The sequence below is a fragment of the Sphingobium sp. V4 genome (assembly GCF_029590555.1).
Taxonomy (GTDB): domain Bacteria; phylum Pseudomonadota; class Alphaproteobacteria; order Sphingomonadales; family Sphingomonadaceae; genus Sphingobium.
On sequence record NZ_CP081001.1, the window covers coordinates 2,984,875 to 3,097,827 of the forward strand.

Sequence of the window (112,953 nt, forward strand, 5' to 3'; positions counted from 1 at the left end):
CAGATAGGCGAGCGTGATGAACGGCGCCATCGTGTTGATATTCTTGGTCGGTGTGCCTTCGGCGAAGCGATCCTCAAACCACTGCTTGATGATCTCCAGCGCCTTGTAGTCGCCGGTCTGCTCGAAATAGCGCCACATGCCGAACAGGCCGACGCCATGGGTCCATTCCCATCCGGCCCAGCCCTTGGTGTCGATGATGCGGCCATCTTCCAGATGGAGCAGGAATTCGCCGGTCTCGTCCTTGATATTGACGAGATTGTCCATCAGCCGGTCGATGGACTCGACGACCTGCTGGCGCGGTACATCATGATTGAGAGCGGCCACTTATTTGATCTCCTTGAGGTCTGAAGGTGCATTTGGCGCGGCGACCATCTGCACTGGCAGACCGCCTTTGACGTTGCGTAGGGTGACGAGGCGCACACTTTCGAGCGCATCGCCCGGCGCGCCGTCGGACGTGACGGCAAGCGCGATCTGGTTCCGGCCCCGGTGGTTCAATATGCCTTCGGGAATGGGGAAGGTGCGTTGCGGGCCGACATGGGCGATGAACTGGCCCATGTTCCAGCCATTGACGAAGATCAGCACGCGATAGCGGACCGGCGAGCGCGGCTTTTCGGAATCGCCGAAGCTCAGGCCGATGGTGGCGTCCTGCCCCTTGGGAAGGTTCAGCGCGAAGCTGGTGCGGTACCAGCTGGTTCCGGCCTCCGCATGGGTCGCGGGGACGCTGGCCTTGGTCCATGCGCTGTCGTTGAAGCCGGGCAGGTGCCAGCCCTTGCGCTCGCCAAAGAGGCCGCCATTGTTGGCGGGGCCACGGGCGGTGTCGGGCAGATCCTCGCCGCCTTGCTTGCCCTGGATCTTCCATGCGATCGGCACGGCGAAGCTGCGACCGCTGGGACCGCCTTCCAGCGAGGCGGAGATCAGGCCGCGCGCTTCCTTGTGGAAATCGTCGCTGTCCAGATCCCAGTTATGGCCGTTGTTGCGGACCATGACCGATATGACATGCTCGCCGGGTGCCTGTGCCTCGGCGGGCAGGGTGAAGCGCGCGGTGCCGGTGGTGATCGGGCGGGGCAGGCCGCCGGGCGTTTCGCCTTCGCCGATGAACTTGCCGTCGACCCAGACTTGCACCAGCCCCGAACCGCCCGCGCCATAATAGAGCGAGAGCGCCCTGGCGTCGGGCGAGCCGGTGAAGCGGCCGCGATACCAGACGTCGCCGTCATGGAAGCCATAGGCGTCCATGCTCATGTTGGGCTGGCCATCGGGCCGGGCGGTGATGCTGGCATAGGACCGGTTGTCGACCGCCTGCCATGCGCTGTCGTCGAAGGCCGGATCGGCTTCGGGCGATCCCTTGGCCATGCGCCAGTCGGTGAGCGCCGGCAGGGTAACGTCGCCGGGACCGGTGAGCGGCTGCACGGCGGCGAGGCTGCCGATCGCTGTCGATTTGGTTGCTACCTTCGCGCCGTTCCATGTGATGGACCGAACCGCCCTGGAGGCCCAGATTTCGAGCGGGCTGGCCTCGGCAGTATCGCCGGTCAGCGCCAGCGTTCCGCCCTTGCCGACTGCGCTGCGGACCAGCGCGGGACCGCGCACCAGCACATCCTGTTCGCGCCAGTAGCGCGCGCCTTCCGCCTCGTCGGCGAGAATCAGCGTCAACGGCGGACGATCGCCGCCCTCGACCCGCACGACCGCGCGGCCCCGATGGGTGTAGCTGAGCTTGAGGTCGCCCTTCGCAGCGTCGAAGGCGCTGGTCGCGCTGCCTTCCAGCACCGTCACCCTGGGCGCGGAAGCGTAGCGCAGCACCGTCTCGCCAGGCTCCCCGGCGCGGCCGTAGAAGAGGACCAGGTCGGCCTTGTCGATGACCTGCGCGGACTGGAGTTCGGAGGTCGAATAGACCAGCCGCTGCCCGCCCAGCGTCACGCCCGCGACCAGCCATTTCGCGTCGAAGCCGTTCAATTGCATCGGCACGGTATAGCGGCCATCGGGCAGGTCGGCGGTGAAGCTGAAGCTGTCGCTGGTCTGCCCGTTGGATGGCTTGTGCGTCACCATCAGGAAGCGCGCGTCCGTTTCCGGGCTTTTATTATGATAGACCTGGATATTGGGTGAACTGATCGCCGGTGTCCCTGCCGGGATCATCCCCGCCATGTCGGGGACGGAGGCGATCAGGCCGCCCAGCTGCTTCATCTCCAGCGCCTTTTCCCGTACCTCGCGTGGTTCGGAGATGGCGGAGCCATAATCATAGCTGGTGAACACCACGGGCGCAGGCAGCCAGCCCCAGCTGGTGCCGCCATAGCCCATGTAGAAGCTCTGGATGCCAATGCCGTTGGCGAGGTTGGTGCCGTAGAAGACGCGCTGGAACCGCTTGCCGCGCTGGACCGCGTTGCACTCATAGCCGCCGTTCGATCCCCAATAGTCGAACCAGCCGCCGCCGAACTCGGCAAGGAAGCCCGGCGTATCGGGCGATGCGGATGCGCCGCCCTTCGCCCCGCCGGGACCATAAAAGCCCCAGTCGGGCGCGGCCGACCCGCGCGTCGGCTGGCCGGTGACGGTGCAGGTGCCGCCGGGATAGCCGTCGAACGCATACATGTCGTTGGGGCCGTGGACGACCTTCTCGACCTTGCTGCTTGCCGGCGACCAGTAGCCGTTGCGGCCCTGGTCGTTATGGAACAGCGGCACGGTAATGCCGTCGGCGCGGGCCTTGGCATAGAGATGATCCATGTAGCGACGCTGCGCCGGGGTGGTCATCGCCAGCTCATTCTCGATCTGGTGCAGGATGACGCCATATTTGCGCCTGGGATCAGTGTTGATCTGGTGCTTCGCGATGATCGCGTTGACCTTGGTCAGCCATTCGTCGGCGGCCGCCAGATAATCGGGATCGTCGGTGCGGGCGCGGGCGCGCTGGTTGACCAGCCAGCCGGGAAAGCCGCCGCGCGACAGTTCGGCATTCACATAGGGACCGGCGCGGGTGATGACGTAGAGGCCTTCCTCCTCCGCAATGGTCAGCAGCCGGTCGATGTCGCGGATGCCGGAGAAGTCGTACACGCCCTTTTTCGGGCTGTGGAAACCCCAGTCGAAATAGACGGCGACGCTGTTGAAGCCGCTGGCCTTCATCTTCTGGAGGATGTCGCGCCACAGATCGGGCGAGGGCAGGCGGAAATGGTGGAATTCGGACGACCAGATCACCATCCGCTTGCCGTCGATCATCAGCGACCGGGCGTCATAGGAGACGCGGCCGAAGGTCTTGACCGGCGCGGACAGATTGGCGGTGGGCTTCGCCTGCTGTGCGAGCAGCGGCGTGGCCAGCATGGTGCCAAGGGCGAGGGCGGCGATGAGGGAGCGCATGGAAGCCGGATCAGTCCATATGGAACAGCAGGGGGAGCGGCCATTCCTTCGGCTGGTTGCTGGGCTGCACCTCCATTAGCGGCGCCATATAGTCCCACCAGCGCCCCATCACCGGATGATCGGGCAGCGTTTCGCGGCTGTTGTCTTCTCGCAGCTTGAGCACTGCGAACAGGCTTAGCGTCTCTTCGTCGAGGAAGATCGAATAGTCGTAGATACCCGAATCGGACAGCAAAGTGGACAGTTCGGGCCAGATTTCGTCATGACGCCGCCGATATTCCTCGACCACGCCGGGCTTCAGCTGCATCTTGAAGGCGTGGACAGTCATGGCATCCCCTCGTGAACCATATTATGGAACTTAAGACCTATATTTGGTAACATCGTCCCACATATTAGTCAATTGCCCAGTGGCGTGCGGCGCAGCGTCAATCCCGGCACATCATCGAATGCGAAGGGTGGGCGCGCGTCGGCCGTCATGGTTTCCGCCGTGAAATGGTCGATCGTCAGTCGTTCGGCATGGCGCGCCCAGAGCGCCCAGCTGGGCAGGATTCCGAACATGCTCGGTTCGGGATAGGCGTCCGCCAGTTCCGCGGGCGCGCGCGCCGCATCCGTCGCCGTGCCGCCGCCGCGATAGACGAGGTGGATGTCGCGCAGCGTCACGTCGGCGATGCGATGGCCGGGCAGGCCGGCGATGGCGGCGGGAAAGCGATGGTCGATGCCGCGCGCGTCGACATCGCTGATTTCGACATGGCGCACCGCGCCGATGCCCGTTCCCTCCGGCCCGCGCCGGCGATCCCCCAGCCGCAGGAAGAGCGGCGCCGTGGTCACGTCCCGCATGGTGAGGCGGCGGGCGACGATATTCTCCATGACGCCCCCGTCCACCGTTTCCAGCGCCAGCCCGCGGCAGCGGGTGAAGCGGCAATCCTCGATGCGGACATTGCGGTAACCGCCATTGCTTTCGGTGCCGAGCTTGATGCGGCCGGTCACCCTGTCGCGATCGGGCGCCAGCTGCTGAGTCGTTCGGCGCGTGCCGTCGATCAGCGATCCCATGTCGTAGCCCGACACGTCGCAGTCGCGGATCAGGATATTGTCCGACGCGATGGCGCGGCCGAGCGCATGGCTGCTTTTCAGCACGATGGCGTCGTCATTGGGCGAATTGACGCGGCAGCGTTCCACCACCACGTCGCGCACGCAATCGAGGTCGATGCCGTCGCGGTCGGTGTCGATCGTCAGCCCGTCGATCCGCAGCCCCCGCGTGCCGGTGGCGAGGATCGCGAAATGCCCCCCCTTCAGGATGGTGAAGCCCGACAGATGGATGTCGCGGCCGTTTTTGAAGGCGATCGCCTTGTTGCCCAGCCCCTGCATGGCGGCGGCGTCGGGTTCCAGAGCGGCGATCTGGGCGTCCGTCATGCCCCGCATCGACAAGGGCCGCTCGCCTGCCTGCTTCTTCCAGCGTGCGCCGGGGCCGTCGCGGGTCAGGCCGATGCCGTGGATCATGCCCGGCCCGGTGATCGCCACCTGTTCCACCGCGTCGCCCCAGATCAGGCTGTTGCGCCAGTGGCTGTGGCCGAAATCCTGGTACAACTGGTCGATGCCGGTTTCCGGAAGGTCATAGCGTCCGGCGTGGCGGGCGGGATCGGCCGCCTCGATCACCGCGCCTTCGCCGAGCAACAGCGTGACATGGCTGCGCAGGCGGATGGAAAAGCAGAGATAGCGCCCGCGTGGCAGGACGACCGTACCGCCGCCGCTGCGCGACGCTGCCTCGATCGCGGCGTTGATCGCGCCGCTGTCGATCGCGACGCCATCGCCGCGGGCGCCGAAATCGCGACTGTCGAAGCGGCGCGCGGCCTGGGCCGGAAAGGGGAGGGCAGCCAGCGTCATTCCCAGAAACATATCGCGGCGGCTGATGGTCATGGCTCTAGCTGCCGGCCGGGCGCTGATCGCTGTGGATCAGGCTGGGGACGATCGCCGCCTGCGCGGCGGTCGGGGGCTTGGCCGGGACGAAGGCCGGGGCGGTCACATGGCCCGCCAGTGCGGGAATCTGTGCCTTGATCCGCTGCGCCACCGCGTTGGCCAGGAGCCAGGCCCCATAATTATTGTGATGCGTCTTGTCGGCGCCGCCATCGTTGAAGGCGGTCGGCGCGACGTCCGGTCCGAGCGCCTCGTAGATCGCCCGACTGTCGGCATTGAGGTCGATCAGCGGCACGCCTTCGTCCGCCGCCAGCTTGCGCACGGCGGCGGCATAGACGCCGAGTGTCTCCCTAATTCTGCCCTGCGCATCGAAATTGCGGCGTTCGGGCGACGTCACCAGCACCGGATGGGCGCCGCGCCGCCGCGCTTCGGCCATGTAGGTCCGCAGATAGGCGGGATAGGTGATGGCCGCGTCGGCATAGGTTTGCGGCCATTCCTGCTTCTGGTCATTATGGCCGAACTGGAGGAACAGAAAGTCGCCAGGCTTCATGTTCGACAGCAGCTTGTCGAAGCGCAGGTCGGTGAGGAAGGATTTGAGCGTCGCGCCAGACTTGGCGTGATTGGCGACGGCGACCCCGTCGTCCAGCAGTGCGGGCAGCATCTGGCCCCAGCTTGCGGCCGGTTCGGCGAACTGGTCGGTCACGGTGGAATCACCGGCCAGATAGAGCGTCGGTGCCTCCACCGGGGCGATCGTCACCGACGCGACCTGCGGCTTGCCCAAAAATTCGAGCGTCAGCTTGTCGTCCCACGTATATTCCTGCCCATCGCGGGGCGAGAGCCGCACCTGCTGCCCGCCCGGCGCATTGGCGGGCGGCGGCGGCAGGGCGGGCGTGCGGACATTCACCAGGAAGCTGCGCTCGACAAACTGCCCCTTGCGGGTCGCGACGTTGCGCAGCATCAACCGCCGCGCCTCCGCCTTGACCGTGGTGTTGCCTGCGCTGCGGGTATCGCCCAGCCGCACCGTGACCCGGTAATTGCCTTCGGGCAGCGCCACCGAGAAGAGATAGGCCGTTTCTGTGCCGCCCGGTTCCATGCCATGGCCGCCAGCCTGATAGCTCTGCCGGCGCAGCGGAGACGCATTGCCCAGATCGAATGTCAGGGGTGTGGGCGCGGCCGCCGCAGCCATGATGAGGAGGAGCGGCGTCAGCGGCATGGCGCGATGACCCTGTCAGCGAACAGGAAAATGGGGGAATGCGCCGCGATGGACGCATTCCCCCAAGCCGACCGCCCGTGCAGAGGCGGCGATTCCTGCGGCCCACGCCGAACAGGAGCAAGCGGGGCCAACTTCCTCAAGGGATTCTCCGTCCCATAAAATAGATTGGAGGACCATATGGCGGGACTTGTTATCTCGCAAGACCCTTGTTCCTTAACCATAATGTTTTTCACAATGTGGCACTTACGATCACATAATGATTTTTCTGGCCAAAGAGCAGCGAATCCGGTACAATGAGCGACAGTTCCACATAGTGGGGCATCCGGCAAGAACCGGACAAAGGGGAGGATATTATGTTGCGCCACGTTACCCGTGCAGCCTTCGCGCGTCGCAGCTCGACCATCGCGATTGCATCCACCATCTTCATCGCCGGAACGGCCATCGCGCAGGACCAGCCTGCCGCCGCGCCGCCCCAGGCGGACCAGGAAACCGCGGACATCGTCGTGACCGGCTTCCGCGCCTCGCTCGACAGCGCGCTGGGCATGAAGCGGCAGGAAGCCGCCGCGATCGATTCGATCGTCGCCGAGGATATCGGCAAATTCCCGGACTCGAACCTCGCCGAATCGATGCAGCGCGTGCCGGGCATCGCTCTGGCCCGCGGTGACGGCGGCGAAGGCCGCAACATTTCGGTTCGCGGCCTGGGCGCGGGCTTCACCCGCGTCCGCATCAACGGCATGGAAGGTACGTCGCAGACGGGTTCGTCCGACATCTATGGCGCGGGCAATAATGGCCGCAGCTTCGACTTCAACGTTTTCCCGACCGAAATCTTCTCGGCCCTGTCGGTGCGCAAGACCACTTCGGCCGATGTCGAGGAAGGCTCGCTCGGCGCCACGGTCGACCTGAGCGCACCCAAGCCGATGGATCAGAAGGAGGATTTCGTCCTCTCCATGACGGCGCGCGGCGTCTATAACGAGCTGTCGAAGAAGGTCGATCCGCGCGCCTCGCTGCTGATCTCAAAGCAGTTCGGCGACAGCGGCTTCGGCATTCTCGGCAGCCTTGCCTATCAGAAGCGCAACATCCGCGAGGTGGGCTATTCGGCGGTCGACATCCTGTCGGCCAATACCAATGGCGGTTTCTGCTCGCCGGTCGGCTTCGCGCCGCAGAACCCCTCGACCAACGCGGCCAAGGGTGCCGACGCGCTCAACTGCTCGACCGGCAATCCGCGCACCAGCACCAATGGCGCCTATCAGGCGATCGTCGACCTGCGCCGCGACGACCTGCCCAATGTTGCGGGCAGCGGCGCATTCCTGCCGCGCATTCCGCGCTACCTCAATTCGGAACAGGACCAGGAACGGATCGGCGGTTCGCTGACCCTTCAGTTCAAGCCGGACGATGAAACCGACATTTCGCTCGACTTCCTCTACTCGCGGTTCGAGGTGACGCGCCGGGACAATTATATCGCGGCGATCTCCTTCGCCCGTTCGGCCGCCAACAACGGCCAGCCGATGACGTCGGTGCGCGATATCGAGTTCGACGAGAATGGCTCGCTGGTCTACGGCCTGTTCGATGGCGTCGACGTCCGTTCCGAAGGGCTGGTCGATCATTTCGTCTCGACCTTCAAACAGGCGAACCTGAACTTCAAGCGCCAGCTCAGCGACAATCTGGAAGTGAGCGGCATCGTCGGCTTCAACCGTTCGATCTGGGACGGCAAGAAGCGTCTCCAGACCTTCATCGACGCGATCGACACCGACGGCTTCTCGATCGACTATCGTGACGGCGGCTCCACCCCGGTGCTGGGATTCGGCATCGACGTGAACAATCCGGCCAGCTTCACCTATGCGCCGGGGCTGGCTGACGGCACGGTGCTGGGCGGCTTCAGCTATCAGGGCAAGCCGTCGAAGAATACGACCGACAACATGACCGCCGAAGCCAATCTGAAATGGAGCTTTAGCGACGCCTTCTCGATCCGCGCCGGCGCCCAGTATCGGCGCAGCGATTTCCTCTCGACCTTCCTGCGCCCCTATTCGGCCGACCTGCTGGTCCGGGCATTGCCGGCGGGCACCAGCCTGGCCGACATCACGACGACGATCAGCGGCGTGGACAAGCTGTGGGGCAAGGGCGCGCCGTCCAGCTGGGTGGCGATCGATGCCGACAAGTGGGCCGACACGTTCGGCTTCGATTCGGTGCGTTACTGCGGCGTCGAATGCGGCGCCGGACGCAGCCGGGTGCGCGAAGAGGTCATGAGCAGCTACATCATGGCCAATTTCGACCTGGAGGATGCGATCGGCTTCGGCGTGCGCGGCGATGTGGGCGTGCGTTATGTCAAGACCGACATGGTGTCTTCGGGCTATATCACCGTGGCCAATGCCGCGTCGCCGACGGGCCTTGCCGGCCAGTTCGCATCGGCAAAGAACGGCTATGACGACTGGTTGCCCTCGGCCAATGTCGTGATCGAGCCGATCGACAATCTGCTGGTCCGCGTGTCGGGCGCGAAGGTCCTGGCGCGGCCCGAACTGGGCCTGCTGACGCCCACCAGCGGGGTCAATCCGGTGACTCGTGTCGGCAACGTCAACAACCCGTTCCTGGACCCGATCCGCGCCACCACATTCGACCTGGCGGTGGAATGGTATTTCCGTCCCGGCTCGCTGCTCTCGGCCGCCTTCTTCTACAAGGACATCAAGAGCTTCATCCAGAATGTGAACAGCCAGATTCCCTTCAACCAGCTGGGCTTGCCGGACGCCCTGCTGATCGGCAGCAATACGCTGCCCACCGAGCTGTTCACCGTGTCGCAGCCGTTCAACACGCCGGGTGGTCCGCTCAAGGGCATCGAACTCAACGCCCAGATCCCCTTCACCTTCTTCGATGGCTTCCTCGCCAATTTCGGCGTGCTTGCCAATTACACCAAGGTAACGTCGAAGATCGACTATATCCTGGCCAGCGTGAACGGCGTGCCGACGGTGACCACCACGGCGGACCTGGTCGGCCTGTCGAAGAATACCGCGTCGGCGACGCTCTATTATGAGGATGACAAGTTCAGCATCCGCAGCACGGGCAATTTCCGCGACAAGTTCATCCGCGGCATCCCGGCCTCGCCCGGCAGCGATCTTCAGGGCAATGCAAAGACCTTCTACATGGATGCGTCGGCCAGCTACAATGTCACCGATCGGCTGAAGATCATCGTCGAGGCGCAAAACCTGACCGACGAGCAGAACCGTCTCTATATCGACAGCCAGCGCCAGGACACGCTGTTCGAAACGCGGATCGGCCGGACCTTCACCTTCGGCGTGACCTACCGGATGTAACGCCGGCGCCTATCCTTCTCCCCAACCTGAAAGGGCGCGACCACTCCGGCGGTTCGCGCCCTCTTTGTTCGGGATCGATCAGCGCGGCCCGCTATAGCCCACCGCGGCGCCGATCTGCTCGGCCGACCGCATCACCTGTTCGGCAAGGCCCGGCCGCAACTCGTCCGTCAGATAATGGGCGGCGCTGGCGATCGAGATGGCGATGCAGATCTTGCCCTTCGCATCGCGAATCGGCACCGCGATCGACCGGACACCGTCGCCCAGCTCGCTGTCGTGCAGCACCTCGCCGCGCGCCTTGTGCGCCCGCATTTCCTCCAGAAAGGCGTCGATCTGCGCGCGGTCCGCATTGCCGCCCTTCGCCTCGCCATAGAGGCGCTCCCACGTCGCCTCCTCCTCATCCAGCAGCAGCGCCTTGCCCAGGCCCGTTTCCGCGACAGGGCGGCGATCGCCCGGCGCGGTCGCGACGCGCAGCCGCTGGGTGCCGGTCACGCGGTCGAGGTGGCGGGAGAAATCGCCCTCGCGCTTGCCGACGAAGACGCAGAAGCCGGTGCGTTCCGACAGCAATTCCATGAAGGGGCGGGCGACGCGGACATAGTCGATCTGCTCGGTCGCGAGCACGCCCAGCTGCAACAGCTTGGGGCCGAGTGCGAAACCGTCGCGCGTGACGGCCAGATAGTTGCGCGAGCGCAGGGCCTGCACCAGCCGGTGCGCCGTCGTCTTGCTCATGCCCAGCTTGCGGGCGAGGTCGGCGGCGCGGATCGGGCCGTCGATCACCTCGTCCATGATGTCGAGCGCGCGCATCAGCGTCTGGGTGCCCTTGACCCCCTGCTCCTGTTTTTCGTCGGTATCCTGCATGGTCGTTCCGTTCGCGATGGCGTCCCACATATCGGACGCGTCCCATATATAGGAAGCATATCGACCAATTCGGACCGCTTGTCAGCAGCTTTGTTATACGCATGGAAAAGGCCCGCGAGTCGCGGGACCGGCGGGCCTTTTCCGGGTCAGTGGGTGCGGGTCAATATTGGATGGTGACGGTCACGGCGCGGCGGTTCTGCGCCCATGCGGCCTCGTCGGAACCGAGCGCGGCCGGGCGTTCCTTGCCATAGCTGACGGTGGTGATACGGCCCGGATCGATGCCGAGCGAGGCGAGGTAATTCTTCGCCGCATTGGCGCGGCGCTCGCCCAGCGCGATATTATAGTCGCGGGTGCCGCGTTCGTCGGCATGACCCTCGATCGTCACGCGCACCGCCGGATTCTGCTGCAACCAGGCGGCCTGGCTCTGGAGTGTCGCCTGATCCTCCGCATCGACATCAAATTGGTCGAGCGCAAAGAAGATGCGGTCCGACGCGACCGAGGCGATGAAATCCTCCTGGCTGCCCTTGACCGGGCCGGAGGGCGTGGCCGGGCCGGTCGGCGCGGTGGTGCCGCCGGTGCCGCCGGGCGCGGGGGGCAGTTCCGCCGGCGGCTTCTTCGAACAGGCGGCGAGCGCGATGATGGCGGTGGCCATAACCAGGGTCCGGGACAATTTCATCGGGGGTCTCCTTCTTGCGCTGTCGATCGCACAGGGGGGCAACGACAGGGTTCGTGATGTTCGTTACGCTGTCAAGACGACAGGGTTCCGCCGGGGGGTGTCCCCCATGCGAATCTTACGGCAGCAGCGGTCCCCAGGCCGGGTCCGAGCCGCTGAGCGGCGTCGGGATGCGCCGCTCGTTCACGCCGGTCAGATCGACCTGCCACACCTGGCTGCTGCCCTGGCGGCCCGGCGTGGTGCGGAAATATTGCAGCACGCGGCCATTGGGCGACCAGGTCGGCTGTTCGTCCTGCCAGCCATTGGTCAGGATGCGCTCATTGTCCCCATTGGGGGACATGACCGCGATCTTGAAGTCGCCCGACATCTTGGTGAAAGCGATGAGGTCCCCGCGCGGCGACCATTCGGGGGTCGCATAGCGGCCGCCGCCATGGCTGATGCGGCGCTGGCCGGATCCGTCGGCGTTCATGACATAGATTTGCTGCCCGCCCGACCGGTCGCTTTCGAACACGATCTGCCGGCCGTCGGGCGAATAGCTGCCGCCCACGTCGATGCCGGGCGTATTGGTGAGGCGCACCGGCGACCCGCCGCTCGCCGAGACACGGTAGATGTCGGTATTGCCCGCAACCGCCATGGAGAAGAGGATGCTGCGGCCGTCGGGGGACCAGCGCGGCGCGAAGGTCGGGTTGTTGCTTTCCGTCACCAGCTTCTGCTGGCCGCTGCCGATGTCGTAGACGTAGATCCGCACCCGGCTGCCCAGATAGCTGACATAGACGATCGACTTGTAATCGGGGGAGAAGCGCGGGGTCAGCGCGATCGACTGGCCATTGGTGATGAAGCGGTGGTTGGCGCCGTCCGAATCCATGATGGCGAGCCGTTTGACGCGATTCCCCTTGGGGCCGCTTTCGGCGATATAGGCGATGCGGCTGTCGAAGAAGGGGCTTTCGCCCGACAGGCGGGCATAGATGGCGTCGGCGCATTTATGCGCGGCACGGCGCCAGTCGCGCGGGGCAACGACATAGCCCTGGCGGGTCAGTTCCTGCTTCAGAGCCACGTCATAGAGGTAGCAGCCCACCGTGATGTCGGATTCGCCGCCGCTTGTGCGGACGAAGCCCTGGACCAGCGCCTGGTAGGCGCCCCATTTGTCATATTGCGGGAAGGTGACTTCGGGGAAGGCGATGGCGGGCAGCCCGCCTGGACCGGACGGGTCGAACAGGCCGGAGCCCTTGAGGTCGGACACGATCACTTCGGCGATCTTGCGGCCCAGATCGCTTGCGGTGCCGGCGGGGGTCGCGACCTCCTGCTGCGCGGGGAGCGGGGGGACGGCGATCTTCAGGTTGCTGTCGATCTCGCCGGTGACATCGACCGACAGCTGGGCCATGGCGGGCGCGGAAAGGGCGGCGGCCAGCGCGACCGTGGCGGCGAAGGCAGTGGGCGCCAGGCGGCGGAGGAGGGTGGTCTTCATCGGTTCAGCCTCGCGTCAAAGCGGAGTGGCCGGAGCCATTTCCATTGGTCATAATATTCGGGCGGCAGGTTGCGGAAGGGCGCGGCCAGCTTCACCGCCTGGATCGCGCGCTCCGCATGGAGCCGGGCCTGCGGCTGGTTGCTGGCCGTCACGCCCAGCTGATCGATCAGCTGGGGCGCGCCGATCAGGCCGCCATTCTTGTCGAGCCGCACCTCCAGCAGGGTGACGAGCTTGTCGGCATCCGCGCCGGACGGCGCGCGCCAATGGGGCTTGAGCTGCCGCCGGATTTCGGCGTCGAGCGCGGCCTTCTGCTGTGGTCCCATGGCGGCGGCGAGTGGCGGCGCGGCTTTGCGCGGCGCGTCCGCGCTGGTGTCGATGCCCTTGAGGAAATCCTTGCCCAGTAGCGACCCCTTGGGCTTGTCCGCCTTGCCCGCGCCGGACGCCCTGGCGTCGCTTTTGGCCTTGGCGTCGCTCTTGGCCTTGGCGTCGCTTTTGGCCGGCTTCGACGGCACGGCGGCGGCCTTGGGCTTTTCGGGCGCTGGCTTGGCCTTGGCCACCGGCTTTTCCGGCGTGGGCTTCGCTTTGGGCGCTGGCTTTTCCGGCGCCGGCTTGGGCTTGGCCGGGGTTTTGGCCGCTTCCTTCTTGGGCGGGGTCGGCTTCGGTTTGGGCGGTTGTGCCTTCGCCACCGGCTTGGGCGGCGGCGGAGCAGGCGTCGGCTTTGGCGGAGGCGGCGCGGGCGTCGGTTCGGGTTCCGGCGCAGGTTCGGGGAGCGGCGCGGGCTTGGCGTCCTGCGTCGGCCCTTGCTCCGGTGCGGAGCTCGGTGGGGGCGGCTGGGTCGAAATCTGTGGCGCGGTCGATTGCAGCGCCACCTCGTCCACCAGGCTGACGTCCATTGGCGGGGACTTGAGCTTCAACGGGTTGGGGGTGGCCAGGAACCCGGCCGACAGCAGGCCGAACAGCAGGACATGTCCTGCCGTCGCGACGCCAAGGCCGATCTTTTCCGCGCGATCCATATCCTCGACCTATGGCCCCTATTCTGAACCGCCGCTGTCCGAGCCAGAGCCCGAACCGGCGTCCGACCCGGCATCGGTGCTGACCAGCGACACTTTGTTGAGGCCCGCACGGTTGAGTTCGCCCATCACCCGCATCACCCGGCCATAGTCGAGGGCGGTGTCCGCGCGCAGGAAGATTTGCGGCGGCTCCGGCTGGCCAGCATGGGCCGAAGCGATTTCGGCCAGGCGGTCCGGCAGGTCGGCATCGCTCACCTGCGCCTCGTCGATGAAGAGGCCGCCGTCGCGGTCGATCGACAGAACGGTCGGCTTGGCGTCCTGGTCCAGCCCCTTGGCGCGGGTTTCGGGCAGGTTGACCGGCACGCCCGTCACCAGCAGCGGCGCCGTCACCATGAAGATGATCAGCAGCACCAGCATGACGTCGACCAACGGCGTCACGTTGATATCGGCCATCGGCGCCCGCTGGCGCCCGCGACGGCCGGACGGAGGACCGGACATCGCCATCAGCGCGTTCCCTGTTTTACAGCGATGCCCAAGTTCATCGCTTCTTTCTGTGCAGCGATGCCCAAGTTCATCGCTGCGCCTCCAACTCACGGCTCAAGGTCGAATAGAAGCCGTCGGCGAAGCGGGTCAGCCCCGATTCCAGCCGATTGATGCCATGGCTGAAGCGGTTGTAGGCGATCACCGCCGGGATTGCCGCGAACAGGCCGATGGCGGTGGCGAACAGCGCTTCGGCAATGCCCGGCGCGACGACCGCGAGCGAGCTGTTCTGTTCCGCCGCGATCGAGGTGAAGGCGCGCATGATGCCCCAGACGGTACCGAACAGGCCGACGAAGGGTGCGACGGAACCGATGGTGGCGAGGATGTTGAGCCGGTCGGACAGGCGGTCGACCTCCGCCGCGATCGTGCTCGACATCGATGTCGACAGCCGGTCGCGGGTGCCGTCGCGGTCGATCACCTTCTGCGCGGTCGATCGCCGCCATTCGGTGACGCCCGCCGCCATCACCTTGGCCGCAGGAAAGTCGGATTTTCCGCGCGTCTCGTAAAAACGGTCGATATCCTCGGCCTTCCAGAAGTCCGCCTCGAACTTGCGGCTTTCCTTGCTCGCCCGGCGCAGGGTGAAGCTGAAGCCGATGATCATCGCCCAGGTCCAGATGCTGGCAAGCAACAGGCCGATCATCACCCCCTTGACGACGATGTCGGCCTGCAAAAACAGGGCGAGCGGGGAAATGGTCGCGGCGTCGGTCATCGCGCCGGCAGGCAGGTTGAGGGTCATGGGTGGATGTCTTCCCCTTGGCAAAGGCGAGTGAAAATGTCGGTCCAGGCCTTGGGCTGCCGCTGCGGGCGGCCCTGCGGCGTCAGCCAGGCGACGGTGATGGTGGCGTCGGTCAACTGTTCCGCGCCCCGCATGACTGACTGATGAATGGAGCAGCTGGCCGCGCGCACGTCGGTGACGCGGCTCGACACCATCAGGTCGTCGTCCAGCCGCGCCGGGCGGCGGTAGCGGATCTGGAGGTCGGTGACGGCGTAGACGCCCCCGCCCGTTTCATGGGCGCAGCGCTGGTCGATGCCGGCGATGCGCAGCATGTCGGACCGGGCGCGCTCCATGTAACGGAGATAATTGGCGTGATAGACGAGGCCCGACAGGTCGGTATCCTCGAAATAGATGCGCAGCGGGAAATGATGCACGGCGGCGACGAAGCGTCCGGTCGCCGGCGCTGGCATCAATTCGGAAACGGGCATGGCGGGCTTTTAACCATGGCGGAGGCTCGGCGCAAAGCCGGAAATGCCGGTGGCGCAACCATTCCGTCGGTCATGGCGGCACGCTTCACCGCCTGCCGGATTCCATAGACGTCCGGTACTGGCCGTCGGCCGACCGCGCGGCTAAGGGGAATGGACGATTCAAGAGGGAGGATTGGAGCATGGCGGACATTCGCACGGTGGGCGTGATCGGCGCGGGGCAGATGGGGGCCGGGATCGCCCAGGTCGCGGCGCAGGCGGGCTATGACGTCATCCTGTCCGACGTCGACCTGCCGCGCGCGCAAAAGGGCGTGGCCGGGATTGGCAAGCTGCTCGCCCGCGCGGTCGAGAAGGAGAAGCTGACGCAGGCCGATGCCGATGCGATCCTGGCCCGGATCAGGCCGGTCGGTGAGGTCGCGCCGCTGGCCGACGCGCAACTGGTGATCGAGGCGGCGACCGAGCGCGAGGAGGTAAAGCGGGCGATCTTCACCAATGTCGGCGCGATCCTTGCGCCCGACGCGATCCTGGCCACCAACACCTCCTCCATCCCCATCACCCGCCTGGCCCAGGCGGCGCCCGATGCGGGGCGGTTCGTGGGCGTCCATTTCTTCAATCCCGTGCCGGTGATGGTGCTGGTCGAGGTCATTCGCGGCCTGGCGACCACGCCCGAGACGGTGGCGGCGGTGGAAGGCTTCGCCGCTAAGATCGGCAAGACGGTCGTCCACGCCTTCGACGCGCCGGGCTTCGTCGTGAACCGCATCCTGCTGCCGATGCTGAACGAGGCGGTGTTCGTGCTGGGCGAGGGCGTGGGCAGCGTCACTGACATCGACCAGGGCTGCAAGCTGGGCCTCAACCATCCGATGGGGCCGCTGACGCTGCTCGATTTCGTCGGCCTCGACACCGCGCTGGAAATCCTCAACGTCTTCCTCAGCACGACGGGCGATCCAAAATATCGCCCCGCGCCGCTGCTGGTCAAATATGTCGAGGCCGGCTGGTACGGCCGCAAGACCGGACGCGGCTTCTACGACTATTCGGGGCCGGAGCCGGTGCCGACCCGCTGAGAGTCCGTTTGGAAAATGCGCAGAAGCGCATTTTCGGTGGTGCGGAAAATCCGGCTTCAGCCGGAAGCAGGCTCTGACCGGTCAGCGCGGATAGGCCTCGTCCATATGGGCGAGGCTTTTCGCGATCAGCCCCTCCAGCACCGCCATGTCTATGCCCGACAGGCGCTTCACATAGAGGCAACCCTTGCCGCGCCGATGCGTGCCGAGCGGCGCGAAATCAGCGTCGTCCAGTCCGGCAAGATAGAGGACCAGTTCCGCCTTGCGCGGCGAAAAGCCGATCCGGCAACTCTCGCCCTCGCGTCCGCTGTCATAGCGATAATGATAGCGGCCGAAGCCGATGATGCTCGGACCCCACAGGCGCGGCGGCTCGCCCGACAGGCGCGCCATCAGCGCGGCGAGGGTCCGCCCGTCTTCCCGGCGCTCCGCCTGCTCCACGCCGGCAAGGAAGGCATCGACATCCTCCTGTGTCTGCGTGGTCTTGTTCTCGCCTGCCGCCATGGCTTGCCTTCCTCGCCCGATGTCCCTACAGGCTAGCGCGTCATCTGGGGAGTAGCCAGCCGTTCCGCGCCATGCGGACGGGCCATATGTCAACATATTTGGCCGAGAGGCCATGGCATATGGGAGGCGGATCGCAAGCATCCGCATCGGGCGAGACCAATGGCATCGGCGCTTTTCTGTCCGGCCGGGCGGGAGGCGACGGTGGCATTGCGTCTGTTCACCTCCGCCCGGCCCCGGAACGTCTCGATGGAAGCCCTGCTCACCTCCTCCGCGCTCGTCGCGCTCGCCGAAATGGGCGACAAGACCCAGCTGCTCGCCATGCTGCTCGCCACCCGCTTTCGCAAGCCGGTGCCGATCATCCTGGGCATATTGTTCGCGACGCTCGCCAATCATTTCCTTGCCGCGCTGGTCGGCCATTCGATCGCGGGCGTGCTGGACCAGGGCTGGTTCCGCTATGCGGTCGCCGCCTCCTTCATCGCCATGGCGGCCTGGACCCTGATCCCCGATGTGATCGACGAGGATGCGCCCCTGAAGGCGCCGTCCGGGGCGGGCGTGTTCATGACCACGCTGGTCGCCTTCTTCCTGGTCGAGATGGGCGACAAGACCCAGGTCGCGACCGTGGCGCTGGGCGCGCGGTTCGACGATCTGGTCGCCGTGACCATGGGCACGACGCTGGGCATGATGATCGCCAATGTCCCAGCGGTGCTGTTCGGCGAGGCGCTGGCGCGCAAGGTGCCGATGCGGGCGCTCCAGATCGGCGCGGCGCTGCTGTTCCTGGCGCTCGGCCTGTGGATGATTGCTGACCTTCGGGGCTGGATCGGGTAAAAAGACATGCTCGCGCCGCCGGGCGGTTGTCAGCGCGCGGCGGCTGTTGCAAGGGGATGGGCAGTCATTCCCCTGAAGCGAAAGATATGGGACGCGCGTGATGAAGGACAGTCTGGTTACGATCTTCGGCGGCGGCGGCTTTCTGGGCCGCCAGGTCGCGCAGGCGCTGATGGCACGGGGCGCGCGCGTGCGGATCGCGCAGCGCGACCTGGCGAGCGCGGTCAAGGTGAAGTCGCTCGGCAATCTGGGCCAGAGCCAGTTCGTGGCGGCCGACATCCGCAAGCCGGAGACGGTCGCCCGCGCCATTGCCGGCAGCGATGTCGTCATCAACCTGGTCGGCATCCTGGCCGGCGATTTCGAGGCCTTCCATCATCAGGGCGCGGCCAATGTGGCCAGGGCCGCATCGGCGGCTGGGGTCAAGGCGCTGGTCCATGTCTCCGCGATCGGCGCCGACGCCGCCAGTCCGTCGGCCTATGGCCGGTCGAAGGCGGCGGGCGAAGAAGCGGTGCGGGCGGCCTTCCCGACCGCGACCATCATCCGCCCCTCGATCATCTTCGGGCCGGAAGACCAGTTCCTCAACCGCTTCGCCGACATCATCCGCCTGGCGCCGGTGGTGCCGGTGATCGGCGCGGCGACGAAGTTCCAGCCCGTCTATGTGGCCGACGTGGCGCAGGCGATCGCCAATGCCGCCGAGCAGCCGGGCGTCCATGGCGGCAAGACCTATGAGGTCGCCGGGCCGCAGGTGATGAGCATGAAGGAGATCAACGCCTGGATCGCCAAGGCGATCGGCCGCGACCGGCCGCTGGTCGAGGTGCCCGGCGGCTTCGCGTCGCTGCTGGCGATGCTGCCCGGCGGGCCGATCACGCGCGACCAGCTGGCAATGCTGGGCCGCGACAATGTGCCGGCGCCCGGCGCGCCGGGGCTGGAGGCGCTGGGCGTGGCGCCCACGCCGCTGGGCGCGGTGGCCGACAAGTGGATGGTCCGCTATCGCAAGCATGGCCGCTTCGCCGGCCGGGCCAAGGCCTGATCGCGCCGGCCCGTCCTGCTGCCGACCCGTCCGGTCCGGCTCGACGGGCCGATCATCGGTCGCGACCGGCCGTGCCGGCGCGTCCTTGCCTTTTCGCTGCACTGCGGCATGGTGCGGCTCCCGTCGGTTGACGCCTTTCGACCCTTCCTCGGTACAGGGGGAGGGTCTGGCGCGGCTGGCCCCATTTCTCGCCCCATCGAGGATCGCACACCCCCATGGACATGCATTATCTGACGGTCATCCTGCTGGGCATCGTGGAGGGGTTGACCGAATTCCTGCCCGTGTCCTCGACCGGCCACCTGATCCTGGCGAGCGAGCTGCTGGGCTATGACGCGTCCACCTGGGCGATGTTCAACGTCGTCATCCAGCTGGGCGCGATCCTGGCGGTGGTGGTGCTCTACTGGCGGACTTTCTGGGCGGTCGCGATGGGTCTGTTGCGGCGCGAGCCGGTGAGCTGGCGCTTCCTGCGCAATCTCGTCATCGCCTTCATCCCGTCCGCCATCATCGGCCTGGCGCTGCACGACTATATCGAGATCCTGCTCGGCGCGCCGCAGGTGGTCGCATGGGCGCTGATCGTGGGGGGCGTGGCGATCCTGCTCATCGAACGGATGGTGAAGGAGCAGCGATTCCACGGCATCGCCGACATCCCGCTGCTGCGCGTGGTCGGAATCGGCCTGATCCAGTGCATTTCGATGATTCCCGGCGTCAGCCGGTCGGGCGCGACGATCATGGGCGCGCTGACCCTGGGCGTCGAGCGGCGCACGGCAGCGGAATTCAGCTTCTTCCTCGCGATCCCCACGATGCTGGGCGCGAGCACGCTGGAACTGCTCAAGAAAGGCGACCGGATCACCAGCGCGACGGTGGGATGGGACAGTATCGCGCTGGGCTTCGTCGTCTCCTTCATCGTCGCCCTGCTGGTCATCAGATGGTTTGTCGGCCTGGTGTCGCGCCAGGGCTTTGCGCCCTTCGCCTGGTATCGAATCATTGCGGGCATCGGCGCGCTGATCTGGCTGTGGATGAGGTAGGGCCGGATCGGAACTAATATTTGAAAGATTATTACAGGATTTTGCCGCAGCCGCGAGAAAAGCCCGTAAAATAGGTAATATATACTGACGTAAATGGCAAAATCCGCGTGACTCTGCGGGTTTTTCTGCTATGCGCGCTGCTGAAACAGATTCAGGGACGTGCCATGGCTGACAATCCGATGCTGAAATTCGTGGGCTTGGGCCAAGCCTATCCGGAAAAGCGCGCTGCCGACGACCGCGCCGACGATTTTCTGGAAATCAGCCGCAGCTTCATCCTCGACAAGGCCGAGGAGCAGGCGTCGCGCTGTTCGCAATGCGGCGTGCCCTATTGCTCGACTCATTGCCCGCTGCACAATCATATCCCGGACTGGCTGCGTCTGACGGCAGAGGGGCGGCTGCGCGAGGCCTATGAGCTGTCGAACCTGACCAGCACCATGCCCGAAATCTGCGGCCGCATCTGCCCGCAGGATCGCCTGTGCGAAGGCAATTGCGTCATTGAATTTTCCGGCCATGGCGCCGTCACCATCGGCAGCGTCGAAAAATACATCACCGACACCGCCTGGAAGGAAGGCTGGGTCGAACCGCTCGTCCCCGGCAAGCCCACCGGCCAGTCGGTCGGTATCATCGGCGCGGGGCCGGCCGGCCTCACGACCGCCGAATATCTGCGCGTCGCGGGCTATGCGGTCCATGTCTACGACCGGCACGATCGCGCGGGTGGCCTGCTGACCTATGGCATTCCCGGCTTCAAGCTGGAGAAGGACGTGGTCATGCGCCGCATCCAGCGACTGAAGGACGGCGGCATCGTCTTTCATGAGAGCTTCGAGGTCGGCCGCGACGCGACGCTGGAGCAGCTGCGCGAGAAGCATGACGCGGTCCTGATCGCTACCGGCGTCTACAAGCCGCGCGACATTCGCGCGCCGGGCGTCGGCGCGCCGGGCGTGGTCAAGGCGCTCGACTATCTGACCGCCTCCAACCGCGCGGGCTTCGGCGACGCCGTGCCCGAACATGAGGATGGCACGCTGCTGGCGACGGGCAAGAATGTCGTCGTCATCGGCGGCGGCGACACGGCGATGGACTGCGTCCGCACCGCGATCCGCCAGGGCGCGGCATCGGTGAAGTGCCTCTATCGCCGCGACCGCGACAATATGCCCGGATCGCAGCGCGAGGTCGCCAATGCCGAGGAGGAAGGTGTCGAGTTCGTCTGGCTGACCGCGCCGATCGCGTTCGAGGGCACCGAGCATGTCACTGGCGTCAAGGTGACGAAGATGCGCCTCGGCCAGCCCGACGCATCGGGCCGCCGCGCGCCCGAACCCGATCCGGGCAGCGAGCATGTGCTGGACGCGGACCTGGTCATCAAGGCGCTGGGCTATGACCCGGAGGAACTGCCCAGGCTGTTCGGCAGCGAAGACCTGTCGGTCACGCGCTGGGGCACGCTGCGCGTCGATCACAAGACGATGATGACGAGCGTCGATGGCGTGTTCGCGGCGGGCGACATCGTGCGCGGCGCATCGCTGGTCGTCTGGGCGATCCGTGATGGCCGCGACGTGACCGAGCATATGCACCGCTATCTGAAGGCGAAGGCCAAGGCGGGCGAGAAGGTGCCGGCGTGATGCGCCTCGCTTTCCTCTCCTTGCCGCTGCTTTTGCTGTCGGCTCCACTAGCTGCGCAGGTTCAGCCCGCTCCCGCGCAGGGGGCCGACGTACAGTCCGTCGATCCGGAATTGCTGGCGAAGGCGCAGCCGATCGCCTCCGTCATCCTGCCCGATGGCACGATGGAACGGATGATGGGGCCGATGATGCAGAAGATGATGGCTCCGATGATGGACGGCATGACCAAGATGCCGATCCGCGAGTTCCTCAAAGTCGGAGGCATGGACCCGGACAAGGCGGACAGCCTTGGCGAAGGCACGATGGAGGAGATGATGGCAATCATCGATCCCAGTTTCCGCAAGCGGATGGATGTGATCGTCAACACCATGATGCCGGCTATGGGCCGCTTCATGGGACGGTACGAACCGGAAATGCGGGAAGGCATGGCGGAGGCGTTCGCCTATCGCTACAATGCGGCCGAACTGGACCAGATCGCGGCCTTCCTGAAAACGCCCATCGGTGCCAAGTTTGGCGCGGGCTTCATGCAGTTGGCCACCGATCCGCATTATCTCGGTCGGATGCAGAAGATCATGCCCGACATGCTGCGAGCGATGCCGGAGATTATGAAATCGTCCGAAGCTGAACTGGCCAAGCTGCAGAAGCCGCGCAGCTATAAAGACCTCACCAAGGCCGAACGTGACCGTCTGACCGCATTGCTCGGGGCGGACGCAGGCAAGGCCAACTGAAAAAGACGCCGGCAATGCCGGAACCAATGGACTGACAGAGGCCGTACCGAAGAAGCGGGCGGCCATAGGCAAGGGTAGTCATCATGACCGACACCAATTTCATGGCCAGCCCCGAAGAGCGCGCGCGGATCGCTGCCGAGGGCATGTATCACCCCGATCTGGAAGGCGACGCCTGTGGCGTCGGCCTGGTCGCCGCGACCGATGGCCGGGCGAGCCGCCGCGTGGTCGCCAGTGCGATCGACGCGCTGAAGGCCGTGTGGCACCGTGGCGCGGTCGATGCGGACGGCAAGACCGGCGACGGCGCGGGCATCCATGTCGATCTGCCGGTGCGCTTCTTCGATGACTGCATCGCCGACAGCGGCCACAAGCCGCTGCCCAACCGGCTGGCCGTCGGCATGATCTTCCTGCCGCGCACCGACCTTAGCGCGCAGGAAACCTGCCGCACCATCGTCGAGGCGGAGATCATCGACGCGGGGTACACCATCTACGGCTGGCGCCAGGTGCCCGTCGACGTGTCGGTCATCGGCGAGAAGGCGCAGCGCACCCGCCCCGAGATCGAGCAGATCATGATCGCCGGCCCGATGCCGGAAGAACGCGACATGGCCGAGTTCGAGAAGGATCTCTACCTGATCCGCCGGCGCATCGAGAAGAAGGTGATCGCCGCGCAGATCAACGATTTCTACGTCTGCTCGCTGTCCTGCCGCTCGATCATCTACAAGGGGCTGTTCCTCGCTGAATCGCTGTCGGTCTTCTACCCGGACCTTCAGGACGAGCGGTTCGAGAGCCGCGTCGCCATTTTCCACCAGCGTTATTCGACCAACACCTTCCCGCAATGGTGGCTGGCCCAGCCGTTCCGCACGCTCGCCCATAATGGCGAGATCAACACGATCCGCGGCAACAAGAACTGGATGAAGAGCCACGAGATCAAGATGGCCAGCCTTGCCTTCGGCGAGCAGTCGGAGGACATCAAGCCCGTGATCCCGGCCGGCGCGTCGGACACCGCCGCGCTCGACGCCGTGTTCGAGGCGATCTGCCGCTCCGGCCGGGACGCGCCGACCGCCAAGCTGATGCTGGTGCCCGAGGCGTGGCAGTCCGACAGCGCCGAACTGCCCAAGGCGCACGCCGACATGTATGAATATCTGGCGAGCGTCATGGAGCCGTGGGACGGCCCGGCCGCGCTGGCGATGACCGACGGCCGCTGGGTCGTGGCAGGCGTCGACCGCAATGCGCTGCGCCCGCTGCGCTATACGCTGACCGGCGACAATCTGCTGATCGTGGGTTCGGAAACCGGCATGGTGGTCGTGCCCGAAACCACCATCGTCAAGAAGGGACGCATGGGGCCGGGCCAGATGATCGCGATCGATCTGGCGGAAGGCGAACTGTATGACGACCGCGCGATCAAGGACCAGATCGCGGGCGAGCGCCCCTATGGCGAACTCATCAAGGACTTCCTGACCGTCGATGACCTGGCCGACGCGCCGAGCGCGCTGCCGGCCTGGGACAAGGCGGAACTGACGCGCCGGCAGGTCGCGGCCAACATGACCCTGGAGGACATGGAACTGATCCTCAGCCCCATGGTCGAGGATGCCAAGGAAGCCGTCGGGTCGATGGGCGACGATACGCCGCTGGCCGTCATTTCCGACAAGCCGCGCACCATCAGCCATTTCTTCCGGCAGAATTTCAGCCAGGTCACCAACCCGCCGATCGATTCCCTGCGCGAACGGCATGTCATGAGCCTGAAGACGCGCTTCTCCAACCTCCACAACATATTGGAGGAAGGCGCGCAGAACAGCCATGTGCTGGTGCTGGAATCGCCGGTGGTGACGAGTGCCGAATGGGCGCGGCTCAAGGCCTATTTCGGCCCTGCCGTGGCCGAGATCGACTGCACCTTCCCCGCGACCGGCGGGCAGGAGCAGCTGCGCGCCGCCATCGCCCGCATCCGCGAGGAGGCCGAGCAGGCCGTGCGCGAGGGGCGGACCGAGATATTCCTGACCGACGAGGGTGTGGGCGCCGACCGCGTCGCCATCCAGGGCGTGCTGGCGGCGGCTGCCGTCCACACTCATCTGGTGCGCAAGGGGCTGCGCAGCTATGCGTCGATCAACGTGCGCTGCGCAGAAGCGCTGGACACCCATTATTTCGCGGTGCTGATCGGCGTCGGCGCCACGACGGTGAACGCCTATCTGGCCGAAGCGAGCATCGCCGACCGCCATGCGCGCGGCCTGTTCGGCGACCTCGGCTTCGACGCCTGCATCGAGCGTTATCGCGTCGCCATCAACGAAGGCCTGCTGAAGATCATGTCCAAGATGGGCATCGCGGTCATCAGCTCCTATCGTGGCGGCTATAATTTCGAGGCGGTCGGCCTGTCGCGCGCGCTGGTCAACGATCTCTTCCCCGGTATGCCGGCGAAGATTTCGGGCGAAGGCTATGCCTCGCTTCATTACAGCGCCATGCTGCGCCACGAGGCGGCGTTCGACGCGGCGGCGGTGCGGCTGCCGGTCGGCGGCTTCTATCGCCAGCGCAACGGGGGCGAAAGCCACGCCTATTCGGCGCAGCTGATGCACCTGCTCCAGACCGCGGTGGCGACCGACAGCTATTCGACCTATCTGCAATTTTCGCGCGGGGTGCGCGACCTGCCGCCGGTCTATCTGCGCGACCTGCTGGAGTTCAACTTCGCCCGCGAGGCGGTGCCGATCGACGAGGTCGAGGCGACCACGGAAATCCGCAAGCGCTTCGTGACGCCCGGCATGTCGCTGGGCGCGCTCTCGCCGGAGGCGCATGAGACGCTGGCGATCGCCATGAACCGCATCGGCGCCAAGGCGGTGTCGGGCGAGGGCGGCGAGGATGCCGCGCGCTTCAAGCCCTATGAGAATGGCGACAACGCGAACAGCGTCATCAAGCAGATCGCGTCGGGCCGCTTCGGCGTCCATGCCGAATATCTGGGGTCGGCCGAAGAGATCGAGATCAAGGTCGCGCAGGGCGCCAAGCCCGGCGAGGGGGGCCAGCTGCCCGGCTTCAAGGTGACGGAGTTCATCGCCCGCCTGCGTCACTCGACGCCCGGCGTGACGCTGATCTCGCCGCCGCCGCATCACGACATCTATTCGATCGAGGATCTGGCGCAGCTCATCTACGACTGCAAGATGATCAATCCGCGCGCGCGGGTCTGCGTCAAGCTGGTCAGCCAGGCCGGCATCGGCACGGTCGCGGCGGGCGTGGCGAAGGCCCATGCCGACGTCATCCTGATCGCCGGCCATGTCGGCGGCACCGGCGCCAGCCCGCAGACCTCGATCAAATATGCCGGTACGCCATGGGAAATGGGCCTGTCGGAAGCGAATCAGGTGCTGACGCTCAACGGCCTGCGCCATCGGGTGAAGCTGCGCACCGACGGCGGCCTCAAGACCGGTCGCGATATCGTGATCGCGGCGATCCTGGGCGCCGAGGAGTTCGGCATCGGCACATTGTCGCTGGTCGCCATGGGCTGCATCATGGTGCGCCAGTGCCACAGCAACACCTGTCCGGTCGGCGTCTGCGTGCAGGATGAAAAGCTGCGAGCGAAGTTCACCGGCACGCCGGAGAAGGTCATCAACCTCATGACCTTCATCGCCGAGGAAGTGCGCGAGGTACTGGCGCGCCTGGGCTTCCGCAGCCTGGACGAGGTGATCGGGCGGACCGAACTGCTCAAGCAGGTCAATCGCGGCGCCGAGCATCTGGACGATCTCGACCTCAACCCGATCCTGGCCAAGGTGGACGCGCCGGACGATCAGCGCCGTTTCAGCCTGGAGGGTCGGAACCCGGTACCCGAAAGCCTGGACGCGCAGATGATGAAGGACGCGCGCGCCGTGTTCGAGCGCGGCGAGAAGATGCAGCTGACCTACACGGTGCGCAACACGCATCGCGCCGTGGGCACGCGCCTGTCCGCCGCCGTGACCGAGAAGTTCGGCATGTCGACGCTGGCCGACGGGCATCTGACCGTCCGTCTGCGCGGGAGTGCGGGGCAGTCACTGGGCGCCTTCCTCTGCAAGGGCATCAAGCTGGAAGTGTTCGGCGACGCCAACGACTATGTCGGCAAGGGGCTGTCGGGCGGCATCATTTCGGTACGCACGACCGTTTCCAGCCCGCTGTCGTCGAAGGACAACACCATCCTGGGCAACACCGTCCTCTACGGTGCGACCAGCGGCAAGCTGTACGCCGCCGGTCAGGCCGGTGAACGCTTCGCGGTCCGCAATTCGGGCGCGCAGGTGGTGGTCGAGGGCTGCGGCGCCAATGGCTGCGAATATATGACCGGGGGCACTGCTGTGATTCTGGGCAGGACCGGCGCCAATTTCGGCGCGGGCATGACCGGCGGCATGGCCTTCATCCTGGACGAGGACGGCAGCTTCCCGACTCGCGCCAACCCGGAAAGCATCGTCTGGCAGCGGCTGGAAAGCGCCCATTGGGAAGCGCAGCTCAAGTCGCTGATTGCAGAACATGCGGTGGCGACCGACAGCAAATGGTCGAACACCATCCTGGACGACTGGGACCGGTGGCGGCGCTATTTCTGGCAGGTCTGCCCGAAGGAGATGATCAACCGCCTCGCCCAGCCGCTGAGCGATGCGCAGGCGGAGGTCGTCGCGGCGGAATAAGCCCCGCCGGCAAGACTATCGGGGGTCGGTCGCGGCGACCGGGAGCATCGTCTCCCCGTCGGCGGGATCGGCCCCTTCCTGCGTCGGGACCACCTGCACCGGCATCGGCCGCGCCGCCGACGCGCCGTCGGCAAACCGGATTATCCGGGGGTGCAGTTGATGCGCGGTCGAGGGCTGCGCCACTTCCACAACCGGAGTCGGTTCCTCGGCCAGATAATCCTGCACCACCGGATCGTCGCTGCCCGAGATCATGCCGTCGCTGTCCAGCCCGGCCATGTCGGCGGCAAAGCGCCGGTCGGCGAGTGTCGGGCCGCAGCCGGTGCAATGGATCGCAACCGGACCGGTGTCGGCGGATGCCGCGACCGGCGCAGGGGCATCGACCTGGACGTAGGGATCGTCCATGCTTTCCAGCGGTGAGCGCTGGGGACTGATGGCGTAGCCGCCCAGCGCCAGGCCCATCGCCGCAGCGGCGGTCATCGTCGCCGTCGACAGCATCCACAATCGCATCGTCCTGCTCCTCTTGCCTCCGCTCCGGGGTTGGGACCATCGCCTTTCTCGACAAACATAACGCGGATGCAGATCGGTGGTTGCATGGGGCAAAAGCCTTTGCTAAGGGCCGCCTCCTACCAAGGCACCGGCGCCGCCGGTTTCCCTGTTGATGTGCGGTCGTGGCGGAATTGGTAGACGCGCAACGTTGAGGTCGTTGTGGCCGAAAGGCCGTGGAAGTTCGAGTCTTCTCGACCGCACCATCATTCTTCAGTCGGATCATTATCACCGCCTTGGCGGTCCGGTCAGCCACCACGCCGGCGAATGAACGAGGGCGTCGACCGCGATGCGGGGCGCCCTCCTCCTGCAAATAAGTTTCGCCCGGCGTTAAGCGATCGGCCTTGTCCCGCGCGGCGTGCTGGCGCGTTGCCCCCGCACCCCGGCCGAACTGCCCGGCGAGCGGATCGAGTTCACCGCGCCGATCATCTTCACCCTGCCGGCCTGGCCGCAAGCGCCCGCGTGCGTAGAGGGAATTGCTTGTGCCACCGATGGCACAAATGCTATCCCGCGATCATGGACACGCTTTCGATGACAAGGCCGCCTCTCCCCGACGCCGTGCAGATCGCCCCCGAGGATCAGGTGGCAGTCGCCTTGCGCGCGCTGGAGGCCGGTGAGAGGGTGGAGGTCGGCGGTGCGGCGCTGCACATCGAGGAACCGATCGGGCGGGGGCACAAGGTTGCGCTGCGGCCGATCGCGGCGGGCGAGCCGGTCAACCGCTATGGCTGGCCGATCGGCACCGCCAAGCAGGATATTGCGCCGGGCCATCATGTCCACAGCCACAACCTCGTCACCAATCTGAAGGCCGAGGAGCCTTATGATTATGCGCCGATCGGGGCGCGAGACCAGCGCCAGCCGGGGGACTGGCGCTTCCGGGGCTATCGACGCGCCGACGGATCGGTCGGCACGCGCAACGAAATCTGGGTGATCCCGACCGTCGGCTGCGTCGCCCGTACTGCCGAGCGCGTGGCGCAGCGCGCGGCCAAGGCCCATGCAGGGTTGGTCGATGATGTCGTCGCCTTCCCGCACCCGCTCGGCTGTTCGCAACTGGGCGACGATCTGGACGGCACGGCCCGGCTGCTGGCGGCGCTGGCGAGCAGCCCCAATGCCGGGGGTGTGCTGCTGATGGGGCTGGGCTGCGAGGAGAACCAGCTGGCCGCGTTGCTGGAGCGCGTGCCGGAGGAGCGGCGCGACCGCATCCGCACCGTCGGCGCGCAGATGAGCGCGGACGAATATGAATCGGCGGCCGAGGCGATCGAGCAACTGGTCGCGATTGCCGCCCGCGACCGGCGCGAAGAGGTCGATCTCAGCGCGATGCGCGTCGGCCTCAAATGCGGGGGGTCGGACGGGCTGTCGGGCCTGACCGCCAACCCGCTGATCGGCCGGATCGCCGACATGGTGACGGCGGCGGGCGGGCAGGCGATCCTGACCGAGATTCCCGAAATCTTCGGCGCCGAGCGGCTGCTGATGCAGCGTGCGTCGGATCGCGCGGTGTTCGATGACCTCGTCGCGCTGGTCAACCGCTTCAAGCGCTATTTCATCGATCATGGCGAGCCGATTTCCGAGAATCCCAGCCCCGGCAATGTCGCGGGCGGCATCACGACGCTGGAGGAAAAGTCGCTGGGGGCGGTGCAGAAGGGCGGCCATGCGACGCTGACCGACGTTCTGGCCTATGGCGAGCGGCTGCGCCGGCCGGGTCTGACGCTGCTGGAGGCGCCGGGCAATGATGCGGTGTCAACCACCGCGCTGGCGGCGGCGGGGGCGACGATCACCCTCTTTTCGACCGGCCGGGGTACGCCGCTCGGCAGTCCGGTGCCCACGCTCAAGCTCGCCACCAACCATGACCTTGCCGCGCGCAAGCCCGGCTGGATCGATTTCGACGCCGGACAAGTGCTGGACGAGGGGCTGGATGCCGCGGCCGATGCGCTGATGGCCCATATCTGCGCCATTGCCTCGGGCGAGCCAGCGCGCAACGAAGCCAATGGCGAACGCGACATCGCCATCTGGAAACGCGGCGTGACGCTTTGATTCAGGCGGTGGCGCGGGCCGTGCGGTCCCGCTTCGCCTGGATCGCGCGCCGCGCATCATCGACCGCCTTTTCCTCAGTGGCGAAGAGCAGGCTGTCGAGCACGGCCGACAGATGTGCGCGCATCGCCATGCGGGCGGCGGCTGGATCGTGGTCCTTCAACCCTTGCAGCACGGCGCTATGCTCGTCGACCACCGGCTTGATATTGGCGGTCCGTGCCTTCTGGTGCAGCAGTGCGGCTTCGGGCGACGTGTCGCGCAACCGCCAGAGCTGCTCGATCGCCTCATAGACCGCCTGGTTGCGTGTCGCCCGCGCGATCGCGAGGTGAAAGGCGCGATCCGCCTGGACCGATCCAGCCGGGTCCAGATTCTCGCGGGCGATCTGGGCGACCAGCGCCTCGATCTCGACCAGTTCTCCGTCCGTTACCTGGGTTGCGGCCAGCGCCGCCGCTTCGCCCTCGAACAACAGGCGCGCCTCGGTCAGTTCGATCGCGCTGATGTTGAAGCCGGGGACATCCTCCTTGCCGGGCAGGCGCACCACATAGGCGCCCGACCCGATCCGCACCTCGACCAGCCCCTGCACCTCCAGCGCGATGATCGCCTCCCGCACCGTGGGGCGGCTGACGCCATGCTGCTGCGCCAGTTCGCGCTCGGCCGGCAGCCGCGCCCCCACCGGATAGCGTCCGGCGGCCAGATCCTCGAGCAGCGCGCGCGCCAGATCCTGGTAAAGTCGTTCCTGTCCCCGCGCGGTCATCGTCATTCCTCTGGCATTACCGCATGAAGGATAGGGCCTTACCAAAATGGGGTCAACGCACGGGGCCGTGGAACTCCGCTTCGACGATGCCCAGATGCCAGCCGGGCGGCACGGCCTCGGCCCCGGTGTCGCCGGCCGCCCTGGCATTGTTCAGTTCGATGACCTTGCCGAATGCATCCTTGTCCGCCACCGCGCCGGTCTGGCGGATGCGCAGGGCCGTGCCGGTCGTCGCGGGGAAATCCAGCGTCACATAACCGAGCGACCGGTCCGTCGTGCCCCGCCAGACCGTCCTGCCGTCGATGCTGATCTCCAGCGGATAGGCGCGGGAACGCCATCCGACCAGCTTCAGGTCGATGGCGTTCAACTCGACCGGCGCGGCGAAGCGATAGTCGATCCAGGCGTTGCCGGGCTGACCGTCGCTCGACCAGCGGGTCAGTTCATTGTCGTCCAGCGTGCGCCCCGCCTCGCCCTGGCCCGATCCGGCGCTGACGCCCTGGGGCATATGGGTGGTTCGATGTTGCTGGAAGCTCGGCGTCTCCGGCGTCGGACCACGCACCAGCGATCCGGGCTGATGATCCTCCGGAAAATCCGCCGACAGGCCGCCGGTCGCCGGCGCCGCCGCCCTGCCCGCGATCGAAAGGCGCGCCGACGGCAGTCCTTCGGCCGTGACGCTCAGGCCGACCGTTCCGGCACGGGTACCCGCGCGCAGCAGCACGCGGGTGATCCCGCCCTCCAGCGGCAGGGTCTGCGACAGGATATGATTATCCTCGTCGCGCGCGGTGCCGGCGTAGCTGGTCGTGCCGTCGGCGCCATGGGGCTTCGTCACGACGGCCTCACCGGTGGTTTCGCCGGCACGCCGCCTGCCGGTGGAATCGCCCTGCGCGATGCCGCCGCGCCACTGGGCGGGGCCGTCCAGCGTGAAATGCAATGTCCGATTGTCGACCGGCACGCGCCGGCCCCCGGCATCGACCGCCTCGACGTCCACCAGTGCGATGTCGGCCCCGTCCATCACGAAACCGCGCGGCGAAACGCGGGGCGTCAGCCGGAGGGCCATCGCCGGGCCGGTGGTTTCAAGCCTGTATTCCGACGTGCGGCCGTCCTTGTGGGTCGCCACGGCGCGCAGCGTTCCGGCTGCGAAATCGACATGCTGCCAGCGGAAAAGGAAGCTGTCGCTCCGCTCGCCCTTGCCCAGCGACCGGCCGTTCAGGAACAGTTCGACCGTCTCGCCATTGGATACAACCGTCACCGCCTTGCGCGTGCCGGGCGCATAGTTCCAGTGGCCGATGATGTGGGTGGCGGGGGTGACGCTGTCGACCCAGTCGCTCCACATCACCCTGTGCGCGAAAAAGCCCTGCTTGGGGATGCGGACCGCATCGACCTCGCCCGAGCGGCGATAATTATTGTCGCCGCGGAAATGGGTGTTGCTGTCGCTGAAGATGATGTTGACGCCGCCCGAGCTGACCCGCGTCCCGGTGCCGGGCCGCGCCCGATAATAGTCGCTCCAGCGCCGCACATCCTCGATCGCATGGCTGTCCTGGTTGCGGTTATAGTCGGGCGCATCCTTGTGAAAGGGCGGGGTAAATTCGTCCTGATAGAGGCGGGCGCCTTCATCGCGCGAATATTCCATCGCCCACATCGGATGGCGGGCGCTCCTGTTGATGTAGAGCATCTCCCCGCCATATTCGGCGAGCCTGCTGTCCAGCATCTCGCGCGATCCGATCGCGCGGCCGCCATGCGGATCATAGCGGTCGCGGATCGCCTTCAGCTCGGCCATATGAGCCTCGCTGATGCTCTCATTGCCGCCTTCATAGAAGAGGATGGACGGGTTGTTGCGGTTGTAGATGATCGCATCCCGCATCACCTCCTTGCGTTGTTCCCAGCGTCGTCCGCTGGTGTCGCTCTCGGCGTCGCCCGCCGGCATCGCCTGCATCAGCCCGACGCGATCGGCGGACTCGATGTCCTGTTTCGATGGCGTGACATGCATCCAGCGCACCAGATTGCCGCCGCTCTCGACCATCAGCGCATTGGAGAAATCGCTGATCCAGGGCGGGATGGAGACGCCCACCGCCGGCCACTCGTTGGACGTGCGCTGGGCATAGCCATGGACCTGGATCGCCCGGCCATTGAGTTCGACCATGCCGTCGCCGAACCGGGTCTGGCGAAAGCCGGTGCTTGTATCGACGCTGTCGATGATCCTGCCGCCTTCGACCAGGCTGGTGGTCACGGTGTAGAGATAGCCATAGCCCCAGCTCCAATAATGCAGGTCCCCGATCGGCCGCGCGGCGGACAGCATCGCCGTCCCTCCGGGCGCGACCGGTGTCGATGCGCCGTCATAGCGGGCGACGCGCCTGCCGGACGGGTCGCGTATCTCCACCCGCAAGGTCAGGCGGCGGGCGCGGTCGCCTTCGTTGCGGACCTGGGCTTCGGCATGGATGGTGGCGCGGCGCGCCTTCAGGTCGAAGGCGTCGGCCCAGACATATTGGCCGGTCGTGCCGAGACCGGAGAAGAGCGGCAGCGTCTGATAGACCAGGCCGGTCAGGTGCAGCCGGACATTCTTGGTGATGCCGCCATAGTTGACGTTGAAATTATCGTTGTTCCACTGGAAGCCGCTGCCGCTGGCGCGCTCCTTATATTTCCAGTCATTGTCGACCCGCACGGCGATCAGATTCTCGCCCGGCCGCAGTGCCGCCGTGATGTCCGCGCCGAAGGCCATGACGCCATTTTCGGACAGGGCGACCGACCGGCCGTTGACCCAGACTTCCGCCGCCTGACGCACCCCCTCGAACTCCAGCAGCGCCTTGCCATGGGGCGCGGTGCGGGGGAGGGTGATGCGCTTGCGATACCAGGTGATGCCGGTCGACAATTGCTTGATGTCGCGGGCGAAGGCCTCCGTCTCGTTGAAGGCATGGGGCAGGGTCACAGGGCGCCAGCCGCTGTCGTCGAAGCCGGGCTGCTGCGCCCCGGCAGGGTCGCCGGAGCTGCTCAGCCAGCCGGGGTTGAGATTATAGGTGCGGCGGGGCGAGGCCACGACTCGGGAGGCGTCATGGGCGAAAGCCGACACCGACATGGACAGGTCCGCGACTATCGCCAACAGCGCGATCCCGATCGGCGCGCTGCTCCTCTTCCACCGCGTCTGCCCGTTCCGCATGGCCGTCCTCTCCTGATCTGGTCAGGCCAGTCTGACGGATATGGCGCATTTGGTCAACCATCATCCCAAAAGGAGGCTGTCGGGTTCACATCGTGAATTAGGCCGTCCCGCGCTCCAGTCGCGCCACAAGCGCCGCCGCCGCGCGCGTCACATCGTCCCAGGTGATCTCGAACCCGGCCTCGTCGCCATAATAGGGATCGGTGACGCCGCTTCCCGCGCGTCCGGGCACAAGGTCCATGAGCAATTGCAGGCTGGCCGTGCCGTCCGACGGACGGATGCGGCGGAGGTTGCGCAGATTGTCGGTGTCGAGCGCGAAGACATGGGTGAAGCGGCGGAAATCCTCCGCGCTCACCTGTCGTCCACGATAATGGGAAATGTCGATGCCGCGCGCCAGCGCCACCGCCTGCGCGCGAGCGTCGGGCGGGCTGCCGACATGCCAGTCGCCCGTCCCCGCCGAATCGACGATCATGTCCAGCCCGGCTTTCTCCGCCTCCGCCCGCAACGCGGCTTCGGCCAGCGGCGAGCGGCAGATATTGCCGAGGCAGACGAAGAGAATGGCGGGCCTGCTCATCCGTCCGCCGCCGCCGTGGAAAGGCCCAGGCCCGGCACGCCGATCGATCGCTTGCCCGAAAAATCCGTGCGCGCGACGATGACGCCCAGTTTCTCCATATAGTCGATCAGCCGGCGCACCCGCCCCGGCGAGCTGGTGCCATAGGCGCGGGCGAGCGCGCCGTCGTCGGGGCAGGGCTGGCCGTCCAGCGCCGCGCGGGCGATCAGCAGGAAGGGGGCGAGCATGTCCTCCGGCACCGGCTCCGCCGCCCTGATCGCGTCCTGCCAGCGGGGATCGTCGGCATTCGCCATGCCCGCCTGCGCCATGGCGAACCGCTTGCGGAAGGCGGGCAGGTCGAGCGGGGACCGCTTCAGCCCCTTCATCCGGCAGCGCACGCCGAAGTCCTGGTAGAGCGCCGCCACGCCGGGCGCGGCATCGCCCAGATCGGCGACGATATCCTCCAGCACGGCGATCACGATCGGTTCATTCTCGCCGAAGTCGAGCTCGGGCGCGGCGGGCTTGGCCGATGGGGCGTCGGCCAGCTGGCGCATGATGTCCTCGGCGGCGCGCGGCGGCGGATCGGCGCGTGGCGGGGGCGGGGGCAGAGCATCCTCCTCGACCCTGGCGAACAGCAGTTCCTGAAAATCCTCTCCGGTCGTCACCGGCGGCGGCATCAGCTTGTGCGTGCCGCCGCGCGTCCCGGTTTTCACCACGCCGATCTTGACCGCGACCGGCCGTCGCGCGATCGCCGGGCCAAGGCCCAGGAAACGGCCACGTTCCAGATCGCGGATCTGCTCCGCCTGCCGCCGCTCCATGCCCAGCAGGTCGGCCGCGCGCGCCATGTCGATGTCGAGGAAGGTGCGGCCCATCAGGAAGTTGGAGGCTTCGGCCGCGACGTTCTTCGCGAGCTTGGCGAGGCGCTGGGTCGCGATCACGCCGGCGAGGCCGCGCTTGCGGCCCCGGCACATCAGGTTGGTCATGGCGGCGAGAGACAGCCGCCGCGCCTCGTCCGACACGTCGCCGGCGGCGACCGGGGCGAACATCTGCGCCTCGTCCACCACCACCAGAGCCGGATACCAATGGTCGCGCGGGGCATCGAACAGGGTCGACAGGAAGGTCGCGGCGCATTTCATCTGTGCTTCGAGTTCGAGGGAATCGAGGCTCAGCACCACCGAGGCGCGATGTTCGCGGATGCGCGCCGCCATCTTGACGATCTCGCGCTCATTATAGTCGCCCGCGTCGATCACCACATGGCCATATTCGTCGGCCAGGGTCACGAAGTCGCCTTCGGGATCGATCACCACCTGCTGCACCATGGCGGCACTTTCTTCCAGCAGGCGGCGCAGCAGATGCGACTTGCCCGACCCGCTATTGCCCTGGACGAGCAGGCGGGTGGCGAGCAATTCCTCGACATCGACCAGCACGTCCTTGCCGTGGCTGTCGGTTCCTATGCTGATGCTGGCGGTCACGGCAGCGTCTTGCCCATAGGCAGGGCAGGGCGCAAGCCCGTTGTCATCGAAGCGCGGTCGGGGCAATGTATTTATGCAAACCTTTGCAATATCGCAATTGCATGGGTTTTGCTTGGCTACTCAAGGCGGGATTTGCTTGACGCCCACCTTGTTGCGATGCAGCATCAATCCCCTATGGCGACTCTGGCACCCCCTTCCGCAGCCCCTGCGATCACGCAGAATCCCGACATCCGCTATCTGGGGCGTCTGCTGGGCGACGTCATTCGCGCCTATGGCGGGGAGAAGCTGTACAAGCAGACCGAATATATCCGCTCCGCTTCTGTCGACCGGGCGCGGGGGTTGCAGGGCGCGGACCTGACCGACACCGGGCTGGACGCGCTGAGCCTGGACGATACACTGGCCTTCACCCGTGGCTTCATGCTCTTTTCGATGCTCGCCAACCTGGCCGAGGACCGGCAGGGCGTGGCGGCAGAGCCGGGGGCGGACGTCGCTTCCGCGATCGCGCGGCTCGAATCGCATGGCGTCGACCGCGATGCGGTGCTCGACCTGCTCGCGCACAGCCTGATCGTGCCCGTCCTGACCGCCCACCCGACCGAGGTGCGGCGCAAGAGCATGATCGACCACAAGAACCGTGTCGCCGACCTGATGCAGCTCAAGGACGCCGGGCGCATCGAGACGGACGATGGCGAAAATCTGGACGAGGCGATCTTCCGCCAGATCGCGCTGCTGTGGCAGACGCGCCCGCTGCGCCGCGAAAAGCTGTTCGTCGCGGACGAAATCGAGAATGTGCTCGCCTATTTCCGCGACACCTTCCTGCCTGTGCTGCCCGCTCTCTATGCCCGCTGGGAACGGGTGCTGGGCGCGCGGCCGCAAAGCTTCCTGCGGGTGGGATCGTGGATCGGCGGCGACCGCGACGGCAATCCCTTCGTCCAGGCGCCGCAGCTGGAATTCGCGCTCAAGCGGGGCGCCCAGGCGGCGATCGCCTATTATCTCGACGCGCTGCACGCGCTCGGCGCGGAACTCTCGCTTTCGACCGAGCTCGCCCATGTGCCGCAGGCGGTGCTGGACCTTGCCGAGGCGAGCGGCGACGCATCGCCCAGCCGCAAGGACGAACCCTATCGCCGCGCCATTTCCGGCATCTACGCCCGCCTGGCCGCCACCTGCGTCCAGCTGACCGGCGCGCAACCGGCCCGGCCGTCCAGCCTCAAGGGCGCGGCCTATGCCGCGCCGCAGGAGTTGCGGCGCGACCTCGTCACCGTGGCGCAGGGGCTGGCGAGCGAAGGCGACGGCGCGCTGGCGAGCGGCGGGGCGCTGGGCCGGCTGATCCGCGCGGTCGAGACGTTCGGCTTCCATCTCGCCACGCTCGACATGCGCCAGAACAGCGCCGTGCATGAACGCGTCGTCGCCGAACTGCTCAGGATCGCGGGGGTCGAGGCGGACTATCTCGCGCTCGACGAATATGCCCGTATCGCCCTGCTGCGGAAGGAGCTGGCGACCAACCGGCCGCTGGGCGCGCCCTTTTCCGACTATTCGGAGGAAACCGCGTCGGAACTGGCGATCGTCCATGCCGCCGCGCAGGCGCACCGCACCTATGGCCCGTCCTGCATCACCCATTATATCATCTCCAAGGCCGAAAGCGTGTCGGACCTGCTGGAGGTCAACATCCTGCTCAAGGAAGCGGGCCTCTGGCGCGCCGGCGTAGGCGGCGCCGCGCCGCAGGCCGCGATCATGGCGATCCCGCTGTTCGAGACCATCGCCGACCTGGAGGCCGCGCCCAAGATCATGTCCGCCTATTTCGGCCTGCCCGAAATCGCCGGGGTGGTGCACGGGCGCGGCCATCAGGAAGTGATGATCGGCTATTCGGACAGCAACAAGGATGGTGGCTACATCACCTCCACCTGGAGCCTCTACAAGGCGAGCCAGGCGCTGGAGCCGGTGTTCGCAGAGGCGGGCGCGGCGATGCAGCTGTTCCACGGCCGGGGCGGCGCGGTGGGGCGCGGAGGCGGATCGGCCTTCGCCGCGATCCAGGCGCAGCCGCGCGGCAGCGTGCAGGGCCGCATCCGCATCACCGAACAGGGCGAGATGATCGCCGCCAAGTTCGGATCGCGCGATGTCGCCATGACCAATTTGGAGGCGATGACGAGCGCGACGCTGCTCGCCAGCCTGGAGCCGGAAGGAATTTCGGACCGTGACGCCGCCCGTTTCAGCGCAGCGATGGACGAATTGTCGAAAAACGCCTTCGCCGCCTATCGCGACCTCGTCTACGGCACCGAGGGGTTCAAGGAATTCTTCCGCCAGCTGACCCCGATCCAGGAGATTTCCGGGCTCAAGATCGGGTCGCGCCCGGCGAGCCGGACCAAGAGCAATGCGATCGAGGATCTGCGCGCCATCCCCTGGGTATTCAGCTGGGCGCAGGCGCGAGTCATGCTGCCGGGCTGGTATGGCGTGGGCCATGCGCTGTCGGCGTTCGAGGACAAGGCATTGCTGGCTGACATGGCGCAGCACTGGTCCTTCCTCAAGTCCGCGCTCGCAAATCTGGAAATGGTACTGGCCAAGTCCGACCTGGGCATCGCCGCGCGCTATCTGCCGCTGGTCGAGGACCAGGCCAGGGGCGAGGCCATTTTCGGCCGCATCCGCGATGGTTGGGCGCAAACCCATGACGGCCTGCTGGACGCTACCGGCCAGTCCCGGCTGCTGGAGAAAAGCCCGGCGCTCGACACCTCGATCCGGCTGCGCCTGCCCTATATCGAGCCGCTCAACCTGCTCCAGGTCGAACTGCTCAAACGCCACCGCGCCGGCGAGGACGACGCGCGGGTGAAGGAGGGCATCGAACTGTCGATCAACGCGATCGCCACGGCCCTGAGGAACAGCGGGTAGGTGAGCGGGGGTGGGAAGGGTCTCCCCGCTCCGTCATCCCCGTGCAGGCGGTCCTCCATACTAAATACAAGGTCTGAAAATGGACGTGCGCGCGTAGGGAATGGCAAAAAGGGGGGGGCTAGCGGAATGGCAGCTTGGCGCAGTGAGATGTCCAGAAGCTGACATAGCGTCTGATGCAGAACCTAGATTGCGGTGCAAAGCGTTGTGGTCCATGTTTCGTGAATGACCGGCGGTTCCACATTCCAAGACTTCTGCACGCAGACGATGGGCGAGTTCGGCACCGTCCCTAAGCGTGGACTGATCTACGTCTCAATGGCGGGCGCGCTATCTGCTATCACGGACCTAGTTCAATGGGGGGCTGGCGCGAAATTTTCCGTATGGAATTATGCCCTTTTAGCCGTTGCCATATTGCCTTGGCTCGCAGCGGCATATGCTACGACAATGACAATGGTTGAGAAGCCATTATCCGTGGCTGGCTTCGTCAAGTTCACAGCCGTTACGATCCTTACGTTTGTGCCGATATTATCTAGCTTGGCCGTTCTGGTTTATGCATCTGGCGCTGGTGCTCACGACGGCCTGACTATTTCGACCGTTATCGCGTTGTTTTTTGCAGGCTTGCTATTAGTAGCTTTTCTGCCCGCTTGGCCGATAGCGCAGGCGATTTCGACGCGGTTGGTAAGCCCGATGCGGATCGTTAAGGCAACTAAGGGCTATCGTTGGTCGCTGATATTGGTGTTTTTCGCAGCTAGTAGCGTAAACAAACTCGTGCCTAGCATGTCGTCCGCTACGAACGTCGGTGAAGCGATTGCTCTAGCGTTGTGTGGTGCCGTCGTTGCCGCTGCAACGTTGGTCCTGACCGCTAGTATCGCCGTCACAGCATGGAGGTTTGCTGCGCGGCGGGACGCCAGCCTTGCCCCAACTATGAGCGTCAGCTTTTGAAAGTGTCGCAGCATATATTAGACGGCAAAATTGGTCGCTTCCAGATGCCGGCAACCTGCCCTACATGCCGCCCATGCTGAACGACATATCGCGCCGGACTGTCCGATAGGATCAGCCCGGCGCAACATCATGTCGAAATCTGCGGGAAATGTGCGAAGTCAGGCCCGCGCCCGCCTCACGTCAGGGGGGCGGAGGCCCAGCGCTTCAAGCGCGCATAGAGGCCCGCGATGACGCCTGCGAAGATCAGTATGGCGAGCGGCACCGCCCAGTGATTTTCGCCCACCAGCGCCAGCGGCGCGTCGCTGTCCGTCCCAGCGACGATGCCGGCGAAGGCGACGCCGAACAGGCTTTCGCCGACGATGAAGCCGGTCGCCATCAGCACGCCCATGCGCTCGGCGAACTCCGGATTGCTCTGGCGCAGCGCCCAGCGGTTGTAGACATGGCCGATGACCGCGCCGACCGGGATCAGCAGCGTCAGCGCCATCGGCAGGTAGATACCCATGCCCACCGCCAGCGGCGGCAGGCGCAGCTTGCCGGCCTTGCCCAGCAATTCGTCGATCAGGATGACGACCGCGCCGATGCCCGCGCCGATGCCGATCAGGCCCCAGTCGAGGTCGCCGCCCAGCACGCCCTTGGCCAGGGCGGAGATCAGCGCGGCCTGCGGGGCGGGCAGCGCATTCTGGCCCGCGCCCGGCGCGCCGGCAAAGCCGAAGGCGCTGTTGAGCAGGTCCAGCACCGGCGGGATGACGAGCGCGCCGAAGATGACGCCAAGCACCAGCGCGAGCTGCTGCTTCCACGGCGTCGCGCCGACCAGCTGGCCGGTCTTGAGATCCTGGAGATTATCGTTGGAAATGGTGGCGATGCCGAACACGATCGCCGTGGTGAAGAGGGCATAGGCGATCAGCGCCTGGGTCTGCGACGGGTCGCCGCCCGACCCGTAGATGGCGGCGAGCAGCAGCGACGCGCCCAGCACGGCGAGGATGCCGACGCCCGAAATCGGGCTGTTCGACGCGCCGATGAGACCCGCCATATAGCCGCAGACCGACGCGATGACGATGCCCGCCACCAGCACATAGGCCAAGGTCAGCCCGATCACCGGCACCGGATTGGCGGCGATCGGCCCGCCCTGCGCGAAGATCCAGAGCAGCACGCCGATCGGCAGCAGGGCGGCCAGGATGGTGCCGCCGACGATGGAGATGGGCAGGTCGCGCTCGGTGATGTCGAGGCTGGCGGCGTCGCCCGCCCGGCGCGTGGCGTTGGCGGCCAGAGCGGAGCGGATGCCGCTGACGATAGGGCCAAGGATCTTGAGCAGGGTCCAGATCGCGGCGACGCCGATCGTGCCTGCGCCGATGAAGCGCGCCTTCATGCGGAAGGCGGTGCCGACCACGTCGGACAGTTCCGCGCCCGCAGGCAGCGGGGCGGTGAGATAGGGGACGAGGCCGGTCCAGCTGATCAGCAGGCCGATGAACATGGCGACACCCACCGACAGGCCGACCAGATGGCCGACGCCGATCAGCGCCATGGAGAAGCTGGTCGACATGGAGGTCGCGCCCGCGCCAAACTTGAAGAAGGTCGCGGCTTCCTCCGCGATGATCTTGGTCTTGGCGGTGATCGAGAAAGCGGCGGCGGCGACGGCGCTGGCGACGATGGCGGCGAGGCCGCGCTTATTTTCTTCCAGCCCTTCGCGCGAACCGGCACCGACCTTGAGCACTTCGGCCGCGGCGACGCCTTCGGGATAGGGGAGGTCCGATCCGGTGACGAGCGCGCGGCGCAGCGGCACCGAATACATGACGCCCAATATGCCGCCGGTCGCAATGGTGAACGCGCTCAGCCAATAGGGAAAGCCCTGCCACCAGCCGATGATGACAAGGCCGGGCAGCACGAAGATGATGGCCGACAGGGTGCCGGCGGCCGATGCGATGGTCTGGACGATGTTGTTTTCCAGGATCGTGCCGGTCGCGAACAGCCGCAGCACCGCCATGGAGATGACCGCCGCGGGAATCGACGTCGCGAAGGTCAGGCCGATCTTGAGGCCCAGATAGACGTTCGCCGCCGTGAAGACGAGCGTGATCAGACCGCCCAGGATCACGCCGCGCAGCGTCAGTTCGGCCATGGCGCTGGCCTGCGCTCCTCCTGCTTGAGCTTGGCTTGTCACCTCTGGTCCCCCTGGCTTGGCGCTTGTGTCATGCGGTTGGTAATAATGTTGCTTGGCCGTGGATCAATCGGAAAGTGGTTCAGGATGCGCTTTCTGGCGCCTGCTCCTGCGCGGCGCGATCGATCCAGCCATGGACCAGTTGCGTCCAGCGCTGATAGCCGCGCGCGTTCAAGTGCAGCCCGTCCGGCCGGAACAGCGTTGCGTCGGGCAGGCCGTCGGTCGCGAGCAGGCTGGAGCCGACATCGACATAATCGAACCGGTCGGCCCGGGCGCGGGCGGCCACGGCCTGGTTCACCGCCGCCATCCGGGGCCATAGCGTCCAGCGGATGGGGCTGGGCTTGAGCGAGAGGAAGGCGATGGGCGCGCGCGGATAATCGATGCGCAGCCGCCGCAGCAGGGTGAGGATGTCGCGGGTGACCGTTTCGGGCGTGGCCCCGGCCGCCAGGTCATTCTCGCCCACATAGACGACGATGGAGCGCGGGGGCAGGGACGGCAGCAGGCGCTTGTAATAATGCAGCACATGCGCCGTGGTCGCGCCGCCGAAACCGCGGTTGACCGTGCCGATGTCGTGGAAACTGCCGGCAATGTCCCACAGCCGGATGCTCGAACTGCCCAGGAACAGCGTGGCGTCGCGGACCGATGGGCCGGCGGCATTGGCCCTCGCAAAGGTTTCGATTTCCCGCGAGAAGGGAAAGACCGGGTCGGCATTGGGCGGCGCGGCGGCGGCGACAACCCATGCGCAGGCGGTCAGCAGCAGCGCGCCGACGCTCCGGCGCGTAACCGACGCGCGCGAGCGCGACAGGCCGCGCTCAATGTCGATGGAGCGGGCGGAGCCGATATTTGCCGTTCGCATAGGCGCCGAACATGCCCGCGATGGCAGGATGATCGACCGGTTCGTCGCTGTCATCGACAACCAGATTCTGCTGGCTGACATAGGCCACATAAGTGGAATCGCCATTTTCCGCGAGCAGATGGTAGAAGGGCTGCTGCTTGTCGGGGCGGGCATGTTCCGGGATGGCTTCATACCATTCCTCGCTGTTGGCGAAGACCGGGTCGATATCGAACACGACGCCGCGGAACCCGAACATGCGATGTTTGACCACGTCGCCGATGTTGAAGCGGGCATGGGCGATCGGCGGAGCAGTCATCCCGGCGCCGAAAATCTGAATCGTGTCTCTCATATGACCAATTTAGGAGGCTCTTGCGCCGACACAAGAAAAATACCCGTTTGGCCGCTTGGCAAGCGCGATTTCATTCGCTAATGGCCGCCCCTCGACCGGATCGGCAACGCTGATCCTTCTGCGGAGAGGTGGCAGAGTGGTCGAATGCACCGCACTCGAAATGCGGCGTGCCCGTGAGGGTACCGAGGGTTCGAATCCCTCCCTCTCCGCCAGTTATTTGCAGAAAACTGCATGATGACGATCTTCTGATTCTTGGCTATCCGGTCCTGGTCCCAGCGCGCCGCGGGCGATAGTTGGCGCGCGCTTGCGGGACGGCGGCGGGACGGGCAACATGGCCCGGAGGGCATCAGCCGGTGATCGCCCGCCATCCTTAGCGAGTGTCCCCGCCCATGCCCTGTCGCGCACCAGCTTTCCTGATCCCCATCGCTGCGGCAGGCGACTGGCGCTAGGGCGCGCGGACCATGTGGGTGCTGCTTGGCATCGCGGTGATCGTCGCGGGTTTTCTGCTGCGTTTCCATCCGCTGCTCGTCATTCTCGCCTCGGCGCTCGTCACGGGGCTGACGGCAGGGCTTGATCCCGTCGCCATCCTCGCCGCCTTCGGCAAGGCGTTCAACGAGGCGCGCTATGTCAGCATCATCTGGATCGTGCTGCCGGTGGTCGGCCTGCTGGAGGCCTATGGCTTGCAGGAGCGGGCGCGCGGCCTGATCGCCCGGATGCGCGGCGCGACGGTGGGGCAGTTCCTGACCTTCTACCTGTTGCTGCGGCAGGGGCTGGCGGCAGTCGGCCTGACCTCGGTCGCGGGTCATGCCCAGACGGTGCGTCCGCTGGTGGCCCCGATCGCGGAAGCGGCGGCGGAGGCGCAGGCGGGCGGGCTGGACGAGGAGGCGCGCGAGGAAGTGAAGGCGTGGGCCGCGGCCACCGACAATGTCGGCCTCTTCTTCGGCGAGGATATTTTCCTCGCCATCGGCTCGATCCTGCTGATCAAGGGGCTGCTGGAGCAATATGACATCCTGCTGGAGCCGCTCCAGCTGTCGGTCTGGGCCATTCCCACGGCGATCGCCGCCTTCCTGATTCATGGCTTTCGCCTGTGGCGGCTGGACCGGCGGTTGCGGCGGCGGTGCGCGGAGAAGCAGCCATGATCACCCTCCACTGGGTCTATGCGCTGGCCGGCGCGATCTTCGCGGCCTTCGCCCTGCTGGGCGCGCGTGATCGAGCCACCCCGCGCCGCTGGACCAATGCCGCCTTCTGGGCGCTGCTGGCGCTCAGCATGTGGGCGGGCGACCGGCTGGGCGATGTCGGCAACGGCCTGCTGGTGCTGGGCCTCATCGGCCTGGGCGCGCTCGGCGGGCTCGGCCGGGGCGATGGCGCCGTCCCGCCGGAGACAAGGCAGGCGCGTGCCGACCGGTTCGGCAATCGCCTGTTCGTCATCGCGCTCATCATCCCGGCGACTGCGTTGATCGGCACGATCCTCTTCAAGCAGGCGCCGGACTGGTTCGACGGCAAGCAGGCGACGCTGATCGCGCTGGCGCTGGGCGTGCTGATCGCCATGACGGTCGGCTGCCTCTGGCTGCGCGCCGGCGCGCGGGTGCCGCTGCAACAGGGGCGGCGGCTGATGGACTGTATCGGCTGGGCGGCGATCCTGCCGCAGATGCTGGCCAGCCTGGGCGCGGTGTTCGCGCTCGCCGGCGTGGGAGATGCGGTCGGCGGCATCGTGAGCCAAGCAATCCCCGATGGGAGCCTGCTCGGCGCGGTGATCGCCTATGGGCTGGGCATGGCGCTGTTCACCATCGTCATGGGCAACGCCTTCGCCGCCTTCCCCGTGATGACGGCGGCGATCGGCGTGCCCCTGCTCATCCGCACCTGGCACGGCGATCCGGCGGTCATCTGCGCCATCGGCATGTTGGCGGGCTTCTGCGGCACGCTGATGACGCCGATGGCCGCCAACTTCAACCTGGTCCCCGCTGCCCTGCTGGAACTCAAGGACCAGCATGGCGTCATCAAGCGGCAGGTCGGTACGGCGCTGCCGCTGCTGCTCGTCAACATTCTCCTCATCTACTGGCTCGCCTTCCCATGACCCGCCTGACCTCCGATATCGCCAGCCGCTTCGCGGCGCTCACCCTCTCCCATCTCGGCCGCCGCTATCCCTTCAAGATGGATCTGGTGCTGAACGGGCCGGAGGATGCGCGCGAACCGGCCGAGCATCATCCGATCTTCCACGGCAGTTTCGACTGGCACAGCTGCGTCCATGGCTGGTGGCAGGTGATGCGGCTGACGCGCCTGTTTCCCGGCCTGCCGGAAGCGGCGGCGATCCGGGAGCGGGCCGACGTCATGCTGGTGCCGGACAGGGTGGCGGGCGAGCGCGCCTATCTCGCCCGGCCGATGAGCGCGGGGTTCGAGCGTCCCTATGGCTGGGCGTGGCTGCTGGCGCTGCATCAGGAACTGGCCCGGCATGACGCGCCCTGGGCAGCGGCGATCGAGCCGCTGGCACTTGATTTCGCCGCGCGCTTCCACGCTTTCCTGCCCCGGCTCACCTATCCGCTGCGGGTCGGCACGCATTTCAACATCGCCTTCGCGCTGGTGCTGGCGCTGGACTGGGCGCGGACACGCGATCCGGCGCTGGTCGACCTGATCCGGGATCGGGCGCTGCACTGGTTCGGGCAGGACCGCGCCTGCCAGGCCTGGGAGCCGGGCGGCGACGAATTTCTCTCGCCCTCCTTATGCGAGGCGCTGCTGATGAGCCGCCTGCTGGAGCCTGCGGCTTTCGCCGACTGGTTCCACGCCTTCCTGCCGCGATCGGCGCAGGGCGAGCCGGCGACGCTCTTCACCCCCGCCATCGTGTCCGACCGCAGCGACGGCAAGATCGCGCATCTGGACGGACTGAACCTCAGCCGGGCCTGGTGCTGGCGCGCGATCGCCGCCGCGCTGGGGGAGGACGATCCCGTCTTCATGCGCGCTCAGGACGCCGCCCGCGTCCATATCGACGCCAGTCTGCCCCATGTCGCGGGCGATTATATGGGGGAGCATTGGCTCGCGACCTTCGCCCTGCTCGCGCTCGAATGAGGCGTCAGTGGCTCACCGCGTGGACGAACATGTAGCCTTCGTTGCGGATGGTGCGGATCACCGGCCCCTTGAGGCCTGAAGCGGCCAGCTTGCGGCGCAGGCGGCAGAGCTGGACGTCGATCGACCGGTCATAATGGTCGCTGGTCTTGCCATGCACCTGGTCGAGCAGTTGCGACCGGTCCAGCACCTGGCGCGGATGCTCGATGAACACCCGCAGCAGCTGAAATTCGCCCTCCGACAGCAAGATCGCGGTGCCGGCCGGATCGAACAGCTGGCCGGTCTGCAGATCGACCCGCCAGCCCGCGAAGCGGACGGCGCTCGCCGGGCTGGCGCCGACCTGCGCCGCGCCGCGCAGGGCTGTCCTGATGCGCGCCAGCAATTCGCGGGGATTGGCCGGTTTGCTGAGGCAATCCTCGGCCCCCATTTCCAGAGCGGCGATCCGGGTCGCTTCGGTGCAGGCGGCCGAATGGAGGATCACCGGCAGGCGATGGTCCACCACCAGCTCGCGCAGCAGCCCGCCGCCATTGTCGGCCTGGATCAGCGGGTCCAGCACGACCAGCGCATAGTCCGTCCGCCCCAGCAGCGCGCGCATCATGCCGGGGCTGGCGGCGTCATCGGTGGCGAAGCCGTACCGGGCGAACAGGTCGGCCAACCGGGCCGTCAGCGGGGCATCGTCATCGACGATGAGCAGGCGTTTGTGCATGGCGATCATCGTCCGAATGACGCTGCCGCCAGCGGACAACCGTCCCTGAACGGTCGGCCTGGTCCTGCCAGCGCAGGCGGGTCGCGAGCAGGGCTTCGGCCCGTGCGTAATGGGCGCGCAACCATGCGGACAGCCGGTGATCCATCAGATCGGCGGTGCGCAGCGGACGGCCGCAACGGCCCGACCCGTTCAATCGCCGCAGCAGGCGGCGGCTGAGGCGATACCAGCCGGGAATGTGGATGAACCAGCTCTTGTCGGCCACCGCGCGGCGGGTGAACAGGTTCATCGCCCGCGCCATCCACAGCAGGGGCCGGCTGAGCGAGGGATTGCGGGCATCGAAATCGATCTGTGACAGGTCCACCTCCAGCCCGAAACGCGCCGCGAAGGCGGACGCGAAGCCGCGCGGATCGGCGCGGAAATCCTCGTAGCGGAAGACATGGACCCGATCGGGCCCGAACAGCATGTCATACAGGCCGATCAGCCGGTGATAGTCGAAATGGTCGAGACGAAAACCGGGCGCCTCGTCGCGTTCGGGGGCCACCGGGCTGAGCCGGTCGCGCCCGAACAGATAGCGTTCGAGCCCGAACGTGCCGCCGCCTTTCACATATTGCAGCCACGCCGCGGCGATGGCGGAAACGGGATCGCGCACGAAAATGACGATATCCGCGTCGGGCAGAGTCGCGTGCAGCCGATAGGCGATATCCTTGGACAGGTTGCCCGCCAGCCCGCCATTATGCAGGCCGCCGGTCAGATTTTCCTCGCACAACAATGCCCGGTCCCGGTCGGCGCCCAGGATGCGGCGGGCCTGCGCCGGGTCGAAATGCAGCGCCCCCGGTGCCAGCAAGGCCGCGCGCGCGGTGGCGCGGGCCAGGTAGCGGCGGTTGCGGACGGCGGGGTAGAAAATCTCCTGGAACCAGGTCGTGCCGGTCTTGTGATAGCCGATATGGACGATCGCCCCCATGTCAGGCGGCCTGCGGCAGAATGGAGGGAAGGAGGGCACTATCCTCGTCCGACAGGCAGAGCCGGCAGTGCCGGTCCCAGGACAGGTTGGCCTGCGCCCAGGCGCGGGCCCGGTCGCCGATGCGCCGGCACAGGGCGGGATCGCGCACCAGCAGGTCGAGCGCGCTGCGGATCGAATCGATCGAACGACCATCGACGATGAAGCCGGTCACGCCGTCGCGGACCAGTTCGGCCGGGCCGCCATCCTGTCCGACGACGCACACCATGCCGTGCGCCATGGCGTCGGCGATGGACAGGCCGAAGCCCTCGATTTCCGCGCCGTCCTCCAGAGCGATCTGGGGATGGAGGAAGATGTCGGCCTGGGCATGGTGGTGCGCCAGTTCCGCGTCGGTCACATAGCCCGCCATGACGATCCGGTCGGCCAGGTCGGCCTCGCGGATGACTTCGCGCACGCGCACGCCATCGATGCCGCGCCCGACGATGACGTGGCGCAGCCCTTCGTCGCGGCGCGCGCAGGGAATGACGGCGCGGACGGCGGCGGGCACATTCTTGCGCGCGACGAGGCGGCAGACGGTGAGCAGGCGGGGGCTGCCCTCGCCCTGGGCGAAGGGGGTGGGCGCGCGCAGGGCGGGCATCACCACGCCGTTCCACGCCGTGACGGCGCGCGCGTCGAGATGGGGCAGGCGATCGAGCAGAAGGGTGCGGGTCACGTCGCTGACCGCGATGATCCGCTGCGCCCGCGCCAATGTCAGGCGCAGCAGCACGAATGCCAGCCCGTGCGGCCGCCCGACCTCGCGGCCATGGATGGTCACGAGCAGCGGCCGGGGAAAGAGCAGGGCGGGCAGCGCCGCGCGCCAGGTGCAGGCGTGGATCATGTCCGGCCGGTCGCCTGCCATCCAGGCGCTCAGCATCGCGTGAAACAGCCGCCAGTAGACGATCAGCGTGGCTGCCGCGCCGACATCGATCAGGGTCACGCCGCCCTCCTGCACCCGGCGCGGCCCGGCCGAGGACTTGGCGAAGAGGGTTACGCGCCGTCCCTGCGCGGCATAGGCGCGGCCGACTTCGCGGGCATAGGTCTGCACCCCGCCCTCGTCGGGTTCATAGACGCGGGCGACGAGCCAGAGATCGGACGGAGCGTCAGGCATGGGGCAGGGGGTCCAGTCGGGTCAGGGAGGGCATCGGCCGCACGGCGACGGGCCGGCTCCGGTGGAGATAGGCGGCGAGCGCACGGGCGGCGCGGGTCGAGGCCGGCTGGGCGCCATGGTCGAACGTGCGGGCGACGCCCTGGCGCTGGGCCGCCTGATAGGCAGCGTGGCTGGCGATGGCCGCCTCCGCCTCGTCGACGATATGGGCTGCGCTCTCCAGCACCGGGCCATAGCGCCAATGCCCGTAGCTCGGATCGTCGTGCCAGGCGGCGGCGTGACCGTTCAGGAACAGGCAGGGGCGCGGGCGCGCCAGATATTCATAGACCTGGCTGCTGACGTCGCCGAGATAGAGGTCCGCCATGTGGACATAGCTCATGTCCACGCTCGCCCGGCTGCCAAGGTCGACATGGATATGGGGCAGTGCGGCGAAGGGCGCCAGCCGCGTCTCCATTTCGGCCCGTTTGCGGCGCTTGTCGAACAGGCGGATATGGGGCGCGACGATCAGGTTGAACCGGTCATCCTGCGCGAAACGGCCGATCACTTGTTCGCCCATGCTCGACCAGGAAGACAGGCCGGGCGAGAAGTGGGGATTGTAGAGGACCACCGGCCGGGCGTTGGGGAAGAGTCGTTGTCGCCGCGCGCCCTGCGTCAGGTCGAACTTGGAATAGCCGGCGACGGCATAATGACCCTCGCGGATCAGCCCTTCGTCCAGCATCCGTCGCCGTTGCTTGTCGCCGGCGAGCAGCACGAAATCGAACCGGGCGATGCGCCGGTCATAGCCGACGGCCCGGTCGCCCGCGCCGTGGCAGGTATGGATGAAGCGGGTATTGCCCAGGCCCAGCCGCTTGAGGAGGAGCGAGGTGCGTTCCGGCACCACGATCGCGTCATAGCCGGCGAGCCAGTTGCGCGCGGCCAGCAATGCCGGCAGCTTGGGCGGGGTCGTAACGCCGGCCAGCCGGGCCAGCGCCTCCAGCCAGCGCCCGCCGCAGCGCAGGAAGCGGATCGGTCCCGCCCCGCGCGCCGCGGCTATGTCCCGCGCGAGCGTCAGATGGTCGTCGGTGACGGCCATCAGGTCCACGGCAAAGGCGGGATCGCGCGACAGCTCGATCGCGATCGGCAATGCGTGCAGCAGCTGGTGAATCTGGGCGTTGAAGAAGAAGCAGAGGCGCTGCGGCCGGGCCAGGAGCGCGGCTTCGCCGTGGATGAGCCAGGGGCGTCCCATGATGATTCTCCGTTGGTGCAGACCCGAACGGAGGACATGCCGCGTATTTATCGCGGCGGAATTTCACTATGCGTCAGCGCGCAAGGTGCGTGCAACAAAGATGTCAAACAGGGGCGGGCTGGCGCAATGAAGCGATCGTGCCCCTTGAAAAGGCCGGGTGCGTGCCCCGGATCACTCTCGCCCCGTCATCCCTGGCTTTGCGGGGATGACGGAGGAAAGTGGGCGGCGATCAGTCGCGCAGCAGTTCGTTGATGCCGGTCTTGGAACGCGTCTGCGCGTCGACGCGCTTGACGATCACCGCGCAATAGAGGCTGGGGCCGGGCGTGCCGTCGGGCAGCGGCTTGCCGGGCAGGGAGCCGGGGACGACCACCGAATAGGGCGGCACTTCGCCGATGAACACTTCGCCGGTGGCGCGGTCCACGATCTTGGTCGACATGCCGATGAACACGCCCATCGACAGCACCGAACCCTTGCCGATACGCACGCCTTCGACGACTTCGGAACGGGCGCCGATGAAGCAGTCATCCTCGATGATGACAGGGTCGGCCTGAAGCGGTTCCAGCACGCCGCCGATGCCGACGCCGCCCGACAGATGGACATTCTTGCCGATCTGGGCGCAGCTGCCGACCGTCACCCAGGTGTCGACCATCGTGCCTTCGTCGACGAAGGCGCCGATATTGACGAAGCTCGGCATCAGGATGACGTTCCTGGCGATATGACTGCCTGCGCGGGCGAAGCTGCCCGGCACGGCGCGGAAACCGGCGGCGCGGAAGGCGGCCTCGTCCCAGCCGGCGAACTTGCTCGGCACCTTGTCCCACCAATGGCCCGCACCCGGACCATTGTCGATCATGACATTGTCATTGAGGCGGAAGGACAGCAGCACCGCCTTCTTCGCCCACTGGTTGACCTGCCAGCCTTCCGCGGTCGGCTCGGCGACGCGCAGTTCTCCCTTGTCGAGCAGGGCCAGCGCCTTGTCCACCGCCTGGCGGACCTCGCCCTGGGTCGAAAGGCTGACATTGGCCCGGTCCTCCCAGGCGGCGTCGATGGTGGCGATCAGATCTTGGCTCATGGTTCAGTCCCCAATGATGTCGGCCAGGAATGGCGTCAGATGGTCGGTTTCGAAATCGATGAAATCGGGATGATGGCCATGATCCCCCGCTTCCGAGCCATTATTGACCCAGATGGTGGTCATGCCGATCGCCTTGGCGGGTGCCAAGTTGCGGGCCATATCCTCGAAGAAGGCGGCACGAGTCGGATCGACGTCGTGAACCCGGCACAGCTCGGCATAGCCCGACGGGTCGGGCTTGGGCACATATTGGCAGGCGTGGATGTCGTGGATCAGCTCGAACGTGCCGCTAAGCCCCAGCCTGTCCAGCACGCGCGCCGCATAGGCGGCATCGCCATTGGTGAAGATCAGGCGTCGGCCTGGCAGCGCCGCGATGCAGCGGTTCAGTTCGCCGTCTATTTCGAGACGGTCCATGGATATGTCATGGACATAGTCCAGAAATTCGCGCGGCTCGACGCCATGATGGTGCATCAGCCCCGACAGGGTCGTGCCATGTTCCAGGAAATAGCGTTTCTGCGTCTGGCGCGCGACCACCGGGTCGCATCCCAGCAGCCCCTGGATGAACTCGCCCATCTTCACGTCGATCAGGCCGAACAGGTCCGTCTTCGCCGGGTAGAGCGTATTGTCCAGATCGAAGATCCAGCTGTCGATATGGGCCATATCCGCGCGCATGGCCGCGCCCTAATCCCGCGCGGGGGCAAGGGCAAGGGGCGGAGGGCTATTCGAGTTGTCCTAATCCTCAACGTCGTCCCCGCGGAGGCGGGGATCCATCTCCAGACCTCTCGTCCGGTTGCAACGTCGGGAGATGGATTCCCGCCTCCGCGGGAATGGCAGGGATTGTGGGCTATGCTGTGCCGCAGCCCGGCGTTTCGCTGTCCTGATAGAAGGCCTGCACCGCCGCCCAGGCGTCCTCGGCGGTTTCGACCCAGGTAAGGAGGTTGAGGTCCGACGGCGCGATCACGCCTTCGTCGGCCAGCGCCTCGAAATCGACCACCCGATTCCAGAATTCCCGGCCGAACAGCAGGATCGGGATCGGCTTCATCTTGCCGGTCTGGATCAGGGTCAGCAGCTCGAACATCTCGTCGAACGTGCCGAACCCGCCGGGGAACACCGCCAGCGCGCGGGCGCGCAGCAGGAAGTGCATCTTGCGCAGCGCGAAATAGTGGAACTGGAAGCTCAGCTCCGGCGTCACGAAGCGGTTGGGCGCCTGTTCATGCGGCAGGACGATGTTCATGCCGATCGTCGTCTGGCCGACATCGATCGCGCCGCGATTGGCTGCCTCCATGATCGAGGGGCCGCCGCCCGAGCAGACGACGAAGTGGCGACATCCCGCGTCATTCACCGGATATTGGGCGGCGATGCGTGCCAGCTTGCGCGCTTCGTCATAATAGATCGCCTTGCGGCCGAGATTTTCGGCGATGCGCCGCTGTTGCGGCGTGGTCGCCGCGTCGATCCGCGCCTGCACTTCTTCGGGCTGCGGGATGCGGGCGGAGCCGTAGAAGACGAAGGTCGACTCGATCTTCGCCTCGTCCATCAGCAACTGGGGTTTGAGCAGTTCGAGCTGGAAGCGGATGGGGCGCAGATCCTCGCGCAGCAGGAATTCCGTATCCTGAAAGGCGAGCTTGTAGGCCGCGCTCTGCGTCTGCGGGGTGCCGGTCAGATGTTTGCGGGCATCATCGGCCTCTTCGCGGGCCGGACGGAATTTCCGTTCTTCGATTTCTTTTTTCGTCATTTGCACCGACTTAGTGCGCGGGAACGACAAAACCAAGACCGGATCGCGGCAAATGCGGGCAGGTCGTCGCTAGCGGCAAAATCCCCCTTTGCCCCCCATGTCGAAATGGAAATGGTCATGATGGGCGGCGTTATAGTCGGGGCTGAGGACGGTGTTGAAACGCTTGCAGGCGCTGGCGTGGATCAGGCTCAGAAACTGGCGCGTCTGCTTGTCGCCATTCCAGTCCTTCTGCACGCTGATCCGGCGTCCGTCGGCCAGGACGAAGGCGGACACGTCGATCGCGTTGCTGTGTGCATGTTCGCTCAATCGGCCGCTGCCCGCGATCGGCCGGCAATTATAGGTGCCGAACGTCTCGATCTTCTGGATTTCCGCGCCCAGTACCAGGCGTGCGGCCGGCTGCACGCCATAACGCGCCCAGGCCGCGAAATTGGCGGCGAGCGTGCAGGTCATAGCGCCGAGGCCGGTGGCAGGGACGCCGATGTCGATCAGCTTGACGCTGCCGATCGCGCTGCACCCGCCGCCGAAATTCCGGTCGGGCAGGGGTGTGAAGGCCACCGCCTGGGATTGCAGTTTCGCAAGGCATTGCCGCGTTTCCAGCGCCGGCTGGGCTGGCGCGCGGACTGGATTCGATGCGCGAGTCACCTTGCCGCGCGGCACCAGGTCGCCGCCGCATCCCGCCAATGCCATCGTGCCTGACAGCAGCACGGCCAGGGCCGCGCCGCGCAGGTTGCCCTTCGCCCGCCTTTCCATGAATCGGGTCTTTACCACTGGAAAGGCAGCGGGGGGTTAACGACACCAACGATTCGTCGCATTTCGACATTCGCCTTGACTCTTTCCCCTATCTCTCTAGTGCGGCCGACGGGCCACGCGGTCCCAACGCCGCGCGTGCTCTCTGTAAGGAGACGCATTACATGACTGATCTGACTGCCGTTGACGCCACCCTTGCGCCTGTCGCAAAGCCTGCCAGCCGTCCGGCCCGCCCCTTCTTCTCTTCCGGTCCCTGCGCCAAGCCTCCGGGCTGGGACGCCGCCAAGCTGAGCACGGACTCGCTCGGCCGCTCGCACCGCGCCAAGATCGGCAAGACCCGCCTCGCTTATTGCATCGACCTGATGCGCGAACTGCTGAACCTGCCCGACACCCACCGCATCGGCATCGTGCCCGGGTCCGACACCGGCGCCTTCGAAATGGCGATGTGGACGATGCTGGGCGCCCGCCCCGTCACCACGCTCGCCTGGGAAAGCTTCGGCGAAGGCTGGGTGACGGACGCCGCCAAGCAGCTGAAGCTCGACCCCACCGTCATCCGCGCCGACTATGGCCAGCTGCCGGACCTTGGCACCGTCGATTTCTCGAACGACGTGCTTTTCACCTGGAACGGCACCACCTCGGGCGTGCGCGTGCCGAACGCCGACTGGATTCCGGCCGATCGTGAAGGCCTGACCTTCGCCGACGCGACCAGCGCGGTCTTCGCTTACGAGATCGACTGGACCAAGATCGACGTCGCCACCTTCTCCTGGCAGAAGGTGCTGGGCGGCGAGGGCGGCCATGGCGTGCTGATCCTTGGCCCCCGCGCCGTGGAACGCCTCGAAACCCACACCCCGGCCTGGCCGCTGCCCAAGGTCTTCCGCCTGATGGCGAAGGGCAAGCTCGCCGAAGGCGTGTTCAAGGGCGAGACGATCAACACCCCCTCGATGCTCGCTGTCGAGGACGCGATCTTCGCGCTCGAATGGGGCAAGTCGCTGGGCGGCCTCAATGGCCTGATCGCGCGCAGCAACGCCAATGCGGCAGCGCTGAACAAGATCGTCGAGGAACGCGACTGGCTCGGCCATCTCGCCGCCGACGCGGCGTCGCGCTCGACCACGAGCGTCTGCCTGACCGTCGAGGGTGCGGACGAAGCCTTTATCAAGGCCTTCGCCGCGCTCCTCGAAAAGGAAGGCGCCGCCTATGACGTCGCGGGCTATCGCGACGCCCCGGCGGGCCTGCGCATCTGGTGCGGCGCGACCGTCGAAACTGCCGATATCGAGGCGCTCGGTCCCTGGCTCGACTGGGCCTATGCCCAGACCAAGGCTGCTTAACTAACCTCTTCCCTTATATTCCCGTCATCCCAGCGAAAGCTGGGATCTCAGGCCTCTTGGTACGACTTCGCCGCCTGAGATCCTGACTTTCGTCAGGATGACGAATTGCACAGAAAGGCAATTCGTCATGCCCAAGGTACTTATCAGCGACAAGATGGACCCCCGCGCCGCCGCGATTTTCCGTGAACGCGGCGTGGAAGTCGATGAAATCACCGGCAAGACCCCCGAAGAGCTGAAGGCGATCATCGGCCAGTATGACGGTCTCGCCATCCGCAGCTCGACCAAGGTCACCAAGGAGATTCTGGAGGCCGCGACCAATCTGAAGGTCATCGGCCGCGCCGGCATCGGCGTCGACAATGTCGATATCCCGGCCGCTTCGGCCAAGGGCGTGATCGTCATGAACACGCCGTTCGGCAACTCGATCACCACCGCGGAACATGCCATCGCGCTGATGTTCGCGCTGGCTCGCCAGCTGCCCGAGGCGAACGCGCAGACGCAGGCGGGCCTGTGGCCCAAGAACGGTTTCATGGGCGTGGAAGTCACCGGCAAGGTGCTCGGCCTGATCGGCGCGGGCAATATCGGCTCGATCGTCGCCAGCCGCGCGCTGGGCCTGAAGATGAAGGTCGTCGCCTTCGATCCCTTCCTGACCCCGGAACGCGCGATCGAGATGGGCGTGGAAAAGGCCGATCTCGACACGCTGCTGGCCAAGGCCGACTTCATCACGCTGCACACGCCGCTGACCGACCAGACCCGCAACATCCTGTCGAAGGACAATCTCGCCAAGACCAAGAAGGGCGTGCGGATCATCAACTGCGCGCGTGGCGGCCTGATCGACGAGGCGGCGCTGAAGGAGGCGCTGGATTCGGGCCATGTCGCGGGCGCCGCGCTCGACGTGTTCGCCACCGAGCCGGCGAAGGAATCGCCGCTGTTCGGCACGCCGAACTTCATCTGCACCCCGCATCTGGGCGCATCGACCGATGAAGCGCAGGTCAATGTCGCGCTCCAGGTCGCCGAACAGCTGAGCGACTATCTGCTCGACGGCGGCATCACCAATGCGCTGAACGTCCCCAGCCTGTCGGCCGAGGAAGCCCCGAAGCTCAAGCCCTATATGGCGATCGCGGAGAAGCTGGGCAGCCTGGTCGGCCAGCTCGAAGGCGATGCCATCACCGGCGTCGCGGTCGAGGTGGAGGGCCATGCCGCCGAACTCAACCAGAAGCCGATCACCGCTGCGGTGCTCGCCGGCCTGATGCGAGTCTATTCGGACACGGTGAACATGGTCAACGCGCCCTTCCTGGCGAAGGAGCGCGGTCTGGACGTGCGCGAAGTCCGTCACGACCGCGAGGGCGATTACCAGACCCTGGTGCGCGTCACCGTCACGACGGCGAATGGCGACAAGTCGGTGGCCGGCACGCTGTTCGGCCATGCCCAGCCGCGTCTGGTCGAGCTGTTCGGCATCAAGGTCGAAGCCGATCTCGACGGCACCATGCTCTACATCGTCAACCAGGACGCGCCCGGCTTTATCGGTCGCCTGGGTAGCAAGCTGGGCGAGGCGGAAGTCAATATCGGCACCTTCCACCTTGGCCGTCGCGACCAGGGCGGCGAAGCCGTGCTGCTGCTGTCGGTCGACGGTACCGTCACCGAGCCGCTGCGCTGGGAAATCTGCAACCTCACCGGGGTGAAGCAGGTCAAGCTGCTGCGCTTCGCCTGATTTCGACCCTCGGGTCCGGGCATCGCCGAATGCCCGGACCCGAGAGTAGAGGGACTGGCCAAAATCGCATAATTCGCTAAAGGGCCAGCCCATGACCATGACAAGCGCCATGATCCCGCCCGGCCTTCTTCCCGAAGGCCTGTCCGACCGCCTGCCGCCGCAGGCCGAAGCCTCCGCCCGGCTGGCGCGCCGCGTGCTCGATACGTTCGCGACTCATGGCTATGAACGGGTCATGCCGCCGCTGGCGGAGTTCGAGGATACGCTGACCCAGCGCCTCAAATCCATGCGCGCGCAGGATCTGGTCCGTGCCGTCGATCCGGTGTCGCAGCGCAGCCTCGCCTTCCGCCCGGACATGACCGCACAGGTCGGCCGCATCGCCGCCACCCGCCTGGCGAGTGTGCCGCGCCCGCTGCGTCTCTCCTACGCCGGCCCGGTCATCCGCCAGAAGGCGAGCCAGTTGCGCCCTGAGCGCGAGAAGATGCAGCTTGGCGCCGAACTGATCGGCAGCGACAGCACCGCCGCGGCGGTGGAGATCGTCAACATCGCGATCGAGGCGCTGACCGCCGCCGGGGTCGCCGGCATCACCATCGATTTCACCCTGCCCGACTTGATCGACGCGCTGGCCGCCGGTCCGCTGCCGCTTGCCGGGCAGGAGATCGAGGCGGTCCGCGCCGGACTGGATGCGAAGGATGCGGGCGCGCTGGTGGCGATCAGCCCGGCGGCGGCCGCCTATCTGCCGCTGATCGAGGCGACCGGACCATTTCATGCCGCGATGGAGCGGCTGGAGGCGTTCAGCGCAGAGCTGGGCGGCGCGATCGACAGCCGCATCGCCGGTCTGCGCGCCATCGCCAAACCGATCGGCTGGGACATCACCCTGACCCTTGATCCGACCGAACGCCATGGTTTCGAGTTCCAGAACTGGTTTGGCTTCTCCATCTTCGCCGAAGGCTTCATCGGCGAGATCGGCCGCGGAGGCAGCTACGCCATCGCCCGCGCCGACCGCGCGGACGAGCCGGCCATGGGCTTTTCCCTCTATCCCGATCCGCTGATCGACGCGGGCTTCGGCGGTGAAAGTCCCCGGCGGCTGTTCCTGCCGCTGGGTCATGACGCCACGCGCGCGGCGGAACTGCGGGCCGAAGGCTGGCACACCGTAGCAGCGTTGTCCGGCGATGAAAATGGTACGGCCCAGCGTTGTTCGCATTGGCTGGACGGCGGGGAACCGCGCGCCTATTGACTTGACTTCACCGGGGCAGCGCGGCTAACGCGCGGCCCGCAACAGGGCGCAGTGCGCGCCCATTTGATCCCACCGGCATGTCGAGTCCCGTCGAAGGACATGGCCGGTCCGCGCGGCGGGCGGAGGACTGTATCTGTGGCAAATGTGACCGTGATCGGCGCCCAGTGGGGCGACGAAGGCAAGGGCAAGATCGTCGACTGGCTGTCGGAGCGCGCCGATGTCGTCGCCCGTTTCCAGGGCGGCCATAATGCCGGCCACACGCTGGTCGTGGGCGAGAAGGTCTACAAGCTCTCGCTGCTCCCTTCGGGCATCGTGCGTGGCACGCTCAGCGTGATCGGCAATGGCGTGGTGCTTGATCCCTGGCACTTCCGCGATGAGGTCGCCAAGCTCAAGGGACAGGGGGTCGAGATCAATCCCGGCAATCTCCAGATCGCCGAAACCTGCCCGTTGATCCTGCCCTTCCACCGCGACCTCGATGGCCTGCGCGAGGATGCGAGCGGCGCCGGCAAGATCGGCACCACTCGTCGCGGCATCGGTCCGGCCTATGAGGACAAGGTCGGCCGCCGCGCCATCCGCGTCTGCGACCTCGCCCATCTCGACGACCTTGGCCCGCAGATCGACCGGCTGACCGCGCATCATGACGCGCTGCGCGCCGGGTTCGGCGAGGCGCCGATCGATCGCGCCGCGCTGATCGCCGAACTGACGGAGATTGCCGACTTCATCCTGCCTTTCGTCAAGCCGGTCTGGCTGACGCTCAACAAGGCGAAGGCGGACGGCAAGCGCATCCTGTTCGAGGGCGCGCAGGGCACGCTGCTCGACATCGATCATGGCACCTATCCCTTCGTCACCTCGTCCAACACGGTGGCGGGCACGGCGGCGAGCGGCACTGGCCTTGGTCCCAATGGCGCCGGTTTCGTACTGGGCATCGTCAAGGCCTACACCACCCGCGTCGGCTCCGGCCCGTTCCCGACCGAACAGGAAAATGACGTCGGCCAGCGGCTGGGCGAGCGGGGTCATGAATTCGGCACCGTCACCGGCCGCAAGCGTCGCTGCGGCTGGTTCGACGCCGTGCTGGTGCGCCAGTCGGTCGCCGTGTCGGGCGTCACCGGCATCGCGCTGACCAAGTTGGACGTGCTGGACGGGTTCGACATGCTCAAAATCTGCGTCGGCTACCAGATCGGCGACCAGAGGTTCGACTATCTGCCCGCCCATGCGCAGGACCAGGCGAAGGCGGAGCCGATCTACGAGGATATCGAAGGCTGGCAGGACACCACCGCCGGCGCGCGCAGCTGGGCCGATCTTCCGGCGCAGGCGATCAAATATATCCGTCGTATCGAGGAGCTGATCGGTTGCCCGGTCACGCTCGTCTCCACCAGCCCCGAGCGCGACGATACCATCCTCGTCCGCGATCCGTTCGCGGACTGATCGCCATGGCGGGAGAGCGTTTCGAGCGCCACAAGCAGCCCTGGACCCAGGACGAGATCCAGAAGCTGCACACGCTGGCAAAGAAGGGCATGGCGCTCAAGGCCATCGCCAAGGCGCTCACCCGCAGCGAGGAATCGGTCAAGACCCGTGCCAAGCAGGACGGGCTGTCGATCGCGAAATTGCGCTAACGCCGATGCCCCATGCGCTGGTCGATCCAGACCAGCGCATGGCCGGCGAGCAGGAATCCGGCGGCGATCAGCAGGGCATTGAGCGCGACCTGCCCGATGCCGAGCTTCGTCACGTCGAGGAAGGGATAGGCATATCGTCCTTCCATCGCCCCGCGGAGCAGGGCGTAGGGCAGATAGGCGGCGGGAAAGAGCGCCCAGATCCAGGGATCGCGCCAGCCCAGCATCCCCTTGCGGGCGCATGTCAGCCACCAGAGCGGCGCGAGCAGCGGCGTCACCTTGTGCAGCAGCATATCGGCCAGCAGCGCGCCGCCGCTCAACGACAGAAGCCCGCGCAGCAGCAGGCCATAGATCACGCCCACCAGAAATATCGCCAGCAGGACGCCGCCGAGCAACCGGGGCGCGACCCTGCGGTCGAACGCGATGGCGGTGAAGGTCATCGCGACCGCGACATTGGTCAGCACCGTGAAGAAACGCAACAATATCCACAGCGTCCCGGCCACCGACCCGATCTGGGCAAAGGTCGCCTGGAACTGGACCCCCAGCCCCGCCACGGCCGCCAGCGCGACCAGCGCCGCCCCGAACCGCGCCATCATGCCCGCGCCGTCTCCCGTCCATCCTCTTCGCCCGCCGAGATCACGGTGGCGGCCACCAGGTCGCCGGTCACGTTGAGCGACGTGCGACACATGTCGAGGAAGCGGTCGACGCCCAGCACCAGGCCGATGCCGGCGGGCGGGATGCCGACCATACCCAGGATCATGGCCACGACCGGTAGCGATCCGGCCGGAACCCCGGCCGTGCCGACCCCGCCCAGGATGCAGACCAGCATCACCATCAGTTGCTGCGTCAGGCTGAGGTCGATGCCGAAAAATTGCGCCAGGAAGATCACCGTGATCCCTTCGAACATCGCCGTGCCATTCTGGTTGGCGGTGGCGCCGATGGTGAGCACGAAGCGCGCGATGCGACGGGGCAGATGGAGATTGTCCTCCGCCACGCGAAGCGCCGTGGGCAGGGTGGCGTTGGACGAAGCGGTGGCGAAGGCCATCACCGTCGCCTCCTGCACCGCCGCGAAGAAGCGCAGCGGCGATCGGCGCGCGAAGACCAGCAGCAGGAGCGAGAAGACGCCGAACATCTGGATCGCCAGCGCCAGCAGCACGACGCCGACATAGGCGGACAGGCGGATCAGCAAGTCCCAGCCGAACTGCGCCGCCAGGTTGAACATGAAGCAGGCGATGGCGACCGGGGCCAGGCGGATGACGATGCCGATCAGGCGCATCGTCACTTCGAACATCCCCTCCATGGCGGTCAGCAGCAGCCTGGACCGATCGGTCTGGACCAGCAGCAGGCCGATGCCGAAGAACAGAGCGAAGACCATTACCGCCAATATGTCGTTGTCGGCCATCGCACTGACGACATTGTCGGGCACGATGGCGATCAGCGCCTGCATCCCGGTGGGCGTGTCGCCGCCGCGATCCAATATGGCCTGGGCGCCCGGTCCTGCCTCGGCCAGCATCGCGCGCGCCTGCGCCGGGTCGATCCCCACCCCCGGCTGGAGCAGGTTGACGAGGGTGAGGCTCAGCGCCACCGCGATGCCCGACACGATCAGCGTGTAGACGAGCGTGCGGATCCCCACGCGCCGCAGGGATCGCAGTTCGCCCATCTCGGCGATGCCGACGATCAGCGCCGACACGAGCAGCGGAATGACCAGCATGAAGAGCAGGCGCAGGAAAAGCTGGCCGACCGGGCCGGTCACATAGGTGGTGATGGCGTCGACCCATCGCGCATCCGGGGCGGTCACATAAACGGCCAGGCCAAGGAGCAGCCCCACGAGGAAGCCGACCAGCATCTGCCATTGCAGCGACAGGCCCGACTTCTTCGCTTCGATTTCGGGCGCGACGCCGGTCATGACCTTCTCCCGCTCAACCATGGCTCAACGAGCCAGGACGCCGCCAGTTGCACATGGCCGCGCCGATCGTTTCGCTATAGCATCAAGGGAGCCTTTGCGCGCCTCTCGCGTTGGGGCGGTCCATTCATCGGAGACCTGCATGATCGTCGATCCCGTTCCCAGCATCCGCCGGATCGCGGCCGAAGTGTGGAAGCCGCTGACGGTACTGTTCGTCTGGGACTGCGCCGTCACGATCACTTATTATGTCCTGCCCTTCAAAGCGCCCGAATTGCCGCTCACCATCTTCGGGTCGGCGCTGGCATTGTTCCTGGGTTTCCGGTCGAACAGCGCCTATCAGCGCTGGTGGGAGGGGCGGGTGCTGTGGGGCGCGATGATCAACGCCTCGCGCAGCCTGTCGCGCGCCACCCGCAACTTTCTGCCGGACCCGGAGGCGCGCGACCTGAAGCGCGAGATCGTCAAGCGCCAGATCGCCTATGTGAACGCGCTGCGCTGCCAGCTCCGCCGCCAGCCGATCGGCGAGGAGGTCACGCTCTTCCTGCGCGAGGAGGACAGGGGCAAGGCGCTGGCCCGCGCCAATCCCGCCAACGGGCTGCTCGACAGCACCGGGCGCCGGATCGACATCGCCCGGCGCGAAGGCTGGCTCGACACCATCCAGCAGACGCAGATGGAGGCGGTGCTGGTCGACATCGCCAATGCGCAGGGTGGCATGGAGCGGCTGAAGAACACGCCGCTGCCTTTTCAATACCGCTTTCTGCCGACCGTCTTCACCCACATGTTCTGCATCCTGCTGCCCATCGGGCTTGTCGAGTCGCTGGGTTTCGCGACGCCGCTGGGATCGACGGTGGCGGGGCTGATGTTCCTGGCGGTGCTGCGGATCGGCGACGACCTCACCGATCCCTTCGACAACAGCGTGCATGACGTGCCGCTGACCGCCATGTGCCGGACGATCGAGATCGACCTGCTCCAGTCGATCGGCGACCCCGCGCCCGAGCCGGTGAAGCCCGTGCGCGGAGTGTTGTGGTAATCAGCCTATAGGCCGTCCGAACCGGGGCAGGAGTGTCACCCCTTCCGGTCGTCGTCCACCATGTCGGAGGCCAGCTCCAGTCCCGCGCGACCATGGGAGGGCGTGTGGGCGGGCGCCTTGGGATGGGGCACGTCGATCGGCTCCTCGACCTCCAGCATCCCTTCCCACTTGGTGATGACGGAGGTGGCGATGGCGTTGCCCAGAACGTTGGTGGCGGTGCGGCCCATGTCCATGAAATGGTCGACGGCGAGGATGAAGGCCACGCCTTCGACCGGCAGGTCGAACTGGCCGAGCGTCGCTGCGACTACGACCAGCGATGCGCGCGGTACGGCGGCGATGCCCTTGCTGGTCACCATCAGCACCAGCAGGATGGTGATCTGCGTCGCGATCGGCAGGTCGATGCCATAGGCCTGGGCGATGAAGATGGTCGCGAAGGTCGCGTACATCATCGACCCGTCCAGGTTGAAGCTGTAGCCCAGCGGCAGCACGAAGCTGTAGATGCGCCGCGGCACGCCGAACCGGTCGAGCTGTTCCAGCATCTTGGGATAGGCGGCCTCGGACGAGGCGGTCGAGAAGGCGATCAGCAGCGGCTCGCGGACATAGCGGATCAGCGTCACCATCCGTTTGCCCAGGAAGATGGAACCGGCCGCGACCAGCAGCACCCACAGGCAGATCAGCGCGATATAGAATTCGCCCACCAGCTCGCCATAGGTCTTGAGTACCCCCAGCCCCTGGACCGTCACCGACGAGGCGAGGGCGCCGAACACCGCGAAGGGCGCGACGCGCATGACATAGCCCGTCACCTGCAGCATCAGTTCGACCATCGCCTCGATCACCGTCACGATCGGCTTGCCCTTGTCGCCTATGGCGGTCAGCGCGACGCCGACGAACAGCGAGAAGACGACGATCTGGAGGATCGAATTTTCCGCCATCGCGCCCACCATCGAGGTGGGGAAGACGTGCAGAATGAAGTCGCGGAAGTTGAGCGCCTCGGTATTGACGCCCGACTCTCCGCCGGAACGGACGAGGTTGAGGCCGTCGCCCGGCGCGAAGAAATTGACGAAGATCAGGCCCAGCGTCAGCGAGATCAGGCTGGCGATGATGAACCAGGCCAGTGCCCGCCCGCCGATCCGCCCCAGCGCCGCGCTGTCGCCCATATGGGCGATGCCCGCGACCAGCGTGGAAAAGACCAGCGGCGCAATGATCATCTTGATCAGATGCAGGAAGATGTCGGCCAGCAAGTGGAAATAGCCCGCCACATCCTTCGCCAGCGTTTCGTCGCCGCCGACCCAGAGATTGGCCACGAAGCCCGTGAACACCCCCAGGACCATGCCGATGAGGATGAAGGCCGTCAGTCTGTTTCGCATCAAATCCCTCTAGGTCGCGTCTGCACGCGCCCCCGCATATTGTACATCTGTCAGGCCGACACCTAACAGGCGCTTGGGAAGCCCGCAATCGGCGCGCGTCCAGTCGCATGGGAGAAGACGAAGCAGTGCGGTCTTTCCGCCCCCCGCTTTTCGCTCCGTCCCGGTGTTAACGGCAAATGTCTGGATCAGGTTCAGGGATAGAGCAGCCCTTCGCGCCAGCCGTCGGCAGTGCGTTCGAACAGGCGGCGCTCATGCAGCCGATGTTCGCGATCCTGCCAATATTCGATCCGCTCGGGCGTCACGCAAAAGCCCGACCAGTGCGGCGGGCGCGGGACCGGACCGCCATCGAACCGGGCGCTGACCGCCTCGAAACGGTCCATGAAGGTCTGGCGATCGGGCAGCGGGCGGGATTGGTCGGACGCCCAGGCGCCCAGCTGGCTGTCGCGGCTGCGGGTGGCGAAATAGGCGTCGGCGGTGGCGTCGTCGACCGGGCCGACCGGCCCCTCGACGCGGATCTGCCGCCGCAGCGACTTCCAGTGGAAGAGCAGCGCGGCATGGGGGTTTTCCAGCAACTCGCCGGCCTTGCGCCCCTCGAAATTGGTGTAGAAGATGAAGCCGTCGGGGCCATGGCCCTTGAGCAGCACCATGCGCACCGACGGCCGCCCGCGCGCGTCCGCGGTAGCCAGAGCCATCGCGTTGCTGTCGTTGGGCTCGGACTGGCGCGCCTGCGCGTACCAATCGTCGAAAAGGGCGAAGGGATCGTTCATGTGTCGGTCTTTACGGGTCTGTCCCCGGCGTGTCGATACGGGCAAGCCGGTATGGACAGCCGCGCCATCCCCTTCTTGAATGTCGGCCGCGTATCGTCCACATAGTCCACAAGTGATGCTTTTGTGCAACAGGTAGAGAGAATGGCTGATCCTTATTCCACCCTGGGCATAGCCCGCAACGCCAGCGAGGCGGAGATCAAGTCCGCTTACCGCAAGCTGGCCAAGGAGCTGCACCCCGACCGGAACAAGGACAATCCCAAGGCGGCCGAGAAATTCTCGGCCGTCACCAACGCCTATGACCTGCTGTCGGACAAGGACAAGCGCGCGCGCTTCGACCGTGGCGAGATCGATGGCGACGGCAATCCGACCGCGCCCTTCGGCTTTAGCGGGGGCGCTGGCGCTGGCGGCGGCTTTCGCGGCCAGCAGGGTGGCGGTTTCGATGCGGGCGGCGCGGATTTCGGCGACATATTCGAAGGGCTGTTCGGCGGCGCGGGCCGGCGGGCCGGCGGTGGCGGAGGCTTTGGCGGTTTCGGCCGGCAGGCGCCGCCGCAGAAGGGCGCTAACGTCAATTATCGCCTGGCGGTGCAGTTCGTCGACGCGGCGACGCTGGCGCCGCAGCGTATCACGCTGCAGGACGGCAAGACCATCGACCTCAAGCTGCCCGCTGGAGTCGAGAGCGGCACGCAGATGCGCCTGTCGGGCAAGGGGCAGGCCGGGCCGGGCGGCGCGGGCGATGCGATCGTCACCGTCGATGTGAAGCCGCACCCCTTTTTCACCCGCGACGGCGACAATGTGCTGCTCGACCTGCCCATCACCCTGGGGGAGGCGGTGAAGGGCGGGAAGGTCAAGGTACCGACGGTCGATGGCCCGGTGATGCTGGGCGTGCCGGTTGGCGCGACCTCCGGCAAGACGCTGCGGCTGCGCGGCAGGGGCTTCACCGGCAAGGACGGCAATCGCGGCGACCAGCTGGTCACGCTCCAGATCGACGTGCCCGCCGACGATCCGGCGATCCGGGCGCTGGTGGAAAGCTGGCAGGACCAGCGCGCCGTGCGCGCCCATCTGGGCGTCTGACGCGTTAGGCGCGGATGCCGATGCCATCGCCCTATTCGCCCGAAGCCCGCCGCAAGATGGCGGAACAGGCGCGGGCGCATTTCCATCGGCACATGAACCGCGTCCGGCCGGGGTCTCATCTGTTCGAAGTGGTCAAGCGGGTGGCCGTCGGCGCCTATAGCGACGGCTTCATCCACGCGGGCAACCTTGCCTATCTGTCGCTGATGACGCTGTTCCCCTTCTTCATCGTCGCGGCGGCGGTGGCCAGCATCTTCGGCCGCACGGAGGACGGCGTGGCGGCCGTCAACGCCTTTCTGACCACGGTGCCGCGCGGCGTGGCCGATGTCGTGCGGCAACCGATCAGCGACGTCCTCAACGCCCGGACCGGTCCCCTGCTCTGGATCGGCGGGCTCGTCGGCCTGTGGACCGTCGGCAGCCTGATCGAGACGATCCGTGACATATTGCGGCGCGCCTATGGCACCCGCAGCACCAAATCCTTCTGGCACTATCGGCTCGGCGCGATCGGCATCACGCTCGCCAGCGTCTTCGCCGTGATGTTCGCCTTTTCGCTCCAGGTCGCGATCACCGGCATCGACCAGTTTCTCAACCAGATACTGCCTTGGGCCGATACGGCGATCGCCTGGGTCGCGTCGGCCCGGCTGGTGCCGATGGGGATCACCTGCGTGGCGCTCTGGTCGCTGTTCGTGGCGCTGACGCCGACCGCCTACAAGGATCGGCGCTTCCCCAAATGGCCCGGCGCGGTGGCGACATCGCTCTGGTGGTTCGGCACGACCATGCTGCTGCCGCCCACCCTGTCGCTGCTGGGCGGCTATGGTCGCACCTATGGCAGTCTGGCGGGCGTGATGATCACGCTCATTTTTTTCTTTCTCGTCGGGCTTGGCGTGGTAATTGGCGCGGAATTGAATGCGGCGCTGGCGGAATTTCCCGAAGAGGAACTGGACGAGGCGTCGGCGACCCAAGGGAACGGAACGACGATATGAACGGCTTGATGGCAGGAAAGCGCGGCCTCATCATGGGCCTGGCGAACGACAAGTCGCTGGCCTGGGGCATCGCGAAGGCCCTGCATGAACAGGGTGCGGAACTGGCATTTTCCTATCAGGGCGATGCGCTGGCGAAGCGGGTGAAGCCGTTGGCCGAACAGGTTGGCTCCGATTTCCTTATCGACTGCGACGTCACCGACATGGACAAGCTGGACGCGGCCTTTGGCGAGATCGAAAGCCGCTGGGGTGGCCTCGACTTCGTGGTCCACGCGATCGGCTTCTCCGACAAGAATGAGCTGCGCGGCCTCTATGTCGACACCAGCCTCGAAAATTTCCTGCTGACCATGAATGTGTCGGCCTACAGCTTCGTCGCCGTCACCAAGCGCGCCCGCGCACTCATGCCCAATGGCGGCAGCATCCTGACGCTCAGCTATTATGGCGCGGAAAAGGTCATTCCCCATTATAATGTGATGGGCGTGGCCAAGGCAGCGCTGGAAACCAGCGTCAAATATCTGGCGATGGACCTCGGTCCTGAAAATATCCGCGTCAACGCCATTTCCGCCGGCCCGATCAAGACACTGGCCGCCAGCGGCATTGGCGACTTCCGCTATATCCTCAAGTGGAACGAACTGAACTCGCCGCTGCGCCGCAACGTGACGATCGAGGATGTCGGCGGCGCGGGCCTCTACCTGCTGTCCGATCTGGCCAGCGGCGTCACCGGTGAAATCCACCATGTCGATGCCGGCTACAATGTCATCGGGATGAAGGCCGAGGACGCGCCTGACATCGCGCTGGACAAGTAAGGACACATGCCGACGGTCCTGCGCGAAGGCAGCCTTCGCGTCATGATCTACACGGACGACCATCTCCCCCCAGCACGTCCATGTGTTCGTGGACGGCGAGGCGGAGGTGGTGCGGATCGTCGGGGCCGATCGGCGGGAGAGTCGACGGGCTCTCGATATTGTGCGAGAAAAGCGGGACTATCTGCTCGGAAGGTGGCGCGGCATCCATGGGTGAGTTGACCCAGGAACAGTTTGAAGAGGCCGTCAGGCGCGGCGAGCATGATCTTGCGATCAAGCCGCGCGCCCGCGCTGTGCGCTATGACCGGAGCAGCGGGCGGATCATGATCGATCTGGTGAGCGGCGCCACATTTTCCTTCCCGGCCACCTTGGCGCAGGGGCTGGAGCGGGCGAGCGCGGACCGACTGGAAAAGGTCGAGATTGCAGGTGCCGGATTCGGTCTGCATTGGGAAGAACTGGATGCCGACCTGACGGTGGAAGGGCTGCTTGCCGGCCGTTTCGGCAGTCTGCGTTACATGGCGCAGCGTTTCGGCTCCGATTGGGATAGTGAAGCAGCAGAATGAGTTTCAACAGTTTTGGTCGCGTCTTTCGCTTCACCACCTGGGGTGAGAGCCATGGCCCGGCGATCGGCGCCGTGGTGGATGGCTGCCCGCCAGGGCTGGAGTTGAGCGAGGCCGACATCCAGCCCTGGCTCGACCTGCGCAAGCCCGGCACCTCCAAGTTCACGACCCAGCGGCGTGAGGCGGACGAGGTCCGCATCCTCTCCGGCGTGTTCGAGGGCAGGACCACGGGTACGCCGATCAGCCTGATGATCGAGAATACCGACCAGCGGTCGAAGGATTATTCTGAGGTGGCCAAGGCTTACCGCCCCGGCCATGCCGACTATGCCTATGACGCCAAATATGGCTTTCGCGACTATCGCGGCGGCGGGCGCTCCTCGGCGCGCGAAACCGCCAGCCGGGTCGCGGCGGGCGCTGTCGCCCGCGCGGTCATCGCCGAAGTCGACATCTTCGCCTATGTCAGCGAAATCGGCGGCGACGCGATCGACTATGCCAATTTCGATCCGGCGCAGATCGCGCAGAACCCGTTTTTCTGCCCCGACGCGGAGGCCGCGAAGCGCTGGGAAAAGCTGGTCGACGATGCACGGCTGGACGGTTCGTCGCTCGGCGCGGTGGTGGAATGTGTCGCCTCCGGCGTGCCGGCGGGCTGGGGCGCGCCGCTCTATGCCAAGCTGGACAGCGAACTGGCGAGCGCGATGATGAGCATCAATGCCGTCAAAGGCGTCGAGATCGGTGACGGCTTTGCGGCGGCGCGCCTGCGCGGCGAACAGAATGCCGATCCGATGCGGCCCAATCTCGAACAGCCCGATGCCGGCCCCGTCTTCCTCGCCAATCATGCCGGCGGCATCGCCGGGGGCATTTCCACCGGCCAGCCGGTCAAGGTCCGCGTCGCCTTCAAGCCGACCAGTTCGATCCTGATCCCGGTCGAAACCGTCACGCGGGAAGGCGAGGCGTCTGACATCATCACCAGGGGGCGGCACGACCCCTGTGTCGGCATCCGGGGCGTGCCGGTGGTGGAGGCGATGATGGCCCTTGTGCTGGCCGATCAGAAGCTGCTCCACCGCGCCCAATGCGGTGAATGACGCGCCGAACCGATGCGGCAGGATGCGAAAGAACGAGACGACTCGGCCCTGTTACGATAGGATGACATCCATCGCCCGCGGGAGGGCGAGCGGCAGAGCGTAAGCCTGGGGAGCGTCACCACGCGTCGCAGCGTTTTTCTTGAAAAACCCTGCGATTAAAAAGCGCGGATTGACGGTCAAAACGTCCCCTCAACGCCGCGACACGGGCCAGCCATGCAACCATGGCTGGCCCATTTCGTTGCACTTCCGTCAGAGGCGTGTCTAGTTTTCGATCGCATTGCGCCAGAAACGGTCCGTCACGATCGGGGGACAGGGTACATGCATTTCATCACCGCGCTGCTCGGTATCTATCGCGCGGAAATCGGCCTGCTGATCCTCGCCTGCATGTTCCTCGCCTTCGTGCGCGAACGTTATTCCCCCACCGTCATCGCCGTGGTCGGCGCCTGCGTCTACGCGCTGCTCGGCCTGCTCGATGAAAAGGCGATGTTCTCGGTCTTTTCCAACAGCGCGCCGCTGACCGTGGGCGCGATGTTCGTCCTGTCGGGCGCGCTGATCCGGACAGGAGTGATCGGCCGCATCGCCGACCTCATCATGACGCGGGCCGAACGGCATCCGCGCGTGGCGTTGGCGGAAGTCACGCTCGGCACCCTGCTGCTTTCGGCTTTCCTCAACAATACGCCTGTCGTCGTGCTGCTGATCCCGATCATGTTCAAGCTTGCGGAGGCGACGGGCTATCCGGTCAAGAAGCTGTTGATCCCGATGAATGTCGTCGCGGTGCTGGGCGGCTGCCTGACCCTGGTCGGCACCTCGACCAATCTGGTGGTCGCGGGCATCGCCGCCGAACAGGGCATGGCGCCTTTCGGCATCTTCGACATCAGCCTCTACGGTGGCGTCGGCGCGGCGGCGGGCATCGTGGCGCTGGTCTGCCTGTCCTTTCTGCTGCCCAGCGATCCGCCGTCGATCGCGGGGGAAGGCGGGGGCAATGTCCAGGACTATCTTACCGAACTGGTCGTGCCACAGGACAGCGATGTGATCGGCCGGGAAATCGGCGCCCTGGGCATGTTCGGTCGTTCGGTCCAGTTGCTCGGGCTGAAACGGGGCGGCGAAATCCGGCGGCGCGACCTGATGCGGGAGGAATTTCATTCCGGCGATCGGCTGATCGTACGGGCCGACGGCGCCGCGATCCTGACGCTGCGCGAATCGGGGCGGTTCGAACTGGGGATCGCCGCCGATTCCCGCACCAGCGCGCAGGACGGGACGGTGGTGGAGGCGATGATCGCGCCCAGCCATCCCTCGCTTGGCGAGCGGCTGATCGACATCCCCTTTCTCCACGCGCTGCGGGTACGGATCATCGGCATCCACCGCGCCCGTCATCTGCCCGGTCCCAATCTTGGCGACACGCGAATCCGCGGCGCGGACCGGCTGCTGGTGGCGGGCGGCGACGATGCCATGCGCGCGCTCAAGGACAATCCGCACCTGATCGGCGTCGATGTCAGCCGCACCCGCGCGTTCCGCCCGCGCAAGGCGTGGATCGCCATCGCCGCCATGGCAGGGGCGGTGCTGCTCTCCGCATTCGACGTGGTCGGCATCGGGCTGGCTGCCGTCATCGCTGTGGGCGTGATCCTGGTCTCCCGCTGCATCGACCCGGAGGAGGCCTGGGGCGCGATCGACGGCGACGTGCTGATCCTGATCTTCGCCATGCTCGCCGTGGGCCTGGCGCTGGAGCGGGCGGGCAGCGTGGCGCTGATGGTCGGCTGGGTGACGCCGCTGCTGCGCCATGCGCCGGAATGGGGGCTGGTCTTCGTCATCTATTTCCTGGCGCTGCTGCTGTCCGAACTGCTCAGCAATAACGCGGTGGCGGCCTTGCTGACGCCGATTACCATCGCGCTGGCGCAGTCCCTGGGCGTCGACGCCCGCCCGCTGGTGATCGCGCTGATGATCGGCGCGTCGGCCTGTTTCGCGACGCCGATTGGCTATCAGACCAATGCGCTGGTCTATGCGGCGGGCGACTACCGCTTTTCCGACTTCGTGCGGATCGGGGTGCCGATCAATATCGTCGTGGGGCTGGCGGTCTGCACGGCGCTCGTCCTGCTCGGCTGAACGGCCAATAGGCGGTCGCTGGCTCTGTTCGTGCCGTCGCCCGCGCACCATGAAGGCGCAAATGCACAAGGACAGCCCCATCATGACCAGTTTGCCCTTCACCCAGGTCGACGCTTTCGCTGACGCGCCCTTCTCCGGCAATCCCGCCGCGGTGATGCCTCTCGACGCCTGGCTCGACGACGCCACGCTCCAGGCGATCGCGGCGGAGAATAATCTTTCAGAAACCGCCTTCACCGTGGCGACGCCCGACGATCCGGATGCCGACCATGCACTGCGCTGGTTCACCCCGACGGTCGAGGTCAAGCTGTGCGGCCATGCGACGCTGGCGAGCGGCCATGTGCTGATGCAGGGCGACGCCATCCGTTTCCGCACCCGCCATGCCGGCGTCCTGACGGTCACGCGCGATGGCGAAGGCTATGCGCTCTCGCTTCCCGCCTGGACGATGGCGCCCAGGCCGCTGCCCGATCTGGCGGCGGGTCTTGGCGGCCATCCGGTCGAATCGCATTGGCGCGATGGCGGCTACAGCCTGTTCCTCTTCCCCGACGCGGCCGCCGTTGGGGCGCTGACCCCCGATTTCGCCGCTTTGAAGGCGCTGGGTGACGTCATGCTGATCGCCACCGCGCCCGGAGATGATAGCGACATCGTCAGCCGCGTCTTCGTGCCGGGCGGCGGGGTCGACGAAGACCCCGTGACCGGTTCGGCCCATTGCCTGCTCACCCCCTTCTGGGCGGAACGGCTGGGGAAGACGCAGATCAGCGCCTTTCAGGCGTCGGCGCGCGGCGGCCGACTGGGCTGCACGCTGGCCGGGGATCGCGTCATCCTGACCGGGGCTTGCCGCACGGTGATCGAGGGGCGCTTCCTGCTCTGAGGCTCAGCCCGGAAACAGGCCGATCAATTGCGCCAGCGCACCGCGCACCGCGCGGCGCTGGTCCTTGTCGGGCGACATGCCGATCCGCACCACGGTCAGCCGCTGGGATGGCGAAATCAGGATATATTGCCCATTATGCCCGACGCAGCCGAACAGGCTCTCGGGCGCCTGGCCCGGCATCAGCGCGCTTTCGCTGCTGTCGCGGTTCAGCCAGATATGCAGCCCATAGGCCGGATTGCGGCGCGACGGGGTGGTCATCAGGTCGATCCACTTTTCCGGCAATATCTGGTGCCCGTTGGGCGAGCGGCCCCGGCGGCGCAGCAGGTCGCCGAAGCGGCCATAGTCGCGCGCGGTCATGTGCAGGATGCTGCCGCCGATCATCGTGCCGGTCGCGTCATATTCCGGCGTCAGGCTGGGCAGCTTTCCGGGCGCCTTCAGCCGCCCGTCGATGAACATCTGCATCGCCCGTCGCCGCACGTCGGGATCGGCGCTGTTGGTCAGCATCCGCGTCATCAGGTCGGTCAGGATCATGCTGCTGCCGGTCGAATAGGCGAACGTCGCGCCCGGCGCATGGGCCAGCGGCTTGGATTCGGCATAGGCCGCCATGTCCTGCGTCCCGTCGGCAAACAGCATCCGCACCGTGTCGCCCTGAGGCTGGGGATCGCCATCCTCGACATGATCGAGGCCCGAACTCATCGTCAGCAATTGCCGCAGGGTGATGCGCCCGCGCGGGTCGCCCGGCTGGTTCCACGCCGGCACCGGGACCGGCGAATCGAGCGCCAGCCGTCCGTCCGCGACCATCAGCCCGACCAGCACGGCCGTCACGCTTTTGGCGATCGACCAGGACAGCAACTTCGTATTGGGGCCGAAACCCGGTGCATAGCGTTCCGCGATCACCTTCCCGTCGCGCAGGACGACCAGCGCCCGGGTCTGGCCCATCGCATCATCATCGAACAGCGGGTCGATCGCGCCGCGCAGGGCGCTTTCGCTCACCACCGCGTCGGATGCCACGCTGTAGACGGAGTCGGGCCCCTGTTGCGCCGCGCGGCCGGCGAGCGTCGCCGCCACCACAAGCGCGGCGATGCCGGCGCCCACCCCAAGGCGCTTTACGATTCGGCTCTCGATCTGCATAAGCCGGCGCCCTTACATGGAGGCGTGGAAAAGAGCCATGGTGGTTCGGCGGAAATGGTGGATGGCGGCGGGGCTGATCGTTCTGGCGCTGCTGGGCGCCCTGGTGTGGAACTGGGCCAGCCTGCGCGCGCAGGCACGGCTTGGCACCGCCTATGGCGCGCGCATCGGCTGTTCCTGCCGCTATGTCGAGGGCCGCACGATGGGCAGCTGCCAGCAGGACAAGGAACCGGGCATGGCGCTGGTGCGCCTGGCCGACCTGCCCGAAGAGCGGGCGGTCAAGGCCAGCGTGCCCTTGCTCGCCAGCCGCACCGCGCGATTCAAGCCCGGCTGGGGCTGCCTGCTCGATCCGATCGGCTGATCGCAAAAACCTCCGTTCGGTTCGCGCGTGTCGGGAACCGCCCGCGCAAGGCTGGCCCCGGCCCGCATCAGCCGCTAAGGCGCTCCGCATGGCGCGCGACATCCCCACGCTTCTCCACGACATCTTCGGCTTCACCAGCTTTCGCGGGGTGCAGCAGCAGGTGGTGGGCCGCGTCATGGCGGGTCAGCCGACGCTCGCCATCATGCCGACCGGCGCGGGCAAGTCGCTCTGCTACCAATTGCCCGCCGTGGCGCTCGACGGCTGCTGCGTGGTTGTGTCGCCGCTGATCGCGCTGATGCACGACCAGCTGCGCGCCGCGCAGGCGGTGGGCATCCGCGCCGCCAGCCTGACCAGCGTGGACGCGGACTGGCGCGAGACGCAGGACCGGCTGCGCAACGGCGACCTCGACCTGCTTTACGTGGCGCCGGAACGGGCGAGCGGGGAGGGTTTCCGGAGCCTGCTGCGCAGCGCAAGGATCGCGCTGTTCGCGATCGACGAAGCCCATTGCGTCTCCGAATGGGGCCATGATTTCCGTCCCGATTATCGCCTGTTGCGCCCGTTGCTGGACGAATTTCCGGCCGTTCCGCGCCTCGCCCTGACGGCGACCGCGGACGCGCATACCCGCAGGGACATCCTCGTCCAGCTCGGCATCCCCGAGGATGGCCTCATCATCTCGGGCTTCGACCGGCCCAATATCCGCTACGCCGTCCATCCGCGCGACGGCCTGACGCGCCAGCTTGCAGATCTTCTGGCGAGCGAGAAGGGGCCGGGCGTCGTCTATGCCCAGACCCGCGCCGCGACCGAGAAGCTCGCCGAAACACTGGGCCGGTCCGGCCGCCCGGTGCGCGCCTATCATGCCGGCATGGACCCGGCCCGGCGCGCCGCCAACCAGTCCGCCTTCATCGCCAGCGAGGATATGGTGATGGTCGCTACCGTCGCCTTCGGCATGGGGATCGACAAGCCCGACGTGCGCTTCGTCGCCCATGCGGGCCTGCCCAAGTCGATCGAGGGCTATTATCAGGAATCGGGCCGCGCCGGTCGCGACGGCGAACCGGCGGTCGCCCATCTCTTCTGGGGGGCGGAGGATTTCGCCCGCGCGCGGATGCGGATCGCCGAACTGGACCAGAGCCGCCAGCAGGGCGAACGCACGCGCATCGCGGCTCTGGGCGCGCTGGTCGAAACGGCGACCTGCCGCCGCGCGATCCTGCTGCGCCATTTCGGGGAAGACCCGCCGCCCGCCTGCGGCAATTGCGACAATTGCCTGACGCCGCCGGCCAGCGTCGATGCGACCGAGACCGCGCGCAAATATCTTTCCGCCGTCTACCGCACCGGACAGAGTTTCGGCAGCGGCCATATCGAGCAGGTGCTGAGCGGCGCGACGACGGACAAGATCCGCGAGCGCGGCCATGACAAGATATCCGTCCACGGCATCGTCAGTGGCGACGAGGCCGCGCTGTTGCGCCCGGTTTCGCGCGCGCTGCTGGTCCGCGACGCGCTGGAGACGACCGAGCATGGCGGGCTGATGCTCGGTCCCAATGCTCGGCCGATCCTGCGCGGCGAGGAGGAGGTGCGGATTCTCGTGCCGCCGAAGCGCCCGCGCGGCAAGCGCAGCGCCCGCAACGGCGCGGATGCCAACCCGGTCGGCGATCCGCTGTTCGACGCGCTGCGCGCCTGCCGCCGCGAACTGGCGCAGGAGGCCGGCGTGCCGCCCTATGTCATCTTCCATGATTCGACGTTGCGCGAAATGGCCGAGCAGCGCCCGTCGAGCATCCGCGAGATGAGCCATATCAGCGGCATCGGCCAGAAGAAGCTGGACGCCTGGGGCGATGCCTTCCTCGCCGCGATCCGGCCCTTCCTCTAGCTCCGCTCTTGAATCCCCCGCCTTACGGGCGCATGGCTCGCGCAAAAGGAGAAGCCCATGTTCCGCAAGCTCACTGACCGCATCCTCGTTTCGCCCCAGATCAGCGTCGATCAGGTAGCGGACGCGAAGGCGCAGGGCGTGACGGTCATCATCAACAACCGCCCCGATGACGAGGAACCTGGCCAGGTCAACGGCGCGGCGATCGAGGCGGCCGCGAAGGACGCGGGCATCGCCTATGTCGCCGTGCCCGTCGCCCATGGCGGCTTCGCGCCCTGGCAGCTGGACGGCATGGCCGGCGCGCTCGACCAGGCGGGCGAGGGCAAGGTGCTCGCCTATTGCCGCTCGGGCACGCGCAGCACGCTGCTCTGGGCGCTCACCCGCGCGCGCGCAGGCGACAATGGCGATGTCCTCGCCGCGCAGGCGGCGGCGGCCGGCTATGACATCAGCCCGGTCCGCCAGATCATGGACGCCTTGTCAGCCCGATAGGTTTTACGCCCAGAACTGCGCGAGCTGCCGCACGGAGGCGGCGGCGGCGGCGTGGTCGGGCTGCTCGTTGGCGTCGCCATAGCCATAAAATTCGTCCTGCCCCACCTCCTGCACGACGATTCCGTCGCGCCGGGCGAGCATGGACAATGACCCGTAGAAAACGCCATAGGTCGCCCCGGCCTGCGGGATCAGCCAGGCGATCTGGCCACGCACGGGGACGATGCTCTCGTCCCGCCAGAGCGCTCGTGCGCCATAGCCGGTGCAATTGATGACGACCTTCTGCTTCAGTCGGGTGACGTCGCCGGGCTCGTGAAACTCCATCGGAACGAGGCGGCCGCCCGCGATCAGGAAATCATGGGTCAGTTGATGGGCCAGGTCGGCGACGTTGAAGGTCAGCGAACTGTTGCGACGGACGAATGCGGGGCGGAAGGGATGGGTGCCGGGCGCCATCTCCACCGATCGCGGCATGATGTCGCTCAGCCGGCTTTCCAGATGCAGGAAATCGTCGGGCCGCTCGGTCGGCATGGCCGCCGGTTGGCGCTCTTGTCCGAAGGGCGTGTCGGACAGCATGTAGCGATCGGTCCATTCGACCGGATCGCCCGGCAGGCCGAGATAGCTCTGATAGGTCGCGAAGGAACTGCGCGCCATCGCCTCCCATCGGTCGCCGAAGCCCGGATCGACCGCCTTCTGCATCGCCACCCGGCTGTCGGGCGACCAGGTGCCGGTCGCCCGCGCGGAGCGGACATGCGGGAACTGTTCCCTGGCATAGATGGTGACGCTGGCCCCCGCCCGCTGCGCGGTGAGAGCGGCGGTGATGCCCAGCGCGCCCGCGCCGATTACCGCGACCTCCCGCACGCCGTCGGCCAGCGCCATGCCAACCGCCACCTCGGCCGAACCCCAGCTCAGCGACCAGCCGCTGCCGCCATGGCCATAATTATGGACGACCCGCTTGCGTCCGACCTGCTCCACCTCGATCCGGGGGCCGGCTGCCCGAAAGGGGCGCAGGCAGACGGTGGTGCGGAAGATGCGGTCGGGTGTCGCGCGGATCGGTTCGACCCCGGCGAAGGGGTTGAAGGGCAGGGCGGCCCGCGCCGTCGCCGCCCAGCTCGCCGCGCCCGCGCCGCCGATCGCTCGACCCAGAAACGCCCGTCTGTCCATCGCCTGTCCTCCCGCATGTCCCTGGTTTGAAACGAAGCGTCCCGGCTTTACCGCAACCATGGCGTCGGGCGCGCCGCCGCACAAGGCGCGGATCGGGGACGCCTGACTGTACGCCTGCCCAGAAGGGCAGGTCTTGATCGAGATTGTGGACAGCGGCAAACACTGAACATATCAGGAACAAATGGTCCAGCTTTCCCCCCGGCAGAAGCTCGAAATCCTGGCCGACGCGGCAAAATATGACGCATCCTGCGCCTCCTCCGGCACGGCCCGGCGCGACAGTCGCGGCGGCAAGGGGATCGGCTCGACCGAAGGCATGGGCATCTGTCACGCCTATGCGCCCGACGGCCGCTGCATTTCGCTGCTCAAGATATTGCTGACCAACAGCTGCATCTTCGATTGCCATTATTGCATCAACCGCCGGTCGAGCGATGTGCGCCGCGCCCGCTTCACGGCGCAGGAGGTGGTCGACCTGACGCTCAGCTTCTACCGGCGCAACTATATCGAGGGGCTGTTCCTCTCGTCGGGCATCATCCGTTCCTCCGACTATACGATGGAGCAGCTGGTGGAAGTCGCCCGGTCGCTGCGCGAGGATCATGAATTTCGCGGCTATATCCACCTCAAGACCATTCCCGACGCTGATCCGGAACTGATCCGCCGGGCGGGGCTTCATGCCGACCGCCTGTCGATCAACGTCGAACTGCCGACCGAAAGCGGGCTGCGGCAACTCGCGCCGGAAAAAAATGGCGGCCGGATCGAGGGCGCCATGGGTCGCCTGCGTGCGGAGATGGAGGATCATGGCGACGCGCGGCGCAAATATCGCCACGCTCCGCGTTTCGCGCCGGCCGGCCAGTCGACGCAGATGATCGTCGGCGCCGACGCGGCGGATGACCGCGCGATCATTGCGCGGGCGAGCAGCCTCTACGACCGGCACCGGCTGCGGCGCGTCTATTACAGCGCCTTCTCCCCCATTCCTTCGCCCAGCGCGGTGCTGCCGCTCAAGCGCCCGCCGCTCCTGCGCGAACATCGCCTCTACCAGTCGGACTGGATGATGCGCTTCTACGGCTATGATGCGGGCGAGATCGCCGCTGCCACGGACCCTGCCACCGGCTGCCTGCCGCTCGACATCGACCCCAAGCTGGCCTGGGCGCTCAACCATCGCGCGACCTTCCCGGTCGATGTCAACCGTGCCCCGCGCGAAGCGCTGCTGCGGGTGCCGGGCCTGGGCGTGAAGGCCGTGGACCGCATCCTGGCGAGCCGCCGCCACCGCCGGTTGCGGCTGGAAGATGTCGGCCGGCTCACCACCTCCATCATCAAGCTGCGCCCCTTCCTGGTGACGGCGGACTGGCGGCCGACGGCGCTGGTCGACCGGATCGACCTGCGCGCCCACATCGCCCCGCCGGCCCGCCAGCTCGAACTCTTCGCCTGACCGCGGCATTTCCATCGCCAGATTCCCCTTGATTGCGTGACTTTATCGTGAAATTCTGTGTTCCGGGTCATTTATGGAGGACGGGGCCGTGGCGACCACATTGGGCAATCGGGGGCAGGGGCGCGCCGGTTATGCCAAGCGGATCAGCAGTCATCTTGCTGCCGCGCTGGTGGTCTTCTGCCTGCTCCAGATCTTCATCGTCGCGAAGATGGGGGGATCGCTCGTCCTGCACCTGGGCATCATCATCGCGATCGGCGGCTATGCCCTCGCCGCGCGCGGGCTGGAACGGCGCTGGCACATGCTGGAGCAGGGCGGCCTGTCGCAGCATGGACTGGCGCTGCGGTTCCGGCGCGACCTGCTGCAACTCTGGGGGGCGAGCCTCATCGGCGCGCTACTCTGGATTCCGGTCGCGATCATCTATCGCTTCCTCTTCGGCTGATTTTTCTTCGGCGGATCGGCCGGAGCCAATTGCCGCGCCTGTCGTTGTCCTTGCTCGCACGAGGAGGACAGACCATGGCCGACGCCAGTATTTTCCATCGCCTGAAGCAGGATCACGACGCCCACCGCCAGCTCTTCGCCAAGATGGCGGACGCCGACCGCGACCAGGATGGGGAGCGGCTGGAAAAGCTGTTCGCCCAGTTCAAGGTCGAGGTGACGGCCCATGCCGCCGCCGAGGAGGAAACGCTCTACGCCACCATGCTGTCCCGCCCCGACCTGCGCGAGGATGCGCAGCACAGCGTGTCGGAACACAAGGAGATCGACGATTTTCTGGAGGAGCTGGACGGCCTGGCCTTCAATGGCGAGGAATGGCGCAAGACCTTTGCAGACATGAAGAAGCGCTACCTCCACCATATCGAAGAGGAGGAGGAAGAGATGTTCCCCGACGCCGCCAGGGATCTGACGACGGACGAGGAGCAGGAACTGGGCGCGCTGTTCGCCAAGCGCAAGCCCGCCGAACTGGAGCGCGCCCAGGCCGACGAGTGATGTCATGCACCGCGTCGTATTGACGGCCCCCGATGATTTCGAGGGCTGGCGCGATGCGGCGCGGGGGCTGGCGATGGCCGGGGTCGATCCGGCGGCCATCGTCTGGCAGGTGGGCGATGCGCCGGGCGACCTGTTCGGTGACGCCGTCGCGCCCCCGGCGCCGCCAGCCGGCGGCCTTGCCGTCCCGCGCGCCTTCATCGACCTGGCCCGAAGCGCCATTCTCCACCGCGATCCCGAACGCTTCGCCTTGCTGTATATGTTGCTCTGCCGGTTGCGCGACCGGCCGCGGCTGATGGAGGACAAGGCCGACCCGCTCCTGCGCCGCATCGACGCGCTGGCAAAGGCGGTGCGGCGCGATGTCCACAAGATGCGCGCCTTCGTCCGCTTCCGCGAAGTGGCGGAGGGAGAAGGCGTGCGCTTCGTTGCCTGGTTCGAACCGGAACATCATGTCGTCCGCGCCAATGCGGGCTTCTTCGTGCGTCGCTTCGCCGCGATGCGCTGGTCGATCCTGACGCCGGAACTGAGCATCCATTGGGACGGTGGGGCGTTGACGCAGGGACCGGGTGCGACCCGCCAGGACGCGCCGGACGGCGACCCGGTCGAAGCGCTGTGGAAGGGCTATTATGCCGCGATCTTCAATCCCGCCCGGCTCAAGACCGGCGCGATGCTGTCGGAAATGCCGAAAAAATACTGGCGCAACCTGCCGGAAGCGGCGCTCATCCCCGATCTCGTCGCCGGCGCGCAGCGGCGGGAGGCGGCCATGATCGCGACCGCGCCCAAGGCGCCGGCCGCCCGATCGGCCAACAGCGCCACCGCCTGGAGCGCGGTGCGGGACCAGGCGCTGCGCTGTACCCGCTGCCCGCTCCACCGGGACGCGACCCGGACCGTCTTCGGCGAAGGCCCGCTCGATGCCTCGCTCTTCTTCATCGGCGAGCAGCCCGGCGACCAGGAGGATCTGGCCGGCCGGCCCTTCGTCGGCCCGGCGGGGCAATTGTTCGACCAGGCATTGGCGGAGGCCGGGGTGGATCGCGCCCGCGCCTATGTCACCAACGCGGTCAAGCATTTCAAATATGCACAGCGCGGCAAGCGGCGCATCCACCAGACGCCGGACGCGGGCGAGGTGCAGGCCTGCCATTGGTGGCTGGCGCAGGAACTGGACATCATCCGTCCCCGGCTGCTGGTCGCGCTCGGGGCAACGGCGGCGCGGGCGATGCTGGGGAAGCCCGTGACGATCAGCCGGACGCGCGGACAGGCGATCGCGCTGGAATCGGGCGCGGAAGGGTGGGTGACGGTCCATCCCAGCTATCTGCTGCGCCTGCCCGACCCGGTGCAGGCGGCCGAAGAACGGATGCGCTTCGTGGCGGAATTGCGGATGATCGGCGAACGGGCGCGAGCGCTGGCCTAACCCGCGCTCAGCCCATGTTTCTTCATGCAGTGGCGCAACTGGTCATAAGTGAGGCCCAGCCCCTTGGCGGTCGCGCGCTGATTGTAGCGATAGCGCTCCAGCGCGGCCCGGATGATCGCCGCCTCATGCGCGTCCACGGCCATGCGCAGGTCGGTGATCTCCTCGAACAGCGTCGCCGGTGTCGACGGCGCGGGAGCGGCGGGGGCGTTGCCGGCGCACGGCTCCGCCACCGACCGGGGCATCAGCGGCCTGGGCTTCCAGGGTGAGGCGAAGGGGTCGAAAGTCAGGCGGCTGATCGGCCGCGTCGGCTCGTCCCAGCGATAGACCGCGCGCTCCACCACATTGCGCAGCTCGCGCACATTGCCGGGCCAGCCATGACCCTCCAGCTCCGCCGCGCAGGCCGGCGTGAAGCCGGGCCATTGCGGCCAGTTGAGTTCCGCCGCCATGCGTCGCCCGAAATGGTCGGCCAGCACCGCGACATCGCCCTCGCGGGCGCGCAGCGGCGGCAGGGTGATGACCTCGAAGCTCAGCCGGTCGAGCAGGTCGGGGCGGAAGCGCCCGGCATCGGCCGCCGCCGGCAGATCCTCGTTGGTGGCCGCGACGATACGCACGTCGACTGTGACCGGCCGCGACGCGCCGATCCGCGTCACTTCCCCATATTCGATCACGCGCAGCAACCGTTCCTGCGCCGCCATCGACAGCGTGCCCAGTTCGTCGAGGAACAAGGTGCCGCCGTCGGCCTCCTCGAACCGGCCGGGCCGCGCCCGGTTGGCGCCGGTGAAGGCGCCCTGTTCATGGCCGAACAGCTCCGCCTCGATCAGCGTCTCGGGCAAGGCGGCACAGTTCATGACGATCAACGGCTCGCCCCAGCGCGGGCTGAGATGATGCAGGCGTTCGGCGATCAGCTCCTTGCCGGTCCCGCGCTCGCCGATCACCAGCACCGGCCGGTTGAGTTCGGCCGCGCGGCCGGCCTGCTCGACTGCGTCGAGAAAGGCGAAGCTCTGGCCGACGAACTGCGTATTTTTCTCCATGTGCCAACTTATGGTGAAATTTCCCACCTCTTGGCAAGCATCATATCGCCGCGCGCCTGTCAGATGACCGAAAAATGAACGAAATCCGCCAATTTTAGAAATTGGCACGGCCCCTGCATAGCTATGGGCAATCCGCAACGAAATGCGGAACCACATGAAGGCCAAGGTTCAGGGAGTAAGATAATGGAACATCAGACCAACAGCGTTCGCGAAATCGGCCAGCTGATGTCGGTCGCCATCGCAGCCGTCCTGTTCGGATCGACCATGATCCTCTCGGCGGTCGGTCCGGCCCGCGCCAGCGAAACCCCGGTGCTCGCGACGCAAGACACCCCCGCGAGCCTGCGCTATCTTGCGTAGGGATCGCATACCCCCGGCCGGGGCGGGACTGCCCCCTCTCGCCCGCCCCGGCACTTGATAACGAGATACGACCAGGAGTAGTTGAAATGGGTATTTTCTCCCGCACCCGCGACATCATCGCCGCCAATGTCACCGACCTGCTCGACAAGGCGGAAGACCCGGCGAAGATGATCCGCATGATCATCCTCGAAATGGAGGAGACGCTGGTCGAGGTCCGCGCGTCCGCCGCCCGCACCATCGCCGACCAGAAGGAGATGCGCCGCCATATCGCCAAGCTCAATGCCTTGCAGGAGAGCTGGACCGAGAAGGCGCAGCTGGCGCTGAGCAAGGATCGCGAGGATCTGGCCAAGGCCGCCCTGGTCGAACGACAGAAGGCAGCCGACATGGCCGAACAGCTCAACCACGAGATCGAGACGCTGGACGACGCGCTCAAGGCGTCGGAGGAAGACATCGCCAAGCTCCAGGGCAAGCTGCGCGAAGCCCGCGCCCGCCAGAACAGCCTGGTCACGCGGATGCAGAGCGCCGAGAACCGGCTGCGCGTGCGCGAAGCCTATGCCGGCGAGAAGGTGAACGAAGCCTTTGCCCGCTTCGACATGCTCGAACGCCGCGTCGACATGGCCGAAGGCCGCGCCGATGCGATGAGCCTGGGCCAGCAGCCCAAGACGCTGGAGGAAGAGATTGCGGAATTGAAGTCGGCCGACAAGGTCGATGCCGATCTCGCCGCGCTCAAGGCCAGCATGAACAAGGGAGCCTGATCCCATGGAAGAGATTCTCATCCCCATCGTCGCGATCACGACGCTCTTCATCGGGATGCCCTGGCTGATCTTCCACTACATCACCAAGTGGAAGCAGGCGCCCAAGATCACCGACGAGGATGAGAAGCTGCTCGACGAGCTGCACCTTCTCGCCCGTCGCCTGGAAGAACGGCTCCAGACGGTCGAACGGATCGTCGCCGCCGACAATCCCGATTTCCGTCCGCAGCGTCCTTCCAGCGACGACGACTACGAATTCGACCGGAGGAACTGACATGACCGCCCGCCGCACCAAATTCTATCTCGACAAGGCCAATGGCAAATGGATGGGCGTCTGCGCCGGCATTGCCGACTATACCGGGATCGACGTGGTCTGGGTCCGGGTCGGGGCGGTGCTCATCACCCTGATGGGCGCCTTCCCCTGGTCGCTGATCGCCTATTTCGCCGCCGCCTATTTCGCCGACAACAAGCCATCGGGCCTCTATGCGGATCGCGACGACGAGAAATTCTGGCAGGGCGTTCGCACCAACCCGACGCGCTCCACCCGCGATGTCCGCTCCAAGTTCCGCGACATCGACCGTCGCCTGGCCGACATCGAAATCTATTATACCAGCCGCAACACCCGCCTGGCCGACGAGATCGACAGCCTGCGCTGATCGCTGCATCGGGGCGGCATAACAGGGGAGAGACAGTCATGAATTTCGGTGGTCCCTTCTTCGTCCTCGCCATCATCGCCATGTCGACGCTGGGCTGGATGTTCACCACCTGGGTCCGCGCCCGCCACGGCTATCCGGTCGAAAATGAATGGACCGGCACCGTTCATCGAACGGACCCTGACGCCGGTCGAAAAATCGACCTTCTTTCAAACGAAAACGAAAAGCTGACCGGCCGAATCAGCCGCCTGGAGGAACGCATCGCCGTGCTGGAACGGATCGCCACCGATCCTGCCACCCGCACGGCGCGCGAAATCGAGGAACTGCGCTGACGCGCGGCCGAGCCAAGGGAGTATAGACGATGTTTCCATTCGAAGCCTTCGCGCCGGTCGCGGTCATCGTCGGATCGCTGGCGGTCGGCGGCTGGATCTTCACCACCTGGCTGCGCATCAAGCATGGCTATCCGCTGGAAAACAGCTGGGGGAAGGCGATCTATCCGCAGAAAAATGAGGAAATGGTCGAGCGCATCAAGCTGCTGAGCCAGGAAAATGCCCAGCTGCGCGCCGAGATCGGATCGATGAAGGACCGGCTCGCCGTGGTCGAACGCATCGTCACCGACGAAAGCCACCAGCTCAACCGCGAAATCGAACGGCTGCGCGGCCCGGCCAACTAAGGCCCGAGACGCCAGCGCGCCAACAGGGAGACAAGAGACATGAACCCGTTTGAAATGGTCGTCGCGATCGTCGCGATCACCGCCATCGCCAGCGTCATCCGAGCCAAATATGGCGTCGTGCGTCGGCACAAGGGCGAAGATTTCATCCAGCGTGGGCCGGACCCGGAAGCGGAAAGGCTGCGCGCGGAAGTGAAGGCGCTCAAGGATCGCGTGGCCGTGCTGGAGCGGCTGGCGACGGACGGCTCCACCGCGCTGGAGCGGGAATTCGAAAAGCTCCGCGACCGCGATTGAGCATTTTCAGAAGGGCTGCGCAGCAGTCCTTCGGTTCGAAAATGCGACCATAAACGATTTTCGCGCTCGTTTGGACAGGGAGGCATTCATGCAGGACCCCTATCTCTATATCACGCTGGCGGCGACCAGCCTGGCTGGCCTGGCCATCATCGCCTTCGCTGGCCTTCGCGGCTGGAACGGCTGGCTGGAACTCAAGCGCGCCGAACTGGTCCGCTACGGCCATGGCGACGAATCGGCGCCCCCATCGGCCGCCGCCCGGATCGAGGTCGCCGACCTCAAGGAACGCATCCGCAAGCTGGAAGCCATCGCGGCCGGCGTCGATCTCTGAACCATCGCACGGGGCGCCGTCAGGTCGCCCCGTGTACAGGCCTGTCGTTTCAGACCATCTCGCCCGACAATAGGCGGGGCAGCGCGCCGGACTGGCCCCGTGCCTCGGCCATGAAGCGATGCTTGAGTAGCGACGTGCGCTGCACCGCCGCCAGGCCGGCCCGGCGCACCAATGAGGGCAGCCTGCCCGGCACGTCGAACAGGCGAACCAGCCCGTCCATCGCCACGCTGGTCATCATCGCATCCAGCCCGCGCCAGCGCTGGTAGCGCGCCAGCAACTGCGCGTCGCCGGGATCGAGGCCCAGCCGCATCCCCTCCACCAGCACCTCGACCAGCGCCGCGACATCGCGGAAGCCCAGGTTCAGCCCCTGCCCCGCGATGGGGTGGATGGCATGGGCGCTGTCGCCGACCAGCGCCAGGCGCGTGTCGGTGATCCGCGCGGCATGGTGAAAGCCCAGCGGATAGGAAGAGCGAGGCCCCGCCAGCCGGATTTCGCCCAGAAAGCCGCCGATCCGCTTCTGCGCTTCGGCCAGCCAGGCGCGCTCGGACAATTTCATCATCGCCGGCGCCTGCCCGGTCGGCACGGTCCATACCACGGCGGATCGGGTGCCCGGCAGCATTGGCAGCAACGCGAAGGGACCGCCGACATAGAAAATCTCGTAGGCGGTATTGGCGTGCGGCACCTCATGGTCGATCGCCGTCACCATCGCGGTATGCTTGTATTGCCAGCGCGTCGTGGTGATGCCGGCCGCCTCGCGCGTCGGGCTGTTGCGCCCTTCGGCAGCGACCAGCAGCGCGCCCTCGATCGTCGCGCCGCTCGCCAGCGTCAGCGTGACGCCGTCGGCATTGCGGTCGACATGGACGGCGCGGTCGGGCTGAAAGCGGGTGAGATTCTTCGCCTCGGCCGCTGTCTGCGCCAGCGCGATGCGCAGGTCGCGATTGGGGAACATCGTCCCCATCACCCCGTCATCCGCATCCGGCGCGAAGTCGAGCGCGCCCGGCTCCAGCCCGTCGCTCACCCAGATGCGGTCGATCGGGCAGCCCTTGCCCTCCAGATGCCGGGCCACGCCGATGGCGCTCAGCATCGCGTGGCTGGTCGAACTGATGGCGGAAACGCGCCCGTCGAAACCGGCGGCAGTGGTATCCACCGGATCGGCCGGATCGATCACGGCGCAGCGCACGCCATGGCCGGAAAGAGCGATGCCCAGGGTCAGGCCGACCAGCCCGCCCCCCAATATCACGACGTCGAAGCGTTCCATGGCCGCCTTTCTAGGCGCTTGGGATCGGATTGGGAAGTCGGCGCTTGCCGCGACCATATCGCGTCATCCCCGCTTTCGCGGGTGACGACGGGATATTACAGCTTGCGCACCCAGCCCGCCGGATCGGCCACAATGCCACGCTGGATGCCGGTCAACTCGGCGCGCAGGCTTTCCGTCACCAGTCCGCCATCGCCATTGCCGATGGTGAAGTCTCCGCTGCTGCTCTTGACCGTGCCGATCGGCGTCACCACCGCCGCCGTGCCGCAGGCGAAGGCTTCGCGCAGCTTGCCGCTGGTGGCGTCCTCGCGCCACTGCGCGAAGCTGTAGAGCTCCTCGCGCACCTCAATCCCCTTGGCGCGGGCGAGGGTGATGATCGAATTGCGGGTGATGCCGGGCAGGATGGTGCCGCTCAGCGGCGGGGTGACGATCGACCCGTCCTCCATCACGAAGAAGACGTTCATGCCGCCCAGTTCCTCGACCCACTTGTTCTCGGCCGCGTCCAGGAACACGACCTGGTCGCAGCCCTGCTTGGTCGCTTCCTTTTGCGCGACCAGCGACGCGGCATAATTGCCGCCGCATTTGGCCGCGCCCGTGCCGCCGCGCGCCGCCCGGGTATAATGTTCCGACACCCACAGGGTGACGGCCTTCTTGCCGCCCTTGAAATAGGCGCCGGCGGGCGAGGCGATGACGCAGAAAATATATTCGTTCGACGGACGCACGCCCAGGAACGCCTCGCTCGCGAACAGGAAGGGGCGCAGATACAAGCTGCCCTCACCGCCCGGAATCCAGTCGGCGTCGATCTTCACCAGTTCCTCGACCGCTTCCAGGAACAGATCTTCGGGGATGGCAGGCATCGCCATGCGCTCGGCCGATTCGGCGAAGCGGCGGGCATTTTCCTCCGGGCGGAACATGGCGATGCTGCCATCCTCCAGCCGGTATGCCTTCATCCCCTCGAAGATTTCCTGCGCATAATGGAGCACGGCGCAGGCGGGATCGAGCTGGAAGGGCGCGCGCGGCTCCACCTTGTGGCTGTGCCAGCCCTGTCCCTCGGTATAGCGGATCGTCACCATATGGTCGGTGAAAAGCCGGCCGAAACCGGGATCCTCAAGCAGCACGGCGCGCTCGTTCGCCGCCACAGCCTGGCTGTTGCGGGTGACGGTGAAGCGCGACTTCTGCTCGACGGCCATGGTGAGTCTCCTTGTTCTGGCTCGGAAGGGGCGCCTATGTCACAGTGCGGCTCCCGAAACAATGGGTCATATATGCTGACCCATTTTGTTGCGGCAGGGCCAGGCTGGCGACGCTGGCCTCTTCCCGCGCCCCGGCTGCCTCGCTATCGCTGCGCCATGTATTTCTTCTCCGACAACGCGACGCCGGTCTGCCCCGAAGTGATGGCCGCAATCGCTGCCGCCGACCATGAAGATCATGGCTATGACGGCGACGCCTGGAGCGCGCGGCTGGACGGCGCCTTCTCGGCGCTGTTCGAAACGCCGGTGCGGGCGCTGTGGCTGTCCACCGGCACGGCGGCGAACAGCATCGCGCTCGCCACCCTCTGCCCACCCTATGGCGGCGTGCTCTGCCATGAGGAGGCCCATATCGTCGTCGACGAATGTGGCGCGCCGGGTTTTTTCACCCATGGCGCGACCCTGATGCCGCTGCCGGGCGCTGGCGCGAAGCTGACGCCCGAGGCGGTGACGGAGCGGCTGAAGACGATCCGTCCCGACGTGCATCAGGTACCGGCGCGCGCGATCAGCATCACCAACGCCACCGAATATGGGCTGGCCTATGCGCCGGACGAGGTCGCGGCGCTGGGCGAGGTCGCGAAGGCGCATGGCCTCAGCGTCCACATGGACGGCGCGCGCTTCGCCAATGCGGTGGCGCACCGGGGGTGTGCGCCTGCGGATCTGACCTGGCGCGCCGGCGTGGACGCGCTCAGCTTCGGCTGCGTCAAGAATGGCGGCATGATCGGCGAGGCGCTGCTCTTCTTCGGCGCGCAGGCCGATGCCCGCGCAGCCGAAGCAACGCGTTGGCGCAAGCGTTCGGGCCATCTCATGTCCAAGGGCCGCTATCTCGCCGCGCAGATACTCGCCATGGTCGAAGGCGACCTGTGGCTGCGCAACGCCCGCGCCGCCAATGGCGCGGCGCAGGCGCTGGCGGAAGGGGCGACTGGACGGCTGATGCACCCGGTCGAGGCCAATGAGCTGTTCGTGCGGCTCACGGCGGCGCAAGCGGCGCAGCTGCGCGCGCAGGGTTTCGACTTCTACGACTGGGGCGAGGGCGCGGCCCGGCTCGTCACCAACTGGTCGCAGGACGCGGCCAGCGTCGCCCCGCTGGCGCAGGCGTTGAAAGCGCTCGACGATGGCTGAACCGTCCAGGGGCGGCGTCGCGGTCCCCTTCATCCTCGTCACCCTGATCTGGAGTTCGACCTGGATCGTCATCCGCGACCAGATCGGCTCGGTCCCGGCCAGCTGGTCAGTCTGCTACCGGTTCCTGCTCGCCGGCGTCGCCATGGCGGCTTTCGCCCGGTGGCGCGGTATCCGGCTGGGGATCGGGCGGAGCGGCATCCTCTACGCCGCGCTGCTGGGCCTTGCCCAATTCGTCCTCAATTTCAACTTCGTCTACCGGGCGGAGCATTATCTGACGTCGGGCGTGGTCGCGGTGGTCTATGCGATGCTGCTGATCCCCAATTCGATCCTCGCCTTCCTGATCTTCCGCCAGCCCGTCGGTCGCGCCTTCATCGGCGGCTCGGTCGTCGCGGTGGCGGGCATCATCCTGATGCTGCTCCACGAATATCGCGTGGCGACGGTCAGCCCCGACATGGTGCTACTGGGCGCGGGGTTCGCGCTCGCGGGCCTCATGAGCGCATCGGCCGCCAATGTGATGCAGGGCATGGAGATCGCCAGGCGCCTGCCGATGGTCGCGGTGCTGGCCTGGGCGATGCTGATTGGCGCAGGCGTGGACGCGCTGTTCGCCTTCGCGACGGTCGGGCCGCCGCAGTTCGACATGCGCTGGGGCTATGTCGCGGGTATCGGCTGGCTGGCGCTGGCCGGGTCGGTCGTGACCTTCCCGCTCTATTTCACGCTGATCCAGAGGATGGGCGCGGGCCGCGCGGCCTATACCAGCGTGTTGATCCCGATGATCGCCATGCTGATCTCCACCGTGGTGGAGGGCTATCGCTGGTCGGCGCTCGCCTTCGCGGGCGCGCTGCTGGCGATTGCCGGCATGGGGATCGCGCTGCGATCGAAGGCTGCCTAACGGGCGCCCGGCTGGTAGCGCAGCTTGGCGGCATTGACCTTGTCGATCAGGCTGGCGATCGGCTCGTGCGATGCCGCCCCGCGGCCGGGCGCGCCCAGATCATTCATCCGGTGGCTGAGCGCGGAAAAGGCGCGGTCGATCTGGCTGTCGATGCGGGTCATGGAGCATCCCTCGTGAAGCGATACCTCCCTTCTCGATCCGTCCGGTTAACAAGCCGTAAACCATGCGACAAAGGGAATCAGGCGCAGGCGCGCAACCCGTCGCGATAGGTCGGATAGCGTAGCGACCAGCCGAGCAGCCGTTTCGCCCGCCCGTTCGCGACCCGGCGGTTTTCCGCATAGAAGGACCGCGCCATCGGCGAAAGGCGAGCCTCCTCCAGCGTCAGCAGCGGCGGAAGGGGCTGGCCCAGCATGGCGCAGGCCTCCTCGATCAGTCGGTTCTGCGCGCAGGGCAGGTCGTCCGACAGATTGTAGACGCCGGGTGGCCCCTGGCGGATCGACGCGACCACCCCCGACACGATGTCGTCGACATGGGCGCGGCTGAATATCTGGTCGGGCAGGTCGATGCGATGGGCGCGCCCCTCGCGCACCCGGTCGAGCGCCGAGCGGCCGGGGCCGTAGATGCCGGGCAGCCGGAAGCGGCGCATGTCGGATCGCAGCGCGCCCCAATGGGCATCGGCCTGAGTCCGGGCGGCGCGGCGTCCCAGGCCGACCGGGCTGGATTCATCCACCCAGGCACCCGCCGCATCGCCATAGACGCCGGTGGAGGAAAGATAGCCGCTCCAGATTGCGGGCGCAGCGGCGATGGCGGCGCCATAGCGGGCCAGCACGGGATCGGCATCGCCCTCGGGTGGGACGGAGGAGAGGATATGGCTGGCCTGGGCGATCGCGGCGCGGACCGCGCCATCATCGTCAAACGCGATCATGTCGGCATCGGCGCTCCGGCGGACGCCGGTGATGTGCCAGCCCTCTTCACCCAAACGGGCGGCGAGCCGCGATGCAGTGTAACCCATGCCGATTATGAGCATGTGGGGCATGGTCGATCGCCCGCCGGAAATCAGACCGTGAAGCTCTCGCCGCAGCCGCAACTGCCCTTGGCATTGGGATTGTTGAAGACGAAGCCGGCGGTGAAATCATCTTCCACCCAGTTCATGGTCGACCCGACCAGATAGAGTACCGAAGCGCCGTCGATATACAGCACGCCGCCGGGCGTCTCGATCTTCTCGTCGAACTTGGCTTCCTGCGTCACATAGTCGACCGAATAGGCAAGGCCCGAACAGCCGCGCTTGGGGGTCGACAGCTTGACGCCGATCGTCCCTTCGGGGGCCTGTGCCATCAGGTCGGCGATGCGCGCCTGCGCGCTCGGCGTCAGGATGACGGCGGCGGGACGGGCACGGGTCTTGGTCTCGGTGGTCATCAGAGCATTCCCAGTTCCAGTTTCGCCTCGTCGCTCATCTTCTGCGGGTCCCATGGCGGATCCCAGACCAGATTCACCTCGACATCGCCGACGCCGGGCACCGCGCCGACGCGCAGTTCGACTTCGCCGGGCATGGATTCGGCGACCGGGCAATGGGGCGTGGTCAGCGTCATGGTGACGACGGCATGACCGTCCTCCGTCACGTCGACGCCGTAGATCAGGCCCAGATCATAGATATTCACCGGGATTTCCGGGTCGAAAATCTCCTTCAGCGCATCGATGATGCCGTCATAGAGATTGCCGCCAGGCTCGCCCGCAGGCGTCTCGGCCGGCTTCTGCGCCAGAAACCCGTCCAGATAGTCGCGCTGGCGCGGCGTGGCCTCCGCGACATCGTCCACGCGCGCCTTGGGCGGCGTCTCGACCGCGTCCACCTCTTCCACCAGTATCTTCCGCTCTTCGCTCATATGGTCAGTCATTGGCGAAAATCTTCCTCACACGCTCCAGACCGCGCACCAGCGCATCCACGTCGCTTTCGTCGCTATAGATGCCGAAGCTGGCCCGCGCGGTCGCCTCGACGCCCAGATGCCGCATCAGCGGCTGGGCGCAATGATGCCCCGCCCGGATCGCGACGCCCGTTTCGTCCAATATGGTGCCGACATCGTGCGGATGCACCCCCTCGACCTCGAAGGAGAGGATGCCGGCCGAATCTTCCGGTCCGAACAGGCGCACGCTGTTCAGGCTTTCCAGCGCCCCGCGCGCCTTGGCCACCAGCGCAGATTCATGCGCGTGGATGGCGTCCAGCCCGATCGCCTGCACATAGTCGATCGCGGCGGAAAGCCCGACGACCCCGGTGATATGCGGCGTTCCCGCCTCGAATCGGGTCGGCGCGGGGGCGTAGGTAGTCTTTTCGAACGTGACCTTGTCGATCATTGACCCGCCGCCCTGATAGGGCGGCATGGCGTCGAGCAGTTCCTTGCGGCCCCACAACACGCCGATGCCGGTCGGGCCATAGAGCTTGTGCGCGGAAAAGACGTAGAAGTCGCAGTCCAGCGCCTGCACGTCGACGGCCAGGCGCGGCACCGCCTGGCAGCCATCGATCAGGATCTTCGCGCCGACCATATGGGCGATGTCGGCGGCGCGGCGGCAATCGAGCACGCTACCCAGCACATTGGACACATGGGCGAGCGCCACCATGCGGTGCTGCGGCGTGATCATCGCCCGCATTGCGTCCAGGTCGATCCGGCCATCCTGCGTCAGCGGCACGACGTCGATCGCCGCGCCCACTTTCTCCGCCACCAGCTGCCACGGCACGATATTGCTGTGATGCTCCAGCGTGGAGAGGAGGATGCGGTCGCCCGCCTTGAGCTGCGTCCCTGCCCAGCTTTGCGCGACCAGGTTGATCCCCTCGGTCGCGCCGCGCACATAGATGATCTCGCTGTCCGACGCTGCGCCGATGAAGGTCGCCACCTTGCGGCGGGCGGCTTCATAAGCGAGCGTCATGTTCGCCGACCGCTCGTAGACGCCGCGATGGACCGTCGCATAATCCGGCCCATAGGCCCGCGCGATCGCGTCGATCACGGCATTGGGCTTCTGCGCGGTGGCGGCGCTGTCCAGATAGTGCCAGTCGCCCCCATCCCCATTCAAAAGGCCGGGGAAATCGTCCCGCAACCGCAGCCCTGAAGCGAGATCGGTCATACCAGCGCCTCCAGCTTGGCGATCGCGGCGGCTTCGAGCATCTCCTTGACCGCGACGTCCGCCACATCGTCGAACACGCCCGCGACGAAGGAGCGCAACAGCAGCGTCTTGGCTGTCGCCGGGTCCATGCCGCGCGATGCCATGTAGAACAACGCCGCCTTGTCCAGTTCGCCCACGGTCGCGCCATGCGCGCATTTCACGTCGTCGGCGTAGATTTCCAGCTCCGGCTTGGCGTTGGCCGTCGCGGTGCGATCCAGCAGCATGGCCTTGATCGACTGGAAGGCATCGGTTCGCTGTGCATCGCGCGCGACGTTGATGCTGCCGAGGTAACTGCCCGTGGCGCGCTGCCCCAGGATCGACCGGATGGTCTGTCCGCTGGTCGAATCGGGCTTGGCATGGGTGACGCTGGTGATGATCTCCAGCACCTGGTCGCCGCCGCCGATGATGGCGCCGTTCAGCTCGAAATGCGCGTTGCTCCCCAGCGTGACGGTGAAGGTCACACGCCCCAGCTTGCCGCCGATATTGAGCAGATGGAAATCGCAACGCGCGCCGTCCGCAATCGTGATGACATAGTCATGCACCGCCGCCGCGCCATCGGCCGCGTCCTGCAACAGGTGATGGCGCGCGCTGTCACCCTCCGCCACGTCGATCCGTGTCGGCGCGGGCGTCGGCCAGATGGCGGCTACAGCCTCCACATCGCTATAGCGCCAGGCTTCATCCTTGCGCGTCGGAAGAGCCAATGCGTTCACGCCGCAACCACTTCGGCATAGCCTTCGCGTTCCAGCTCCAGCGCCAGTTCGGGACCGCCCGACTTCACGATCCGCCCGGCCGCCAGCACATGCACGAAGTCCGGCTTCACATAGTCGAGCAGGCGCTGATAATGAGTGATGAGCAGCACCGCCTTGTCGGGCTTGCGCATGATCGCGTTGATCCCCGCGCCCACGATCTTCAATGCGTCGATGTCGAGGCCGCTGTCCGTCTCGTCCAGGATCGCCAGCCTGGGATCGAGAATGCCCATCTGCACCATTTCGGCGCGCTTCTTCTCGCCGCCCGAAAAGCCGACATTCACCGGTCGCTTCAGCATCTCCATGTCGAGGCCGAGCAGCGCGGCCTTTTCCTTGGCCAGCCGGATGAACTCGCCGCCGTTCAGTTCCTTTTCGCCCCGCGCGCGTCGCTGCGAATTGAGGCTTTCGCGCAGGAATTGCAGGTTGGACACGCCGGGAATCTCGACCGGATACTGGAAGCCCAGGAACAGGCCGGCCGCGGCGCGCTCATGCGGCTCCATCTCGAACAGATCGGCCCCCTCGAAGGTCGCGCTGCCGCCCGTCACGTCATAATTGGGACGGCCGCCCAGCGTATAGGCCAACGTCGACTTGCCCGCGCCGTTCGGCCCCATGATCGCGTGGATTTCTCCCGCGTTGATCCGGAGCGACAGGCCCTTGAGGATCGCCTTGCCGTCGATTTCGTTGGTGAGGTTGTCGATCGTCAGCATCAAATTATCCCTCATGCGCGCGCTGGAGCGTCCGCGCGGTCCAGAAAGCCATGTCGCGCACGTCGCCCGGCGCGGGGAACAGCGTGTCGATATGGCGCTTGATCGGCATATAGGGCCACCAGTCGGCGTCGGGTTCCGGCGCGCCCTTTTCCAGAAGCGCGACGACGAACTCGCTGACCGGCCCCATGCGGGCCAGGTTGGGCGCCTTCGCCTTGTGGAACGCCTTGTCGCTGCGCAGTTTCTCGGTGAAAGCCACGTCGCCTGCTTCCAGCGCCGCACGGCTCTCCGCCTCGAACGCGTCGAGATCGCCGAAATCCTTGACGGCGCGGGCCTGCAATTCGCCCTCTTCCAGCTCATAATCCTCGGTCAGGATGCGGATCGCGGCGGTCCATGACTGGCCATTGCCGACATCCTCCGCGAAATCCGCGAGGGCATCCTGAATATCGTCTTCGTCGCTCAATTTTCCGTCCTTGATCTTGTTTGCGGGGCTGCGCTGCGCGTCAGCCCACCGATCCTTCGAGAGAAATCCCCAGCAGCTTCTGCGCCTCGACGGCGAACTCCATCGGCAGTTGCTGCAACACCTCCCGCGCGAAGCCGTTGACGATCAGAGAAACCGCGCTTTCCTGATCCAGCCCGCGCTGCATCGCGTAGAACAGCTGATCGTCGCTGATCTTGCTGGTCGTGGCTTCATGCTCGATCTGCGCCGAGGGATTGCGCACCTCGATATAGGGCACGGTATGCGCGCCGCACTGGTCGCCCAGCAGCAGGCTGTCGCACTGGGTGAAGTTGCGCACCCCTTCCGCGCCCGGCGCCACGCGCACCAGCCCGCGATAGGTGTTGTTGCTGCGGCCCGCCGAAATCCCCTTCGACACGATGGTCGAACGCGACCCCTTGCCGTTATGGATCATCTTGGTGCCGGTATCGGCCTGTTGCAGATTGTTGGTCAGCGCCACCGAGTAGAATTCGCCGACGCTGTTCTCGCCGTTCAGCACGCAGGACGGATATTTCCAGGTGATGGCGCTGCCCGTCTCCACCTGGGTCCAGCTGACCTTGCTGTTGCGCCCCTGGCAGAGCGCGCGCTTGGTCACGAAATTATAGATGCCGCCCTTGCCGTCCGCGTCGCCCGGATACCAGTTCTGGACGGTCGAATATTTGATCTCGGCATCATCCAGCGCCACCAGTTCCACGACGGCGGCGTGCAGCTGGTTCTCGTCGCGCATCGGCGCGGTGCAGCCCTCCAGATAGGAAACATAGCTGCCCTCGTCCGCGACGATCAGGGTGCGCTCGAACTGCCCCGTATTCTCCGCATTGATGCGGAAATAGGTGCTCAGTTCCATCGGGCAGCGCACGCCCTTGGGGATGTAGACGAAGGTGCCGTCGGAAAAGACCGCGCAGTTCAAGGTGGCGAAATAATTGTCGTGCATCGGCACGACCTTGCCCAGCCACTTCTTCACGAGGTCGGGATATTCACGCACCGCTTCGCTGATCGAACGGAAGATGACGCCGGCTTCCTCCAGCTCCTTGCGGAAGGTGGTGGCAACGGACACCGAATCGAACACCGCGTCGACCGCGACCTTGCGGCTGCCCTTCACCCCGGCCAGCATTTCCTGTTCGGCGATGGGGATGCCCAGCTTCTGATAGGTCGCCAATATCTCGGGGTCGACCTCGTCCAGCGAATTCAGCTCCGCCTTCTTCTTCGGCTCGGCGTAATAATAGGCGTCCTGATAATCGATCGGCGGGATGTTGAGCTTGGCCCAGTCGGGCGACTCCATCTTCTGCCACATGGCAAAGGCCTTCAGCCGCCATTCCAGCAGCCATTCCGGCTCCTTCTTCTTGGCGGAGATGAAGCGGACCGTGTCCTCGTTCAGCCCCTTGGGCGCGAAATCCTGCTCGATGGCGGACGACCAGCCATGTTCGTAGGTCGATGCGCGCTCGGCCGCGTCATGCGCTTCCTGGTTCCGGATGGTGGTGGTCTCTTCGGTCATGCCATTTCTCGTGTCAGGCTGGCGATGGTGACGCCCGCGAGCGCCTCGCGGATCGCATTGTTCGCCACATTCATGTGCGGGCGCACGCGGCAGTCCTGCTCCAGCGAGCAGTCATGGGCGCCATGGTCGGCGCAGGCCGTCATGGCGATGGGGCCTTCCACCGCCTCCACCACATCGGCCAGCGTGATCGCTGCGGGCGGACGCGACAGCCGCACGCCCCCGCCGGTGCCCCGGCTCGATTCGAGCAGACCGGCGGCCGACAGGCGGCTCACCAGCTTCTGTGCGGTGGGCAGGGGTATGCCGGTTTCGGCCGACAGGGTGGTCGCGTTCATCTTCGGCTGTCGGTCGTGATGCGCCGGATCGAGCCCGGCGTGGCCGCAATGGCGCGCGGCGGCGGACATCAGCACGACCGCATAATCAGCGAAGCTCGACAGTCTCATGTCGTGTCACGCGCCCTTGCAAATTGCGAACCATTCTCAAATCGGACCGATTCCATCCGATTGGGCGCATGTGGTCCGCCAGGCGCAGTTAATCAAGGTATTTCTGCTTGGGGACGCTCAACTCAAACGATTGAGCACCGCCACGTCGCCGCCCAGGGATCGGCGCAGCAGGGTCAGCTGGGCCACGGCCGTCGGCTCGGTCTGCAACTGGTGCGGGGTCAGGCCGATGAAATGCTTGATCTCGCGGATGAAGTGCGACTGGTCATAGAAGCCCGCCTCCTCGCACAATTGCTGCCAGCTGTCGCCGTCCAGGGCGATTCGCGCCGAACAGCGCAGCGCGCGATATTTGCGCGCCAGCAGCTTGGGCGGGGCGCCATAATATTTGTTGGTCAGCCGGGCGAGCTGGCGCGCCGACAGGGACGTGGTTTCCACCAATGTCTCGATCCGCGGCGATCCTTCGTCCATCAGCCAGGCGTCGACCGCCGCCAGCAGCGCCCAGGTCGCCTTGCGCACCGGCTTGACCAGCCGGCCCAGCTCCTTCCAGCACAGGGTTGCCATCTCTTCCGCCTCGGCATCGTCCATGGTCCGCAACCGGTCGAGCAGCGCGGCATGGGCGGGGCCGCGTTCCGCCGCGAGGTCGCACAGGCGATCGGCCAGGGTGCTGGCGTCCCCGCCATGCAGCGACAACCACCCGGCGGGCAACAGCGAGACGCCCAGCACCCGCGCCTGTCCTTCCAGCACGAAGCGGGTCGCCCCCATGGTCGGCCCCAGCAGGCAGACGTCCGGCGTCGCCATCACCCCGCCATCCTGGAAATGATAATCCCCGCCGCCCGCGATCATGAAACGCAGCTGCGGCACGTCGGCGCGGGTGGCGTCGGCATAATGGTCGGCGGTGACGGTGAAGAGGTAGAGCGAACCGAAATAGGCGCGCAGATGTTCGGGCGGCGCGAAGTAACGAAGCCGCACCGGCCCCTGCGCGGCTGCGACCGTGTAGGAAAGCGGTCCCCTTTCGTCCGGCAGAGCGACGTTGCTCCCCGGCTTGCTGGTCTTGTGCAACCCCATATTTTCACCCCAGGCCGCGACTATGCGCCAATTCTGCCGGGACGCAAGCGACAGGATTGAAAAAGCGCATTTTTCATGCCTCTTTTCCCTGCCGAAAAAAATGACCCGGCGGTTCATCACCGCCGGGTCAGGAAAAGGTCTCATCGGCCATTGGCCTAAGAGCCTTCGGGTCGCAAGCTGGGTTTACGCCCGAATCAGTGAAATTTTATTGGATGGATCGGACATTTCTCCGTCCGAAACGGTCTCATTCATGACGTTTCCTGTCATGAAATGTCATAAGCCGACGGCTGTGATGCTTCTGCCACAGTGACTCGACGGACGGTCGCGCCGCTGGCATAGCGCCGCCCCATGTCCTATCGCCTGATCCGCCCCCTTCTCTTCGCGCTCGACGCCGAACGCGCCCATAATCTGTCGATCGCCGCGCTGCGCATGATGCCCACGCCGGCGCCGCTTCGGGCCGATCCGATGCTCGAAACGACGGTGGCGGGCATCCGTTTCCCAAATCCGGTCGGACTGGCGGCGGGCTATGACAAGGATGGCCGGGTCGCGCACAAGATGCATGGCCTGGGCTTCGGTTTCGCCGAGCTGGGCACGCTGACGCCGCTGGCCCAGCCGGGCAATCCGCAGCCGCGCCTGTTCCGACTGGTGGAGGACCGCGCCGTCATCAACCGCTTCGGCTTCAACAATGGAGGTCAGGGCGCTGCGGCCGACCGGATCGCGCGCTATCGCCGTCCGGCGGGGGAGGGGCCGGTGATCGGCATCAATATCGGCGCGAACAAGGATGCGACGGCCGCCGGGCGCGGCATTGCCGACTATGTGACGGGCGTCACCTGCATGGCGCCGCTGGCCGACTATCTGACGGTCAACATCTCCTCCCCCAATACGCCGGGCCTGCGCGCCTTGCAGGGCCGCGCCGCGCTTGACGACCTGCTGGGGGCGGTCATGGCGGCGCGCGGCGGCGACACCACGCCGATCTTCCTGAAAGTCGCCCCCGACCTCGAGCCCGCCGATGTCGAGGATATCGCCGCCGCCTGTGTCGACCATCGGGTCGACGCGCTGATCGTGTCCAACACGACCATCACCCGCCCGGCGCTGCGATCGGCCCATGCGGGGGAGGCAGGCGGCCTGTCCGGCGCGCCGCTGACCGACCTGTCGCACGCACGGCTCCGGGATTTCCGCCGTCTTCTGGGGACGCGACTGCCGCTGATCGGCGTCGGCGGCATCGCCACCGGCGGCCAGGCCTATGCCCGCATCCGCGCCGGGGCGTCGCTGGTTCAGCTCTACAGCGCGCTGGTCTATGAAGGCCCCTATCTCGCGAAGCGCATCAATGCCGAGCTGAAGGCGCTGATGGCGCGCGATGGCGTCAGCGGCATCGCCGATCTGGTCGGCGTCGACGCCTGAAGCCCGCGCTGATCGGGTCTGCCGGTCATAACCCCGGTCTATCATGGGGTTGCGAAGCGCCGTCGCGGCGATAGGGTGCCGGCCATGACCTCCCGCCTGAACGGCCTGCTGGCCCCCTTCGCCCTCATTGCCCTGCTCCCTGCCGCCGCCGCTTCCGCGCGTGATCCGGTATCGACCAACGCCACCGTCTCGGCCGCCGACCCGCGCGCCGCGCAGGCGGGGCAGGAAATCCTGCGCAAGGGCGGCAGTGCGACGGACGCGGCGATCGCCATGATGCTGGCGCTCAACGTCGTGGAGCCGCACAATAGCGGCATCGGCGGCGGTGGGTTCCTGATGCACCATGACGGCGCGACCGGCCTGCTGGAATCGATCGACGGCCGCGAAACCGCCCCCGCCGCCGCGCGGCCCGACCGCTTCATCGGTCCCGACGGCCAGGTGATGCCGTTCCGCCAGGCCTGGCCGGGCGGCTATTCGGTCGGCGTGCCGGGCAATCTGCGGCTCGCCTGGGACGCGCACCGGAAATGGGGCAAGCTGCCCTGGGCCGACCTGTTCCAGCCCGCGATCCGCTACGCCGAGGAAGGCTTCGAGGTGCGCGAGCGGCTCGACACCGCCATGCGCGCGGTCGCCGCCGTGTGGGCCGACTTCCCCGACATTCAGTCTTATTTCTGGATCGACGGCAAGCCCGCGCCCAAGGGCACGATCCTCAAGAACCCGGCGCTCGCTGCCCTGTTCAGGCGGGTCGCGGCGGAGGGGCCGGACGCCTTCTACACCGGGGAGAACGCCAGGCTGCTCGCCGCCGCCGTCACCAACGCGCCGAAAAATCCGGTGCCGATGACGGAAGCGGACATCGCCGCCTATCAGGCGAAGCCGCGCAAGCCCGTCTGCGGCAAATATCGCGTCTATACGGTGTGCGGCATGGGGCCGGTGTCGTCGGGCGGCGTCACCGTGCTGGAAATTCTCGGCATGGTGGAGCGCTTCCCGCTCGCCCAATGGGGCAAGGACGATCCGCGCTCCTGGCATGTGATCGGCGAAGCGATGCAGCTCGCCTATGCCGATCGCGACACCTGGCTCGGCGATCCCGATTTCGTCCCGGTGCCGGTCAGCGGCATGATCGACCCGGCCTATCTCCGGCAGCGATCCTCGCTGATCCGCCTCAACAAGGCGCTGACCGCCTACACACCCGGCACGCCGCCCGGCGCGCAGCCGCGCACCACCTCTCTGCCCCAGCCCGAAAGCGGCACCAGCCATTTCGTCGCCGTGGATCATGACGGTGACATCGCCGCCTGGACCTCCACCATCGAAAGCTTCTTCGGCAGCCAGCTGGTGGCGAACGGCGTCATCCTCAACAATGAGCTGACCGATTTCAGCCTGACCCCGGAAAAGGACGGCAAGCCCGTCGCCAATCGGGTGGAACCGGGCAAGCGGCCGCTCTCCTCCATGTCGCCGACGATCGTCTATGATGACAAGGGCACTCCCATCTTCACCGTGGGCGCGGCGGGCGGCAAGACCATCATCATGCAGGTGGCCAAGGCCCTGATCGCCCATTTCGACTGGGGCCTGTCGGCGCAGGATGCGATCGCCCACGGCCTGATCTTCTTCAACGGCGACGGGCTGGTGCTGGAACAGGGCACCTCGCTTGAGGCGATGAAGGCGCCGCTGGAAAAGCTGGGCCACCGCGTGACCGTCAGCCGCCTCGGCCTCAAGGCCAATGCGGCGGAGCGCATGGCGGACGGTCGCTGGGTCGGCGCCGCCGATCCGCGCAGCCCCGGCGTATCGTTGCAGGAATGATTTTCGGGATGACGAACTGATCTGGCTCGATAATATTCAGCCAGAAAGGGCGGCCTTGCGAGCCGCCCTTTTCCGTTTCCGCTTACTTCTTCGCCGCGAACCAGGCGGCGAGCGGCGCCTTCAGCCGGCCGCGCGTCTCGATCCGCGTCTTGATCGCGGCGATCGACCGGTCGACCACCTTGCGCGATTCGGGCGTCAGATATTGGGTGGCATAGGCGTCCAGCTTCGTCACCATCGCCGGGTCAGCCGATCCGCCGCCCAGTCGGGCAAGCGCCTGGCTGCGCGCCGACACGTCGATCAGCGCCTCATATTGCGCGCGGTGCGCCAGCACATAGTCCACCGCCAGCATCGGATGCTCTGCGCCGACCTGGCTGATGATCGCGGCGCTGGTGGTCTTGCCCGGCTCGTCGGTAAGCGCAAGGTCGAGCGCCTGCGCGCCCAGCTTCGCGTCCTTCGCTCCGCCCAGCAGCGCATAGAGGCTGCTCTTCTCCAGGTCGGTCTTCGCGCCCTTCGCCATGGCGCGCAGCCTGTCCCAGGTCGCCTGGTCGGCATTCTTCGCGATGATCGCCAGCCAGACATTGCGCAGCGGCCCGTCGAGCGCGGCGGGATCGGTCGCCAGCGCGGCGAAGCGGCGATTGGCTTCGGCCACCACCGCCTTGTCGCCCATGTCGCCCAGCGTCGACACCAGCGCCGATCGCAGCACCGGCGCCTGCGGGCCTTCCCCGGCCTTCGCGTCATAGCCGATCGACGACAGCACCGGGCCGAGCTTGGCCGAGGCATAGGCCGCGACCCGCGCCTGCGCTGCCGGGTCGCTTTCCAGCATGTCATGCGCGCTGCCCAGATAGCCGGGCACTTCGGCCAGCACGGCCGGGCTGGCCGATGCCGGCACCGCGTCCACCAGGTCGAGCGCCAGTCCGATCGGCTGGTATCCGCCGAGGCCCAGCTGGAAATTGTCCGCCAGCAGCCCGGTCTGGTCGATGCTGGCGAGCTTGGTGAAGTCCCTGGCCAGCGCCTTCACATCGGCCTGCGGATAGAGCGAGCGATAATAGCCCGTCTGCCCAGCATTGACGACATAGGCGCCGCAGCCCGGCAGCGTCATCTGCCCCTTGCCCTGGAGGATCAGCCGCTGCGCCGTGCCGCCCACGGTCTGCGCCATCACCGGCACGTTCCACGACAGCGGCGCCTTGTCCTTATTGTCGCGGCTGAACTCGCTCTGGCTCAGCGTCAGCAGCATATTGCCGCCCTGGCACTGGGCGCTCTCCACCTTGACCAGCGGGATGCCGGGCTTGCTGGTGAAGTCATGCGCGATCGACACCAGCCCCTTGGCGCCGGCGCCCTCGACCGCCTTCCACAGGTCGTCGGTGACGGTGTTGCCATAGGCGTGCGCCTTCATATAGCTGCGGATGCCGTTCTTCCACGTCTCCTCGCCGGCATAGCCTTCCAGCATGGTGATGACGGCCTCGCCCTTCTGGTAGGTGATGGCGTCGAACGCCTGGTTCACCTGGTCGACGGTCGTGATCTTCTGCACCACGGGGTGGGTGGTAGCGAGCGAATCGAGGCTCATCGCCGCCTCGCGCCCGTCGACGCGGGTCAGCAGCATCTCCCATTGCGGTTGCAGCTTGTCGCTCACCTTGGTCGCCATCCAGCTGGCGAAGCCCTCGTTCAGCCACAGATCATCCCACCAGGCCATGGTGACGAGGTCGCCGAACCACTGGTGCGCCATTTCATGCGCGACCGTTTCGTAGATGCGGCGCTTGGTCGCTTCGGACGTGAAGCGCGGGTCGACCAGCAGCGCGCGCTCGAAAGTGAAGATCGCGCCCCAATTCTCCATCGCGCTGAAGAACTGGCTCTGGCCCGGCCCGGCCACATTGTCGAGCTTGGGCAGGGGGTAGGGGGTGCCGAAATAATCGTTGAACCAGGGCAGGATCGCGGCGGACGCATCCAGTGCCAGCCGGGCCTTGCCCGTATTGCCCTTGCCGGTGATGACGCCGACTTCGGTCGCGCCCGACATCTTGGTCGCGCGCTCCAGTTCGCCCAGGCCGAAGAAGAGCAGGTAGGAGGACATTTTGGGGGACGTGCCGAAGGTCACGCGCGTCTTGCCGCCGCCCAGATCGGTCGAGGACTTGACCGGCATGTTGCCGACCGCCAGCTCGCCGGTGGGGATGACGGCGGAGAGGTCGAACGTGGCCTTGTAGCTCGGCTCGTCCCAGCTCGGCACGAAGCGGCGGGCGTCGGGCGCCTCGAACTGGGTGAAGAGCGCGCGCTTCGCCGCGCCCGCATTGTCGGTATAGTCGAGCGCGAACAGGCCGTTCGCCTGCTGGTTGATGATGCCGCCATAGACGATGTCCAGCCGGTACGCGCCGGGCGCGATCGGTTTGCCGAAGTCCATCGTCACGGTCTGCGCTTCTGCATCGACCTTCGCGCTGCCCTTGATCGGCTTGCCCTTCGCCGGGGTCAGCATGACCGAGGAGATGGTCAGGTCGGCGGCGTTCAGCACCAGCGCGGGCAGTTGCTGGCTGACGGTGACGTCGATCGCCGCCTTGCCGGTGAATTTCAGGTTCGCCGCATCGGGCGTCACTTCGATCGCATAATGGCTGGGCGCCGCGCCGCGCGGCAGCTGGGTGGTGATGCCGGCGCCGGGGCCGGCGGGCGCGGTGCCCTGGGCCAGCGCGGGGGTGGCCAGGGCCAGCGGGGCGGCCGCGATCAGCAGCGGCAGGATTTTCTGGAAGGACATAGGCTTTGGGACTCCGACACGTCTGGTGCGCTACGATACACTATCTCGCGCGCGATGAACGCGGGATCAACCGTTTCGCCCCACCGGTCAAGCGATGGGCATCGGCGCCAATGTCGTTGGTCGAACCCTGTTGCCCGTTCGTCAAACAGGCGACGCGGATGCCGGACCCCCTAGATTCCAACGTCACCCCCGCCTGGAGCCCGGGTTCCGCTTCTTCAGGGGGAAGGGTCAGTCTTGACGCCTGCGACGGGGGGTCATCCCCGCCCGCGATAGCCCGGCACATCCTGCGGCGGCAGCCACAGGCCCGCGGGCGGCTCGCCCGATTGCCAGAACACGTCGATCGGGATGCCGCCGCGCGGATACCAATAGCCGCCGATCCGCAGCCAGAGGGGCTGCATCTCTTCGAACAGCCGCTCGCCGATGCCCACGGTGCAATCCTCGTGGAAGGCGGCATGGTTGCGGAAGGCGCCCAGGAACAGTTTCAATGACTTCGATTCGACGATCGTCGCGCCGGGCGCATAGTCGATCACCAGATGGGCGAAGTCGGGCTGCCCTGTCACCGGGCAGAGCGAGGTGAATTCGGGCGCGGTGAAGCGCACCAGATAGGGTTTGCCGGGCCGCGGATTGGGCACATAATCCAGCACCGCGTCTTCCGGCCGGGCGGGCAGCGCGCTGGTCTGGCCCAGATGCAGGGTCAGATGCGGGGGTTGTGTGGGAAGGTCAGTCATGCCGCGCCATCTACGCCATCGCACGCCTGATGTCATCGGTCGGCATCATTCACTTGCGGTTCATCGACGCTTGTGCCTTGGCAGCGCCATGGGGATCCTTGTTCGTCCGTTGCTTTTCGCCGCGCCGCTGATGCTGGCCGCGCCCGTCCATGCCCAGCAGACGCCGGAGCCGACCCCCGGCTTCCAGCTGCCCCCGACCGGCACCGCGCCTGCACCCGATCCCGACCGCCAGGGGCCGGAATTGGACGTCTATCGCGATCAGCCGCGCAGCGCGCCGCCCGTGGTTGCGCCGACGGTCGTCGCCCCGCCTGTTCCGGTAAGGTCCGCGCCGACGCCCACCCCGACGCCCGCGCGCCCCGCGCCCGAACAGCCCAGCGCCGCGCCGCCGCCCCGGCGCGAGGCGCCCGCGCCCGTTCAGCCGACGCCGGCCCAGGCGGAGCCGACTAGACCCGCCGGATCGGCGGACGATGCGGCGCCGCCCGCCGCGCCGTCGCAGCCGCTTCCCACGCCTGCCGCCAATGCGGTGGAGGCGCCTGAACCGGCTGCGCCCGCACCCGTCGCGGCGGAATCGGGGAGCAACCTGCCCTGGATCATCGGCGGCCTGGTCGCGCTCCTCGCGCTCGCGGCCTTCCTGCTGCTGCGTCGCCGCCGCCCGGTGGAAGAAGTGGAAGAGGTGTTTGTCCAGCCGGCGCCCTTGCCCGCCGACCTCCCGCCGTCCGCTCCGGAACCGATCGCAGCGCCCGCGCCGGTGGAGGCCGCGCGCCCGCCCATATCGGCCACGATGCCCTCGACTCCCACGGCGCCCGACCCGGCCCCCGCAGCCGCAGCGCTCGCGGCCGATCCGGTCGCTGAACCGCGCGCCGCGTCGGCCACTGCCGCCGCCGAACGCCCCTGGCTCGACATGGACATGGCGGTCAGCCAGGCGCGCTATTCGCTGATGGGCCTCACCATCGCCTACAGCCTCATCCTCCACAATCGCGGCGACCGCGCGGCGCAGGACGTCCTGATCCGCGGCGTCGTCGGCAATGCCGGCGCGCAGCAGCAGGCGCTGCTCCAGGGCTTCTTCTCCGGGCAGGACGGCTTGCCGCTGCACAGCGCGGTCTCGATCGCGCCGGGCGAGACGCGCCAGCTGACCGGCGAACTGCGCCTGTCGCCGGACCAGATCGTACCGGTGGAGATGGGCCAGCGCAGCCTGCTCATCCCGCTCGCCGCCTTCGACCTGGCCTATCGCTGGGAATCGCCGGAGGGCGAGCCGATGGGCCATGGCCGCACCGCCCGCGCCTTCATCGTCGGCCAGGAACAGGAACCGCCCGCCGATCGCCTCGCGCCGCTGCGCCTCGACCAGGGGCCGCGCCAATATCGCCGTCCCGCCGCGCGCGCGGCGGCCGAACTGGCACCGGCCTGACGCCTTGGAGCCGTCCAGGCTGAGCGTGTCGAATTCCTTGCTGTCTTCAGAAGAAAGAGGAATGTCGCTGGCTGTCGCCGCCCCTCGGGTCGACAGGCTCGGGCCGAACGGATTATAGCCTTTCTCGACGCCTTCGACGACACCGAGGGACGCTGAAGGGAGCCGCATGACCATCTTCGTTTCCACCGACTGGCTTGCGGGCGAACTCGGCAGGCCCGATCTCGTCATCCTGGACGCCAGCCTCTTCCTGCCCGGCACCCCGCGCGACCCGCGCGCCGAATATGCGGCGGCCCATATCCCCGGCGCCGCCTATCTCGACCTGCCCGGCCTTAGCGATCCCGACGATCCGACGCCCGGCATGTTGCCGCCCGACGCCATGATGACACGGCATATGCAGGCGCTGGGCGTCAATGCCGACAGCCGCATCATCGTCTATGACAACAGCCCGACCCACAGCGCCGCGCGCGGCTGGTGGATGATGCGCGTCTATGGTCTCGGCGCCGACCAAGGCATGAGCGCCGCGATCCTCGACGGCGGCCTGCCCAAATGGATCGCGGAAGGCCGCCCGGTCGAAAGCGGCGTCCCGGCCCCCGCGCCCGGCAACGCGATCGCCCGGCTCGATCGCGCGCAGGTCCGCACAAAGGCCGACATTCTCGCCAATCTCGACAGCGGGGAGGCCCAGTTGCTCGACGCGCGCGGCGCGGGCCGCTTCACCGGCGCGGAGGCCGAACCGCGGCCCGGCATGGCGTCCGGCCATATTCCCGGCAGCCGCAACATTCCCTCCTCCGCCTTCTTCACCGCTGGCCATGTCATGAAGCAGGGCGATGAACTGCGCCGTCTGTTCTTGGAAGCGGGCACCGATTTCGGCCGGCCGATCATCACCACCTGCGGCAGCGGGGTGACGGCGGCGATCATCCTCGCCGGCCTCGAATCGCTCGGCAAGACCGACGTCAGCCTCTATGATGGCAGCTGGTCCGAATGGGGCTTCGACCCCGCCACGCCCAAGGCCACGGGCGCCGCATGACGGACGATCGGCGCAAGCCCCTCACCAAACTCGCCCAGGCCGGCCGCAAGCCCGAATGGACCGGGATGCCGGGGCAACCCGGCGGCATCGTCAGCCCGCCGGTCTGGCGCGCCTCGACCATCCTCTATGACGATGTCGCCCATTTGCGGCAGGCGGCGGGCCGCAGCACCCATGAACGCCTCTTCTACGGGCGGAAGGGCACGCCGACCGCCTGGTCCTTGGCCGACGCGCTCACCGAAATGGAGCCGGGGGCGGAGGGGACGATGCTCTTCCCCTCGGGCGTGGCGGCGATCGCCTGCGCGCTGATGGCGGTGCTCAAGCCCGGCGACCGGCTGCTGATGGTCGACAGCGCCTATGACCCGACCCGCAATTTCTGCGACCATCTGCTGAAAAGTTACGGTATCGAAACGATCTATTATGATCCCGCGACTGTCCAGTTCGATGTCCATCTTGCGTCTGGGCCGATCCGGGCGATCTTTCTGGAAAGTCCCGGCAGCCTGACCTTCGAGGTGCAGGACATTCCCGCCATCACCGCCTGGGCCAGGGCGAACGGGGTCGTGACCCTGCTCGACAATACCTGGGCGACGCCGCTCTATTTCCCGGCCATGGCCCATGGCGTGGACATCTCGATCCTTGCCTGCACCAAATATATCGTCGGTCATTCGGACGTGATGATGGGCAGCGTCACCGCCACCTCCGGCTGGTTCGCGAAGCTGCGCCAGACCGCCTATCTGTTCGGCCAGATGACCAGCCCCGACGATGCCTGGCTGGCCTCGCGCGGGCTGCGCACGCTCGGCATCCGGCTGCAACAGCATCAGGACAGCGCGCTCGCCATCGCCCGCTGGCTGAAGGACCAGCCGGACGTCGCCCGCGTGCTGCATCCCGCGCTGCCCGACTGTCCTGGCCATGCCCAGTGGCAACGCGATTTCAGCGGCTCCACCGGCCTCTTCAGCTTCATCCTGCGGGGCGGGGACGAAACGGCGCGCGCCGCCCTCATCGACGGCCTCGCCCATTTCGGCATCGGCTACAGCTGGGGCGGCTTTGAAAGTCTCGCCCTCCCGGTCGATCCGGCCCGCTACCGCAGCGCCACAAGCTGGCAGGCGGAAGGCCCGGTGGTCCGCCTCCATATCGGCCTCGAAGACCCGGCGGACCTGATCGCGGACCTTGATGCCGGCCTTGCCCGCTTCCGCGCGGCGCGCGACGGGGGCTGACGCGATGATGCCGGGCCTGGCCGATCTTCTGCGCCGACTGCCCGGCGATCCCGACATCGTCCAGCCGCTTCTGGCGCTGGCGCTCGCCCTCCTGCTCTACGCCGCCGCCTGGGGCCTTGCCCGGTCGATCGCACCGCGCCTGCGCCGCAGCCTGCCGCCGCTGGGCGATGCGCTGGCCGGCCATGTCCGCGCCATCACCCGCCATGGCATCGCCGCGCTGCTGCTGGCGCTGGGCCTCGTCTTCTTCCCGACCGGCTCGCTCGGGCACCTGGTCATGGGCGTCGCACTGGGCGCAGTGGTTGCGCTGCTCGCCACCCATGTGCTGCGCGGCCTCGCCATCCCGCGCTGGGCCGTCGCGCCGCTCGCGCTCATCCTCTTCATCCTGATCGTGTCGGGCAGCGGCGGCGGGATCGCGCCGGTGGGCGAGATGCTGGACCGGGTGGGCATCAATCTCGGCAAGCGGCGCATCACCCTGCTCGGCCTGTTGTCGATCGCCGCCACCTGCGTCGCGCTGTTCGCCGCCGTGCGCCTCGCCAATCGCGTCATCGGCCGCTCGATCCAGAAGACCGACGGGTTCGACCCGACCCAGAAGCTGCTGGCGCAGAAACTTGCCACGATCGTCGTGGTGGTCGCCGCCTTCTTCATCGGCATCGACCTGCTCTCGATCGATCTCACCGCCTTCGCCGTCTTTTCCGGCGCGCTCGGCCTCGCCATCGGTTTCGGCCTGCAAAAGACCTTCGGCAACCTGATCGCCGGCATCATCCTGCTGATGGACCGGTCGATCAAGCCGGGGGACGTCATCGTCGTCGGCGACAGTTTCGGCTGGGTCAACAAGATCGGCGTGCGCGCCGTCTCCGTCATCACCCGCGACGGCAAGGAACATCTGATTCCCAACGAGAATCTGATGACCCAGGAGGTGGAGAACTGGTCCTATTCCGACCGCAACGTCCGCGTCCGCATCCCCGTCGGCATCAGCTTCGACAGCGATCTCACGCTCGCCCAGCAACTGATGCTCCAGGCGGCGCAGGACAGCCCGCGCGTGCTGCGCAATCCCAAGCCCAATGTCTGGCTCACCGGCTTCGGCGAAAGCCGCGTGGAGCATGACATCCTCGTCTGGATCAGCGATCCCGAAGGTGGCGTGGGCAATGTGAAGTCCGACGTTCTGGGCCGCGTGTGGCATCTGTTCCGCGACAATGGCATCACCATCCCCTATCCGCAGCGGGTCGTCCACCGGCCGCCCGACACTCCGTGACATAACGGAGTCGCGCTCGCCGCCGCGCGTGACTATATCGGGGCCATGTCGCCCATTTCCCTCCTGCTGGTCTTCGTCGTCACCGTCGCTGCGATGGAAGGCTTCGCCTATGTCATGCACCGCTGGGTCATGCACGGACCAGGCTGGTTCCTGCACGCCAGCCATCATCGCCCCCGGACCGGGTGGTTCGAGGCCAATGATCTCTATTTCGTGATCTTCGCCCTGCCGTCCATCCTGCTGCTGCTGGGCGGGGTGCAGTGGGGCTGGGGCGACTGGGCGACGGCGTGCGGCGCGGGGATCGCCGCCTATGGCGCCATCTATCTGGGATTCCACGACATCATCGTCCACCAGCGGGTCAGGCATCGCTATGTCGCCCGCTCGCGCTACATGAAGCGCATCGTCCAGGCCCACCGCCTGCACCATGCCGTGGAGACGAAGGCGGGGACGGTCAGCTTCGGCTTCCTGGTCGCGCCCCATCCCGCCGCGCTCAAGCGCGAACTGGCCCGCCGCCATCGCGCCGGGGTGCGCGCGCCGGCTACTTCGGCAGATCCAGCCCTGCGACATTGAAGCGGAAGGGCGTCGTCTCGTCCTTCGGCCCGGTCGCCAGGTCGATCGTCACGGCCCGCGACGCCGCGATCATCTCATAGGCTTTCTGCGACGGCGGGATCTCGATCCCGTCATCGCTTGTGGTCAGCCGGCCCTTCCAGCGGTGCGGCTTGCCGTCGTCGCCCGTCGCGTCGACGGCGCAATCCGACATGTCGCAGCGGAAGGGCGCCCCGACCAGCTTCACCGTCACGATCTTCTCGCCATTGCTCATCGGCTGGACCAGCAGGACGGAAAAGGTGTCGGACGCGGTCATGGTCTGCACGGCGTTGGTGCTGCCGATATAGGCCAGCTTCGCCTTGGCGCCCGGCCCGCCTTCATATTTCCAGACCTGGCCGATCTGGTCGCGCTGGGTCGGCCCTTCCGTCTTTTCACCGGACGAGCAGGCTCCCAGCAGGCCGATCATGGCCAGGGCGATGATGTGACGCATGGTCTCTGTCTCCTTGTCGAAGGAGAAGAACGCACCGGCCGTGAAGTCGGTTTCAGCTGTAGCGGGCAGCGGTCTCGCGGATCAGCGCGATCATGTTGGGGATGCCCTGGGTCCGGTTGGAACTCAGCTGGTTGCGAAGGTCGAAGGGCGCCAGCGCCGCTTCGATGTCGGTCGCGGCGATCTCCGCCGGGGCGCGATCCTGCACCGTCAGCAGCACCAGCGCGATGATCCCCTTGGTGATCGCGGCATTACTGTCCGCCAGGAAATGCAGCCTGCCATCCGCCAGCACCGTGGGATAGACCCATACCGCCGCCGAGCAGCCGCGCACCAGCGTCGCGTCGGTCTTGAGCGCGTCGGGCATCGGCTCCAGCGCCCGCCCCAGGTCGATCAGCAGACGATAGCGGTCGTCCGCGTCGAGAAAGGCATAGTCGTCCTGGAGATCGGCAAGGTCGGTCATGGCCGCTCATATAGGCGGATATGCGCGGGGTGGAAGCCCAAACCTATCCCAGCATCCGCCGCAATATATCGTCCTTCAGCACGAAATGGTGGCGCAGCGCCGCGCCGACATGCAGCGCGATCAGCACCACCCACAGCCAGGGCAGCAGTTCATGCGCCTCGCTCGACACGCCCACGATCGCATCGCCCTTCGCCACCGCGAATTTGGGCACGTCGAACAGGAAGAACCAGTTGAGCGGCCGCGTTCCGGCCGACGTCATGACCCATCCCGACAGCGGCAGGATCAGCATCAGCGCATAGAAGGCGACATGGGTCAGGTGGGCCGCGCCCTTCTCCCATCCGGGCATCGCCGCCGGCAGCGGGGGCGTCCGGTGGGTGAGGCGCCAGCCGATCCGCACCAGCGTCAGCGCCAGCACGGTCAGGCCGATCGACTTGTGGACCGGCATGACCGCCCAGTCCTTGGGCAGCGCGTCATGGGCGAAGCCCAGCCCCAGATTGAGTAGTATCAGGACGGCGATGGCCCAGTGCAGGGCGCGGGCGACAGACGTGTATCGGACCAAGGGCTGCTCCTCCCGGAAAAGTCATGGCCATCGCTAACCGATGGCCATGACCTGCATCTGAACGGATCGCCGTCACCGCCGATCGGTTTTGCGCTCGATCAAGCCTGACGATTGGCGACCAGATTATCCACTACTGACGGGTCGGCCAGCGTGCTGGTATCTCCTAGCGCCTGCGCCGACACTTCGCCTTCCGCAATCTTACGGAGGATGCGGCGCATGATCTTGCCCGACCGCGTCTTGGGCAGGCCCGGCGCGAACTGGATCGCGTCGGGCGTGGCGATCGGGCCGATCTCGTTGCGGACCCACTGGACCAGCGTCTTGCGCAGCGCGTCATTCGCTTCCTCGCCGCTGTTCAGCGTCACATAGGCGTAGATGCCCTGGCCCTTGATGTCGTGCGGGAAGCCGACCACCGCTGCCTCCGCAACGCTTTCGTGCAGCACCAGCGCGCTTTCGACCTCGGCCGTGCCCATGCGGTGGCCCGACACGTTGATGACGTCGTCAACCCGCCCGGTGATCCAGTAATAGCCGTCGGCATCGCGCCGCGCGCCGTCGCCGGTCGTATATTTGCCGGGGAAGGTGGTGAAATAGGTCTGGAAAAATCGCTCATGATCGCCCCAGACGGTCCGCATCTGCCCCGGCCAGCTCTGCGCGATGACCAGATTGCCTTCCGTCGCGCCGTCCAGCACCTTGCCCTCGCCATCGACGATCTGCGGCACCACGCCTGGCATCGGCAGGGTCGCGGAGCCGGGCTTGAGGTCGGTCGCGCCCGGTGTCGGCGCGATCATCGCCGCGCCCGTCTCGGTCTGCCACCAGGTATCGATGATCGGGCAGCGATCCTCGCCCACGACATGATGATACCAGCGCCAGGCTTCCGGGTTGATCGGCTCGCCCACCGTGCCGAGCAGGCGCAGCGACTTGCGGCTGGTCGAATGGACGAATTCGTCGCCTTCCTTCATCAGCGCGCGCAGCGCCGTGGGAGCGGTGAAGATGGTCTGCACCTGGTGCCGGTCGACCACTTCCCAGATGCGGGCCGGCGTCGGGTAATTGGGCACGCCTTCATACATCAGCGTCGTCGCCCCATTCGCCAGCGGGCCATAGACGATATAGCTGTGGCCCGTGACCCAGCCGATGTCCGCCGCGCACCAGTAGATGTCGCCGGGCCGATAGTCGAAGCACAGTTCATGCGTGAGGGCAGCCCAGAGCAGATAGCCGCCGGTGGTGTGCAGCACGCCCTTGGGCTTTCCGGTGGAGCCGGAGGTGTAGAGGATGAACAGCGGGTCTTCCGCGTTCATCGGCTCGGGCGGGCAATCGGCGTCGACCCCGGCTGCTTCCTCGTGCAGCCACAGGTCGCGGCCATCCTTCATCGTCACCGCGCCGCCGGTGGCCTTGACCACGATGACCTTCTTCACGCTCGGGCATTCGCGCAGCGCCGCGTCGACATTGGTCTTGAGCGGCACCGCCTTGCCGCCGCGTCGCCCCTCGTCGGCGGTGACGACCAGGCTCGAATCGCAATCCTGGATGCGGCCCGCCAGCGCTTCGGGCGAAAAGCCACCGAACACGACGCTGTGGATCGCCCCGATGCGCGCGCAGGCGAGTAGGGCGAAGGCGGCCTCCGGGATCATCGGCAGGTAGATGGTGATCCGGTCGCCCTTTTTCGCGCCCGCACCCTTCAGCACATTGGCAAAGCGGCAGACCTCGGCATGGACCTGGGCATAAGTATAACGGCGCGGCTCGGCCTCGGGCGAATCGGGTTCCCAGATGATCGCGGTCTGGTCGCCCCGTTCGGCCAGATGCCGGTCGATGCAGTTGGCGCTGACGTTGAGCACGCCGTCGGCAAACCATTTCACGCCGAAGTCCGCCTCGGCGAAGCTGCTCTCATTGGTCTTCGTCGGCGGCCTCACCCAGTCCAGACGCTGTGCGCGTTCCAGCCAATAGGCATGGGCGTCGTCAATCGAACGGGCATAATCGGCTTCCCGCGCCGCACGATCCATCAGCGAGCCAGTGGCCCAGCTGTCCGGCACCGGGAAGAAATCGTCAGACATCAGGCATCCTTTCCATGGCGAAACTGTTTTCGCAGCTTCTTCACTTCTCAACTTAGCGCGATCGGGCGCGAGGTCCATGCCGTTTGATGTCGTTCTTTGGGAGAATATCGCCGAAGCCGGCCTCTTTCATTTCCGCAATTTGCCGCTTCCCCGAAAGGCGGGTCGCGCCTAACAGGAATCGTCTATGTGGCTTCTCTATCAATTCCCGCTCTGTCCCTTTTCCCGCAAGGTCCGGCTTCTCCTCGGCGAGAAGGGGGT

General features: G+C 66.5%; 107 protein-coding genes, 2 tRNA genes and 1 riboswitch (2 of these 110 cut by a window edge). Of the genes, 54 read left to right on the forward strand and 55 right to left on the reverse strand.

Going from position 1 to position 112,953, the window contains the following annotated elements:
* The 5 genes from bglB to K3M67_RS14835 all read right to left on the reverse strand — a co-directional run.
* Positions 1-324 carry the 5' end (the start) of a beta-galactosidase BglB gene (bglB, locus tag K3M67_RS14815; protein WP_066865137.1) on the reverse strand. 792 nt of this gene lie to the left of the window's left edge, so 324 of the gene's 1,116 nt are visible here — the first part of the coding sequence; the start codon lies at positions 322-324; its stop codon lies beyond the left edge, outside the window.
* On the reverse strand, positions 325-3,333 hold the full coding sequence (locus tag K3M67_RS14820; RefSeq protein ID WP_285831865.1) for a glycoside hydrolase family 35 protein: 3,009 nt from the start codon (positions 3,331-3,333) through the stop codon (positions 325-327).
* A gap of 10 nt (positions 3,334-3,343) precedes the next feature.
* On the reverse strand, positions 3,344-3,658 hold the full coding sequence (locus tag K3M67_RS14825; RefSeq protein WP_285831866.1) for an L-rhamnose mutarotase: 315 nt from the start codon (positions 3,656-3,658) through the stop codon (positions 3,344-3,346).
* A 68-nt stretch (positions 3,659-3,726) separates the two neighbouring features.
* Complete coding sequence (locus K3M67_RS14830; RefSeq protein WP_285831867.1) at positions 3,727-5,244, reverse strand: rhamnogalacturonidase; 1,518 nt, start codon at positions 5,242-5,244, stop codon at positions 3,727-3,729.
* 4 nt (positions 5,245-5,248) lie between these two features.
* Positions 5,249-6,454, reverse strand: a complete 1,206-nt coding sequence (locus K3M67_RS14835; protein ID WP_285831868.1) for a rhamnogalacturonan acetylesterase — start codon at positions 6,452-6,454, stop codon at positions 5,249-5,251.
* A 353-nt stretch (positions 6,455-6,807) separates the two neighbouring features.
* Between K3M67_RS14835 and K3M67_RS14840 the strand changes: the two genes are divergently transcribed.
* On the forward strand, positions 6,808-9,756 hold the full coding sequence (locus tag K3M67_RS14840) for a TonB-dependent receptor (protein ID WP_285831869.1): 2,949 nt from the start codon (positions 6,808-6,810) through the stop codon (positions 9,754-9,756).
* Positions 9,757-9,834: 78 nt separating this feature from the next.
* On the opposite strand, the gene K3M67_RS14845 is transcribed toward K3M67_RS14840, so the two are convergent.
* The 7 genes from K3M67_RS14845 to K3M67_RS14875 form a co-directional block, all read right to left on the reverse strand.
* The gene (locus K3M67_RS14845; protein WP_066865355.1) at positions 9,835-10,611 is read right to left on the reverse strand and encodes an IclR family transcriptional regulator; all 777 of its coding nucleotides are present in this window, start codon (positions 10,609-10,611) and stop codon (positions 9,835-9,837) included.
* A gap of 160 nt (positions 10,612-10,771) precedes the next feature.
* Complete coding sequence (pal, locus tag K3M67_RS14850; protein WP_066865123.1) at positions 10,772-11,287, reverse strand: peptidoglycan-associated lipoprotein Pal; 516 nt, start codon at positions 11,285-11,287, stop codon at positions 10,772-10,774.
* A 115-nt stretch (positions 11,288-11,402) separates the two neighbouring features.
* The gene (gene tolB, locus K3M67_RS14855; RefSeq protein ID WP_066865120.1) at positions 11,403-12,749 is read right to left on the reverse strand and encodes a Tol-Pal system beta propeller repeat protein TolB; all 1,347 of its coding nucleotides are present in this window, start codon (positions 12,747-12,749) and stop codon (positions 11,403-11,405) included.
* The gene (gene tolA / locus K3M67_RS14860; protein ID WP_285831870.1) at positions 12,746-13,762 is read right to left on the reverse strand and encodes a cell envelope integrity protein TolA; all 1,017 of its coding nucleotides are present in this window, start codon (positions 13,760-13,762) and stop codon (positions 12,746-12,748) included. Before tolA ends, tolB begins: the two co-directional genes overlap by 4 nt.
* Positions 13,763-13,780: 18 nt before the next feature.
* Positions 13,781-14,263: an ExbD/TolR family protein gene (locus tag K3M67_RS14865; RefSeq protein WP_066865114.1), complete on the reverse strand. Its 483-nt coding sequence runs from the start codon at positions 14,261-14,263 to the stop codon at positions 13,781-13,783.
* 67 nt (positions 14,264-14,330) lie between these two features.
* Positions 14,331-15,035, reverse strand: coding sequence for a protein TolQ (gene tolQ / locus K3M67_RS14870; RefSeq protein ID WP_066865111.1), 705 nt, complete (start codon positions 15,033-15,035; stop codon positions 14,331-14,333).
* The gene (locus K3M67_RS14875) at positions 15,032-15,502 is read right to left on the reverse strand and encodes a YbgC/FadM family acyl-CoA thioesterase (protein WP_066865108.1); all 471 of its coding nucleotides are present in this window, start codon (positions 15,500-15,502) and stop codon (positions 15,032-15,034) included. The genes tolQ and K3M67_RS14875 overlap by 4 nt, the downstream gene beginning before the upstream one ends.
* A 179-nt stretch (positions 15,503-15,681) precedes the next feature.
* On the opposite strand from K3M67_RS14875, the gene K3M67_RS14880 reads away from it, so the two are divergent.
* Positions 15,682-16,560 carry a 3-hydroxybutyryl-CoA dehydrogenase gene (locus K3M67_RS14880; protein WP_066865105.1) on the forward strand — a complete coding sequence of 293 codons (879 nt, stop codon included), beginning with the start codon at positions 15,682-15,684 and terminating at the stop codon, positions 16,558-16,560.
* A gap of 81 nt (positions 16,561-16,641) precedes the next feature.
* Here the strand turns inward: K3M67_RS14880 and K3M67_RS14885 are convergent, their stop codons facing one another.
* On the reverse strand, positions 16,642-17,058 hold the full coding sequence (locus K3M67_RS14885; RefSeq protein ID WP_066865102.1) for a DUF1801 domain-containing protein: 417 nt from the start codon (positions 17,056-17,058) through the stop codon (positions 16,642-16,644).
* Positions 17,059-17,091: 33 nt separating this feature from the next.
* A riboswitch (yybP-ykoY riboswitch) is annotated at positions 17,092-17,287 on the forward strand.
* A 17-nt stretch (positions 17,288-17,304) separates the two neighbouring features.
* Between K3M67_RS14885 and K3M67_RS14890 the strand changes: the two genes are divergently transcribed.
* The 6 genes from K3M67_RS14890 (at position 17,305) to gltB (ending at position 26,889) form a co-directional block, all read left to right on the forward strand.
* Positions 17,305-17,883 carry a TMEM165/GDT1 family protein gene (locus K3M67_RS14890; protein ID WP_066865352.1) on the forward strand — a complete coding sequence of 193 codons (579 nt, stop codon included), beginning with the start codon at positions 17,305-17,307 and terminating at the stop codon, positions 17,881-17,883.
* A gap of 100 nt (positions 17,884-17,983) precedes the next feature.
* Positions 17,984-18,910, forward strand: a complete 927-nt coding sequence (locus tag K3M67_RS14895; protein ID WP_066865099.1) for a complex I NDUFA9 subunit family protein — start codon at positions 17,984-17,986, stop codon at positions 18,908-18,910.
* Between the two features lie 215 nt (positions 18,911-19,125).
* Positions 19,126-19,935 (forward strand): undecaprenyl-diphosphate phosphatase, encoded by an 810-nt coding sequence (locus tag K3M67_RS14900; RefSeq protein ID WP_285831871.1) that lies wholly within the window; start codon positions 19,126-19,128, stop codon positions 19,933-19,935.
* 164 nt (positions 19,936-20,099) lie between these two features.
* On the forward strand, positions 20,100-21,545 hold the full coding sequence (locus K3M67_RS14905; protein WP_066865093.1) for an NAD(P)-dependent oxidoreductase: 1,446 nt from the start codon (positions 20,100-20,102) through the stop codon (positions 21,543-21,545).
* Positions 21,545-22,270, forward strand: coding sequence for a DUF2059 domain-containing protein (locus K3M67_RS14910; RefSeq protein ID WP_066865090.1), 726 nt, complete (start codon positions 21,545-21,547; stop codon positions 22,268-22,270). Before K3M67_RS14905 ends, K3M67_RS14910 begins: the two co-directional genes overlap by 1 nt.
* An 83-nt stretch (positions 22,271-22,353) precedes the next feature.
* Entirely contained in the window at positions 22,354-26,889 is a 4,536-nt protein-coding gene (gene gltB / locus K3M67_RS14915; protein WP_066865087.1) for a glutamate synthase large subunit, read from the forward strand.
* Between the two features lie 15 nt (positions 26,890-26,904).
* Here gltB and K3M67_RS14920 read toward each other — a convergent pair whose 3' ends face one another.
* Complete coding sequence (locus K3M67_RS14920; protein ID WP_066865084.1) at positions 26,905-27,396, reverse strand: hypothetical protein; 492 nt, start codon at positions 27,394-27,396, stop codon at positions 26,905-26,907.
* Positions 27,397-27,551: 155 nt separating this feature from the next.
* Between K3M67_RS14920 and K3M67_RS14925 the strand changes: the two genes are divergently transcribed.
* Positions 27,552-27,638, forward strand: a tRNA-Leu gene (locus K3M67_RS14925).
* Positions 27,639-27,963: 325 nt separating this feature from the next.
* Positions 27,964-29,460 (forward strand): UxaA family hydrolase, encoded by a 1,497-nt coding sequence (locus tag K3M67_RS14930; RefSeq protein WP_285831872.1) that lies wholly within the window; start codon positions 27,964-27,966, stop codon positions 29,458-29,460.
* 1 nt (position 29,461) lies between these two features.
* On the opposite strand, the gene K3M67_RS14935 is transcribed toward K3M67_RS14930, so the two are convergent.
* From K3M67_RS14935 to K3M67_RS14950, 4 genes are all read right to left on the reverse strand, one after another.
* Positions 29,462-30,211, reverse strand: coding sequence for a FadR/GntR family transcriptional regulator (locus K3M67_RS14935; RefSeq protein WP_232313897.1), 750 nt, complete (start codon positions 30,209-30,211; stop codon positions 29,462-29,464).
* Between the two features lie 52 nt (positions 30,212-30,263).
* Complete coding sequence (locus K3M67_RS14940) at positions 30,264-33,359, reverse strand: DUF4982 domain-containing protein (protein WP_285831873.1); 3,096 nt, start codon at positions 33,357-33,359, stop codon at positions 30,264-30,266.
* A 97-nt stretch (positions 33,360-33,456) separates the two neighbouring features.
* Positions 33,457-33,930, reverse strand: coding sequence for a low molecular weight protein-tyrosine-phosphatase (locus K3M67_RS14945; protein ID WP_066865073.1), 474 nt, complete (start codon positions 33,928-33,930; stop codon positions 33,457-33,459).
* Positions 33,927-35,378 (reverse strand): helicase HerA domain-containing protein, encoded by a 1,452-nt coding sequence (locus K3M67_RS14950; protein ID WP_066865070.1) that lies wholly within the window; start codon positions 35,376-35,378, stop codon positions 33,927-33,929. The genes K3M67_RS14945 and K3M67_RS14950 overlap by 4 nt, the downstream gene beginning before the upstream one ends.
* Before the next feature lie 174 nt (positions 35,379-35,552).
* Here K3M67_RS14950 and ppc point away from each other — a divergent pair, with 174 nt between their 5' ends.
* Positions 35,553-38,255 carry a phosphoenolpyruvate carboxylase gene (gene ppc / locus K3M67_RS14955; RefSeq protein WP_285831874.1) on the forward strand — a complete coding sequence of 901 codons (2,703 nt, stop codon included), beginning with the start codon at positions 35,553-35,555 and terminating at the stop codon, positions 38,253-38,255.
* Positions 38,256-38,477: 222 nt separating this feature from the next.
* Positions 38,478-39,194: a hypothetical protein gene (locus K3M67_RS14960; RefSeq protein ID WP_285831875.1), complete on the forward strand. Its 717-nt coding sequence runs from the start codon at positions 38,478-38,480 to the stop codon at positions 39,192-39,194.
* Positions 39,195-39,369: 175 nt separating this feature from the next.
* Here K3M67_RS14960 and K3M67_RS14965 read toward each other — a convergent pair whose 3' ends face one another.
* From K3M67_RS14965 to hspQ, 3 genes are all read right to left on the reverse strand, one after another.
* Entirely contained in the window at positions 39,370-41,307 is a 1,938-nt protein-coding gene (locus K3M67_RS14965) for an OPT family oligopeptide transporter (protein ID WP_285831876.1), read from the reverse strand.
* A gap of 121 nt (positions 41,308-41,428) precedes the next feature.
* Positions 41,429-42,202 carry a GDSL-type esterase/lipase family protein gene (locus K3M67_RS14970; RefSeq protein ID WP_285831877.1) on the reverse strand — a complete coding sequence of 258 codons (774 nt, stop codon included), beginning with the start codon at positions 42,200-42,202 and terminating at the stop codon, positions 41,429-41,431.
* Positions 42,159-42,530, reverse strand: a complete 372-nt coding sequence (gene hspQ, locus K3M67_RS14975) for a heat shock protein HspQ (RefSeq protein ID WP_066865058.1) — start codon at positions 42,528-42,530, stop codon at positions 42,159-42,161. Before hspQ ends, K3M67_RS14970 begins: the two co-directional genes overlap by 44 nt.
* A 122-nt stretch (positions 42,531-42,652) precedes the next feature.
* Between hspQ and K3M67_RS14980 the strand changes: the two genes are divergently transcribed.
* The 4 genes from K3M67_RS14980 (at position 42,653) to K3M67_RS14995 (ending at position 45,590) form a co-directional block, all read left to right on the forward strand.
* Positions 42,653-42,742, forward strand: a tRNA-Ser gene (locus tag K3M67_RS14980).
* A 249-nt stretch (positions 42,743-42,991) separates the two neighbouring features.
* Complete coding sequence (locus tag K3M67_RS14985; protein ID WP_285831878.1) at positions 42,992-43,669, forward strand: DUF969 domain-containing protein; 678 nt, start codon at positions 42,992-42,994, stop codon at positions 43,667-43,669.
* Positions 43,666-44,604, forward strand: coding sequence for a DUF979 domain-containing protein (locus tag K3M67_RS14990; RefSeq protein ID WP_285831879.1), 939 nt, complete (start codon positions 43,666-43,668; stop codon positions 44,602-44,604). Before K3M67_RS14985 ends, K3M67_RS14990 begins: the two co-directional genes overlap by 4 nt.
* Positions 44,601-45,590, forward strand: a complete 990-nt coding sequence (locus tag K3M67_RS14995; RefSeq protein WP_285831880.1) for a DUF2891 domain-containing protein — start codon at positions 44,601-44,603, stop codon at positions 45,588-45,590. The genes K3M67_RS14990 and K3M67_RS14995 overlap by 4 nt, the downstream gene beginning before the upstream one ends.
* 4 nt (positions 45,591-45,594) lie before the next feature.
* On the opposite strand, the gene K3M67_RS15000 is transcribed toward K3M67_RS14995, so the two are convergent.
* The 8 genes from K3M67_RS15000 to K3M67_RS15035 form a co-directional block, all read right to left on the reverse strand.
* The gene (locus tag K3M67_RS15000) at positions 45,595-46,293 is read right to left on the reverse strand and encodes a winged helix-turn-helix domain-containing protein (protein ID WP_066865349.1); all 699 of its coding nucleotides are present in this window, start codon (positions 46,291-46,293) and stop codon (positions 45,595-45,597) included.
* Entirely contained in the window at positions 46,265-47,254 is a 990-nt protein-coding gene (locus tag K3M67_RS15005; RefSeq protein ID WP_157102662.1) for a sulfotransferase, read from the reverse strand. Before K3M67_RS15005 ends, K3M67_RS15000 begins: the two co-directional genes overlap by 29 nt.
* A 1-nt stretch (position 47,255) precedes the next feature.
* Positions 47,256-48,398 (reverse strand): glycosyltransferase family 4 protein, encoded by a 1,143-nt coding sequence (locus K3M67_RS15010; protein WP_285831881.1) that lies wholly within the window; start codon positions 48,396-48,398, stop codon positions 47,256-47,258.
* A complete protein-coding gene (locus K3M67_RS15015) occupies positions 48,391-49,620 on the reverse strand; it encodes a CDP-glycerol glycerophosphotransferase family protein (RefSeq protein WP_285831882.1) in 1,230 nt (409 codons plus the stop codon). The genes K3M67_RS15010 and K3M67_RS15015 overlap by 8 nt, the downstream gene beginning before the upstream one ends.
* Positions 49,621-49,849: 229 nt before the next feature.
* Positions 49,850-50,689 carry a 2,3,4,5-tetrahydropyridine-2,6-dicarboxylate N-succinyltransferase gene (dapD, locus tag K3M67_RS15020; RefSeq protein ID WP_066865041.1) on the reverse strand — a complete coding sequence of 280 codons (840 nt, stop codon included), beginning with the start codon at positions 50,687-50,689 and terminating at the stop codon, positions 49,850-49,852.
* 3 nt (positions 50,690-50,692) lie between these two features.
* Positions 50,693-51,358 carry a pyrimidine 5'-nucleotidase gene (locus K3M67_RS15025; protein ID WP_285831883.1) on the reverse strand — a complete coding sequence of 222 codons (666 nt, stop codon included), beginning with the start codon at positions 51,356-51,358 and terminating at the stop codon, positions 50,693-50,695.
* 172 nt (positions 51,359-51,530) lie between these two features.
* On the reverse strand, positions 51,531-52,418 hold the full coding sequence (locus K3M67_RS15030; protein WP_066865035.1) for an LOG family protein: 888 nt from the start codon (positions 52,416-52,418) through the stop codon (positions 51,531-51,533).
* A gap of 69 nt (positions 52,419-52,487) precedes the next feature.
* A complete protein-coding gene (locus tag K3M67_RS15035) occupies positions 52,488-53,168 on the reverse strand; it encodes an extensin family protein (RefSeq protein ID WP_066865031.1) in 681 nt (226 codons plus the stop codon).
* Positions 53,169-53,329: 161 nt separating this feature from the next.
* Here K3M67_RS15035 and K3M67_RS15040 point away from each other — a divergent pair, with 161 nt between their 5' ends.
* From K3M67_RS15040 to K3M67_RS15060, 5 genes are all read left to right on the forward strand, one after another.
* Entirely contained in the window at positions 53,330-54,490 is a 1,161-nt protein-coding gene (locus tag K3M67_RS15040; protein ID WP_066865028.1) for a phosphoserine transaminase, read from the forward strand.
* A 127-nt stretch (positions 54,491-54,617) separates the two neighbouring features.
* Positions 54,618-56,198: a phosphoglycerate dehydrogenase gene (serA, locus tag K3M67_RS15045; protein ID WP_066865025.1), complete on the forward strand. Its 1,581-nt coding sequence runs from the start codon at positions 54,618-54,620 to the stop codon at positions 56,196-56,198.
* A gap of 97 nt (positions 56,199-56,295) precedes the next feature.
* Positions 56,296-57,432 (forward strand): ATP phosphoribosyltransferase regulatory subunit, encoded by a 1,137-nt coding sequence (locus K3M67_RS15050; RefSeq protein WP_285832951.1) that lies wholly within the window; start codon positions 56,296-56,298, stop codon positions 57,430-57,432.
* Between the two features lie 135 nt (positions 57,433-57,567).
* A complete protein-coding gene (locus K3M67_RS15055) occupies positions 57,568-58,857 on the forward strand; it encodes an adenylosuccinate synthase (protein ID WP_066865022.1) in 1,290 nt (429 codons plus the stop codon).
* A gap of 5 nt (positions 58,858-58,862) precedes the next feature.
* Complete coding sequence (locus tag K3M67_RS15060; RefSeq protein ID WP_066865020.1) at positions 58,863-59,045, forward strand: hypothetical protein; 183 nt, start codon at positions 58,863-58,865, stop codon at positions 59,043-59,045.
* On the opposite strand, the gene K3M67_RS15065 is transcribed toward K3M67_RS15060, so the two are convergent.
* A complete protein-coding gene (locus tag K3M67_RS15065; protein WP_285831884.1) occupies positions 59,042-59,638 on the reverse strand; it encodes a Pr6Pr family membrane protein in 597 nt (198 codons plus the stop codon). The genes K3M67_RS15060 and K3M67_RS15065 overlap by 4 nt on opposite strands.
* Entirely contained in the window at positions 59,635-60,948 is a 1,314-nt protein-coding gene (locus K3M67_RS15070; protein ID WP_066865343.1) for a dicarboxylate/amino acid:cation symporter, read from the reverse strand. Before K3M67_RS15070 ends, K3M67_RS15065 begins: the two co-directional genes overlap by 4 nt.
* Positions 60,949-61,087: 139 nt before the next feature.
* On the opposite strand from K3M67_RS15070, the gene K3M67_RS15075 reads away from it, so the two are divergent.
* Entirely contained in the window at positions 61,088-61,972 is an 885-nt protein-coding gene (locus tag K3M67_RS15075; protein WP_066865014.1) for a bestrophin family protein, read from the forward strand.
* 35 nt (positions 61,973-62,007) lie between these two features.
* Here K3M67_RS15075 and K3M67_RS15080 read toward each other — a convergent pair whose 3' ends face one another.
* Together K3M67_RS15080 and pdxH are read right to left on the reverse strand one after the other, a co-directional pair.
* Positions 62,008-63,339 (reverse strand): dicarboxylate/amino acid:cation symporter, encoded by a 1,332-nt coding sequence (locus K3M67_RS15080; RefSeq protein WP_066865012.1) that lies wholly within the window; start codon positions 63,337-63,339, stop codon positions 62,008-62,010.
* Between the two features lie 191 nt (positions 63,340-63,530).
* Positions 63,531-64,151 carry a pyridoxamine 5'-phosphate oxidase gene (gene pdxH / locus K3M67_RS15085; protein WP_502958884.1) on the reverse strand — a complete coding sequence of 207 codons (621 nt, stop codon included), beginning with the start codon at positions 64,149-64,151 and terminating at the stop codon, positions 63,531-63,533.
* 96 nt (positions 64,152-64,247) lie between these two features.
* On the opposite strand from pdxH, the gene K3M67_RS15090 reads away from it, so the two are divergent.
* The 7 genes from K3M67_RS15090 (at position 64,248) to K3M67_RS15120 (ending at position 71,567) form a co-directional block, all read left to right on the forward strand.
* Positions 64,248-65,177 carry a DnaJ C-terminal domain-containing protein gene (locus tag K3M67_RS15090; RefSeq protein ID WP_066865007.1) on the forward strand — a complete coding sequence of 310 codons (930 nt, stop codon included), beginning with the start codon at positions 64,248-64,250 and terminating at the stop codon, positions 65,175-65,177.
* 14 nt (positions 65,178-65,191) lie between these two features.
* Positions 65,192-66,157: a YihY/virulence factor BrkB family protein gene (locus tag K3M67_RS15095; RefSeq protein ID WP_198163024.1), complete on the forward strand. Its 966-nt coding sequence runs from the start codon at positions 65,192-65,194 to the stop codon at positions 66,155-66,157.
* Entirely contained in the window at positions 66,154-66,960 is an 807-nt protein-coding gene (gene fabI, locus K3M67_RS15100; protein WP_285831886.1) for an enoyl-ACP reductase FabI, read from the forward strand. The genes K3M67_RS15095 and fabI overlap by 4 nt, the downstream gene beginning before the upstream one ends.
* Before the next feature lie 206 nt (positions 66,961-67,166).
* Positions 67,167-67,520, forward strand: a complete 354-nt coding sequence (locus tag K3M67_RS15105; RefSeq protein WP_066865001.1) for a DUF2442 domain-containing protein — start codon at positions 67,167-67,169, stop codon at positions 67,518-67,520.
* On the forward strand, positions 67,517-68,599 hold the full coding sequence (gene aroC / locus K3M67_RS15110; RefSeq protein ID WP_066864998.1) for a chorismate synthase: 1,083 nt from the start codon (positions 67,517-67,519) through the stop codon (positions 68,597-68,599). Before K3M67_RS15105 ends, aroC begins: the two co-directional genes overlap by 4 nt.
* A 318-nt stretch (positions 68,600-68,917) precedes the next feature.
* Entirely contained in the window at positions 68,918-70,699 is a 1,782-nt protein-coding gene (locus K3M67_RS15115) for an SLC13 family permease (protein WP_066864995.1), read from the forward strand.
* Positions 70,700-70,781: 82 nt separating this feature from the next.
* On the forward strand, positions 70,782-71,567 hold the full coding sequence (locus K3M67_RS15120) for a PhzF family phenazine biosynthesis protein (RefSeq protein WP_066865337.1): 786 nt from the start codon (positions 70,782-70,784) through the stop codon (positions 71,565-71,567).
* A gap of 3 nt (positions 71,568-71,570) precedes the next feature.
* Here K3M67_RS15120 and K3M67_RS15125 read toward each other — a convergent pair whose 3' ends face one another.
* Positions 71,571-72,698: a serine hydrolase domain-containing protein gene (locus K3M67_RS15125; protein WP_285831887.1), complete on the reverse strand. Its 1,128-nt coding sequence runs from the start codon at positions 72,696-72,698 to the stop codon at positions 71,571-71,573.
* A gap of 37 nt (positions 72,699-72,735) precedes the next feature.
* Between K3M67_RS15125 and K3M67_RS15130 the strand changes: the two genes are divergently transcribed.
* From K3M67_RS15130 to K3M67_RS15140, 3 genes are all read left to right on the forward strand, one after another.
* A complete protein-coding gene (locus tag K3M67_RS15130; protein WP_285831888.1) occupies positions 72,736-73,056 on the forward strand; it encodes a hypothetical protein in 321 nt (106 codons plus the stop codon).
* Between the two features lie 88 nt (positions 73,057-73,144).
* Entirely contained in the window at positions 73,145-74,917 is a 1,773-nt protein-coding gene (gene recQ / locus K3M67_RS15135) for a DNA helicase RecQ (RefSeq protein ID WP_285831889.1), read from the forward strand.
* Between the two features lie 57 nt (positions 74,918-74,974).
* Entirely contained in the window at positions 74,975-75,403 is a 429-nt protein-coding gene (locus tag K3M67_RS15140; RefSeq protein WP_066864984.1) for a protein tyrosine phosphatase family protein, read from the forward strand.
* A 3-nt stretch (positions 75,404-75,406) separates the two neighbouring features.
* Here K3M67_RS15140 and K3M67_RS15145 read toward each other — a convergent pair whose 3' ends face one another.
* The gene (locus K3M67_RS15145) at positions 75,407-76,561 is read right to left on the reverse strand and encodes an FAD-dependent oxidoreductase (RefSeq protein WP_066864981.1); all 1,155 of its coding nucleotides are present in this window, start codon (positions 76,559-76,561) and stop codon (positions 75,407-75,409) included.
* A gap of 181 nt (positions 76,562-76,742) precedes the next feature.
* Here K3M67_RS15145 and K3M67_RS15150 point away from each other — a divergent pair, with 181 nt between their 5' ends.
* The 4 genes from K3M67_RS15150 (at position 76,743) to K3M67_RS15165 (ending at position 80,376) form a co-directional block, all read left to right on the forward strand.
* Positions 76,743-77,987, forward strand: a complete 1,245-nt coding sequence (locus tag K3M67_RS15150) for a putative DNA modification/repair radical SAM protein (RefSeq protein ID WP_066864978.1) — start codon at positions 76,743-76,745, stop codon at positions 77,985-77,987.
* Positions 77,988-78,060: 73 nt separating this feature from the next.
* Positions 78,061-78,426, forward strand: coding sequence for a hypothetical protein (locus K3M67_RS15155; RefSeq protein WP_066864975.1), 366 nt, complete (start codon positions 78,061-78,063; stop codon positions 78,424-78,426).
* A gap of 74 nt (positions 78,427-78,500) precedes the next feature.
* Positions 78,501-78,971, forward strand: a complete 471-nt coding sequence (locus K3M67_RS15160) for a hemerythrin domain-containing protein (RefSeq protein ID WP_066864972.1) — start codon at positions 78,501-78,503, stop codon at positions 78,969-78,971.
* A 4-nt stretch (positions 78,972-78,975) separates the two neighbouring features.
* On the forward strand, positions 78,976-80,376 hold the full coding sequence (locus K3M67_RS15165; RefSeq protein ID WP_285831890.1) for a UdgX family uracil-DNA binding protein: 1,401 nt from the start codon (positions 78,976-78,978) through the stop codon (positions 80,374-80,376).
* Here the strand turns inward: K3M67_RS15165 and pspF are convergent.
* Positions 80,373-81,407 carry a phage shock protein operon transcriptional activator gene (gene pspF / locus K3M67_RS15170; RefSeq protein WP_066864965.1) on the reverse strand — a complete coding sequence of 345 codons (1,035 nt, stop codon included), beginning with the start codon at positions 81,405-81,407 and terminating at the stop codon, positions 80,373-80,375. The two genes, K3M67_RS15165 and pspF, sit on opposite strands and share 4 nt — an antisense overlap.
* Positions 81,408-81,590: 183 nt before the next feature.
* Between pspF and K3M67_RS15175 the strand changes: the two genes are divergently transcribed.
* The 8 genes from K3M67_RS15175 (at position 81,591) to K3M67_RS15210 (ending at position 84,461) form a co-directional block, all read left to right on the forward strand.
* A complete protein-coding gene (locus K3M67_RS15175; RefSeq protein ID WP_198163023.1) occupies positions 81,591-81,764 on the forward strand; it encodes a hypothetical protein in 174 nt (57 codons plus the stop codon).
* 86 nt (positions 81,765-81,850) lie between these two features.
* Entirely contained in the window at positions 81,851-82,519 is a 669-nt protein-coding gene (pspA, locus tag K3M67_RS15180; protein ID WP_066864962.1) for a phage shock protein PspA, read from the forward strand.
* A 4-nt stretch (positions 82,520-82,523) separates the two neighbouring features.
* A complete protein-coding gene (pspB, locus tag K3M67_RS15185) occupies positions 82,524-82,790 on the forward strand; it encodes an envelope stress response membrane protein PspB (RefSeq protein ID WP_285831891.1) in 267 nt (88 codons plus the stop codon).
* A gap of 1 nt (position 82,791) precedes the next feature.
* Positions 82,792-83,172, forward strand: a complete 381-nt coding sequence (pspC, locus tag K3M67_RS15190) for an envelope stress response membrane protein PspC (RefSeq protein WP_066864957.1) — start codon at positions 82,792-82,794, stop codon at positions 83,170-83,172.
* Between the two features lie 38 nt (positions 83,173-83,210).
* Complete coding sequence (locus K3M67_RS15195; RefSeq protein WP_066864954.1) at positions 83,211-83,501, forward strand: hypothetical protein; 291 nt, start codon at positions 83,211-83,213, stop codon at positions 83,499-83,501.
* A gap of 29 nt (positions 83,502-83,530) precedes the next feature.
* The gene (locus tag K3M67_RS15200; protein WP_285831892.1) at positions 83,531-83,842 is read left to right on the forward strand and encodes a hypothetical protein; all 312 of its coding nucleotides are present in this window, start codon (positions 83,531-83,533) and stop codon (positions 83,840-83,842) included.
* A 39-nt stretch (positions 83,843-83,881) separates the two neighbouring features.
* The gene (locus K3M67_RS15205) at positions 83,882-84,133 is read left to right on the forward strand and encodes a hypothetical protein (protein WP_066864948.1); all 252 of its coding nucleotides are present in this window, start codon (positions 83,882-83,884) and stop codon (positions 84,131-84,133) included.
* A gap of 88 nt (positions 84,134-84,221) precedes the next feature.
* A complete protein-coding gene (locus tag K3M67_RS15210) occupies positions 84,222-84,461 on the forward strand; it encodes a hypothetical protein (RefSeq protein WP_066864944.1) in 240 nt (79 codons plus the stop codon).
* A gap of 49 nt (positions 84,462-84,510) precedes the next feature.
* Here the strand turns inward: K3M67_RS15210 and K3M67_RS15215 are convergent, their stop codons facing one another.
* Entirely contained in the window at positions 84,511-85,719 is a 1,209-nt protein-coding gene (locus tag K3M67_RS15215) for an FAD-dependent monooxygenase (protein WP_285831893.1), read from the reverse strand.
* 95 nt (positions 85,720-85,814) lie between these two features.
* Complete coding sequence (locus tag K3M67_RS15220; RefSeq protein ID WP_066864938.1) at positions 85,815-86,906, reverse strand: branched-chain amino acid aminotransferase; 1,092 nt, start codon at positions 86,904-86,906, stop codon at positions 85,815-85,817.
* Positions 86,907-87,062: 156 nt separating this feature from the next.
* Between K3M67_RS15220 and K3M67_RS15225 the strand changes: the two genes are divergently transcribed.
* The gene (locus tag K3M67_RS15225) at positions 87,063-88,082 is read left to right on the forward strand and encodes a threonine aldolase family protein (protein ID WP_285832952.1); all 1,020 of its coding nucleotides are present in this window, start codon (positions 87,063-87,065) and stop codon (positions 88,080-88,082) included.
* Positions 88,075-88,971, forward strand: a complete 897-nt coding sequence (locus K3M67_RS15230; RefSeq protein WP_285831894.1) for a DMT family transporter — start codon at positions 88,075-88,077, stop codon at positions 88,969-88,971. The genes K3M67_RS15225 and K3M67_RS15230 overlap by 8 nt, the downstream gene beginning before the upstream one ends.
* Here the strand turns inward: K3M67_RS15230 and K3M67_RS15235 are convergent.
* The 11 genes from K3M67_RS15235 to K3M67_RS15285 form a co-directional block, all read right to left on the reverse strand.
* A complete protein-coding gene (locus K3M67_RS15235; RefSeq protein ID WP_198163022.1) occupies positions 88,968-89,132 on the reverse strand; it encodes a hypothetical protein in 165 nt (54 codons plus the stop codon). The genes K3M67_RS15230 and K3M67_RS15235 overlap by 4 nt on opposite strands.
* Before the next feature lie 77 nt (positions 89,133-89,209).
* On the reverse strand, positions 89,210-90,007 hold the full coding sequence (locus tag K3M67_RS15240) for a Rossmann-fold NAD(P)-binding domain-containing protein (RefSeq protein ID WP_285831895.1): 798 nt from the start codon (positions 90,005-90,007) through the stop codon (positions 89,210-89,212).
* A 20-nt stretch (positions 90,008-90,027) separates the two neighbouring features.
* The gene (locus tag K3M67_RS15245) at positions 90,028-90,387 is read right to left on the reverse strand and encodes a HesB/IscA family protein (protein WP_066864930.1); all 360 of its coding nucleotides are present in this window, start codon (positions 90,385-90,387) and stop codon (positions 90,028-90,030) included.
* Positions 90,387-90,851 (reverse strand): SUF system Fe-S cluster assembly protein, encoded by a 465-nt coding sequence (locus K3M67_RS15250; protein WP_285831896.1) that lies wholly within the window; start codon positions 90,849-90,851, stop codon positions 90,387-90,389. Before K3M67_RS15250 ends, K3M67_RS15245 begins: the two co-directional genes overlap by 1 nt.
* 4 nt (positions 90,852-90,855) lie before the next feature.
* The gene (locus K3M67_RS15255; RefSeq protein ID WP_285831897.1) at positions 90,856-92,082 is read right to left on the reverse strand and encodes a cysteine desulfurase; all 1,227 of its coding nucleotides are present in this window, start codon (positions 92,080-92,082) and stop codon (positions 90,856-90,858) included.
* Entirely contained in the window at positions 92,079-92,831 is a 753-nt protein-coding gene (locus K3M67_RS15260; RefSeq protein ID WP_285831898.1) for a SufD family Fe-S cluster assembly protein, read from the reverse strand. Before K3M67_RS15260 ends, K3M67_RS15255 begins: the two co-directional genes overlap by 4 nt.
* Positions 92,828-93,574, reverse strand: coding sequence for a Fe-S cluster assembly ATPase SufC (gene sufC, locus K3M67_RS15265; protein ID WP_285831899.1), 747 nt, complete (start codon positions 93,572-93,574; stop codon positions 92,828-92,830). Before sufC ends, K3M67_RS15260 begins: the two co-directional genes overlap by 4 nt.
* Positions 93,575-93,578: 4 nt before the next feature.
* The gene (locus K3M67_RS15270) at positions 93,579-94,034 is read right to left on the reverse strand and encodes a hypothetical protein (protein WP_285831900.1); all 456 of its coding nucleotides are present in this window, start codon (positions 94,032-94,034) and stop codon (positions 93,579-93,581) included.
* Between the two features lie 40 nt (positions 94,035-94,074).
* A complete protein-coding gene (sufB, locus tag K3M67_RS15275; protein ID WP_066864915.1) occupies positions 94,075-95,559 on the reverse strand; it encodes a Fe-S cluster assembly protein SufB in 1,485 nt (494 codons plus the stop codon).
* Positions 95,556-95,999: an RrF2 family transcriptional regulator gene (locus tag K3M67_RS15280; protein ID WP_066864912.1), complete on the reverse strand. Its 444-nt coding sequence runs from the start codon at positions 95,997-95,999 to the stop codon at positions 95,556-95,558. The genes sufB and K3M67_RS15280 overlap by 4 nt, the downstream gene beginning before the upstream one ends.
* A 117-nt stretch (positions 96,000-96,116) precedes the next feature.
* Positions 96,117-97,061 carry a helix-turn-helix domain-containing protein gene (locus K3M67_RS15285; protein WP_066865327.1) on the reverse strand — a complete coding sequence of 315 codons (945 nt, stop codon included), beginning with the start codon at positions 97,059-97,061 and terminating at the stop codon, positions 96,117-96,119.
* A gap of 348 nt (positions 97,062-97,409) precedes the next feature.
* Between K3M67_RS15285 and K3M67_RS15290 the strand changes: the two genes are divergently transcribed.
* A complete protein-coding gene (locus K3M67_RS15290; protein WP_066864909.1) occupies positions 97,410-98,462 on the forward strand; it encodes a quinone-dependent dihydroorotate dehydrogenase in 1,053 nt (350 codons plus the stop codon).
* 84 nt (positions 98,463-98,546) lie between these two features.
* The gene (gene ggt / locus K3M67_RS15295; protein ID WP_066864906.1) at positions 98,547-100,250 is read left to right on the forward strand and encodes a gamma-glutamyltransferase; all 1,704 of its coding nucleotides are present in this window, start codon (positions 98,547-98,549) and stop codon (positions 100,248-100,250) included.
* 82 nt (positions 100,251-100,332) lie between these two features.
* On the opposite strand, the gene K3M67_RS15300 is transcribed toward ggt, so the two are convergent.
* Together K3M67_RS15300 and queF are read right to left on the reverse strand one after the other, a co-directional pair.
* A complete protein-coding gene (locus K3M67_RS15300) occupies positions 100,333-102,984 on the reverse strand; it encodes a M1 family metallopeptidase (protein ID WP_285831901.1) in 2,652 nt (883 codons plus the stop codon).
* Positions 102,985-103,238: 254 nt separating this feature from the next.
* Entirely contained in the window at positions 103,239-103,712 is a 474-nt protein-coding gene (queF, locus tag K3M67_RS15305; RefSeq protein WP_066864901.1) for a preQ(1) synthase, read from the reverse strand.
* An 88-nt stretch (positions 103,713-103,800) separates the two neighbouring features.
* Here queF and K3M67_RS15310 point away from each other — a divergent pair, with 88 nt between their 5' ends.
* From K3M67_RS15310 to K3M67_RS15330, 5 genes are all read left to right on the forward strand, one after another.
* Positions 103,801-105,117, forward strand: a complete 1,317-nt coding sequence (locus K3M67_RS15310; RefSeq protein ID WP_285831902.1) for a hypothetical protein — start codon at positions 103,801-103,803, stop codon at positions 105,115-105,117.
* 166 nt (positions 105,118-105,283) lie between these two features.
* A complete protein-coding gene (sseA, locus tag K3M67_RS15315) occupies positions 105,284-106,141 on the forward strand; it encodes a 3-mercaptopyruvate sulfurtransferase (protein WP_285831903.1) in 858 nt (285 codons plus the stop codon).
* Complete coding sequence (metC, locus tag K3M67_RS15320; protein ID WP_285831904.1) at positions 106,138-107,352, forward strand: cystathionine beta-lyase; 1,215 nt, start codon at positions 106,138-106,140, stop codon at positions 107,350-107,352. Before sseA ends, metC begins: the two co-directional genes overlap by 4 nt.
* Before the next feature lie 4 nt (positions 107,353-107,356).
* Complete coding sequence (locus tag K3M67_RS15325; protein ID WP_285831905.1) at positions 107,357-108,604, forward strand: mechanosensitive ion channel family protein; 1,248 nt, start codon at positions 107,357-107,359, stop codon at positions 108,602-108,604.
* 45 nt (positions 108,605-108,649) lie between these two features.
* The gene (locus K3M67_RS15330) at positions 108,650-109,171 is read left to right on the forward strand and encodes a sterol desaturase family protein (protein WP_066864892.1); all 522 of its coding nucleotides are present in this window, start codon (positions 108,650-108,652) and stop codon (positions 109,169-109,171) included.
* Here the strand turns inward: K3M67_RS15330 and K3M67_RS15335 are convergent.
* The 4 genes from K3M67_RS15335 to acs all read right to left on the reverse strand — a co-directional run bounded on the left by K3M67_RS15335 (position 109,140) and on the right by acs (position 112,695).
* On the reverse strand, positions 109,140-109,637 hold the full coding sequence (locus K3M67_RS15335; RefSeq protein ID WP_285831906.1) for a hypothetical protein: 498 nt from the start codon (positions 109,635-109,637) through the stop codon (positions 109,140-109,142). The two genes, K3M67_RS15330 and K3M67_RS15335, sit on opposite strands and share 32 nt — an antisense overlap.
* A 52-nt stretch (positions 109,638-109,689) precedes the next feature.
* Positions 109,690-110,094 (reverse strand): SufE family protein, encoded by a 405-nt coding sequence (locus K3M67_RS15340; protein ID WP_066864886.1) that lies wholly within the window; start codon positions 110,092-110,094, stop codon positions 109,690-109,692.
* A 43-nt stretch (positions 110,095-110,137) separates the two neighbouring features.
* The gene (locus tag K3M67_RS15345; protein ID WP_066864883.1) at positions 110,138-110,653 is read right to left on the reverse strand and encodes a cytochrome b; all 516 of its coding nucleotides are present in this window, start codon (positions 110,651-110,653) and stop codon (positions 110,138-110,140) included.
* A 98-nt stretch (positions 110,654-110,751) separates the two neighbouring features.
* Positions 110,752-112,695: an acetate--CoA ligase gene (gene acs, locus K3M67_RS15350; RefSeq protein ID WP_285831907.1), complete on the reverse strand. Its 1,944-nt coding sequence runs from the start codon at positions 112,693-112,695 to the stop codon at positions 110,752-110,754.
* Between the two features lie 184 nt (positions 112,696-112,879).
* On the opposite strand from acs, the gene K3M67_RS15355 reads away from it, so the two are divergent.
* A protein-coding gene (locus K3M67_RS15355) for a glutathione S-transferase family protein (RefSeq protein ID WP_066864876.1) crosses the window boundary here: on the forward strand, positions 112,880-112,953 show its 5' end (the start). 598 nt of this gene lie beyond the right edge of the window; 74 of the gene's 672 nt are visible here — the first part of the coding sequence; its start codon is at positions 112,880-112,882; its stop codon lies beyond the right edge, outside the window.

Coding starts and splice junctions, on each gene's coding strand:
- K3M67_RS14820 (WP_285831865.1), bottom strand. CDS start 3,333: ATGCGCTCCCTCATCGCCGCCCTCGCCCTTGGCACCATGCTGGCCACG.
- K3M67_RS14825 (WP_285831866.1), bottom strand. CDS start 3,658: ATGACTGTCCACGCCTTCAAGATGCAGCTGAAGCCCGGCGTGGTCGAG.
- K3M67_RS14830 (WP_285831867.1), bottom strand. CDS start 5,244: ATGACCATCAGCCGCCGCGATATGTTTCTGGGAATGACGCTGGCTGCC.
- K3M67_RS14835 (WP_285831868.1), bottom strand. CDS start 6,454: ATGCCGCTGACGCCGCTCCTCCTCATCATGGCTGCGGCGGCCGCGCCC.
- K3M67_RS14840 (WP_285831869.1), top strand. CDS start 6,808: ATGTTGCGCCACGTTACCCGTGCAGCCTTCGCGCGTCGCAGCTCGACC.
- K3M67_RS14845 (WP_066865355.1), bottom strand. CDS start 10,611: ATGCAGGATACCGACGAAAAACAGGAGCAGGGGGTCAAGGGCACCCAG.
- pal (WP_066865123.1), bottom strand. CDS start 11,287: ATGAAATTGTCCCGGACCCTGGTTATGGCCACCGCCATCATCGCGCTC.
- tolB (WP_066865120.1), bottom strand. CDS start 12,749: ATGAAGACCACCCTCCTCCGCCGCCTGGCGCCCACTGCCTTCGCCGCC.
- tolA (WP_285831870.1), bottom strand. CDS start 13,762: ATGGATCGCGCGGAAAAGATCGGCCTTGGCGTCGCGACGGCAGGACAT.
- K3M67_RS14865 (WP_066865114.1), bottom strand. CDS start 14,263: ATGGCGATGTCCGGTCCTCCGTCCGGCCGTCGCGGGCGCCAGCGGGCG.
- tolQ (WP_066865111.1), bottom strand. CDS start 15,035: ATGACCCTCAACCTGCCTGCCGGCGCGATGACCGACGCCGCGACCATT.
- K3M67_RS14875 (WP_066865108.1), bottom strand. CDS start 15,502: ATGCCCGTTTCCGAATTGATGCCAGCGCCGGCGACCGGACGCTTCGTC.
- K3M67_RS14880 (WP_066865105.1), top strand. CDS start 15,682: ATGGCGGACATTCGCACGGTGGGCGTGATCGGCGCGGGGCAGATGGGG.
- K3M67_RS14885 (WP_066865102.1), bottom strand. CDS start 17,058: ATGGCGGCAGGCGAGAACAAGACCACGCAGACACAGGAGGATGTCGAT.
- K3M67_RS14890 (WP_066865352.1), top strand. CDS start 17,305: ATGGAAGCCCTGCTCACCTCCTCCGCGCTCGTCGCGCTCGCCGAAATG.
- K3M67_RS14895 (WP_066865099.1), top strand. CDS start 17,984: ATGAAGGACAGTCTGGTTACGATCTTCGGCGGCGGCGGCTTTCTGGGC.
- K3M67_RS14900 (WP_285831871.1), top strand. CDS start 19,126: ATGGACATGCATTATCTGACGGTCATCCTGCTGGGCATCGTGGAGGGG.
- K3M67_RS14905 (WP_066865093.1), top strand. CDS start 20,100: ATGGCTGACAATCCGATGCTGAAATTCGTGGGCTTGGGCCAAGCCTAT.
- K3M67_RS14910 (WP_066865090.1), top strand. CDS start 21,545: ATGCGCCTCGCTTTCCTCTCCTTGCCGCTGCTTTTGCTGTCGGCTCCA.
- gltB (WP_066865087.1), top strand. CDS start 22,354: ATGACCGACACCAATTTCATGGCCAGCCCCGAAGAGCGCGCGCGGATC.
- K3M67_RS14920 (WP_066865084.1), bottom strand. CDS start 27,396: ATGCGATTGTGGATGCTGTCGACGGCGACGATGACCGCCGCTGCGGCG.
- K3M67_RS14930 (WP_285831872.1), top strand. CDS start 27,964: ATGACAAGGCCGCCTCTCCCCGACGCCGTGCAGATCGCCCCCGAGGAT.
- K3M67_RS14935 (WP_232313897.1), bottom strand. CDS start 30,211: ATGACCGCGCGGGGACAGGAACGACTTTACCAGGATCTGGCGCGCGCG.
- K3M67_RS14940 (WP_285831873.1), bottom strand. CDS start 33,359: ATGCGGAACGGGCAGACGCGGTGGAAGAGGAGCAGCGCGCCGATCGGG.
- K3M67_RS14945 (WP_066865073.1), bottom strand. CDS start 33,930: ATGAGCAGGCCCGCCATTCTCTTCGTCTGCCTCGGCAATATCTGCCGC.
- ppc (WP_285831874.1), top strand. CDS start 35,553: ATGGCGACTCTGGCACCCCCTTCCGCAGCCCCTGCGATCACGCAGAAT.
- K3M67_RS14960 (WP_285831875.1), top strand. CDS start 38,478: ATGACCGGCGGTTCCACATTCCAAGACTTCTGCACGCAGACGATGGGC.
- K3M67_RS14965 (WP_285831876.1), bottom strand. CDS start 41,307: ATGGCCGAACTGACGCTGCGCGGCGTGATCCTGGGCGGTCTGATCACG.
- K3M67_RS14970 (WP_285831877.1), bottom strand. CDS start 42,202: ATGCGAACGGCAAATATCGGCTCCGCCCGCTCCATCGACATTGAGCGC.
- hspQ (WP_066865058.1), bottom strand. CDS start 42,530: ATGAGAGACACGATTCAGATTTTCGGCGCCGGGATGACTGCTCCGCCG.
- K3M67_RS14985 (WP_285831878.1), top strand. CDS start 42,992: ATGTGGGTGCTGCTTGGCATCGCGGTGATCGTCGCGGGTTTTCTGCTG.
- K3M67_RS14990 (WP_285831879.1), top strand. CDS start 43,666: ATGATCACCCTCCACTGGGTCTATGCGCTGGCCGGCGCGATCTTCGCG.
- K3M67_RS14995 (WP_285831880.1), top strand. CDS start 44,601: ATGACCCGCCTGACCTCCGATATCGCCAGCCGCTTCGCGGCGCTCACC.
- K3M67_RS15000 (WP_066865349.1), bottom strand. CDS start 46,293: ATGCACAAACGCCTGCTCATCGTCGATGACGATGCCCCGCTGACGGCC.
- K3M67_RS15005 (WP_157102662.1), bottom strand. CDS start 47,254: ATGGGGGCGATCGTCCATATCGGCTATCACAAGACCGGCACGACCTGG.
- K3M67_RS15010 (WP_285831881.1), bottom strand. CDS start 48,398: ATGCCTGACGCTCCGTCCGATCTCTGGCTCGTCGCCCGCGTCTATGAA.
- K3M67_RS15015 (WP_285831882.1), bottom strand. CDS start 49,620: ATGGGACGCCCCTGGCTCATCCACGGCGAAGCCGCGCTCCTGGCCCGG.
- dapD (WP_066865041.1), bottom strand. CDS start 50,689: ATGAGCCAAGATCTGATCGCCACCATCGACGCCGCCTGGGAGGACCGG.
- K3M67_RS15025 (WP_285831883.1), bottom strand. CDS start 51,358: ATGCGCGCGGATATGGCCCATATCGACAGCTGGATCTTCGATCTGGAC.
- K3M67_RS15030 (WP_066865035.1), bottom strand. CDS start 52,418: ATGACGAAAAAAGAAATCGAAGAACGGAAATTCCGTCCGGCCCGCGAA.
- K3M67_RS15035 (WP_066865031.1), bottom strand. CDS start 53,168: ATGGAAAGGCGGGCGAAGGGCAACCTGCGCGGCGCGGCCCTGGCCGTG.
- K3M67_RS15040 (WP_066865028.1), top strand. CDS start 53,330: ATGACTGATCTGACTGCCGTTGACGCCACCCTTGCGCCTGTCGCAAAG.
- serA (WP_066865025.1), top strand. CDS start 54,618: ATGCCCAAGGTACTTATCAGCGACAAGATGGACCCCCGCGCCGCCGCG.
- K3M67_RS15050 (WP_285832951.1), top strand. CDS start 56,296: ATGACAAGCGCCATGATCCCGCCCGGCCTTCTTCCCGAAGGCCTGTCC.
- K3M67_RS15060 (WP_066865020.1), top strand. CDS start 58,863: ATGGCGGGAGAGCGTTTCGAGCGCCACAAGCAGCCCTGGACCCAGGAC.
- K3M67_RS15065 (WP_285831884.1), bottom strand. CDS start 59,638: ATGATGGCGCGGTTCGGGGCGGCGCTGGTCGCGCTGGCGGCCGTGGCG.
- K3M67_RS15070 (WP_066865343.1), bottom strand. CDS start 60,948: ATGACCGGCGTCGCGCCCGAAATCGAAGCGAAGAAGTCGGGCCTGTCG.
- K3M67_RS15075 (WP_066865014.1), top strand. CDS start 61,088: ATGATCGTCGATCCCGTTCCCAGCATCCGCCGGATCGCGGCCGAAGTG.
- K3M67_RS15080 (WP_066865012.1), bottom strand. CDS start 63,339: ATGCGAAACAGACTGACGGCCTTCATCCTCATCGGCATGGTCCTGGGG.
- K3M67_RS15090 (WP_066865007.1), top strand. CDS start 64,248: ATGGCTGATCCTTATTCCACCCTGGGCATAGCCCGCAACGCCAGCGAG.
- K3M67_RS15095 (WP_198163024.1), top strand. CDS start 65,192: ATGCCGATGCCATCGCCCTATTCGCCCGAAGCCCGCCGCAAGATGGCG.
- fabI (WP_285831886.1), top strand. CDS start 66,154: ATGAACGGCTTGATGGCAGGAAAGCGCGGCCTCATCATGGGCCTGGCG.
- K3M67_RS15105 (WP_066865001.1), top strand. CDS start 67,167: ATGGGTGAGTTGACCCAGGAACAGTTTGAAGAGGCCGTCAGGCGCGGC.
- aroC (WP_066864998.1), top strand. CDS start 67,517: ATGAGTTTCAACAGTTTTGGTCGCGTCTTTCGCTTCACCACCTGGGGT.
- K3M67_RS15115 (WP_066864995.1), top strand. CDS start 68,918: ATGCATTTCATCACCGCGCTGCTCGGTATCTATCGCGCGGAAATCGGC.
- K3M67_RS15120 (WP_066865337.1), top strand. CDS start 70,782: ATGACCAGTTTGCCCTTCACCCAGGTCGACGCTTTCGCTGACGCGCCC.
- K3M67_RS15125 (WP_285831887.1), bottom strand. CDS start 72,698: ATGCAGATCGAGAGCCGAATCGTAAAGCGCCTTGGGGTGGGCGCCGGC.
- K3M67_RS15130 (WP_285831888.1), top strand. CDS start 72,736: ATGGTGGTTCGGCGGAAATGGTGGATGGCGGCGGGGCTGATCGTTCTG.
- recQ (WP_285831889.1), top strand. CDS start 73,145: ATGGCGCGCGACATCCCCACGCTTCTCCACGACATCTTCGGCTTCACC.
- K3M67_RS15140 (WP_066864984.1), top strand. CDS start 74,975: ATGTTCCGCAAGCTCACTGACCGCATCCTCGTTTCGCCCCAGATCAGC.
- K3M67_RS15145 (WP_066864981.1), bottom strand. CDS start 76,561: ATGGACAGACGGGCGTTTCTGGGTCGAGCGATCGGCGGCGCGGGCGCG.
- K3M67_RS15150 (WP_066864978.1), top strand. CDS start 76,743: ATGGTCCAGCTTTCCCCCCGGCAGAAGCTCGAAATCCTGGCCGACGCG.
- K3M67_RS15155 (WP_066864975.1), top strand. CDS start 78,061: ATGGAGGACGGGGCCGTGGCGACCACATTGGGCAATCGGGGGCAGGGG.
- K3M67_RS15160 (WP_066864972.1), top strand. CDS start 78,501: ATGGCCGACGCCAGTATTTTCCATCGCCTGAAGCAGGATCACGACGCC.
- K3M67_RS15165 (WP_285831890.1), top strand. CDS start 78,976: ATGCACCGCGTCGTATTGACGGCCCCCGATGATTTCGAGGGCTGGCGC.
- pspF (WP_066864965.1), bottom strand. CDS start 81,407: ATGGAGAAAAATACGCAGTTCGTCGGCCAGAGCTTCGCCTTTCTCGAC.
- K3M67_RS15175 (WP_198163023.1), top strand. CDS start 81,591: ATGGAACATCAGACCAACAGCGTTCGCGAAATCGGCCAGCTGATGTCG.
- pspA (WP_066864962.1), top strand. CDS start 81,851: ATGGGTATTTTCTCCCGCACCCGCGACATCATCGCCGCCAATGTCACC.
- pspB (WP_285831891.1), top strand. CDS start 82,524: ATGGAAGAGATTCTCATCCCCATCGTCGCGATCACGACGCTCTTCATC.
- pspC (WP_066864957.1), top strand. CDS start 82,792: ATGACCGCCCGCCGCACCAAATTCTATCTCGACAAGGCCAATGGCAAA.
- K3M67_RS15195 (WP_066864954.1), top strand. CDS start 83,211: ATGAATTTCGGTGGTCCCTTCTTCGTCCTCGCCATCATCGCCATGTCG.
- K3M67_RS15200 (WP_285831892.1), top strand. CDS start 83,531: ATGTTTCCATTCGAAGCCTTCGCGCCGGTCGCGGTCATCGTCGGATCG.
- K3M67_RS15205 (WP_066864948.1), top strand. CDS start 83,882: ATGAACCCGTTTGAAATGGTCGTCGCGATCGTCGCGATCACCGCCATC.
- K3M67_RS15210 (WP_066864944.1), top strand. CDS start 84,222: ATGCAGGACCCCTATCTCTATATCACGCTGGCGGCGACCAGCCTGGCT.
- K3M67_RS15215 (WP_285831893.1), bottom strand. CDS start 85,719: ATGGAACGCTTCGACGTCGTGATATTGGGGGGCGGGCTGGTCGGCCTG.
- K3M67_RS15220 (WP_066864938.1), bottom strand. CDS start 86,906: ATGGCCGTCGAGCAGAAGTCGCGCTTCACCGTCACCCGCAACAGCCAG.
- K3M67_RS15225 (WP_285832952.1), top strand. CDS start 87,063: ATGTATTTCTTCTCCGACAACGCGACGCCGGTCTGCCCCGAAGTGATG.
- K3M67_RS15230 (WP_285831894.1), top strand. CDS start 88,075: ATGGCTGAACCGTCCAGGGGCGGCGTCGCGGTCCCCTTCATCCTCGTC.
- K3M67_RS15235 (WP_198163022.1), bottom strand. CDS start 89,132: ATGACCCGCATCGACAGCCAGATCGACCGCGCCTTTTCCGCGCTCAGC.
- K3M67_RS15240 (WP_285831895.1), bottom strand. CDS start 90,007: ATGCCCCACATGCTCATAATCGGCATGGGTTACACTGCATCGCGGCTC.
- K3M67_RS15245 (WP_066864930.1), bottom strand. CDS start 90,387: ATGACCACCGAGACCAAGACCCGTGCCCGTCCCGCCGCCGTCATCCTG.
- K3M67_RS15250 (WP_285831896.1), bottom strand. CDS start 90,851: ATGAGCGAAGAGCGGAAGATACTGGTGGAAGAGGTGGACGCGGTCGAG.
- K3M67_RS15255 (WP_285831897.1), bottom strand. CDS start 92,082: ATGACCGATCTCGCTTCAGGGCTGCGGTTGCGGGACGATTTCCCCGGC.
- sufC (WP_285831899.1), bottom strand. CDS start 93,574: ATGCTGACGATCGACAACCTCACCAACGAAATCGACGGCAAGGCGATC.
- sufB (WP_066864915.1), bottom strand. CDS start 95,559: ATGACCGAAGAGACCACCACCATCCGGAACCAGGAAGCGCATGACGCG.
- K3M67_RS15280 (WP_066864912.1), bottom strand. CDS start 95,999: ATGAGACTGTCGAGCTTCGCTGATTATGCGGTCGTGCTGATGTCCGCC.
- K3M67_RS15285 (WP_066865327.1), bottom strand. CDS start 97,061: ATGGGGTTGCACAAGACCAGCAAGCCGGGGAGCAACGTCGCTCTGCCG.
- K3M67_RS15290 (WP_066864909.1), top strand. CDS start 97,410: ATGTCCTATCGCCTGATCCGCCCCCTTCTCTTCGCGCTCGACGCCGAA.
- ggt (WP_066864906.1), top strand. CDS start 98,547: ATGACCTCCCGCCTGAACGGCCTGCTGGCCCCCTTCGCCCTCATTGCC.
- K3M67_RS15300 (WP_285831901.1), bottom strand. CDS start 102,984: ATGTCCTTCCAGAAAATCCTGCCGCTGCTGATCGCGGCCGCCCCGCTG.
- queF (WP_066864901.1), bottom strand. CDS start 103,712: ATGACTGACCTTCCCACACAACCCCCGCATCTGACCCTGCATCTGGGC.
- K3M67_RS15310 (WP_285831902.1), top strand. CDS start 103,801: ATGGGGATCCTTGTTCGTCCGTTGCTTTTCGCCGCGCCGCTGATGCTG.
- sseA (WP_285831903.1), top strand. CDS start 105,284: ATGACCATCTTCGTTTCCACCGACTGGCTTGCGGGCGAACTCGGCAGG.
- metC (WP_285831904.1), top strand. CDS start 106,138: ATGACGGACGATCGGCGCAAGCCCCTCACCAAACTCGCCCAGGCCGGC.
- K3M67_RS15325 (WP_285831905.1), top strand. CDS start 107,357: ATGATGCCGGGCCTGGCCGATCTTCTGCGCCGACTGCCCGGCGATCCC.
- K3M67_RS15330 (WP_066864892.1), top strand. CDS start 108,650: ATGTCGCCCATTTCCCTCCTGCTGGTCTTCGTCGTCACCGTCGCTGCG.
- K3M67_RS15335 (WP_285831906.1), bottom strand. CDS start 109,637: ATGCGTCACATCATCGCCCTGGCCATGATCGGCCTGCTGGGAGCCTGC.
- K3M67_RS15340 (WP_066864886.1), bottom strand. CDS start 110,094: ATGACCGACCTTGCCGATCTCCAGGACGACTATGCCTTTCTCGACGCG.
- acs (WP_285831907.1), bottom strand. CDS start 112,695: ATGTCTGACGATTTCTTCCCGGTGCCGGACAGCTGGGCCACTGGCTCG.